Origin of the sequence: Psychrobacter sp. UBA2769 (assembly GCF_002352555.1) — a bacterium.
Lineage (GTDB): Bacteria > Pseudomonadota > Gammaproteobacteria > Pseudomonadales > Moraxellaceae > Psychrobacter > Psychrobacter maritimus.
The window spans coordinates 212,177-312,872 of record NZ_DEIR01000010.1; the positions used below are offsets into that span (position 1 = coordinate 212,177).

Genomic DNA, 100,696 nt, shown 5'->3' on the forward strand with positions numbered 1-100,696 from the left:
GCTATTTATACAACCTTTATAAATAAAATGACGCTCTATCAAATTGCTGCTTATAAATAGCTACAAACCGTTATTTATCGCTGATTGACAGTTTATTGTCTGCTAAAAGTCATCGTTAAAATAATGACGATAAGTGTTATCAATCAAAGACATAAGCAAATTAACGCTTTTTAGCGCTAGCGAAATAGGGTCGGGTAATGCTACACTATGTCAATTGTAACAAAATATGTGAGAAGACAGCCATGAACCAACGAACCATAAAAACAGCGATAGCCGTTACAGGTACTGGTCTTCATAGTGGTCAACCTGTTGACTTAGAGTTTCATCCACAGCCTATCAATACTGGTATCGTATTTGAACGTTCTGATATTGTCGGTAGCAATCCTATTCCTGCCAGTGCCTTTTTGGTACAAGATACCATGATGTCATCGAATCTCGTATTTGGTGGCACCCGTGTGGGCACCGTTGAGCATTTGCTCAGTGCGGTTGCAGGACTTGGCGTTGATAACCTGTTAATCCGCGTATCGGCGTCAGAGATACCGATTATGGATGGTAGTGCTGCCCCATTTGTGGGCCTGCTGCTACAAGCAGGATTTTGTGAACAAGAAGCGGCAAAGCGCTTTATTAAGATTGTGCGCCCAGTACGCGTCAAAGTTGACGATAAATGGGCAGAGCTACGCCCTTATGAAGGCTTTGAGCTCAATTTTGAGATTGATTTTGATCATCCGGCCATTGATAAAGATTTTCAGCATGCACAATTGCAGTTTTCAACGCAAAACTTCATTGAGCAATTGAGCTCAGCGCGTACTTTTGGTTTCTTACGTGATATCGAAACCTTGCGTCAGAACAACTTGGCGTTAGGCGGCAGCATGGACAATGCCATTGTCATTGATGATGCAAGTATCCTTAATGAAGAAGGTTTACGCTTTAATGATGAATTTGTACGTCATAAGATTTTAGATGCGCTAGGCGATTTATATCTGATTGGTTATCCGATTTTAGGTCGTTTTAATGCGTATAAGTCTGGTCATGCACTAAATAATATGTTGGTACGTGAGATATTATCCGATTCTGATAACTTTGAAATTGTAACTTTTGATGACAATGTAACCTGTCCTATCGAATATTTACCATTAAATGGTTTAACAGTTGAAGGATGAATACAGGAATATACACGAAGTATCGAAACATTTACGCAATATTACATAAGATGGTTATAAGTAGCGCTAAATAATATTCGTTTAAATAGATATTTTCTTTCTCATTTTACCAATAACCTGCTTCAGAGTAGGTAAAATAAAAGATGTGGGAAATAATAAAATCATCTGTCAGTGAGGTTCACATTGTGAATGGCACTGACAGATGATTTTTTTTGTTGACGGAATTACAAAAACGCAGCTTTAACGGCGTCAATTACGGGTTTAATTTACATAAGTTTACAGAGTAAAGTGGGGGTTTTTACGGATTAATCAGGCGCAAAAGTGCCTTTTTGAGATTTTCATCAGTGGTGACATGCTCTGCAGCCTGTGATATAGTCCGCTTTGTGTTTTGGCTAAGAGCCTGATTTTCATGGGCTTTACGAGGCTTTGATAAGGGTGCCGACAAGGCTTGTGATGATTTAGGATAATCGTTATGGGCAGAATTTTTGGCTACTACGACGCGGATTTGCTTGAGTTGTTTAAATGTAATTGACTGCTCTGTTAACACCTGCAAATAAGCGCTCTGTAAATAGCGAATATGATTGGCGGCAGTCATCGAGCCCACACTGAGTATGAGTTGCTCAGAGGTTAAGCCCACGACCCAGCAGTTATCGAGGATTTCCTCAGGTAGACAATCTACCAAAAGCTCTTTTACTTCGGTCGTAGCTTGCAGATATAAACGCATATTATCAGCCAATGTTTGAGGTAGCGCACTACCAGCAAAGGCTTGATGATCGATAAGTTTAGCAAGTCGGTTAGGTTGTTTTTTTGACATCGTGAACACTCATCTAATAGGTGACAAAATCGATATTCATCATAAACAGCGAGCTTTTGTACTAAGGATTTTATCATGTTTATTTCATGGTCGTCTTCCCTAAATTAATTCATGCTTTGTCACGGATGACGAGCAATCCTGTATTCACAATAGGTAGTAAATTTATGAAACAAGCTTTATTAATTTTGTCAGTATTGGGAATGGGTATAGCACAGACGAGTGGTGCTGTCGAAACAACCTTTCAACCAAATAATACCTTGAGTCATACCATCACCAATATCTCTACTTCTGCGAACTACGGTTCAAGTCGCAATATCTATAGCACTAAAAGTGGTGCTTATGTCTCAAGCAATGATGAAATCAGTCAAGCAATTGACAATCTTAGTGCCCATGCTAAGCAAAAAGAATATCAGCTTGCCTCGCTAACCAGCCGCTTGTCTTATGAGCAGCGTCAGCAGCAAGCAAGCTCAGTGCCAGATCGTTATTCTGCACCTGCGATTGCCGCCGCCAATGCTTCACGTGTGGCGCTATCTAGCAGTAGTGGTTACTGTGCTCGTTATGTGCGTAAAGCCCTACAATCAGCGGGTTATGAATTTACGCCTAACCCTTCAGCGTATCAGTATGCCTCTCGTGGCACATTGGCCCAAGCTGGCTTTACCAAAATCAGTAACAATACGCAGCCACAAGTAGGCGACGTCGTGGTCTATGATCGCACCTCAAGACGCCCGCATGGCCATATTCAAATATTTGATGGTAATGATTGGGTTTCTGACTTCCGTCAAAACAGCATTAGCCCATACAGCGGTCATCATAACTACACGACATGGCGCGATTCAAAATACGTCGATGATGCATCAGATCGCGGTATCTACCTTGCAATGGCTGACAAATAAGCAGCAGCTAGATGTAACGTAATTCAAAAGTTTTCTCCGAACCCAGTAATGCTCTTTATGACATTACTGGTTTTTTTTGCTTGGCATAAAGAGGTTATTTGATTAAAGAAGCTATGTAGTTGGAGAAGGTGCTTAATTTAAGCAGCTATCTAGCCAGTGCTGCCTGCTTATCAAATATTGACCAATATTGCAGATTGTGAAAATCGGGCGGGGAGGCGTGTTTGGGCGCAAAATATAACGCCGTTGTACCAAGCCTTGTACCAAACGTCGTAGCAAAGCTTAAAATCACACAAGGATGAATGTATTCAATGGCAGTATCATCGATAAAAGCCTTTGCGTTGGATAGTTGGCTTAAGGGCAGAGTAAAGCTGCGTTGATAAAGATAAGAGTTAGCGGTGCTGGTATTAGGTGTCAATGAATCGATAGCAGGTTCGATTTGCGCTGATAAGGAGTTTTGCTCTGCGTTGGCAGTACCATTATTCGCAATGCCATTACTTGCAGGGCAATGGCTGGCTGTCCAGTTAATAAACGCCCGTGTTTGCCCATCAGGTTGTAAAAGCGGCGTTGGCGGCAGTGTCGCAGGATTACGATAGCTTGTAAACTCGTAAAGCGCATAACGACCGTCAGGGCTGGCATTAACTTCAATATAAGTGCTAGTTTTATTAGCATCCGCTCCATCAATACCAATCTCATTAACATCATTTATCGAAACGCTATTATTTATTAACCTGTCTGTTATTAAGCCACCTGCTAAAAAGCACTCAAGGCAAGTTTGCTCCCATAAATAATCTGCAAATCCTACCTGCGTCGGTTGCCATGTTAGCCAGTCTAATTGCGCCGCTAACGATTTAAGTGGCAGCGTTATTCGATAATCAAGCTGTAAATACCCCTCTGACTGCTGAGTGCTTCGGGTTATCTGTGCGGTTTGGGCTATCTGATTTGTTTGAGCTAAGGTTACGATGACTTCTACCTGAATGCTTTGTAAGTCTTCTATCGTCACGCCAAGAGTCTGGGCATCAGCGGCGAGGGTGTCGGTTGCGAGGCATAGATGAAAAGTTTGGCTCATAAGTCAATAATATCCGCAGTTTAATAGTATTAAAGATATCTTATAGGCGGTTCGCTATAAAATGAACACAGAGCTACTGGTATTAATTTTGTGCAGCCTCTGTCTGCGTAGGCACAGCAAGCAAGAAAAATGAATACCAGTAGCGCGTTATCATACTTGTACTGATTTTATGTAGGACTGACTATAAATAGAAAACAGGAAATATCTTATAAATAGCATAAAAGCCGCGAGCAAAATGCTGCGCGGCTTTTATTAGATAGGATAGAACATAAACTAAGCTGAAAATAACAACTTACTGCGCGTGACGAGCAAGGTTTGATAGCTTAGGATTGGCATGTGGGTTTTTACGTAATAACAGCGCCATACGACCAATTGAATGAACCAAAGAGGCATTAGCTGCCGCTGCAAGCTGAGCGCCGATGACATCGCGTTCTTCTTTGGTGCCAGCTGGCAGTTTTACTTTGATAAGTTCATGATCCGTTAAAGCGCGATCAATCTCTTCAGTGATGCTTGGGGTAATACCTTTGTTGCCAATCATAACGATAGGTTTTAGGTCATGACCAATGCCTTTTAGGCGTTTGATGGTAGCGTTATCGAGTTGCATATAATTCCTAGATGTTGGTAAAAATAAAAGATGGTGCTATTAAGAGCAGATAATGACCATTATAGATAATCTGGGGTCATCTTGCATGAGATCAGCAGGATTTTGCACGATTTTACGTGATGAAAATGTTAAACTGAAAGTATGAGTACATTATAAACGCTACGGTCTTATAAAGCAGTGTTTTCGCCAAGAGAATTTAACCGTAAAAGGTTACAAGGTGCATAAGAGGTTCAATAGCTAATTTAGCTAGGTAACTTAAGCGCCTAGTAATAGCCATGTTATAGATAATTGTTTTATCAATAGACAGATATTGAATCGTCATAGATAACCACGTTATAAGCCGTTAGCCGTGTTTTGCAAAGTAATAGGAGCAGTCATTTTGGTCACGCGTATTGAAAATAAAAAATTGTCAAAAAGTAGTAGTGCTTGGATGCAGGAGCACATTGACGATCCTTATGTGAAAAAAGCCCAAATAGATGGCTACCGTGCCCGTGCTGCTTATAAGTTGCTTGAGATTAATGAGAAGACCAATCTGATCAAAAAAGGCATGACCGTCGTCGACTTAGGCAGTGCGCCGGGTAGTTGGTCACAAGTCGCGGGTCAACTGGTCGGTGAAAAAGGCGTCTTAATTGCATCTGATATTTTACCCATGGATACCTTGCCTGATGTCACCTTTATTCAGGGCGACTTTCGCGAAGCAGAAGTGTTTGACCGTATCATGGCAGAAGTGGGCGATAAACAGGTCGATGTGGTGTTGTCCGATATGGCACCCAATACCGCTGGTAATAGCGCCATCGATCAGCCGCGCATGATGTATTTATGCGAGCTGGCAGTCGATTTCGCCCTCGCAACCTTACCAGAAGGTGGCGCGCTTATTATGAAAGTGTTTCAAGGCGAGGGTACACAGGAATTACGCAAGCAGATGCAGGCGGATTTTAGTAAAATTCGTAGTATCAAACCGGGTGCTTCACGACCACGCTCAAAAGAGATGTTTTGGATTGCCATCAAGTAACAGGTATGCAAACCTTTCTATAAAATGGTTTTAAGGTCAATCAGTTGCGCAAATTTCCCAGATGATGGGGTTTCATCATCAAGAGTATTGCTGATTAACATAAAACCGCTACAATCGTTAACTGAATAAATAGGAATGCTGCTTGAATTATTCAGGTTAGCACCACATATCATGGTATATTAACTTTGTTTTGAATCTATATCGTTTTAAATATATACCTATATATTAAGGCTGTGTTTTAAACAGAGTTGTTTTAAGCAAAGTCGTTTAATAGTAAGCGCTTTATTGGCTCAGTTATTTATGTTCGTTTGTCTATTTATTTTGTTTGGGGTTTTAAGTTACTTAAATCCAAGCTTGAACGATAATTTACAAATGGGCATTGAATAATGAGGCATACGTTTGCATATAGACGTCACGTGTTTAATAAACACACCAATAAGTAAGGGATGGGAATAACTAGTGAGCGACATGGTAAAAAATACCTTATTGTGGCTGGTGGTAATCGGCGTTTTAGTGCTGGTATTTAGCGGCTTTGATCAATCTTCTGAGCCGGATAGCCTTAACTACTCTGAGTTTGTGACCGCTGTGTCAGAAAACCAAGTAGCCAGTGTTGAAATCGATGGCGAGCAAATCACCGGCGAAAAGAAAAATGGCTCATCATTTGAGACCATTCGACCAGCCGTGGCTGATGAACAGCTAATGCCGCTATTGCGTGAAAACCAAGTTGAGGTGCAAGGTACCGCGCCTAAACGTCAAAGTGTCTTGATGCAACTATTGATAGCCAGTTTCCCAATTTTATTAATTATTGGTCTGTTCCTATTCTTTATGCGTAATATGCAGGGCGGCGCTGGCGGTAAAGGCGGTGGTCCGATGAGCTTTGGTAAATCAAAGGCCAAAATGCTGACCGAAGACCAAATCAAGGTTAACTTTGATGACGTTGCTGGCTGTGAAGAAGCCAAAGAAGAGGTCGTTGAAGTCGTTGAGTTCTTGCGTGACCCTGATAAATTTACCAAATTGGGTGCAACAATTCCACGCGGTATCTTGATGGTAGGTCCTCCGGGTACGGGTAAGACGCTACTAGCACGAGCCATCGCTGGTGAAGCTAAAGTACCGTTCTTCTCAATTTCAGGTTCTGACTTTGTTGAGATGTTCGTCGGTGTTGGTGCATCGCGTGTGCGTGATATGTTCGAACAAGCGAAGAAAAGCGCGCCTTGTATCATCTTTATCGATGAGATTGATGCGGTCGGTCGTCATCGTGGCTCAGGTATGGGCGGCGGTAACGATGAGCGCGAGCAGACATTGAACCAATTATTGGTTGAAATGGATGGTTTTGAAGGCAATGAAGGCGTTATCGTCATTGCGGCGACCAACCGTGCTGATGTACTGGATAAAGCGCTATTGCGTCCGGGTCGTTTTGACCGTCAGGTGCAAGTAGGTCTGCCAGATATCAAAGGTCGCGAACAAATCCTGAAAGTGCATTTACGTAAATTACCAAATACTATCGGTGTTGATGCGCATGCATTGGCGCGTGGTACTCCTGGATTTAGTGGTGCGCAGTTAGCCAACCTTGTGAACGAAGCGGCCTTGTTTGCCGCGCGTCGTAACAAGCGCAGCGTCGATATGAATGACTTTGAAGATGCAAAAGACAAGCTATATATGGGTCCTGAGCGTAAATCAATGGTCATCCGTGAAGAGGAGCGCCGTGCGACTGCTTATCATGAGGCGGGTCATGCCTTAGTTGCTGAGTTGCTACCGGGCACTGACCCTGTGCATAAAGTAACGATTATGCCGCGTGGTTTTGCCCTTGGGGTGACGTGGCAGCTGCCTGAGCACGACCAAACCAGTATGTATAAATCAAAAATGCTCAGTGATATTGCGATTTTATTTGGTGGTCGTATCGCAGAAGAAGTGTTTATCAATCAGATGTCGACGGGTGCTTCAAACGACTTTGAACGTGCTACCAAGATGGCACGAGCGATGGTTACCAAATACGGTATGTCAGATGCGCTAGGTATCATGGTCTATGAAGATGATGATAACTCACAAGGTTACTTCGGTGGCGGTGGCCGGACGATTTCAGAAGCGACGCAACAAAAGGTCGATGAAGAAGTACGCCGTATGCTTGAAGAGCAGTATGACATCGCACGCGAATTGATTGAAGGCAATCAAGAAAAAATTCATGCAATGGTAGATGCTTTGATGAAATGGGAAACCATTGACCGCGATCAATTGCAGGATATTCTAGCTGGCGAAGAACCTCGTCCGCCAAGAGTCTATCAGCATAATGAAGTAAACTTATCAAAAAACGATGTTAAAACCACGACTTCAACACCGCCGCCATTACCAGCGATGTAGTTTCTGGTTTATTAATCTAGTTTTTTAAGATTGCATCTATTTTTGATAGAAAAAGCCCTTTTTAATAAAGGGCTTTTTTGTTGCTACAATTTCATGAAGGCTTTAGGAGAGCATCAGATTTGCTGCTATCATAGGCATTATAGCTTGGTAGATTATCACGACAGCTAAAACGATTTTACGAACTGAATTTATAATGGATACCTTATGTCATTATTCCAACCTTTACCTAATTATACGGTGATAAGTCGCGATAAAGTATTAGATTTATCGCAGCCGCATATCATGGGTATTTTAAATGTCACCCCAGATTCTTTTTCTGACGGTGGACAATTTAATGCCATCGATGGCGCCCTTGCTCATGCTAAAGAGATGATTGCCGCAGGTGCAAGCATTATCGATATCGGCGGTGAGTCTACCCGTCCAAATGCGCAAGCCGTGGCGACTAGCGATGAGATACAGCGCGTTGTTCCAGTGGTCAAAGCGATTCGTCAGCAGCTAGGAAGCATAGGTAAAGACATTTGGCTCTCTATTGATACCAGTAACCCGGCGGTTATGCAGGCAGCTTTTGATGCCGGCGCAGATATCTGGAATGATGTACGAGCGCTTAAGCGTGATGGTGCGGCGGCAATGGCAGCCAAGCTGGATATTCCTGTCATGCTGATGCATATGCGCGGTGAGCCGACGACGATGAATAACCTTGCCCAGTATGATGATGTGATTAAAGACGTCAGTGCCGAGCTAGCAGCGCGTATTGATGAGGTAACGAATGTTGGCGTTAAGCGTGAGAAAATCATTATCGATCCAGGTTTTGGCTTTGCAAAAGACTATGAGCATCATCGCGCACTATTAAGTCAGCTTGATAGCCTGCAAACGCTTGAGTTACCAATGATGTTTGGTATTTCACGAAAGCGCTTTTTAGCAGAAGTACTGACTAAAAGTGGAGTCGAAGCCGTTGCTACTACCCAAGCGCTAGAGCGTGATGCGGTAGGAACGGCGGCTGGACTCTTTGCGCTGCAGCAGGGCGCTAGTATTATTCGTACCCACAATGTCGCTATGATGCAGCAAGCCGTGGCATTATGGCAGCAATTATCAAGTTATCATCAAGGCTAATAGGCTAATAAATTTTTATAAAATGATTTTTATAAGAAAGCTTTTTATAAACGGTATCTTTATAAATACAGCTTAATCCTATTATTTATTAACCTTATTATTTATCTAAATGTCTATTCAGTTAAATACCATTTAAACCTACGGGAACACTTTTATGACGACTCGCAATCAACCAGAGCCAAACAATCAACCAGAACCCACCCTCGAGCAACGCCGCATTATTTATCAAGCCCGCCGCGGATTAAAAGAATTAGACTTTTATATCGACCCTTATATTAAAGAGTTGTATTTAACCGCTGATCCCAGTGAACAGGCAACTTTTGCAGAAATGCTGACCCATGAAGACCCTGATTTATTGGATTATTTTACCAATCAAAGCCGTCCAGAAAATGAAGCCATATGGGATTTGGTCAATAAAATCAAAACATGGCGCCATAGTAAAGACTTGACGTAATTATTTAATATTTATTTTAAGCCTGCTTGGGTATTCAATTATGATATCGCCAACTTCGCTACGTATCGATGCACCTATTCAGCCTGCAAGCTGTTTGCGCCTGTTATTTTATATGCTCTTAGCCAGTGTGATGGTGATATTGACAGGACTTGCGTCCATGGCGTTGTGGCAATATGTACTGATATTTGTGGTTAGCGTCGCCGTCGTCAGCTACTTAGCGTTATCGCGCCCGATATTAATGCATCTAAGCCAGCCGCCATTGGATAAAAGCGTTTATCAGCATTGGCAACTACTCATGCGTAGCAGTCGCGGCGATGCCCTATGGCAGGCAGAGCTTACTGCGGTCAGTAGCTATCCATGGGTTATATGCTTAAGCTTTATTATCATAGAGCCTTATCAGCGTCATTTATCAGTAACGGTATTTCGCGATCAAGTCAGCGCAGAACACTGGCGCGAATTAACGATTTTGGCAAATACCATTTCTCATTAAACTGCCTAAATAAAGCCAGTCTTATGCATATGACTGGCATTCCTTTTATCTATCTTTCTTCTTAATCGCTAACGATCTACTACATCCCATAACAAAATGCCTATCTAGATAGCGAAAGAGATTTGCTATATTGCAATTAAGCGTCAATAGCTAACTTATTTAAGTGTTTGTTTAAAACGACCTGTTTATAACCACTTGCCATATTTCTGGTAAATGGCTATTTGCATGAGTTAACTGAATGCAAGGCTTTTGATAATGAATGTTTTATAATAAAAAGGAAGCGATTATGAGTTTATTAGGGAATTTAGTGAGCCAAGTTGCCCGCAGTGCTATGGATCCAGAAGATGCACAGCGCAATCCGGTCAACCAACGTATCAATCCACGCCGTACCGGCGGATTAGGGGATATTTTGGGCGGCGTATTGGGCGGTGGTAATCAGCCAAGTGGCTACAATCCGCAGCAGTATGAACGCCGCGCTGATAATGGCTTTGGCCTAGACGATATCATTGGTGGGCTCACAGGCGCCAACCAACGCGGTGGTATGAGCTCAGGTGCTGGCGGACTTGGCGATATTTTAGGTAGCGTATTAGGTGGTCAGGCGACTGGCGGTCGAACCTCTAGAAGTGGCTTTGGCGGTAAAGGCATGCTGATCGCTGCGCTTATGCCTATGGTGCTCAGCTGGATTAAACGTAATGGTGGTTTAAGTGGCGCTTTATCAAAAATTACTGGTATGGGGTATGACAATCAAGCGCGTTCTTGGATGAGTAATCAAGAGGCCAATGATAATTTAGACCCTAATGAAATTACCCGTTTATTTGATGAAAGCGAAATCCAGCAGGTAGCCGCGCATACTGGCGCAAATGAGATGGAAGTACGTCAAGGTCTCGCTGAGCTGTTGCCTGAAGTGATGAATCAATTGACGCCCAATGGCAATTTGGATAATGAACCTGAAGCCAACGAAGAGATTGATCAAATTATGAATCAATTATCGAGCCGCTTAGGGACGTTAAAATAATTGAGCACTTTGAAATTCAGTATGATTAAACGTCAAATTTAGCCAAAATATCATAAAAAAGGAGCGCTTTTAATAAAGTGCTCCTTTTTTATGGTCAATGGTTTAGCGCTATTATTAATAACTTATCTCTGTATATTTGTGCTGTATGCTAAATAAATATGTTAAAAATGGTCAACAATAGAAAAATGCTGATATAAATCTTATAAGATGTTCATATGACCCATGTATTTTTCCTATCGCAGTTACTATCTCGATAGCATTTCATATGACATGACTGTGTGATTTTATAAGCATTGATAAGGATATATTTCTCATGCCATTTAAACCTATCCAAGCAGCGATTGCCATTGTAGTTGGTTTAATCATTTGGTTTGTTATTCCGGTACCAAATGGAGTCACACCCGAAGCGTGGCATATGCTGGCTTTATTTATTGCTACTATTGTCGCCATCATTGGTAAGGTGTTACCCATTGGCGCGATTGCCATTATTGCCGTTACCTTGGTGGCGCTTACTGGGGTGACCAATGAGAGTCCAAAAGAAGCCATCGCTGATGCTTTATCAAGCTACTCAAGTCCTCTGATTTGGCTGATTGGTATTGCCGTGATGATATCGCGTGGCTTGATAAAAACGGGTTTAGGTCGACGTATCGCGTATTATTTTATTTCTATTTTTGGCAAAAAGACGATCGGGGTTGCGTATTCTTTAACTGCCGCAGAGTTGATGATAGCACCTATCACGCCATCTAATACCGCTCGTGGTGGCGGTATTATTCATCCAATTATGAGATCAATTGCGCAAAGCTTTCATTCTACGCCAGAAGAGGGCACCCAAAATAAAATTGGCCGCTACTTAGCGATGGTCAATTACCATGCAAATCCGATTACGTCCGGTATGTTTATTACCGCCACTGCGCCAAATCCATTGGTGGTAGATTTGGTCAATAAGGCAACGGGCAGTGAGATTCAGCTGTCATGGACGACGTGGGCGGTGGCGATGTTTGTACCAGGGATGTTATGTTTATTATTAATGCCACTGGTGATTTATCTGATTTATCCGCCCGATGTTAAGGTAACGCCTGATGCCAAGAAATTTGCCAAAGACAATCTGACCGAGATGGGTCAGGTAAGCTTGCAAGAAAAAATCATGCTGGGCGTCTTTGCGCTGATGCTGATATTGTGGGCGAATATTCCTGCGCTGATTTTTGGTGAACAATTAAGCGTTGACGCCACCACCACCGCGTTTATTGGTTTGACGACCTTGATATTGACGGGCGTCTTAACTTGGGATGATGTACTGAAAGAAAAATCGGCATGGGATACGATTATCTGGTTTGGTGCTCTGATTATGATGGCTTCATACCTTAACAAACTCGGCCTTATCAGCTGGTTCTCTGATAATATCGAATCAATGATTGGCATGATAGGAGTCGGTTGGGTCGGCGCTGTGGTTATTTTGACTTTGGTCTATCTCTATATTCACTATTTCTTTGCTAGTACCACCGCGCATATTACCGCGCTGTTTGCCGCTTTTTATGCTGTCGGGTTAAGCTTAGGTGCACCGCCGATGCTATATGCGCTCATTTTAGCGGCGGCCGGTAATATCATGATGACGCTTACCCATTATGCAACCGGTACTGCGCCCGTTATTTTTAACTCAGGCTATGTGACATTAGGAGAATGGTGGAGTATTGGCGCCATTATGAGTGTGGTAAATCTGGTCGTATGGATTGGCGCTGGTTTGATTTGGTGGAAGCTGCTTGGTTATTATTAAAGGTTAAAGGTTAATAATGTGCGCTTAAACGAGCTAAAAACGCTCATCCAATGTCTCCAGGGTATAATTTAGCGCCTCAAAGCAGATATCGGTATTAAAGCCGCGATATTGTAAAAACCGTAGCTGACGGGCTTTGTCTTTTTGTTCAGTCGGTATGTCATCGCCGTATTTTTTGGTACGTGCGCTGACTGCCAGTTTTAGCCAGTCAATGCCTTCAACTAAATTATCGGCGCTGTCGTCTATAAACTCGCTAAATTCTTCCGATTCTGCATTCGCCATATCGATAAGCTCGTCGATATTACCGGGCATGGCAATTTTTTTACGATAAAACTCCTGCTTAATACGCCCGCGTCCGCGCCCTTTGCGGATATTTTCCCGAATAAGCATCAGGGTAGTACGATAATCACTTTGATAACCTTTTTCTTCAAACTCATCGAGCAGGGCATCGATTTTTTCTGGGGCTTGCTCTTTATCAAGCAGTTTTTGCTTGAGCTCAGCCTTGCCGTATTCACGGCGCGATAAATAATAAAATGCCAACCAACGTAAGCGGCTTTCGGCTTTAATGGCATCAATATCCGCTTGGCGTTGTTCAGGGGTACGCAAATACGCTTTAAGCGCCGCGGGTAGGTTGTCGGCTGTGCTATCGGCTTCAGCATCACCATCACCATCATGGTTATGGCTTGCCGTTAGCGTAGAGGAATAACTCGAGCTTTCTAGATTGTGCCCCGTGTTAGTCTCAAGGTCCTCATCGTTTTTATGACCGTGAATATCTTGCTTAACCTCAGCGAGCATCTCTTTGATACTTTGCGCTTCTGGTGGCTGATAAGCAGGCACATCACTAGGCTCAGGGCTAAAGTTAGCCGCTGGGTGAAAACGCTTTTTACGTTTCTTGGATCTAGTAGGGTTTTTGCTAGTAGAAGAGTGAGCGTCAGCTGATTCTACCTCGAGGCCAGAGTCGTCGGATAACGAATAATCTTCACGAGAGGAGGTTGAGTGCTTGCGCGTCTTAGCCGTTTTTTTTGGCTTGTCTTGATAGGAGTGCTGAGAATATTTGACAGATTCAGAAGATTTGACAGGTTTTTTTGCTTTGATAGTAGGACTACTCGCTGAATCGGCGTCCGATTCAGCAAGTATTTCAGCTAAGGTTTTAATTTTCATAACAATTTAATTTTCATAACAAGTCATGATCATTGATAACGGTGAATAATGAAGCCGCTATTGTACAGGTTCAGAAGCAAGTTCTTCATTGGCTTCGTCAGTATCTGTGGCTTTAGCTTCTTTTTTTGTCCCAAGCTTTTCATCACGAATTTTGGCTTCGATTTCTTGTGCAATCGCGGGATTTTCTTTTAAGAACAACACAGAATTGGCTTTACCTTGACCGATTTTTTCATCGCCATAGCTATACCAAGAGCCAGCTTTGCCAACTGCGCCAATCTCAACACCCAAGTCAATCACTTCGGCTAAATGGTTAGTACCTTCACCATAAGTAATCTCAAATTCTGCTTGGCGGAAAGGCGGTGCCATTTTATTTTTGATGACTTTAACACGGGTTTGGTTACCGATGATTTCATCACCGTTTTTAACCGCACCGATACGGCGGATATCCATACGTACCGAGGCGTAGAACTTAAGCGCGTTACCACCAGTCGTGGTCTCAGGGCTACCGAACATCACACCAATTTTCATACGGATTTGGTTAATAAACACCACCATACAATTTGAGCGTTTGGCATTACCAGTGATTTTACGTAGCGCTTGGCTCATTAAACGTGCTTGCAGACCCATGTGTGAGTCGCCCATCTCGCCTTCAATTTCCGCACGCGGCGTCAACGCAGCCACGGAATCAATGACAATCATATCAACCGCCCCAGAACGCACTAGCATGTCGGTGATTTCAAGCGCTTGCTCACCATTGTCAGGCTGAGAGAGCAGTAGGTCATCAGTGTTCACGCCAAGCTTGCGCGCATAAACTGGATCTAGTGCATGCTCAGCATCGATAAAGGCGCAGACACCGCCTTGCTTTTGGCATTCTGCAATTGCTTGCAGCGTCATGGTCGTTTTACCCGAGCTTTCTGGGCCATAAATTTCAACGATACGACCTTTTGGTAGGCCGCCAATACCAAGCGCAATATCCAGACCCAACGAGCCCGTTGAGACCACATCCACATCAAGAATGGCAGAGTCATCACCTAAATGCATGATGGTGTTTTTACCAAACTGCTTTTCGATTTGACCAAGGGCTGCTTTGAGGGCTTTGGCTTTATTTTCGTCCATATAGGACTCCTTGTTATTAATAATAAGTGTAAATAATAAGTATGGGTAATAAACGTACTGACTATTTAGAACTACTCGTCACCAACCACTTGCTCAATGGAATAGCTTACAGGCTCAGTCGTCAGTAAGGGATGTTTTCAAGCAAAGTTGAAGTGGCTGGAAATATTAGGTTTCAGGCGGTGATATCGAATATATCACCCTACTATACAGTAAAATTCAATAATGAGAAAAGCAAAAAAAAGTTCATAATTTTTGCTAGTAAATAAGCTTAGTTAGCACGTGCTTTTCACGTAATTTTTAAGCCACCCTGTTTTATATCACTGTTGATTAGATAAGGCAATTATAACAAAATCCAAGGCCAATATTGAGGGTGCTGAGAGGCTAAACGACAGTGAGTGTCGTATGATGTTCTATTAAAATATTCCTAAAACAGGCTTGTTTTAACTTTCAGTTTTGAACTTGATAACAGGGTCATTTGTCAATAGATTTATGAGTTGTCCACAATAAAAAAATTATTTTTATTGAGCGCTTGTGAAACATCCATAACGGTTAAATTAATTTAAAAAATATTAAAAATATATTACTTTGCTTTCAAATACCATGTAAGCAATTGATTTTAAACGTTTTAAAAATTGTACAAAAAATGAACGATTTTACCTAACCCTTTAAGCTACCTAGGGAAATACTTGTCAAGTGGCGACTTATACACAGGGTTATCCACAGCTTATGGGGAGAACTCACGAAACCCTTATGCTATCAATGTTTGCGCAGATATGAAATATTGCATGCAAGCCAAATATAGGGTGTTTCTGTTTTTGCAACTTTAAATTTAGTCATAAAATTGCTGTCTAATGCCTATGTTTCACATATGGCTTGCGGGTATCTAGTGGATATAGAGCAAGCACTTAGAAGCTCTAACGATTTAAAAGTAGCTAGCACAACGCGCGACGCCTTATATATCAACAGATAAAGTAGGGCAGGAGAGATATTCAGCCACAAAAAAGCGGCTAAGTACTTTTTCAGTATCTTAGCCGCTATAGGGCAATATCGCTAGGGTAGTGCCATCGAGATCAGTCTTTGATATAGATTAAATCCCAAACGCCATGTCCGCGCTCTAAACCGCGGCGCTCAAACTTAGTCATTGGACGAAAGTCAGGACGGTCGGTGAAATTACCTGCGCCTGCTTGATTGGTCAGCCCTGCAAAACCATCCAACACTTCAACCATCCAAAAGGCATAATGCTCCCAGTCAGTCGCCGTATGGAACCAGCCGCCTTGCTTTAAGCTGCGCGTGACAATCGCCATGCGCTCAGGACTGACAAAGCGGCGTTTATAATGGCGCTTTTTTTGCCATGGGTCAGGGAAGTAGAGCTGGATACGATCAATATGGTTTTCAGGTAACTGTTTCAGCAATTGAATAGCATCACCGTTAATGATTTTAACGTTGGTTAAACCTTGTGTACCTGCCATATAAGCGCATTTACCGATACCTGGCTCATGAACTTCGACGCCAACGAAATTGCGCGTTGGCTCAGCAGCGGCCATCTCGATAAATGAATCACCCAAGCCAAAACCAATCTCTACCGTAAGCGGCGCGTCACTACCGTTAGGGCTATCTGCAAATAGCACTCGTAAATCGTTAATGCCTTCAAGATTACCATCACCGAAACTGTTATTGACTAAGTAATGCGCAAACTCTGGCGCAGTCAGTGCCAGTTCGGCATTTTTATTCATATGCGTACGGCGTTTCATAAAGGTATTAACGATACGAATATGTTTACCCTCTGTAGGCTCATTCTGGCTGCTAGCATCGGCATCAATGCTAGTGGCAGTATCGGTGGCAGCCTGAGTTGCAGGGTTCATAGGGTTAGTGCTATTAGGGTTTTGCTCATCAGTAGTATTAGCACCATTGATGTTGTCATTGATATCAGGATGTTGACTCATAGGATTAACAAGGCTTAATTAGATGGGTAAAGTTGCTTCATTATAAGTGAAATCGTGACCACTGTGAACGGACAATCCACTTTTAGTAAGTTTGCCATATATTCTATGTATCGCTACAGTTTCTCTAAATTATACAAGGCCATAGACGGATTTTCTCGATACAGATTGCATATATATGGGTTTTCTATCACTGGCTTTTGGCGTTATCATATAATATATCCTTGATACCGTATTTTTGAGAATCTATAGAGCAGACTGCCATGTTATTTATCGAGACAGATTCGCCGCCACCGTTTTATCAAGAACAGCTAACCCCTGAAAAGCGTCAGCAGCTGGATAAATGGTTTATCAGTCAGCGTAGTCAGTCATATTATCTTAAGCGCTTTGAGGAATTTGATAAGCAGGGGTATCTGTCGCCAAAATGGCATTGGGCGGCGTTTTTTGTCACTTTTCCTTGGCTGCTATATCGTAAGCGTTATATGGATGCGATTGTTTATAGCGTTGCCGGTTGGTCGTTTATTCAGCTTAATGTGGCACTGGTGTTGGTGGCGTTTGAATTTGTCGCGATGCCTTATATTGCCGATGCTTATCAGATGGCCATACGTATCGCTATTGCGGCGCTGATATGGCTGTTTTGGTCGGTTATGGTTGCACGCTGGACGGACGCTTATTATTACCGTATGGTAAGGCGCGAGATTGCTGATGCTATTAATGATTATCCACGTGATGAGGCGGCGCAAAAAGCGCACTTGCAAAAAGAAGGTGGGGTCAGCTTATTTGGCTTGGGCTTAGGCTTTGGCTTTTTTGCCTTTGCTTTAATGGTAATAAAGGTGCAGTTTTTACCCATTGTTGCCAAGCCCAAAGAAAACGAAGTGTTGTTTGATGCTTACGATACCGCTAAAACAGCGCAAAATCGTGTGGCGCTGGCGTATCGGCAAACAGGGCAGTGTCCTAGTAATCTTCCTCTAGACATGGGTACAGAGCAGGTACATATCGCTATCGACAGCAAAGCCGCTGGCGTGCCAGCAACGGATTGCGCGGTCATAGCTACCATACAGAACGTTAAGTTTCCAATTCGCTACCTAAATAATCAAACGCTGGTTTTTTATCATGTGCCCGATAGCGATAATTGGAACTGTATGACCTCACTCAATAAAAGGCAAACGCCTAAAGGTTGTAATGAGAACTAAAGGTTTTTGACACTTAAGATTTTTGACACTTAAGATTTCTGACACTTAGGGTTTAGAGTCAGTAGCCAGATCGTCTTTCTCGTCGACCGGTATTGCTTGGCTCTTTAGGGCGTCATAAAAATCGGTCAAATCCATTTTACGGGCTTTATCTATATCTTCATCAAATAGACTTTCAAGCTCTGCCATCGCTGACTGTGCCGATTCAATTAAGCTTGCTTCATCGCCATAAATTGCTTGCTGACGTTCAATCAAATCATCATCATAATCACGGAAGGTTTGTACGGTTTCGCGCGCCTTTTCTGGTGAGATACCGAGCAGCTGTAATGATTCGCGTGACATATCTAAAGACGATAAATAGGTCTCCCGCCAAATATGACGCACACCGACTTCACGCAGGCGATAATAGTGCTGGCGGTCACGGGCGCGTGCTAAGACAATCATATCAGGATAGTTTTTACGCAAATATTGGGCGGTAGTGATAGAACGCTCTAAATCATCGATGGCGAGAATAAAGACGCGAGCTTTTTTAATGCCGGCAGCGCGTAGTATCTCGGGGTTTTTTGGATCGCCATAATAGACTTGGTTACCAAACTTACGCACGAAATCGACGCGATTTGCCGAGCGTTCAATGGCGGTAAATTCGATATTATGCATACGCAGCACACGACCAATAATCTGACCAACGCGCCCAAAACCGGCAATAATCACCTGATGCTCATGATCGGGAATGGCATCGTACTCGCGGCTTGGTTTGCTTTTAGCAAATATTGGCTCGCCTATTTTTTCTAAGAGTAAAAATGCCAGTGGTGTCAGTGCCATAGAAATGGTGACGATAAGATTTAAAGTATTGGCAAGCTCAGGACGCAACACATTTTGCGCCGTAGCGACACTAAATAATACAAAGGCAAATTCACCACCTTGAGCAAGGGTCACGCCCAAGCGGATGCTGGTCGGCCAGCGATTGCCCGATATTTTGGCAATGGCAGTAATAACACCGAATTTAATCACCATTAATGCCATGGCACAGCCGATGATAAAAACAGGCTTTGCTAAGATGAGTTTGACATCAGTTAGCATCCCGACTGACATAAAAAATAGCCCTAGCAGCAGCCCTTTAAAAGGCTCGATACTGGCTTCTAACTCATGACGATACTCAGAATCCGCCAACAATACGCCGGTTAAAAAAGCGCCCAATGCCATCGATAGACCGATTTGCCCCATCAAAATAGACACGCCCATGACGATAAATAAGGCGACTGCGGTTAAGAGTTCTGATGCGCCACTAGATGCCACAAATTTAAAGAAAGGTCGAATGATATAACGGCTGGCAAAAATGAGTCCGGCAAAAACGGCAAATACCTTGCCAAAATAAATCAAATCGTAGCTTTGTTCGCGTACTCCTGATAAAAACGGAATAACGGCTAATAAAGGGATAACGGCAATATCTTGGAATAATAAAATGGTAAAGGCTTCACGGCCATGGGTACTTGAAAGCTGCTGTTTTTCTGTCAGTATTTGTAGGACAAAGGCAGTCGATGATAGGGCGAGACCAAATCCGACAATAAAGGCGGTATCAAGCGGCAAGGCAAAAAACTGATGTAACAGCCACATTAATAGCGTGCCAGTCAAACCAACTTGTAAACCACCAAGGACAAAAATCGAACGCCGTAGCGCCCATAATCGTGAAGGCTGCAGCTCAAGGCCGATGATAAACAGCAGCATGACCACGCCAAACTCAGAAAAGTGTAATAAGCTTTCCGCATCGCCTGCGACATCTAAACCACTGGGGCCTAATATCAATCCTGTGATGAGATAACCTAAGACCGTCGCGATGCCAAAACGTTTACCAAGGGGTACAAAGAGCAGGGCTGCTCCCAAGAAAATAGTAGCTTGTAACATTAAATTTGGTGAGCCGGCGGCGGCAGCGAGCATCTGGAATCCTTAGCAGTAACGATAAAATAAGCAGTACAACAGGGTAAATCAATAATCAAAAATTTTGAACATCGTTTATTTCTTACGATAAATCTTCCATACGCCATTATCTGCCAGTGGATTACTATAAGCATCGTTACGGCGCTTACGCGGTGTCTGCCGACTGTCGACGATTTTAAAATCGGGCAGCGCATGAACGATAAGCCCTGTTCGATAAAAGCGTACGCGCTCAGGCTCTAGCATCTCGCCTTTGTTATCACGGCAAAATACATACGCGCGCAAATCGATAAATTCACGATGCGCTACTAAACGCGCCTCATCATCATTATCAAATACGGCGCTCATACGCGCAATTTCATCAGCGCTGTAATCGCCACATTTATCAGTAAGCGCACCGACCGACCCAAAGCTTTTGGACTCTTTGGCACGGGTCTTGGTCAGATGTAGTCTTTGCACATGGTAGATAAATTGCGGTATCTCAAGGCTGGCTGGTAGCGGCAGATAATCAGGCGGTAGGTTGGCCGCCGGATAAAACGCCATCGCACGCTCAAGCAGATTATGCCAACGCTGCTGATAGGCTTGGACTTCGGCTAAATTGCCTTCATAAATCGGCATATCACGAATTTGACGCAAAATGTCAGGCGGAAACTGCTCATCTCGAAAGCTGGCAATATCTTCTTGCAGCGTTGATAGCAATGCTTTGGCATGCTTTTTACCCTCGCTTGAGATAGGGTCATCAATATAGCTTGGAGCAACGAAAGGAGCTGAGCGTCTTGACATGGCAAAAGGTCATCAATTGGTTATGAATAAGGGTTTTAAGCCTTAAGTATACAGAATTTATAGGAAAAATATGGCGGCGCTGCCAAATTTTCCATTATTTTTAACATGCTCTTACAATGATAGAAATCTGCCTGATATAAGCTGATTTGCAATAAAGGTCTTTTATTTATCTTTTTTAAGCCACTTTTTAGGCGCTTTTTTATGAATCATCATTCACCTCCTTCGTCCATATATGATAACTGGCGTGGCTTATTAATAACCTTTGGCAAAATAATTTTAAGGATTATCGGTGCAGGACTGGCGATGTCATTTGGATTTTGGTTAATAATGGCATCCAATATGGGACCAGCTTATCTGCCGCACCTCATGAACGGTGCGCTAGATTTTTGGATTCGTATGATATTGTTAGGGTTGGGGCTAAGTATTTGGCTAATAACAGCGCTGTGGATAATTTGGCTGATGCTGCGTTATTGCCAGCACTTTATAAAAAAATATCAATTAAAACGTCGCTCATAACTAACAACCAGATAGGCGACGTCTTAATTGATAATTATATGATTTAATATTTAATATTTAATGTCTTATGTTTAATGGTTGTGACCAATATGATTATTGGTATCAGTCGCCTGCTGTGAGATATCGCAAACTAACGCATCGCTATGCGTCTTGGTTTGCGGATGCGCTAAGCTTTCAACCTGAATGGTCGCATGGTGAATATCAAGCTCAAGGAGGCTTTGCTCTAAACTGGTAATCAAGATACTGGACTCATAAATACTCATTTCGCCATCGACGACCACGTGACACGATAGGGCATTGAGACCGCTGGTGATACTCCAAACATGCAGGTCATGGACTTGTCGTACTTGCGGGTGGGCAAGTAATTTGTCTTCGACCTCAACTAGCGATATACCTTCTGGCGTCCCTTCCATCAGGATATGGACCGAATCACGGACGACGCGGTAACCACTAAACAAAATCAATATGGCGACAATCACTGAGGCCGCCGCATCCGCCCAAATCCAGCCAAAGCTCATCATCAAAAGCGCGGCAACGATAGCGGCAACCGAACCCATTAAGTCACTTAATACATGCAAATAAGCACTTTGCATATTCAAATTGACCGGTGCTTTACCCGCACTTTTTCCTTGACTGTCCTCGTTACTGCCTGCATGACTGTGACCATGCGCATCTGTGCCCCGACTGCCACGGTGCATCAGCCAGGCGACCAAAATGTTGACCAACATACCAATGGTAGCAACGATAAGCATGCCTTGGGTCGCAATCTCAGGCGGCGAATTAAAGCGCTTAATCGCCTCATAAAAAATCATGATCGCAATAATAACCAACGTCGCACCATTGACCGTTGCCACTAAAATCTCAAAGCGTTTATAACCAAAGGTCTTTTGATGGGTGGCTGCTTTTTCACCAATTTTAAATGCCATCAATGTCGCGCCAAGGGCCACCGCGTCACTGAGCATATGACCAGCATCAGACAGCAGCGCCAAACTACCAGTGAGCCAGCCGCCGATGGCTTCGACAAACATATAGGCAGTAATAATGATAAAGCTAAACAGCAAGGTACGCTGATAGCCTTTGGTATCGCGCGGAGCGACGGTCTGTTCTAGGTGTTCATCGTGGTCGTGATTGTCTTGATTATCGTCAGTATAACTGTCTTTAGCATAATGACCTTCTGCATCCTTTTGGCCGTGCTTATGGTTATCAGCCGCAGCATTCTCATGAGAATGGTCATTTTTTTCAGATTTTGGGTGATTTTGATTCATAACAACACTCAGGATGATAGAAGGTGAAATTTGATTGCTTATAAAGCTTTGATTGCTGTGCTCAAACCAGACAGATATAAAGAATTTAGCACATTTAATAAATGCTTGCTGTATTTAGGCGGTAAACGATGAATGACCTATTTTGAAAAGCGTTGGTTAGTGACTGCAAGCTATATAGTCAGCTCTATATAAAGAAGATACAGTGAAACTGGAATGAATTTTTTGTAGCCTCTGTCGGCGTAGGTACAGCAAGCTAGAAAAATTTGTACCAGTTTCACGTTGTCAGATAACGTATCCATTTTATTTAGTACCGACTATAGCGTGATAATTCTAGTTAAAGAACCATGCTAAGAAATTGGATATTACCAGCCAACAGGGTCAATATCCAAGGTCAGCTTCAGATATTTGGCGCTTGGCAAGGTAAGTACAGGTTGCCACCAGTGATGTAATACCCGATGTAATTGCTGTCTGTCTTTGCCTAACAGCAGTAACTGCACGTGGTAGCGACTGTTCTTTTTACTCATTGGCGCATCGATAGGACCGAGGACAGCAAGATTATGCCCATTTGGCAAAATAGCAATCGCATCTTTAAGCGCTTGCGTCGTGGCGGCAAGGGTTTTGCCTTCACAGCGTATTAGGGCAGCGTGGCTATGCGGCGGCAAGCCCATCATTTTACGTTCTTGCAGTAGCTCACGTGCGAATGATAAATAACCATCTTTTACCAATTTTAATAACAGCTCATTATCGGGTTGCAGCGTTTGAATCAATACGCGCCCCGATTTATCACCGCGACCGGCACGCCCTGCGACCTGAACCATCAGTTGTGCAGTATGTTCCGGCGAGCGAAAGTCGGCGGATAAAAAGCCACGATCAGCATTGGGTAAACAAACAAGCGTAACGTTGGGGAAATGATGACCTTTGGCGACCATTTGCGTACCGACTAAGATGGCAGGCTTGCCTTCATTGATACGCTGATAGATATTTTCCCAGCTGTCTTTACGTCTGGTGGTATCGCGATCGATTTGGATAATGGGGTACAGCTCTTTACTGGTTTGCGGATTGGCAAAAATCGCATGCAAGTTTTCGCTGAGCCTTGTAGTGCCCATTCCTTTGGCATCCAAATTTTGACTGCCACAATCAGGACAAACCGTTGGAATATAGGCTTGCCAATCGCAATGGTGGCACTTTAAATATGAGCTGCTTGAATAGGAATTGGATTGCGAATGGCTATTATAATGAACGGTTAAATGCGCGTCACAGCGTGGACAATCTGCTTGCCAACCGCAAGCTTCGCATAGCAAAACTGGTGCATAGCCGCGACGATTTAGAAATATTAAAACTTGATCGCCAACCTCTAGCGTTTGCCGTATTGCGCCGATAAGCGCGTCGGTCAGACCAGTATCATAGCGAGCGCCTTCGTCCGTCGTTTGTTGATGGGTACTTTGCAGGCGCGCATCAATCAGCTGCATGCTGGCAAGCTTGGCATTACCGGGGCGAGTTTGCAATTGGCACTCTACCAGCTTGCCATCATCGACCAGTTTTAGATGCTCAAGAGAAGGGGTGGCGGTCCCAAGGACGACGGGGATATTGGCTTGTAGTCCGCGATAAAGCGCGACGTCGGCGGCATGATAGCGCAACGTATCTTGCTGCTTATAAGAGCCGTCATGCGCTTCATCAACGACAATTAAGCCCAGATCTGCAAAGGGATAGAGCACCGCTGAGCGCGTTCCAATGATAATTTGCGCATGACCGGTACGGCAATCTTGCCAACCTTGCAGGCGATGCGTATTGTTCATGCCCGAATGCAATAAAACAATATGGGCGGCAAAGCGACTGGCAAAACGCGCGCGCGTCTGCGGCGTCAAGCCAATCTCTGGTACTAATATCAATACCTGCTTGCCTGCTTCTAAGACCGCTTGCATCGCCTGCAAGTAGACTTCGGTCTTGCCACTGCCGGTGATACCGTTTAACAAAAACCCCGTATAGCGATTAGCTTTATGAGCAGCAATAATCGCAGTAACGGCAAGCTGTTGCTCTTCATTAAGGTCAAGCGGCAGGGTTGCTAATTTAACAGGAGCAGGTGCTTGTTTATTCTGAATATAACGCTCGATAAGGCCTTTTTCTTCTAGCGCTTTTAAGAAACTGCGCTGCATACCTTCTAAGAGCAAAATGTCTTCACTAGCGCCATGCTCACCGTGTAATTTAAGCATCTCAAATTGTTGCTTTTGCTTTTTTGCATTGGCGCGAAAATCGTCGTCGCCTACATGCGGCAAAATGCGCCAATGGGTAATCAATAAATCTAGCGGCTTACCTTGCCGCACGAGGGTTGGCAACATGACGGCTAAGACATCACCGAGCTGATAATGATAATAACGCGCCAGCCAATGCGCCAGCTTTAGCATACTGGTATCTAAAATTGGCTCAGCATCTAAGCATTTATTAATGGGTTTGAGCTTATTGAGAGGTACGTCGCTATCCGCTGCAGCAATATGAGCAATGACGATACCGATTAAGGTTTGACGACCAAAGGATACTTCGACACGGCTACCAATGGGCGGTATATGAGCTGAAGTGCTATACGGCAACGCGCTGCTATCTGCTGGCAAGCTGTAGTCAAATACCCGATAAAGGGGCACGGGTAGCGCAACTTGTAGCAACATAAAAGGGCTTCGCAGTCTTATCAGGTAAATGGGAATTAAGAAGAAAGGTTAAGAGATAAATAGATAAAGACCAATAAGCTTAGCACGATGCTAAGCTTATTATCATTAAACATAAACCGTAGAGCTTACCAAAGCTCAATAACCGTCTTATTCAATATACATAATAGATTCGATTTCAACCACGCCGCCTTTAGGTAGTGCGGCGACTTGTACGGCTGCACGGGCAGGGTATGGCTCGCTTAAATTCGCAACGAACACTTCGTTTAACGCGGCAAAGTCATTTAAATCGGTCAAAGAGACGTTGAATTTGACCACATCATTTAAGCTGCCGCCAGCTGCTTCACAAATGGCTTTGATATTCTCAAATACTTGCTTCGCTTGCGCTTCAAAACCTTCTTTTAGCTCCATGGTCTCAGGGTCAAAACCCAATTGACCTGAAATATATACAGTATTACCCACTTTTACCGCTTGTGAATAGGTACCAACGGCGGCAGGTGCTTTATCGGTTTGAATGGTTTGACGAGTCATATTATATCCTTATGATATTTTTTGGTTGAAAAGTGAGCCAAAAATGTCAGGCTGCGTTAAACGCTTAAAATTAAATATAAAGGTTAATGCCTAACGCCTAACGCCTAACGCTTAAAAGGCCTAGGTAAAAGGGATAGATTTTAACATTTATTTTAACTGATTTTATAATTGGTATAGCCGGATAATATTAGGGAAGCCAAGTAATGAGCGTAGTTCGCGAATACCTTGCGCTAAATGATTGCGACTACGTACCACGATATGAATAATGGTATCGCTGCTACGTACATCGACCTTTTCGACTCCGATATTTAACTGGCGCAGATGATAAATCACTTCACTGATTTGCTCGTCACTGAGAGCAATTGAGAGCTTAAGGTAAGCGGGAAAACGGATTTTGCTACCGTGTTCGTCTGAGTCGCTTTGCTTAATTGCTTTATCGTTACGCCAGCGCAACTGAATAACTTGATAAGGATTGTCTTTACGGATATCGTCCAATGAAAAGCATTTATGTCGATGGACAACCAAACCATGACGCGATAAATGGCCAACGATAGGGTCGCCATAAATCGGGTGACAGCAATTGGCAAAATCAAGCTCAACGCCTGAGGCATTGACAATCAGTTGCTGCGGCTGGGTCATATCATCAATATGTTCTTGCGATTGAATATCACTGACCTCATCGCTAAACAAACGGGTGACCACCAGTTGCGGCAATAACGTACCCGAGCTTATTTGCTCAAATAGCGCATCTTTTTCTGTCAAACCGCGCCATTCAGTGAGGTTTTTCCAGTCACTCTCGCTTAAATCATCGAGGCTTTTCTGATACGTTTTTAAGGCGCGGTCTAAAGCTTGCATACCATGATGCTGCTTGTCTGCAGGAGATAAGTCTTTAAACCAGCGCAAAATCTCTACCCGGGCTTTATTGGTGACCACAAAGCCAAGCCATTCCGCCTTTGGCTCAGAGTGACTGTTTACTTCAATCTCGACCAACTGACCGTTTTTCAGTACCGTGCCGAGTTTCGCATGTTTGTTATCGACATTGGCACCGACGGCAACATTGCCGACCATAGGTCCTACCGCGTAAGCAAAGTCGAGCGCCGTTGCGCCCTGCGGTAGCTCATAAGCGCGCCCCTGCGGACTGTAGCAGATGATTTTACTCGAGTGCAGATAATCCATCAGCTCATTAATGGTGGAGACCGCCGCTGAAAAGTCAGGGCTGTCCTCATCTAAGCTGTCTTCATCGTCGACCAAGTCTTTCATATTGCGTAATGACGCTTGAATGACCGATTGGCTGACATCGGAGGCATGTTCTGCGCCAATAACGCCAAGCCTTGCCGCGTTCTGCATTTGCTTGGTTAAAATCGTCACTTTAACAAAATCATTGTCGCGCTCATAGATAAGGGTCAGCGACTGATTACCACCCGGTAGCGGGCGGCGAATATTATCAGCGATATGGCTGTCATCAATCTGATATTTTTTAATCAGATAATAAGCCAATTTGTCACAGGCTTCGATATTATCAAGGACAATCTCAAATGCATAATGGCGCAACAGTGCATTGATTTCACCGCGATTGCGGAAAAACTGGCGAAAGATAACGACGCGATTGTCTAAGACTTTAACCATGCCATTCAGACCAAGATTGTTTAGAACAATACTTAAATAGCGATGAATGGCCTCTCTTTGAAAATTACGCCCAAGCCCGTGTTGTAGCAGCTTATCAGACAGCTTGTTATACATATCTGAGTCAAGGTTACGATAGCAAAGCACTTCGATATAATCGGCAATGTCATTGAGACCCATTAAGCGTGCAAAGGGCACATAAAAATCTAGGGTTTCTTGCGCGGTGGTGCGCTGTTTTTCTGGGCGTACCGCATCCAGCGTCGACATATTATGTAGGCGGTCAGCCAGTTTGATAATCAATACCCGTGGATCGGCAAGGGTGGCAGTTAGGATTTTATGAAAGGTAGCCGCTTTATTTTCTTGTTTATTATGGGTCGATGATTTTAATTTGGTCACACCATCGACCAGTCTTGCCACTATTTTGCCATAACGCTGCTGAATCTGCTCAGCACTGATCTCGGTATCTTCGACCGTGTCATGGAGGATGGCTGCAATAATCGTATCGCGATCCAAGCGAAAGCCTGCCAATATTTCGGCAACGGCAATCGGATGGGTGATATAAGGCTCCCCTGACTTACGCTTGTCTTTGATATGCGCAATATCACCGAACTCACAGGCATCAATAATATCACTACGTTCAGCCGCAGTGAGATAACCTACTGAGCGCAGCAGATTATATTGAGCGTCATCGACTAAAGGATGACTGAGTTTGGGTAAGGTTTGACTCATAAAGCGGCGATCCTATTTTCCAATACCTATTTGTCAGTTCAAGACGGTTTCTTGGTTCTCGACTGTTTGGGTAAATGGTGACTGAATGAATGCTGACCTACGCTATCAAAGCTTAAAGACGCAGAGCTAAAAAAGGGGCAGACCACCCTCTAATTAATCGTAAATCGCATTCAATGTCAACTGCTAAGCGAGTAGGCTATGCAAAAATTAAGAAATTCCCACTCAATGGTAGGATTTTCGCTATAAACGGTGGTTAAAATTGCTAACTGTTTAATATATAGTCGATTTAATTTAAGAAATAATAACATACTGCTGGGATAAATTTTTCGCAGCCTCTGGAGCGCACAGCAAGCGAGGGAAGTTTATCCCAGCAGAATACTATTTCGTTTTGAATTGACTATAATAACTTAGTATTATAAGTAGCGTCATCAATAGTCTTACAACCAAAAAACCACAGCCTATGCTGTGGTTCTTATCAATCAGGAATGTCATCACTTAATAAAGTGGTCGCACAAAACAAGTACTAAAAGCCATGTTTCGAAAGCTGGCTGATAAAGCCTTATTAAAAGCTATGATCGCCTGATAATGCTAAATCTAATGAGCTTGTAGCAAAGTTATGATCTGGCTGATTTAAAATGTCACGGGTGATTTTGCCCGCAGCAATTTCACGCAAGGCCAATACGGTAGGCTTGTCGTTATCAACGTCAACCAACGGTTCAGCAATACCTTTGGCCAACTGACGGGCGCGCTTGCTTGCGACCAATACCAGCTCAAAGCGATTATCAACATTATCCAAACAATCTTCAATCGTCACTCGTGCCATAAATAGCTACCTCGGTTGTTTTTATTAGTCACGGAGCTTGCCCGCCACTCAATAAAAATAATATCAAAAATACAAAAGGGGGATAGCTAGGCATTATAGCATTTTTTGTTTAAGCGCGTGGTTGCTTTTTATATCGGCTGCTACTTATATCTACGACGCCGCGCGCAATGCCCAGATAAGAAGACAGATAATGCGATTTTAGCATTCCCCTTTCCCTTTCCTTTTTCTTTTGGCTACTCTTCTACTTTAGTACTCAGTAAGTTGGTAATGGTGCGATGGTAACGCTGCTGTTGGCGCTTAAGCGTCTGTCTATCGGCAACGATAACGGCTTTGAGCTCAGTCAATGCCACTTCAAAATTATCATTAATAATCACAAAGTCAAAATGTACGTATTGTGCCATCTCAGTGACTGCGCCTGCCAAACGCTGCTCGATGACCTCTAGCGTATCTTGTGCGCGCGTCGATAAACGCTGACGTAAAGTCGCAATACTTGGCGGCAAAATGAAAATCATCGTCGCGTCAGTGAAGATTTTTTTGACTTGTAGCGCCCCTTGCCAATCAATCTCTAAGATAACATCAACGCCGGCTTCTAACTGCGCCCGCACGCTTTGCTCTGAGGTACCATAATAATTGCCAAACACTTCGGCATGTTCTAAAAACTTGCCTTCACCGATGGCTGTCACGAATTTATCAACATCGGTAAAATGATAATGATGACCATCAATCTCACCGGGACGCGGCGCGCGAGTGGTGTGCGACACGCTGACAGTCAAGTCATTGGTAGTAGCCAATAACTGCTTTACCAGTGAAGTTTTGCCTGTACCCGAAGCGGCGGTAATAATAAATAATGAACCTGTCATACGGTATTTCCTAATGAAGTGTTTCCTAATGGAGTCTGTTCTAATGGAATTTGCTCTAATAAAGCATGTCTTAGCAAAATCTAGGCTAGTAACAATCTGTACTGCTAAAAGACCCAAAACTGTCTTAGTAAATGGCTAAAAACTGGTAAAAATAAAAAACGCCATCAGGTATGGCGCTAGCAACTTATATTGAATGGTAATCGATGCATTATTATAAACTGCTTTTAGGGCTTTTATTTTATTTAGCGCCAGCTTTTCATTACTTAGTTGTTGTTCTGAAGTTATTTCTAAATGAAAAGGCGCTTTAGCCAATGTATTGTTAATTTAAAACATGGCTATTTTCAAAGGCAATAAAAGCAAATTATGCTAAAGTAGAGCATTGATTTTATCCCCGTTTTTAATGTGAAGCTGTTTGATATTTAGCTTTAACTATAAATTATCTAATGATAGGCCCTCTTATGCAAATTTATCTTGCCAATCCACGTGGATTTTGTGCTGGTGTAGATCGCGCGATTGCGATAGTGAACGAAGCATTGACACGTTTTGAGCCACCCATTTATGTGCGTCATGAAGTCGTCCATAATAAATTTGTGGTGTCTGATTTGGCCAATCGCGGTGCGGTGTTTGTTGAAGAGCTGCATGAAGTACCCGATGGTTCAATCGTTATTTTCTCAGCTCATGGCGTCTCAAAGGCAGTGGAAGATGAAGCACAGCGCCGTGACTTAACGGTATTTGATGCGACTTGTCCGCTCGTTACCAAGGTACATATCGAAGTGGCAAAATTTGCTCAAGACGGCATGGATGCGGTATTGATTGGTCATGCAGGACACCCTGAAGTAGAAGGCACCATGGGGCGCTTTAATCGTCGCCACGGCGGTGAGATTCATTTGGTCGAAAATGAAACCGATGTCGAAGCTTTGAGTGTACAAAATGCTGAGCACTTAGCCTTTGTGACCCAAACAACCTTATCAATGGATGATACCGCGCGCGTTATCGATGCATTGCGCGAAAAATTCCCGAGTATCCAAGGTCCGCGTAAAGACGATATCTGCTATGCCACCCAAAACCGTCAAGATGCTGTCAAAGATTTAGCTGGTCGCTGTGAGGTGGTCTTAGTGGTTGGTTCGCCAAACTCATCCAATTCTAACCGTTTACGTGAATTGGCCGAGCGTATGGATTGCCGTGCTTATCTGATTGATAACGCCACCGAGATGGATAAACGTTGGTTTGATGGGATACAAAGTGTCGGTGTGACCGCTGGGGCGTCAGCACCTGAGGTATTGATTCAAGAAGTACTCCAGCAGCTGCAAGATTGGGGCGGTGATTTACCAAGTGAGCTGTCAGGTATCGAGGAAAACGTTACTTTTAGTTTGCCAAAAGCCTTACGTATTCCGGTCACGCAAGTAGGTAAATAACATGAAAAAGCAGAAGTTTGTCTTGGCAGAGGCGTCGCTTGATGAGATTAATAAGCAATTGAGAATCAATATGTTTACCATTGTCATGCTGATATTGGTGCTTTTTATGAATATCGCGCAGTTTATGAGAGATTACAGCCTGCTATATGGTGTGCTTATTGCCATTATGGCTTTTTTTCTATTTGTAATGGCCAAAAGTCGCACGCTGCTAACGATGAGAAAACAAGAGCTTACCAGATAAGTTAGTTATACAGGCAAGCTAAGTTTAACCATATTTATAACAACATTGACTTCTCACAGCGGTCAAAAGTACTGAATAAACGAGAAAGATTGAATTAAAGGTTAAGGATGTTCATGTCAGCTTATTATCATTTTATCAAACGCGAACAGCAAGAAGGCGGCGTCAGCGTCGCTCATTATCAGCCAACCAAGCATGCACAAGGTGCTTGGAATGAGCATGAGCAGCATATGGCACCAGCGACAGGATTGCTGACAGCGGAGCTCCAAGGCTATGCACCGCAAGCCAACACCCGTATTGCCCGTATCAGCCTAGATATTTTAGGCTTGATTCCGCTTGATGATTTTACGATTACCACCCGTTGTATCCGTCCGGGTAAGACCATCGAGCTGATTGAAGCGGTCATGAGCAGTCGCGGCCGGGATGCGATTATTGCGCGTGCATGGCGTCTTATGACCCAAGATACCAGTGAGATTGCAGGACTTGAAGATCAAAAATCTCGATATCAACCTGAAGAGTTACCGGTTTGGGAAGATATGAAAGGCTGGCCGGGCGGTTTTATCGAAAGCGTACGCTTAGTGGCTGATCCAGACCGTCGTCCTGGTCGTGGCATGGTATGGATCACCAACGATGTCGAGATGGTAGAGGGCTTGCATACTGATGATTTGGTGCATCTACTAGGCATGGTTGATACCGCCAATGGCGTGGTGCCACGCCTCGGTCTTGGATTATCGCAGTTAGAGTGGATGTTTCCCAATACGGATTTACAAATCCATATGCATCGTATCCCAACAGGCAAATGGCTTGGCATCGAAGCCATGCAGCAATACGGCAATGATGGCATAGGGCTGACTAGCGCCGTGCTGCATGATATACATGGTCCATTTGGTCGTAGCGAGCAAATCTTGACCATTCGTCCGATGCCGCGCTAATCTTAACCTGATATCTTTGGCTGGCGGAACTTAAGTTAGCCATTGTATCTTTTAATAACATCCTAGTTTTTAGTAACATCCTAACGTAGTGAAGCAGCTTGTATTAAACAGCTAGAAATCAGTCTATGTTATATAAAATAAATGAAAATTATGTAATTAATCTATTATACAAATAATTAAAAATCGGTTGTAATGGAAGCCAACAAGATATCAAAGTAGCTCATGGTTGCTATGATGAGTTTTAATAATAAACGCCACACTCAATTTATCTCAAAAGGAATATGATGATGAGCGATAAGAAATGCCCTTACGATACCACCCCACTGACGATGAGCAATGGTGCCCCTGTTGTTGATAATGAAAACAGTAAAACCGCTGGCAAACGTGGGCCGCTTTTGGCAGAAGATTTATGGTTGAATGAAAAGCTGGGCGATTTAAACCGTGAAGTTATTCCAGAGCGTCGTATGCATGCTAAAGGTTCTGGCGCGTTTGGTACATTTACCTTAACCAACGATATCACCAAATATACTCGTGCTGATATTTTTAGCGAAGTGGGCAAGCAGACCGAGATGTTTGCGCGTTTTAGTACAGTCGCAGGCGAGCGCGGCGCGGCTGACGCTGAGCGTGATATTCGTGGTTTTGCTTTGAAGTTTTATACCGATGAAGGTATTTGGGATTTGGTTGGTAACAACACGCCAGTATTCTTTGTCCGTGACCCACGCAAGTTTCCAGATTTGAACAAAGCGGTTAAGCGTGATCCACGTACCAATATGCGTTCAGCGACCAACAACTGGGATTTTTGGACGTTATTGCCAGAATCGCTACACCAGGTTACCATTACCATGAGCGATCGCGGTCTGCCAGCATCGTATAGACACATGCATGGCTTTGGCTCGCATACCTATAGCTTTATCAATCGCGACAATGAGCGCTTTTGGGTCAAATTCCACTTCGTTACCCAACAGGGCATCAAAAACCTAACCGATGCCGAAGCCGAAGCGCTCGTCGGTATGGATCGTGAAAGCCATCAAAAAGACTTGTTTGAAGCTATTGAGAATGGCGATTTCCCGAAATGGAAAATGTACGTACAAATCATGCCAGAAGAAGAAGCCGATACTGTGCCGTACCATCCGTTTGATTTGAGCAAAGTCTGGCCAAAAGGCGACTATCCACTGATTGAAGTCGGCGAGTTCGAACTCAATAGAAATTCGGACAATTATTTCTTAGACGTAGAACAAGCAGCATTTGCGCCGAACAATCTAGTACCTGGTATCAGTGCCTCACCAGATCGTATGCTCCAAGCCCGCCTGTTTAGCTACGCAGATGCCCAGCGTTATCGTGTCGGGGTCAATCATAAGCAGATTCCAGTGAACAAACCACGTTGTCCGGTCACCAGCAATCACCGCGATGGTGAAGGTAGAATAGGCGACAATTACGGCGGTCGACCACATTACACGCCAAACAGCTTTAGCCAATGGCAAGATCAACCTCAGTATGCTGAGCCGCCACTCAAGATTGATGGCTATGCGGATCACTATGATTTCCGTGAAGACTCAAATGATTACTTCAGTCAGCCACGTGCTTTATTTAATCTGATGAACGATGAGCAAAAGCAGGCACTGTTTGATAATACCGCAAGAGCGATGGGTGATGCGTTAGACTTTATTAAGTATCGTCATATCCGCAACTGTAACTGGTGTGACCCTGCTTATGGTGAAGGTGTTGCCAAGGCATTAGGATTGACTGTGGAAGATGCGATAGCAGCGCGCGAGTCTGATCCCGCACGCGATTTGCCTAGCTGTCTATAGACTGCAAATTATAACAATTGATTTAAAAGTACCGCTCTAGGAAACTAGGGCGGTTTTTTATGGCTAATAACTATTTTTGGCTTGTTCGAGCTTGAAATTTTCGCCCGCGCCCCTATCTGATTAAGCAGCCTAACAGTATTTACAGCGCAGTCTCATTAAGTAGATTGGCGAGACTGTTGGTATTTGAAAATTTGCGATTTATGTGTGCTGGCAACAGCATTTTTGGTAACAATAATAGGAGTTTTTATGAGTGAACAGACCCAAGCGGACAATAAAAACGCTAATGACCTTGATGTTAATAAAGACACCCCTGAATTAAAAAAACATACCTTTGAAGCAGAAGTGGCGCAGCTGCTGCATTTAGTAACCCATTCGCTCTATTCTAACGCCGATATTTTTGTGCGTGAGTTGGTCTCAAACGCCTCTGATGCCTGCGATAAATTGCGCTTTGAAGCGACCAATGATGACAGTCTTTATGAGGACGATGGCGAGTTAAAAATCCGTATCGATATTGATGAAGACGCTAAAACCATTACCTTTACCGATAATGGTATTGGTATGAATGAAGCGGATGCGATTGAGAACCTAGGCACGATTGCTAAATCTGGTACCAAGGCTTTCCTAGATAAATTGTCTGAATCACAAAAACAAGACGGTCAATTAATCGGCCAGTTTGGCGTTGGTTTCTATTCAGGCTTTATCGTTGCAGATACCATCAGCGTTGAATCACGCAAAGCGGGTGAGACTGCCGATAAAGGCGTGCGCTGGGTATCAGATGGCACAGGTAGCTTTACCGTTGAGCCTATCACCAAAGCCACGCGCGGCACCGCCATTACTTTGCATCTAAAAGAAGAGTATGCGGCAGGCGAAGACAATTATTTAGACCGCGGCAAAATTAAGCGTTTGGTTAATAAATACTCAGACCATATCAGCTTGCCGATTCAGATGCGTAAAGAAGTTTGGCAAGAAGATGAGGTTGAAGAGGGTGATGAGACTCCTGCCAATGGTCAAATGGTACTGACTGACGAATGGGAAACCATTAATAAAGCCAGCGCACTATGGACACGTTCAGCATCTGAAATTGAAGATGATGAGTATGTCGATTTTTATAAAAACATCACTTATGACATGGATGCGCCGCTGACATGGACGCACAACCGTGTTGAAGGACGTGTGCAATATACCCAGCTGCTTTATATTCCTAAAAAAGCGCCGGTAGATTTATACACGCGTGAGCAGCAGCATGGTCTAAAGCTGTACGTTAAACGCGTCTTTATCATGGATGAAGCTGAGCAGTTATTGCCGATGTACTTGCGTTTTGTTAAAGGGGTCATCGATTCAGCAGACTTGCCACTTAACGTCAGCCGTGAAATCTTACAAGAATCGCGTGATGTAAAATCTATCCGTGATGGTAACGCGCGTCGTATTTTGACTTTGCTAGCTAGCCTTGCTAATAGCGAAGATGCCGACAAGCAAGAAAAATTTGCTCAGTTCTATAGCGAATTTGGCGATGTTATCAAAGAAGGCCTTGGCGAAGACATGGGCAATCAAGAGCGCATTGCTAAATTGCTGCGTTATGCCACCAGCACCGACGATAAGGTTGAAACCAGCTTTGAAGACTATAAAGCGCGCATGAAAGACGGTCAAAAAGCCATCTATTATCTAACGGCTGATAATTTGGCTGCTGCTAAAAACAGTCCGCAACTTGAGCTATTTAAGAAAAAAGGCATCGAAGTTATTTTGATGACCAGCCGTGTCGATGAATGGGCGATGAATTTCTTAACCTCATTTGATGAGACACCGCTACAAAATATCGCTAAAGGTGCCGTTGATTTGGGCGACTTGCAAGATGAAGCGGAAAAAGCTGAAGCGGAAAAAGCTGTGGAGACGATGAAGCCAGTCGTTGATAAGTTAAAGACGGCTCTAGGCGAGCGCGCCAAAGACGTTAAAGTTTCAACACGTCTGGTAGATAGCCCAGCTTGTTTGGTGGTAGGTGAAGGCGAGCTGTCGCCACAAATGATTCAAATGTTAAAGCAAATGGGTCAAGATGTACCAGAGAGCAAGCCAACATTAGAGGTCAATCCTGATCACCCGCTGATTAAAAAGCTTGAGAGTAGCGAGCAGTCTGACGGTGATTTTGACAAGCTTGCGCAAGTGATTTTTGACCAAGCATTATTGGCGGATGGCGGTCAGTTAGATGATCCTGCTGCCTATCTAAAACGCGTCAATGAGCTATTGATGAGATAATGTTTAAGGTTTGATAGAAGGTTTTGATAAAAAAGGAGGTCTTAATGCTAAGGCCTCCTTTTTTAATAGGTTTTTAGAGGAATCTTCAAGCGATTTTTACAAATCAGCCTTATGCTCTTGACCGACAATCCGTTACAATTGTGACAGATTAGCGCGCTAAACGATTTCGTTGCGCTTTTCGCGTCCTATACCCATTTTATCGTAAATCAGATATAAAATTGCTGCCAATAAGCTCTCTAAAAAACGTAGGTTAATTATATTAAACAGCCTATTAAACGTTGTGCACAGCAAGATACATTATCATGGATTTGCGTTATTTCTCTCGACTGGCTAGAGGTCTAAGTCTTTGTCACTTGCGTCGTTAAAAACTGTCTCGCTTCAGCGCTTTTCGCTCAATTTCGCTGCCAATATTATTGCAACCTTATGGATGCTAGTAGGGTCAACGCGGGCGTTTTCTTGGGTAAAACCTACCTTTATCCAGTTTGCGGTCTTCGCCTTATTAGCACTGGGTAGTAATGTGCTTTTTTCGTGGTTGGCGGCAGAAAATGGTAGCGTCTTTAATGAGCAAGGATTGGTCAGCTATTTAATTTGGCCGATGATTATTCTGTTGGGCGGTATTATTTTGGCACGCCGCGCCGGTAATCAAGCGCTGGTTTTTGTGCCTGTGGTGCTGTGGTTAGTCGCCGATACCTTATCTGCGCTACTGCAAAGCCTTGTGCAGTTTTTTGGCAGCTATGGCTGGCTACCAAGTTGGAGCTATTCACTTTTACCGATATTGTTTTTAGTGCTGTTTTTATGGCAAACATTGGCGTTGTTATGGATTTTCTCTCGGCGTTTGCGGGTCCCTTGGTGGGAGCGCATTATTGTCATAATCGGGGCAGTGGCATTATTGACCATTTGGCAGCGCAATGTCGCTGACCAGCCGATATTTAAGCAAATCCCTGTTGAACCGGTACTAGAAGAGGCGGCCTTATACGAGCAGCCAAGATTGCTGCAGCAAGCCCTAGACCGCATTGACCCCAGTATACCGGGTAAAAGCGACTGGTATTTTATGGGTGTGGCAGGATTTTCAGATCAAAATGTCTTTCGCTCTGAGATTAATAAAGTCCGTGAGCTGTTCGATGTGCGCTTTGGTACCAGCGGGCATTCACTGGCATTGATCAATAATAATTACACGTGGTTGGATGAACCCATTGCGACTAAGACCAGTATCTTGCGCGGTTTAAAAACCATCGGTCAGCAGATGAATGCCGATGAAGATGTGCTATTTATGACCTTATCATCGCATGGCGATCAAGATTTTATTCATCTATCAAATCCGCCGCTAGCGATGGACAATTTGGACGCTACTTGGCTGCGTGAGGCATTAGATGCTTCCGGTATTCGCTGGCGTGTCATCGTGGTGTCCGCGTGCTATTCAGGCTCATTTATCGATGAATTGGCCTCTCCAACGACGGTGGTAATTACCGCCTCCGCTGCTGATAAGATGTCGTTTGGCTGTACCAATACCGCTGAGATGACCTATTTTGGCCAAGCATTCTTTGCCGAAAGTTTGCGTGAAAACACCAGCTTTTCTGATGCCTTTAAAGACGCCGCTTACCGCGTAAAAGAGCGTGAGCTTTATATGGGTTTTGAGCCATCAGAGCCGCAAATGGTCATTGGTAGCTTAATGGAAACCGCCTTGCAAGCATTTGAGCAAGCCTTGTTTGATAAAACACGGCCGTCGCTTGCTAGTATGGCCAATAGTACCAACGCTGATACTGCTGTAAATGTGCCGGTAAATATTGCTCCTGCTGCTATTGATTAAATATTCATTACTAAACACTAATTTCTCACTATTAACTATTAATCACGAATGACCGATTAACTCTCAACGCTTATTTTATCTTAGATACAAAGGATATTACTCATGAATAATGCTTATAACCATAGTTTTTCAGCCAGTAGCCAGTTGACCCAAAAAAGTGTCAATCGCTGTTTCGATGGCGAGCAGCATTACTACAGCCACGAGTCGACGTCGACCAAAACGCCGATGACGTTTAGTATTTATCTGCCAGATGAAGCGCTTGCCGGTCGCCGCTGTCCCGCGCTTTTATATCTCTCAGGCTTGACCTGTAATGCCGATAACGTCACTCATAAGGCGCATTTCCAACAAAAATGCAGTGAGCTTGGCATGATTTTTATTGCGCCTGATACGTCTCCTAGAAGCAGTGACCGTCACGATGTACCAAACGATGAGCGTTATTTTGTTGGGCAGGGCGCAAGCTACTATGTTGATGCGACGCAAGCCCCGTGGTCAGAACATTTTAATATGCAAAGCTATATCGTTGATGAATTATACGATTTGCTGCGCTCTGAGTTTCCGATTGATAGTATTGGTATCACTGGGCACTCGATGGGCGGTCACGGCGCGTTATTGTTGGGCTTTAAGTTCCCAAGTAAGTTTGTCAGTGTCTCCGCTTTATCGCCTGTTTGTGCAGCCAGTGAGTCAGCGTGGGGGCAGGCCGCGTATACAGAATACTTTGGTGATGATAAATCATTATGGGCGCAAGCAGATGCTGCACAGCTGATTATGGAGGTTGGGCAGCAGTACACCAATATTTTGGTCGATCAAGGGGGTGCTGATAACTTCTTGGCAGAGGGGCAACTGCAAACCTCTAAGCTCCAAGAAGCTTGTAATAAGGCACAGCAGCCGCTTACATTGCGCTATCTTGCTAGTCACGACCACAGCTATTACTTTATTCAGACAGTGATTGATGATCATATTGAACATCACTGGCGTATGGCGCAGATGGGTTAAGCCGGTTAAATAATGGCCGCCTGCTAGATAAGCTGCCAGCCCGTTATATAACTTGACAGACAGTTACGCTGATTATTTAACCAAGCGCAGTTATTGGTATAAAATAGAGCTTGGTTGGATAATCAATGTGCTTAAAGGTAAGGTTTTATGATAAACAGTCTGACAGCGACGGCAAATGCGGGTGCAAATAATACAACGCAAAAAGCCGAATCATTGCTTACGGTTATGCAAGCTGATATGGCTGCTGCTATCAAAGATAAGCAGCAAGAAAATAAGCAGCAAGATAGTATTGCGCAAAAAAGCAATCTAAAGCCAGCTGCCAGTAACGACAAATCATCTTCTGCAACTGCCGCTAAAGAACTTGATGCCGTGCAACTATCACGAGTGATAGAGATGGCGTGGGAAGACAGAACGCCGTTTGAAGCGATAGAACATGGCTATGGTCTCGATGAGACAGCGGTTATCAAGTTGATGCGTCAAGAGCTAAAGCCGTCATCTTTTCGCTTATGGCGTCAGCGTGTCACCAACCGTGCAACTAAGCATCAAGCCAAGCGCCCGTTTGATGTCGGTCGCGCTTATTGCAAAACCCAATATAAGCCGCGCTAGTTATTTAGCTTTATTGCTTTAATAGTCAGTCATTTAAAGCACGGGCTTTAAAACCAGTTATTTAAATACTAACAATATGCATTAAGAACCTTTTTATTAAACTTTTATACAAACCTCAATTAGGTAGCTCAACTATGATTAGCCCCTCTAAACCGTATCTAATCGCTCCTTCTATTTTATCTGCTGACTTTGCCAGACTGGGTGAAGAAGTAGAGCGTGTATTAGAATCAGGTGCGGATGTCATCCATTTTGACGTAATGGACAACCATTATGTGCCCAATCTAACTTTTGGTAGCATGATATGTAAGGCGCTACGTGACTATGGTATTGAGGCGCCTATTGATGTCCACCTGATGGTGTCGCCAGTCGATAGTATGATTGAGCAGTTTTTAGAGGCGGGTGCAAGTGTAATCACCTTTCATCCAGAAGCCAGCGCCCATATTGACCGCTCTTTGCAGCTCATCAAAGATGGTGGGGCTGAATGTGGCTTGGTATTAAATCCCGCGACGCCGCTACATTATTTAGATTATGTCATGGATAAGGTGGATCAAATCTTACTCATGAGTGTGAATCCTGGTTATGGTGGTCAGTCATTCATTGAAGGCACATTAGACAAAGTCCGCCAAGTTCGTCAACGTATTATTACCAGTGGTCGTGACATCAGATTGGAAGTCGATGGCGGCATCAAAGCCAGTAATATCCGTGCGATTGCCGAAGCAGGTGCGGATATGTTTGTCGCCGGTTCCGCTATCTTTAACCAAGAAGATTATAAAGCGGCTATCGATGCCATGCGCGCAGAGTTGGCCTTGGCAAATGGCTACTAATCACCCTTTGTAGCCATCATATTGAATGATAACTATAAAGTGATAAATCATAGAATCATGACCAATAACAAGTCATGCAAAGGTGAAATATGGATAAGCAAAAGCCCGTTAACGCCCCAGTACCGCCTCAATCTGTCAAAGAGCCTGAGTCACAGCCAGCTAGCCCGCAATCACCTAGCTTAGTGCCCAAAGGTATTACCATTGGCATGGCGGCTTTTGCTTTGGTGCTCAGTCTTGCCGGTTACGGCTTTCGCTTGCTGATTGGCGAGGATGTTGGAGAGGTGTTACGCCATGCGGCGGTGATAGTACCTGCCTTTATGATAGGTATTCCGCTGTTTTTCTGGGTAGGTTCGCGCATTTTAAATAAGGTTAAAGGTTTACATATAGCGAGCTGGAATGCCATTAGCTTGGGCTATTTAACCTCTTGTATATCGATCCTTTGGCTAATGGGTACTTATAGCTAATATAAGTGCCTAATAATACTGATGTTTTTATGATTTAAAACTTTGCCTTTATCACATTTATCGATTTCTCCTCATTAATAAGTCGCGCTTTATGACATGACTGGACGCTTGCTAGTATGGCCACATCTTCTAAGAAAATCACCGATATCATTTTCCCAAAAGACCTACCAAACGGTTTATTTATTGCGCTGATTATAGCCTGTTTGCTATTAGGTTTATCATACCTGCGTCACGGTACAGGGCTGCAAGGTTGGCTACACGTCTTTGAAAATTGGCTACTTATGCTGCTGATAATACCGACCGCCACTGCCACCGTTGCTTTACCGTTCAAATACCGTGACCCTACGCTTGAGATTAAGCTGACCTATTATCTTGGTATGTTCGTCGCCTTCTTATTTACCTTGGCAAAATTGCGCTATTGGCGTTAAGCATCAATTTTTGGCGCCTGAGCACCGATAAAGGAATGGATAAAGTGTATTTATGCAAAAGACTTGGACGTCAGCCCTTGAATTGTAGGCGTAAAGCGTCCATTGTATGAGTAAGATAGTTTTGCCCGCATGACTGTAAGACGAGCGCTTTAACGAATAACATGACCGCATTTTTACAGGTGTAAAACGGGATAATAAGGAAAAAATGAATGCCATACGATATTGATAATGATATAGAAGTAGATAGCGACAGTAGCGATCAGTTTGCAGGATTCGCCAAAGAAACCACGCTTGAGCTGGTAGAAGCAGATGATGGTCGCTTACTATTACGTGACGCTGAACAAGATGAAGCGCCGCTTATGACCATTGACTTTTCTGAAAAGCTCAAAGAAATCCTTGGCAGTGATACGCAAGCGATTGGTCAGCATATGATTCATGCTGCGATTCAAGTAATTATGCAAAAGCAGATGAGCCAGTGGCATGCCCATGTCTATGATAAAGAGCCAACGCACTATAGTTAATGAATCACTGGTTAAAATGAATAAATGGTTAAAAAATTGGCAATAAAAAAGGGTTTATCATTTGATAAACCCTTTTTTTGTTCAAATAATTTATTTATAGAACATATTTATAAAAAATACATTTTATAAAAAACAGCAATTATTTGATTTTAGCTTCTTTAAAGATCACATGCTGGCGTACTTTTGGATCAAACTTTTTGATTTCCATTTTGCCAGGCATAGTGCGCTTGTTTTTGGTAGTGGTATAGTAATACCCAGTACCAGCGGTTGATACTAACTTAATTTTATCTCTCATGATAGCTTTCCTGTAAATGAGGGGTCTTCAAACGATGGGTACGGGTCTAAAGGATTAAGCCGCTAACGATGCTGGCTTTATCAGCCAATCAATCGCTAGCGTAAGAGCAGTCCAAATAGCGACAATCATCGCTAAGATAGACTGTCCGTCTTTACTTAAACTTTTTGACCTTGTGCGCGTAGATCCGCTAACACTTTGTCGATACCAAGTTTGTCGATAGTGCGCATACCTTTGGTAGACACACGTAGACGTACAAAACGATTTTCAGACTCTACCCAAAAACGATGGTTATGAAGGTTTGGTAGAAAGCGACGACGGGTTTTGTTGTTTGCGTGCGAAACATTATTACCCACCATAGGGCGCTTTCCAGTCACTTGGCAAACTCTAGACATGGCGAACTCCTAATCTATGAGGTATGAGGGATTCTCATACCAGTCTGGGCAAGTTGCACGTTTTTGCGGCATGGACACAGCAAGCGGCAGCTTTGCACCAAACAAAACTATTATGAAGGTTGAGCTGATATTACTGTCATCTAAAGGCAAATAACAGGCAAACCAATTCAGAAAATTTTAAAGCCGACATTTATACCATAAAAGTAAAGAATACTCAAATATTTTTATAATAATCGCTGCTTTAAACGATAGCTATTATACCCTGAATTGCGCGCGCTATGTGATTGATTATTTAATAGTAAAAATTCATTTTTTAGTTGTAAGTTATGACAAAAGTCAGTAAAGTTGCGGTTATATATTTAATACAATCTGTTAATACAACTGTTATTATTGTAAGTTCATGTATCATTACTCATCAAATATGAAGCCATGTAATGATTATGTGTATTTACTCAAACAAATTGCGTTCGCCGCGGAGTTCAAAAATGTCATATAGCTCACTACCTCTGACTTCTAAGTTATTTCAACTCACCTTTTTGACTTGTGCATTAGCCTTGGCGGGTTGTGGTGGTGGGGATGGTACAGACGTAATCGCGCCAACACCTGATTTGGGTCCTGAGAAGCCTGATAGTGGCAGCGGCGAAGATGGCACAGGTATGCCAGTAAGTGCTATTAACGTAACTGATATAGTCTTGACCGATCCAAATGGTAATATAACTCGTACCATTACTTCAGCGGGTGTGAGCGCAACAGTAAAAGTAACAGATAAAAGCGGAAATCCAGTAAGTAATGCTTTGGTATCCTTTCAGGCTGAAGGTGTTTCGTTTGGTACCAGCAATAGTAGCGTTTTAACAAATGCAAAAGGTGAGGCAACTATATCTGTCAAACCTTTAGATAGTGCAGATACAGGAAGCTATCAGCTCAGCGCAACTGTCAATTATAATGATTTGACCAAAACTACACCAAGCTATTATTTTTCTTTACAATCTATACAAGTGTTACTAACTGAATTTGCATTGTCATCTAGCAATTTAGATTCGGGAGCTAATACAAATATTACTCTCAGAACAAAAGATGCAGTCAATGATGTCTACCAAAACGATGTTACTGTCAATTTCGATGCGAGTTGTGGTAGCTTTGATAGTAATAGTGTCATTTCAAGCAATCAAGGCGATGTTACGACAACATATAAAGCTATTGATGTTAATGGCAAATTATGTGAGGGTATACACACCATCACTGCTACTCCTGCGAATAATCAAGTAAACAAACAAACAAAGACTGTCAGTATCGCTGGTGCTGAAGCGAGTTCAATATTTTATACGACCACTGAAAAAGTAAAGTTAGGTGCTAGTAATAGTGGGTCATCAAGCTCAGGGCAGATAGAGTTTACTGTATATGCTAATGGTAGACCTGCTGCAAATCAACAGGTTGAAATAAGTAGCATCGACACGCCTCCAGACTTTAGTTTTGTAACATTAAATAACCAGACCTCTAGAACAATAACCAGTGATTCGCAAGGTAAGGTCGTAGTCAACTTATATCCTGGCGCACTACCCGGACCTGTAGAAATTAAAGCTACTCTAAAATCGAATACTAGCATATTTGCATCATCAAAAGACGTCTCTGTAGCGACAGGACGTGCAACTCAAAATGGCGTTAGTATTTCATTAAGTAAAAATGTATTAGCCAATAGTGTAGATGGCGATACTGCAATCATTACAGCAAGATTAGTAGATAGAGTAGGTAACCCTGTACCTGATGGTACGGTAATGAGTTTTGTCAGTGAGGGTGGTAGAGTAACGCCAAGTTGCGCGACTAACAAAGGAATATGTACGGTTGAGTTCAGCACCCAAAATCTACGCCCAGTGGATAATCGTGTCGCAGTAATTGCTTATGTAGAGGGTGATAAAGACTATATTGATAAGGATGGTGATAATCAATTTAGCGCTGGTGATATATTCACGCATAACATCGGCGACTTCTTCCGTGATGATAATGAAAATAACAAGTATGATTCTGAAGCTGGCGAATTTGTATATAGAAGAGGTGCTACTGGCGCTGTTTGTGCACCTTCTTCTAACTCTCAGCCAAATATTGCAGATACCTGTGATAATAAGCTGTCAGCTATCTTACGCCAACATTTTATACTAGGTTTAGCTTCCGATAGTCCAGTATATGAGGGCTTACCTGGTTCTCTTAATCCTAATTTAGGAAAGACGGCAATCACCCGAGCTTTTAAAATGTATGGTAATAGTGCACGTACGGTCAGCATGCCGTCAGGAACTACCATTAGTGTTGTAGCTGAAGATAAGACTGACTACTCTCCTACGGTAGAACTGGCGAATGGTGTAATACAGGTATCAAATGCTGAGCCAAATACTACGGCTATTGTTAAATCAGGTTCAACCTCTATTAATGTTTCAATCAGTGGGAATGGTACGGGTTCAGTAAGTACCACGTTGCCAGAAGGTTCATCCTTGACTGTGGCAAATACGAATGTGACTTGTGAAGCAGAGCTTACTTCTGGTAATTTGAAATTACCTAGTATTATTAATCTAGGAGTTGGTAAAGTAGTTGATAGCGCAGTAAGCTATAAGTTCGAATATAGCGGCTGTCGTCCTAATGATAAAATCAAAGTATCAGTAACGACACCAGCTCCAGCTGCTACTACGACAACGACTACAATACCTGTCATGTAGTAAGCTTATTGAGATTATGAATACAAAACCCCCAAACCTCGCGTTGGGGGTTTTTGTATTCATAATCTCAATAACCAAATACAAGCAACTCAATCAGCAAAGTTTTGCAAAAGCGATTAGAATAGTCGGTTTCCTATGCTGCTAACCATATTCAAAGTAAGCAGCACGTTTCATTTTTAATTGGGCGCATTATGTCAGACAATACCACGACTGCTACAGCAAGTATAAAGTCGAGCAAAAATTCTCAAAACATACCAGTTGCGGCTGCTATTGATACCGCGACGCTATTGATTAAATGCCGCGATCAAGCAGGTATCGTTCAAGCCGTATCTGAGTTTATTCATCGTTATGGCGGCAATATTATTACGCTCGATCAGTATTCAACCGCTCACGAAGGTGGTCAATATTTTATGCGTTTGGAGTTTGCTTTAGCAGGCTTGAGCGAAATTATGGATAACTTTGAAGCCAGCTTCGGTCATACGGTGGCTAAGCGCCATAATATGGCGTGGCGCTTACATAACAATGCGATTAAAACCAAGGTTGGCATTTTAGTGTCAAAGTTCGACCATGCGTTATTAGATTTACTGTGGCGGCATCAGCGCGGCTTGCTCGATTGCGAGATTACGTCTGTCGTTAGTAACCATGAGGATTTGCGCCAAGCGGTAGAAAACTTTGGCATTACTTTCCATTATGTGCCAGTGACTAAGGATAATAAAGACGAGGCAGAAGAGCAGATTCATACCTTGATGGCAGGCAATGATTTGTTGGTATTGGCGCGTTATATGCAGATTTTATCATCTGATTTTGTCAAGCGTTGGCCGATGCAAGTCATCAATATTCATCATTCATTTTTGCCCGCCTTTGTCGGTGCTGATCCTTATCGTCAGGCTTATGAGAAAGGCGTCAAGCTTATCGGAGCGACCGCGCACTATGTTACAGCCGAGCTTGACCAAGGGCCTATCATTGAGCAAGACGTACATCGTGTCACTCACCGTCAAGGGGTGACAGAGTTACGTGCTATTGGCCGTGATATCGAGCGTAATGTTTTGGCGCGCGCGGTGAATTGGCATGTGCAAAACCGCGTGATTGTGGCGGGTAATAAGACCGTGGTTTTTAATTAGCTTTATGTTAAAACGGTTTTAAACCGAAATAAGAGCGCAAAAAAAGGCCGCCAGTATTAGTATTTAATACTGGCGGCCTTTTTTTCATTAGAATGCTGCTGCAAAATTGAATTTATAACAGCATCTCTAATACAAACTTGCTACCGACAAAGCCAATTGCTAATAGAATAAAGGCATAAATGGTCATGTTGGCAGCACGTTTACCACGCCATCCTGCACGCCAATTGCCTAATAATAGCGCGCCAAATAGCAGCCACGATAGGACGCTAAATACCGTTTTATGGGCAAGGTGCTGCGCCATCAAATCTTCTACATAAACAAAGCCAATTCCTAGCGCGATACTCAGCAAGACAAAGCCGACCAAGAGCATGTCGAACAACAAGTTTTCCATGCTCTGTAGCGACGGCAGTTTATTCACCCAAAAGCGATGAATCGATTGGTGTTTCAGCTCGCGTATTTGCAAGCGTAAAAATAGTGCTTGCAGCGCTGCCATCAGCAGCACACAATAGGCGGCAAGTGATAGTAGGATATGCGCTTCAAGCCCGACACTGATATCCGTGATGGGACGATAAGGCGCGCGGCCGATATAACCGACAATCATTCCGACCAATGCCGTCGGTGCTGCTAAAATACCAAGACTGACGATAGGGCGGTATAAGCTAAAAATAACATAGAAAAATAAGAAAAATAAACTAATCAGGCTAATGATGTTAAATAGATTGAAATTTAGCCCGTATAGCGTGACCACATGCGGATAAAGTAATGCTGCATGTGCCAGCATACCGACAACCAATAAACCTAAGCTCACGCCTTTGTGGATAGGTTTATCCTGAATCAGCGCCCAACCAATGTAGATGCTGACCAAAATATAAACCATGCCAGCCAGTAAAAATGCAAGTTGCAAGATAAAAAACCTCATCTCATGATGAGCGCAAAATCGCCGCTCAATTGAATGCTAAAATGGTATTATCAGAATGATTAGAATAATCATCCAATTTATCATAAAATGGCAAGCAATTGAGTGCCATCTTACGGATTGATTATAAGCACTTGTAGGACAGTAGCGCTAAAATTTAGTATTTATTAGCTATAAAATTAAATAGTCAGCTTTATTTAACCCTACATTTGAAAACTGTCATTTGCAAAACGACTATAAGCTTTGCAGCGCCTTAATGCTATAGTATTGATACTGTGCTGCTTTTTATAATGATTTTTATAAAAACGCCACCTCATATGCTATAGCACATCTTAATAAGAGTTATCAGCAATTAACGCTGAACCAAGTTTAACGACGTATTGTTGTCACAATTTTTTTACCAAGAATTGCTTTTATCAAGAATTGTTTTCACTAAGAATTATTTTAATTGAGAGTCATTTATGTTTGATACCTTAACAGAACGCTTATCGTCGAGCCTGCGTAATATCGTCGGCACTGGGCAGTTGACCGAAGATAATATTAAAGATACCTTGCGCGAAGTGCGTATGGCGCTGTTAGAAGCCGACGTCGCGCTACCGGTCACCCGTGATTTTGTGAAGCGGGTAAAAGAGCAAGCGCTTGGTGCGGAAGTGCTGAAAGAATTGGCGCCAGGACAAGCATTCGTTAAAATCGTCCATGACGAGCTGACCGAAATGATGGGCAGCGCCAATCAGCAGCTTGAAATGACGGGTAAACCGCCTGTTGTTTATTTATTAGCGGGTTTGCAAGGTGCGGGTAAAACCACCACGGCTGGTAAATTGGCGAAATTCTTACAAGAACGCCATAAGAAAAAAGTGATGCTAGTTTCTGCTGACGTTTATCGCCCAGCAGCAATTGCCCAGCTTGAGCAAGTAGCAGGGCAAGTAAATGCCAAATTCGTCAATTCAACTAGCGACGAAAACCCAATTGATATCGCCTTACGTGCTATCGAAGAAGCTAAAATTCAGTATCAAGATATTTTGATTATTGATACTGCCGGTCGTTTGGCTATCGACGAAGCCATGATGGAGGAAATCAAAGCCTTAACTGCGGCGGTCAATCCCTCTGAGACGCTATTTGTCGTTGATGCGATGACCGGTCAAGATGCGGCCAATACCGCCAAAGCCTTTAACGATGCGCTGCCATTAACGGGCGTTATTTTGACCAAGACTGACGGTGATGCTCGCGGCGGCGCGGCATTGTCTGTACGTGCGATTACCGGCAAGCCGATTAAGTTTTTAGGTCGCGGTGAAAAACTAGACGCGTTAGAGCTGTTCCATCCTGAACGTATCGCTCAGCGTATCCTTGGTATGGGTGACGTCTTAAGTTTAGTTGAAGAAGTCGAGCAAAAAATCGACCGTGATAAAGCCGAAAAGATGGCGAAAAAGATGCAAAAGGGCGGTGAGTTCGACCTTGAGGATCTATTAACCCAGTTTCAGCAAATGAAAAGTATGGGCGGCATGGCAGGCTTTTTAGATAAGATGCCAGGTATGGGCGGCTCTGATATGCAAAAAGCGGTCGAAGAAGCCAAGCCAGAAGAAAAAGTACGTGAGATGGAAGCCTTGATTAATTCAATGACGCCATTTGAGCGCAAAAACCCAGATAAAATTAACCCAAGCCGTAAGCGCCGTATTGCGGCAGGCTCAGGTCGTGAGATTCAAGACGTCAACCGTTTGCTCAAGCAGCACAAGCAAATGGCAAAAATGATGAAGATGATTTCTAAGCCAGAAGGCATCAGTAAAATGATGAAATCGATGCAAGGATTGATGGGTGGCGGCGCTGGAGCGGGTGGCGGCGGTGGTCCATTATTCGGCGGTGGCGGTCAGCAAGGTGGTGTTAAAGATGTGAACCCACAGCAAATGGCAAAGCAGATGGGACTTGATCCAAACAATATGCCTAGCACTGAAGAGATGCAAAAACAGATGCAAGAGTTGCAAAATCAAGGCCCGAAAAAATTTAAAACACGCTTTTAAATATGGCTGACTGTATTAGCAGTCACTATTAGCAAGTGCTTTTAACAAAAACCTCAAATCTATATAGGCTTTGAGGTTTTTTTAGGTCTCTCTCATTTATACAACTTCTCATTAATAAAGTAGGAAAAAGGTAGAAATTAATAAAATTCGCTTATCCTAAATGCTATGATAGACGCTGTTTTATGATGCCAAGCGAATAAGCCGAGGTGATGATGTTTTTAGCAATGGATACCGTATTTGATCAGTGTTCGATCGCAATTTTAGATGCCAATGGGCAAGTGCTGTCGAGCCATACTGAAACGGGTAAACGCCAGCAGACCCAGCAAATCCTGCCGATGATTGACGCGGCATTGTCCGAGGCTAATCTGCGTCTTGCTGATATAAAAGCATTGATATTCAACCGTGGCCCGGGTGCATTTAGTGGTATACGAATCAATACGGCGGTGGTGCAAGCGCTATCTGTCGCACATGACATTCCTTGTGTAGGAATCTCAAGCCTACAAGCAATTGCCCAATGTGCGTATAAAAAGTACGGCCTGACCCAAGTTTATAGCGCGCTTGATGCGCGTATGCAGCAAGTTTATTTTGGACAATACTCAATTTTAGGCGATGTAGCAGACAATTCTATCATGCAGCCAGTGTTGGCTAATGATAGCGATAGCACCGAGCAGCTGCTTGATTATGACAGCCAAACAGTGCTTAATCTGCCTATCGTCGGCAATGGTGCGCCGCTATTAAAAGCCCATGATGGACAAGTATGCCATAAAGATGTCTGGCCAGACGCGGTGGTAATTGGGCAATTGGGCATTGCTCAATTCATGAATGTTGGCGGTACTGATGCTGCCAATGCATTACCAAGATATCTGCGCAACCAAGCATGGAAAACACTGAAAGAGCAAGGTAAGGCGTAGTTTTTGCTTTATACCATAAAATATCGTTAATCACTAAATACCCTGCATTAAGAAAATACAAACGATTATAAAAGCAACGATCATATAGGACAGCCGATAGCGCTGTCTTTTTAGGGAAGCAACTGTGGATATACTGTTATTAATCCAAGCGGTCATCATGGGTATCGTTGAAGGTATCACTGAGTTTTTACCCATCTCTAGTACGGGATATTTGATTTTATCCGCGGATTTGATGGGCTTTTGGACCAAAGAAAAGGTTGATTTGTTTGTGGTGGTAGTCCAGCTTGGCGCTATCTTAGCAGTCATTTATGATTACTGGGGCAGACTATGGCAAGCGCTCTTGGGGCTGCTGACCGGTAAAGCGGACGGCATGAGTAATCCAAGACAGTTGGGTTTAAGCTTAATTGTCGCGACCATTCCGGTGATGATTGTTGGTTTTACCTTTGCTGATGAGATTAAGACGTATTTGTTTAACCCTATCGTCGTGGCAATTATGCTAATTGTTGGCGGCTTGTTGATATTTTATGTAGAAAATCGCCCTAAAACGATTATCGCGCAAGAAGCAGAAGACGTCAGCCTAAAAACGGCATTGATGATTGGTTTGATGCAGTGTCTGGCCTTAATACCAGGAACATCACGCTCAGGTGCCACTATTATTGGCGCACTGTGGCTTGGCGTATCGCGTAAGGCTTCAGCGGAGTTTTCCTTCTTTTTAGGTATTCCAGTCATTGTCGGTGCGGCATTATTAGATTTGCTAAAACATGGTGATGTATTGACCAGTAGCGAAGATTGGCTAGTGTTGGGCATCGGCACCGTGGTATCGTTTATTGTGGCCTTACTTTGTATTCGCCTATTGGTTGCTTGGGTTAGCCGTCGCGACTTCAAAATCTTTGCATGGCTACGCATTATCACGGGCGTCATCGTATTGGTTGCCGCTTGGGGTTTTGGCTACCAGATGGCGGGCTAAAATTCATAGTGGCATAGTTTTTGATGCTAATACCTGTACTTTTGAACACTAGAAAGGAATGGCAGTTAATATGACCACTGTGAAGCCAATACCGACCGCTCATATTAACTGCCAGCTGTTTTATGTTAGCGAGGTGCAGGCAAGTCAAGTCGAGAACTTGAAGATGCTTATAGCTGAGCATGCGTTACCCATCATTTTAGATATTGAGCTATTTCCCGAAAAGCTCAATCAAAAACGTCGCCAGCAATTAAGCGAAACCTCTACTCAACCTATTCTCTTGTTAGATGAGAAAAACAAACTTTCATGGCTGAGTGATGGTCTCAGTGTCGCACCTGAATGGGATAAGCTACAACGGCGGGTGGTGAGTGCAGGGCGTAAGTCTGAGTTATTATTACAAGCTGCTAAAATTACATCGGATAGTACGGTCATTGATGCGACGGCAGGCTTTGGGCATGACAGTTTGATATTGGCCAGTACTGGTGCTCAAGTTACCATGCTCGAGCAGCAGCCCTTGATGGCGTTATTGTTGTTAGCTGAACAGCAGCGTATGAGCGCGCTGCCAAACTGGCAAAAGCTGATGAGCCGTCTACAAATTATCAATATCGATGCGCTCAGTTATTTTGCAAAATTAAAAGCTGCGTCGGTAAATGATATTAAAGAAAATGATGCGAAAGTAGTCGATGTAATATATCTGGATCCTATGTTTCCAGAAGACAGCTATCAAGATAGCAAAACGGGTAAAGGCGCAAAAGTTGGCAAGCATATGCAAGCCTTGCACCAATTGGCTAGCCCGCCAACATCAGAAGAAGAGCTGCAATTGCTACAAAGTGCGCAAGCGGTGGTCAGTCAAGATGGTGAAAAACAAGGCCGCGTAGTCGTTAAGCGTCCGCAGCTTGCGCCGTTACTTGCAAATCAACAACCGAGTGAAAGCTGGCATAACGAAGCGGTACGCTTTGATGGTTATTTTGTTTGATGGCTATTATTTATGATAATGAATGGACTCAGTGAATCAGTTTGAGTGTTTAGAACTAGTGAATTTAGGAGCAGGGAATGTCGACGCTAATCATATGGATGATGGGTGCAGGTTTATTATTAATCAATATTATCTTACGTACTCGGATATTAAGACTGGAAGCGCGTCTCAAAGAATTGAGTCGTCCTGAAGATTATTTAGCCTTTTTACGTCAGCAAGCCGCACAAAAAGATAAAGTCCCTGCGATTAAAGCTTTACGCAAACAATATCCTGAGTTGTCGCTCATTGAAGCCAACAACTTATGGCAACAAATTCAGTAGTTCACTAATTCGTTCATCCGATTCCATAGCCTGCAAAAAAGTATATAAAATTCCTATAGATGATAATAAAAAACCATGACATTTAACGACAAACTACAAGCCTACCTGCAACTAACGCGCTTTGATAAACCCGTAGGTATAGAACTATTACTCTGGCCAACGCTATGGGGTGTGATGCTGGCGGCGATGGGTCAGGCGCAGCAGCAAGGGGCAACGGCAGGTTTGCCGAGTCTAAAGGTATTTGTACTTTTTGCGCTGGGCGCGATTTTTATGCGGGCGGCAGGCTGTGCAATCAATGACTTTGCTGACCGCAAGGTCGATGGTCATGTCAGCCGCACCAAAGGCCGTCCATTAGCGGACGGGCGCTTATCTGCTAAAGAAGCCATTGCTGCATTCTTAATATTGGTATTACTTAGTGCCAGTTTGCTGTTCTTTTTACCTATTGCTGTTTTCTACTGGTCGCTTGGCGCCGTTGTATTGGCGTTTATTTATCCATTTATGAAGCGCTATACCCATTTGCCGCAAGTGTTTTTGGCAGCAGCATTTGGGTGGGCAATACCGATGGCCTATGTCGCGATACAAGGCGCGCCTGATATCTGGTGTTGGTTATTGTTTATCGCTTATATGTGCTGGACAGTGGCTTATGATACCCAGTACGCCATGGCGGATCGTGAGGATGATTTAAAAATTGGCGTCAAATCAACGGCGATATTATTTGGTCGCTATGATGTGATTATCATCTCGCTGCTACAAACCGTATTTTTACTTATCATGGGTGCGGTTATGTGGCATTACTTTGCGCCAACCAGTGTATGTGTGATACCGGTATTTGGTTTGGCGTTAGTGGCGATGATGTTTGCCAAGCAAAACAGCGCTTGTGCCAGTCGTCAAGCATTGGCATGTTTTCAGGCGTTTTTGGCCAATATATGGGTAGGACGTTACGTCTTTGCTCTTATCGCAATCGCTTGCCTATGGACGACTTTTAATGGATAACTTTAAGAAGCTCTCAAAGTCAAAAGCGAAAAAGGGTGCTGCTATTAATGCGCCTGTTATCGATTATCAGGCAAAGCTTGCTGAGCATGGGTTAACGCGTGAGCAGGTTATCGCGACCGAGCGTAAACTGGCTAAGTTTGCCAATACCATGGATTTGCTCGTACGGGTGCCCTTTACCAAGCAAGGCATGGGCGCTGATGCGGCGCTCTCGACTATTCCGCTGGCGGGAGATTTGGCAGGATTGGCGTTGACCAGTTATGCTTTTGTATTAGGTCGGCAGTTGGGCGTCCCTGCGCATAAAATGACCCCAGCGGTTAGACTGGCGCTGATTGATATGGTGGTTGGCATCGTACCGGGTATAGGTACAGTGCTCGATATTTTTATTCGCCCTAGTCGCAAGACACTGAGCATCGTGCACGAGCATCTACATGATGAATACGGCATCACCGAAACCATGCATATGGATCGACCGTTTTTGCATCAATCCTTGGAAGATAAGCAGCAGCAAAGCCGCTTTGCGTTCTTTTGGCGCAACCCTGTCGTTGCTTGGTTATATCTGCACATTCCTGACCTATTGGGATTAATCGTTATTGTGGTTATCGGCTGGGGCTTATGGGCGATGATAAGCTGGTTGGTCAGTCTGTTTAGCAAGACCACTGGTTTTGGCTAAAGGTAAAGCAGAGCAAAAAGGCGGCAAATATTAATGATATTTGCCGCCTTTTTATTGCTGAATTTATTACCTTTAACAGATTCTAAGCTAAGTTTTTATTGGTAACATTATTCGGTGATGACTTCTGCTTCTACACTGATGGCCTCAAAGCTCGTTGTTTTATTGTTTTGAATAAGATCAATGCTGCTACCACCGCCATGACTGACCAGCTGAATACTGCCATCGTTTGAGCGATAAGTAGGGTTATTGCCTTGGCCTTCTGGCGCACTCAAGGTCATTTTTGGTTTGTTTGGTAAGGTGATTATAGCGTTAAGCACGCCTTTTTCTGAGGTTTCAAAGATGACAAATAACGTCTCACCGCTGGCGCTGCGATAATTAACATCAGTGATTTGCGCGCCTTTGATGGCTTGTTCTGGATTGGGCGCTATCGCAGCATTATTTGTTGAGGTGTCCGCTACGTTAAGCTCATTTTCTAATTCATTTAAGCTCATATCTACTTCTGCATTAACAGCAGACTTAGCAGTATCTTCATCAGCAACTTTCGGTGCATTAATATTAGAGCTTACTGGCGTCGTTTGGGTGGTTGCTTCAGCAGCAGTTTCATTAACGGTTTCAGGTTCGGGCGTCTTTTGGCAAGCATTCAGCAGTGATAGGCTTAAGAACGCAATAGAAAGCGCTTTAAGTGATGGTTTTGATGTTGCCAAGGTAAAAATATCGGTTTTCATAATAGACAGCTATCCATTTATAATAGTTATTTAAGCATTTTAAATTTTAAGGTTAGTCTAGCATTATTTTTCAAGTCGGCTTCTATACTGTTATAAATACATGCCTTGGCTTTGAGAGCATTTGTATAAAATAGCATCTGTATAAATAGTGATAAAGGTTAGGGCGTGTCCTCAATTCAATCGATGGACATCTAAATGGTCTAAAAATGGCTAAATTTCGCCAAACTTCGTCAAATAGCTTGGTAATATCCCGATATTAACTGCGCTATTTTCCTTGTTTGGCTACAATTTATCTCATTTTTATCACCATTTTTAAAATGAGGACACGCCCTAGCGTAAAGTTAAATTATTACCTTTTATGCTTTATGCAATCGCGCCCGATTGGGTGATAATCGCGCTAAGGTAACGGCAGATAAAGGCGCAAAGCAGCCTAACATCATATCTGCTAATGCTTCAGCGCATATTGGTGCTAGTGCATAACCCTTTGCCCCCATGGCGGAGAGCGTCCAAATGCGGCGACTTTGCGCAAGTCGTCCGACTAAGGGATGATAATCAATCGTTTGCGTGCGTACACCGGCGCGCGCTTGCCATGCGCTGGTATCGTTTGGCAAGACATTGCTTAATTCAGGAATATCCTCAAGCAATTTGTCATAATTCTGCTGATTTTCTTCACCACGGATATCAATACTGGCGTCAGCATCTACAAAGCTGGCACCCAGTAAAAACTGCGGCTGATTGTCGCTAATATTATTTACCTCGGCATCACCAATTTGCCCGATAAAGGGCGCGCAATAACCACTATATTTGAGCGGTAATTTAGGCAGACCAGCGACCTGCTCAGCAGTGGGCGTAAACCAAGATAACTGCCCGCGGATGGTACGGCATTCAACGATACGTTTATCTAGTTGATGGCTTTCATAGGCGGCGCAAATAACGACATTGTCAGCGCAGATAGTAATAGAGCTTTGATTATTATTACTGCCACTTTCTTTATCACCAGTCACCGTAACTTTATCTGCAGTCTCTTTGATATCGGTAACGCTAAGCTGCTGATAACTGATATTTGGGTCTTTAAGGATGACGGTTTTTAGCGCTTGTGGATTGACCAAACCAGATTGTGGTAAATATAAATTGTCTGCTAAGTCTTTAGTTTTTAAGCCGCTTAACCGCAGTGCTTCTGCAGTCGTAATCGTAGTTGCCATCTCATTGGGATAATCGGCAATTTGCGCCGTGCCGATATTGGTTTTTATCAGCAAATCTAACGTACCTGTTTGCTCAAGTATGAGCGGCGTTTGCTGCAGCTCTGCTTGCTGATTAAAATAACGATACAGCCTGCCGCTATAGAGGTAGCCGATAGAATGTAGGTGCTCATAAACATGATGAATGGGTGTCATGTTCGGCGCGAGGAGGGCACGCGGATTGCCAGAAGCCCCAGCAAGTGGCGCGACTTTATCTATTATGGTGACTGTCATGCCGCGATTGGCCAGTGTCCAAGCGGTGAGTAGTCCCGCAACACCCGCGCCAATCACCACTGTATGGCTAGGAATGTGGCTGAGAGGGTTTGGCAAAACGGAGAAATTGTTATCGTCATTTAGTGCTAAAGAATGAGCGTTGTCAGCCATAACTGCCGTCAGCATTTCACGCTTGCGCCCAAAACCTTTCACCTTATTAATCTCGAAGCCATGAGTTTGTAACCCACGTTTGACGATACCAGCACAGCTATAAGTAGCGGCAGTCGTGCCAGTACGAGATAAGCGCTGCATCTGGGTAAATATCGACTCTGCCCACAAAGTCTCATTACAAGAAGGCGCGAAACCATCTAGAAACCAAGCATCAACGTAAGGGCGTTTAATAGCCGAATCATTATCTAAGCTTGCCAAACTATCGCCCGCATCGCCTAACCAAATATCAAGCGTGATATTATCGTCAATAAAATTTAGTCGATGACAGCCCGCAATAAGCGGCGGGTAGTTGGCTAAAAGTTGCTCAATCAATTTAGCAAGTTCGGGGGCGCGCTGTGCCCATAAAGCGAGTATCTGTGTTAAGTCGTTCAGCGGAATGGGATATTTTTCAGTGGTGATAAAGTGTAAGCGCGCGCTTGTTAAATGCGGCTTTTTAGCACGAAGCTGTCGCCAAAGCTGCCATGTCGCCAAAAAATTCAAGCCCGTACCAAAGCCCAATTCAGCAACAGTAAAGCATTGCTTGTCGGCAAGGTTTGCTAGGCGCTCGGGTAATTGGTTATGGGCTAAAAATACATGGCGGGATTCTGCCAAGCCATCAGCATGCGAGAAATAGACATCGCCAAACTCCCCTGATACTGGCACTTGATTGCCAGCATCATCGGTTTGCCATGCAATCTTAGCAGAGACAATCACGTTTGGCGGTGCGGGTTTTTTAGGGAATTTGGTGGCTTTATAAGGTTTATGCGCGGCGGAAGAGGTAGGCTTAGATATAGCAGATTTAGACTCAGGTTTAGACACAAATTTGGACATAAAGCATCACATTTATAGAGGATTTACTACCAGCGTTCGCGGCGAACAAATACCAACCACGAAATAAAAATCCCAACCAACAAGCTAATCAACACCGTAAATGCGCCATATAAAAACAATTGACCTTTGCTCTCATAAACCAAAACGTTCACTTGCGTTTGTAAGTCGTTGACTTGACGCTGAAGCTGGGCATTACGGCTAAGCAATTCTTGATTGGCCTCAGAGAGCGCTTTATTAGACGGTTGTAGCTGCGCAGCTAAGGTATCGTTAATATTGGTTGCAGGCTGAGCACTCGCAGTTGGGTTCGCTGCTATAGTAGACACCGTATTTGAGGCAGTATTTGGTAGCGTTAGTTGATTAACAGTATTGGGCGCTAATAGAGCGTTAGGCGCTAGCGTAGCCGTTCCTGCCGCAGGATCAGCATTAGTCACAGTTGGTGCTGCTTGTACCGATAGACTGGCAAGCAACAATAGGCTAGCAACACTAACGTTAGCAACACGGCCAAAAACGCGCGCAATATCATGATGAGCGATATGATGAGTAACGTGATTAGAAACAGAATTATTTAATGACAATACCCGCTCAATCACGATGCTGCTACCTTATTGGCTGGTTTATCTGCTGCGCTGTCAGTAGGTGCAGGCAGGGTCTGAACAAACGGCTTGATATCTACATGGCTATAGACACCATCACGCAAATAAGGCTCAGCGCTCGCCCATGCTTGCGCGGCATCGAGGGAGTCAAAGTCAGCAATAATCAGGCTGCCTGACATCTCGCTTTTACCGTGTTCAATGGGCGTTGGACCCGCGATAATGAGTCGCTGCTCGCTTTGTAATACTTGCAGGCGGGCAACGTGTTCGGCGCGCGTCACCTGACGTTGTGCGCTGCTACCAGCAACATCGTGACCAATAATGGCAAATAAGAACATGGGGCTTCCTCAAGTAAATAGTATGAATAAAGCGCTAATAACCAGAATAAAAAATAATGATGATATGTCTCATTATACTTTTAAATCATATATTATGATTAAACCAGCTTTTACGATTAAACTAGGTCTTATAATTAAATCAGCTTTTATTTAGTGGTTTTGTCGGTTAACGCTGGATTGAGATGGTTTTTCAACAACGCAAATTGGGCAACCACGAATACCAACATAATCGGAATCCAGCCGTAGGTTTTGAAGTTAATCCAAGCCTCGTCAGACATAGTGAATGCCGTGATATAATGTAGGACGCCCATAAAGGCAAAAAACAATGCCCAAGCGACGGTCAGTTTTTTCCAGCCACTCAGCGTGAGTGAAAACACCTCTTTCATGGCCAGTTGCATCAGTGGCTTATTAATCGCCGCACTGACCAATAGCGTTAAGGCAAAGATGCCATTGATAATAGGTGATTTCCAACGCAGATAAATATCGTCACGCAATAACAGCGTACCACCGCAAAAAACGATGGTTAATAATAAAACGACCCACTGCTGTTTATCAAATTTGCCTTTTTGACGCACAAAATGGATGGCATAAATAATAATAGTGGCAACGAGCAATGCGCCTGCCGCCGCTAAAATGCCACTGTAACGCGCGGCAATAAAAAAAGCGATCAACGGAATGAAGTCTAATAAGGCTTTCATAGCAAATAGGATGTCCAACAAAAAACGTATGGGGTAGTTTACACGTCTACTGCCGCAAAAAAAAGCAATCAACCTGATAATCGTCCGATATGCCCTCGATATGTTATTGATATGCTGTTGCTATGCCATGCCTTCGCCGTTTTTAGCTCGTTTTACTGATAATATAGTTAGTATCGCCAGTATATTTAAATGAACAACACATTCAAAACCTTAAGGCCAGCTTTATGAAAATCGACTTACATTGCCACAGTACTTGCTCTGATGGCACCTATGCGCCGACCGAGGTGGTACAGCGTGCTCATAACGCTGGTATTAATGTACTGGCGCTGACTGATCATGATACCTTAATGGGTATCGATGAGGCACGCGCGGCGGCTGAGGCCTGCGATATACAGTTAATCAATGGGGTTGAGATTAGCTGCGAGCACACGCTTAGCGGCGGCTACGGTAAAAATAAATCCACCAATAAAATTATCCATGTACTTGGACTTGATTTTTCCGATCGTGAAAAAATGCACGCCACCTTGCAACAATTACAAGACAGCCGTGCCACGCGCGGTCAACGTATCACTGAAAAACTCAGTGAGCTATTAGATATTAATTACGACGAGTTATGGCAAGCGGTACTAGATAAAGCAGGCGGTAATCCACAAGCGGTAGGGCGTGCGCATATTGGTCAAGTGTTGTTTGAGCGCGGCGCCGTAAAAACCGTACAAAAAGCCTTTGATAAATACTTGGCGGACAATAAGCCGGCTTATGTGGCGATTGAAGCATTAACAATGCAGCATGGTATCGAGCTGATTCATGCTTGCGGCGGCAAGGCGGTACTCGCGCACCCAACGCGCTATCAGCTATCTGCCACCCGTGTACGTAAACTGATCGAAGAATTTGCCGAGCTTGGCGGTGATGCTTGTGAATTACCAGCGAATAGCGAACCAGTTAGTACCCGCAGAATGGTCGATCGTAGTATTGCTGAACACCAGCTTGCCGCCTCTATCGGTAGCGACTTTCATGGCAGTAATATGCCGTGGCGACGTTTGGGTGACGTGCCGAACCTTCACCCTGAACAGCAGGGCATTTGGCAGTCGTTTGCGACATTGGCTTAGTTAAAATGATAAGTCGATACTGTGACTCGGCATTGTAAATTGACCATATAATTAAAAATCATTACTAAAAAACATAGGCCAAAATGAGGTGTCAGATACTGACGCATAAATCACTTAAACAGATTGATAATTAAAAGAAAAATTGCCACACTAAATGCGTCAGTTTAGATCTAACATAAATCATCCTTTTTACTTTCTTATTTGGTTTTAGCTCAATAACTTTCATTATCTGCGGTAGCCCATTATGGCTGTATCGATATCTCATCTAGGCTACAGAAAGCTCTCGCGAGTAATTTTCGAGTGGCAAGCTGCTGATAGGGCATCGCTGCTGGCATTGTTTATTTTGCTGGAAGTGTCATCGCATTGGCTATGGTGTTTATTTGTCTGGTGGCGCCAAGATATCTATGGCTCCTACGTAAATATGGATGTGCTGTATCCCTTGTGGATAGGGCTCACCTTGATGGTCCTGTTTTTTTCTTGGATGGTTAGCCGCTTATCGCCGATTAGAAAAGACACGGATTCGTTATATAAATGGCAAGCGATAATCGTCACGCTTTATAGCCTTTATATTGCCGTGGTCATTTTAGTCATGGGTCATAGTAGTTTGGTCGCGGGAGTATCACTCGTTGGTGGCGCGATGTTAGGTATGATGCTTATACGTCGCCGCTATGTCTGGAAAGCCTTTTTGGGTCATATCGTCCTGATTTTCCTGGTCACTTTGGTTCCCTATTTTGGCTTGACGATACCCAATCTACGTCAAATGACGATGAGCTCTTTTCCTTTAGATGGCTATAGCTATCTTACTTATAGCGAGATGACATCAATTGAAAATGCCATTTCTGCGTCTATTTTTAAAAATGGAATACTGAGTTGGGAGACCTTTAATCAACTGCGTTTGTCTTCAGCATTTTTTTGGCGCACCACCCATATTTATATGGCGCTGCCAAAGGCAATTTTTATCATTTATATGTTTCGCACGCTGCTATTGATATTGGATAACAGTAAAGCTGAGATTATGCAGTATGCCAATCAAGATGAATTGACCCAGTTAAAAAGTCGCCGCTATGGTTTGACGCAGATGCAGCAAGCACTGCTCGCAATGGGAGATAAGCAAGATTTTAGCGTGATTTTATTGGATTTAGATTGGTTTAAAAATATCAATGACAACTATGGTCACGATGTCGGCGACCAAGTACTGTCTGAGGTTGCTCAGACGCTACTAAAATCTCTATCAGAAGAGAGCATTGTCAGTCGCTATGGCGGCGAAGAGTTTTTGATTGTGCTACCCGATACCCAGCATGATAGTGCCATGACCATTGCGAAGCAGTTGCGCCAAGATATTGCGCAACATGTCATCAAGAGTGATGATGGCACGGATTTTAATATAACTGCCAGTATAGGGGTTTATACCCTGACCCATGAGGAGCGCGCCCGTATTCAGAGTGAATATAGGGCTTTGGCATTAGAAGAAAGTACGCAGCCGCTTGCGGAAACGCAGAAGTCTCGTAGGCAAGAGGCCGATATTAATAAAGCCCGTACCGACAAAGCTAGCACCAACAAAGCCAGTACGCAAAAAGAAAGCTCGCAAAAAACTCGCGCCCAAAAAAGAATCTCTCATAGAAGAAAACGCGCTGCCACAGAAATATTAAAGGCGCAGCTGCCGAGCGATATTTGTCAGCGCTTAATCTGTATCGCTGATAAAGCCTTATATGAGGCAAAAGATCGTGGCCGCAATCAAGTGGTCAGTGCCAATTATATGCTAGCGGCAGAAAAAGATAAGATTGCCGTCCTTTATGCCATTAGCTAATTATCTGCAATTTAATTGCTTACATACATCACATAAGCAATTAGATAGCCATTTATTCTGATATTTAGATCGTTACTGATGCTGTGTTTAGATTGTGAACCAAGCTTGAAAGCACACTGGTCGCAAAGCTACCCGTCGTTAAGGTAAAGCTCAGCACCAATATAGGCTCATTATCTATGTCCTGCCATTCCCAACTTAATCCTTCAATTGGTAATCTTAGCGCTCGTCGTTGTGCTTTGATATCACGCTTCTCTAGGCCTGTAGCTAGCTGATGTAATAATGGGTCGTTTTGCACAATCTCATTTTCGATAGCGGCTGCTACGCCACTGACTTTATCATTACCCAGGCCCCATAACACGGCAGTTGGATGAATATCGCCGCTGGCAAGTCGCGCTTGTAAAGTCTCATCGATTGCTTCGCTGGCAAATATCGAGCCTGACCCGTCCAAATTAAATACTTCGCCTGCAAGTCCATCATTCCAACTACCATCGCGTACTCGCGCTGCCAATATCTCATTAAATATCAAGCTACGCGCAGCAGACAGCTCCATGCTGTTTTGCTCGCGCGGCGCTTGTTTGCGTTTGCTCTTTTTGGGCTGCGGACGACTTTCTGGCGCTGGACGGGCAAATAATGCCAATGCTTCTCTGACATTATTGCCATTACGACCAAAGCGCTGCGGGCCAAAATAATTGGGCACGCCCGTTATGCTGATATTGGCTAAATGCTGCTCTACAGCACTTTTGTCACTTTCTTTAGCCGATAAATCCTGCTCGGACGCTGTAACTTCTAAATCAGCAAATTGGATATCTCGTAAAGTAATGATAAATTGATTGGCTCTATGCGTACCGCGATTGAGCTTTTTATTATGCCACTGCTGCGCAAGGATAGTGAGCGATTCATTGGCGCTAATATCTACTGGGGCAAATTCAGACTCTGGTAATTGCTTCTTAGGTATGCGCAGGCTAAACCACTGTGTCGTTAGCGCATGACGGTCTTTAAGCCCTGAGTAACCAACATCGCGTAGTGGAATCTCTGCCCATTCTGATAGCAGTTTAGCCAGATAAGCGGTATTCATGCCCAGCTTTTCGATATGCAACCATAAATGCTCACCTTCGCCCGTAAAGTCGAGCGGCAATATCTCATTAACCACAAAATCTGTGGCATGGGCTTTATAAGTCGCTTGTGCTAAAGGCGGCTGCATCGGCTGTGGCAATTTAGCCGTGTCAGTAGCGGCGCTAATATCGAAGCTTGCGATATCAAATGTCTTATCATCAAGCGTTTCGTTATTAAGTGAGTCGTTATTTAAATCGTCTTGAGAATTTGCGCTCAGGTTTGCATTGTCGTCTTGAGAAGTCATAAAGGCATCTTTTTTTGATTATAGGTTTTAACGTAAAGTGGTCGAGATATGTATTAAAGGTTTAAAAGGCATTAAAGATTTAAAAGTCAAAATTACGTTTTGCAACGCAGGCAGCATACAAATAAACAGCGCCTGTCAAATGGGCTTGCTACTATCAAGGTATCTGATTTTTAAATTGCGTATTTCTATCGGTATTGATTGATTTAATCAGCTGACATCAATACGTTTTCAGCAGGAATTTTTCAGCATGAACCAATAACGATCAATATTAAATGTTAAGGATAACTTATGAGCAATGCAACGATTCATACCGTCACCATTAGCAAAGCCGACATTCCAAATGGTGGCATGAAATCCTATAAACAGGATGACGATAGTATCATTTTAATCACGCGTGATGAGGACGAATTTAGCGCCTTTGATGGTAAATGTCCGCATGCTGGCGCAGATTTGGGCGATGGGTTACGGTGTGGCAATCGCGTTATCTGCCCATGGCATCATGGCAGCTTTGATAGTCGCGATGGCACGTTATTAGAGCCGGTCGCGATGCGCGGCTTGACCCAATATGAGCTGACCGATGAGGGCGATAGTTTAATCGTCAATACCGCAGCGAAGATAGATAAGCGCGTGTCCAATGATAAAATGACGGATACCCATACCATTATTGTTGGCGGCGGTGGCGCGGGCTTTATGACGGCCAATCAGCTGCGCCATACCGGTTATGGCGGCAAGATTACCTTAATTAGCCAAGACGATAAAGCCCCTTATAATCGTCCTTTATTATCCAAAATGTTTTTGGCGGGTAAAATGGATGAGAAATATTTAATGCTTGGTGGTGCTAACTGGGCACGTAACAATGATATCGATTTGCGCTTAAACCAAACGGTGAGCGAAATATTACCTAATGAGCGCACGATCGTCATCACAGGTGCAGATGGTAAAAGCGACCAACAAACGGCGGACTTCTTAGTAGTAGCAACAGGCGCTGAACCAAAAATACCACCTTTTAAAGGTGCTGAGCTCAATGGCGTTTATACGCTACGTAGTATGGATGATGCCAAAGAAATTAAAAGTGCCAGCGATAATAAGCATGTCGTCATCGTAGGTACCGGCTTTATCGGTATGGAAGTGGCATCGGCGTTAATGGAGGCAGGGAAGGCGGCCTCTATCACTGTCGTTGGACGTAGTCGCCGTGTGATGGCGAATATCGTTTCTGAAGCCGTTAGTAATGCTTTAATCAAACTGCATGAGGATAAAGGCGTTAACTTTGCCTTTGGTGCGGGCGTTAATGAAATCAATGCTGGCGAAAACAGTACTGACAATAAAAGCGCTAAAGTCAGTAGCGTAACCCTATCAGATGGCAGCACGCTTGCCGCCGATATGGTGATTTTAGGAACGGGTGTCGCGCCGCGTATTGAGCTATTAAATGAGGTAAACGCGCCAGATGGTGTGCAAGTTGATGAGCATTTGCAACTGCGTGACGGCGTCTATGCACTCGGTGATATCGCTAAAGCGACCAATCAAATGGGACGTATGCGTATCGAGCATTGGCGCGTGGCTCTGCAACATGGTTTAGTCACAGCAGCTGCTATCTTAAATGAAGATAATGTCGATTCGTTAGCGGAGCGTATTCCTTTCTTTTGGACAGGACAGTATGGCAAAAGCCTACGCTATAGCGGACATGCGGCCACGCCTGATAATGGCATTTTATTTGGCTCGCCTGATAACCTTGACTATATCGAATATTATTTTGACGATGATGGGGAGGACACGCGAGCCAGTGCCGCAAGTTCGCTTGGACGTGACAAAGAGCTGATTGCTTTCTCTGAGCTACTCCGCCGTGGTTATGCGCCAACGCGCGCCCAAATAAAGGCAGGATTTGATATTATCGAGCAGGCACAGGCGTTATCGCGCTAGCATTTAGAAGGTTATAAGGTTTACTATAAAGGCTGGCTTGGTTATTCAGGTCAGCCTTTTATACGATAGCTTTTATAATAAATAAACGGAAAAGGAAAACCGATGTTATGAGTACAGACCACATTAATAAAGAAACACTGAATAAAGAAGCCTTTAATAAAAAACCATTGAATAAACAAACCGTATTTTTACGTCAAGCTGAGGCAAGTGATATTGATGCACTTGAGCAATTGCTAAATCGCTGTTATCGGCAAGCAGAAGGCTGGACCAATGAAGCAGATTTAATCGGCGGTATTCGCACCACCAAAGACGAGCTGTTAGCCGTCATCGCTGACCCAAAACATTACGTTTTTATTTATCCCAAAACCACGACAGGTGAACGTGATGGTAAAGAAACAGGTGAGTTATTAGGCTGTATCGCGGTCGATATAAAGGACGAGGCTGAGATAAGTGAGAGCGCTGGTAATAAAAAAGCCTATATCGGTATGTTTGCTGTACTGCCTGAGCTACAAGGACATGGTGTCGGCCATCAAATATTACAGGCAGCTGAGACGTTTGCGCAGCGGCACTTACAATCAAGTACGCCAACGCCTGATAAAAACCCTGCGCGTCTGACCATGTCTATTTTAAGTCATCGTCCTGAGCTTTTGGCTTATTATCAGCGCCGCGGTTATCAGTTAAATGGTAATAGTATGCCGTTTCCCGTCGATGGCAATAATGGCGAACCCAAACGTCAAGACTTACAATTACTAGAATTAGAAAAGCTCGTGAGTCAATCATAAGCCAATTAGGCTTATTAACCTCAATTCAGCTAAACTCACTTCAACTGAATCCAAAGTACTTAACCCCACAGCAATCAACCCCAAAAACGTCCAAAGGTCATAAATAGCCCGACACTCAACAGGAGAAATGCCACGATAATTAAGCGCTTAAACCAGTTAAAAGCGGGCAAGCGCGTGGCATTATCATCAGACATCAAGTAAGCAAACAAGCAAATCAAGCTTGCGACCAAGGTCATAATGCCCAGACCAATCGGTAATATGGAAACATACATCTGCCACACAAGCATCTCGCAACGGTCATTATTAAGCGCATCATAGCAGTATCGCGATTGTACTGTCAGCATTAAGCATTAGCTGCACTTTAATATTTTCATCTTATTTCCCTACGAAATTTATTTATAATAAGGTTAAGTAGGCTTTCTAAAATTAAGTTGGGTTTTTAGACATAATTCTGTATAGTGAAGTAACATCACAGATACATTGAGACTGATATGAATAATTTTAAAAAATTGGTTCTAATTGCTTTATTAACGCCTCTATTTGCAGCGTGTTCAAACGCGCCTCCTGAAAGCACGGTCGAAGAGTTAATCGAAGCACAGTATGCGCAAGCCAATAGCATGATAGATGATGCGATGGCAAACGCGGGCAATGATGAGATGGCAAAAGCCATGAGCGGTATGATGGAAGGCATGATGCCAAAACTTGAGCGCGTCGAGAATATCAACTGTGACAGCGTCGAGGGTGACAATACCTATATGTGTACCGCTGATATTACCCAAACGATTGCAGGAAATAGCCGTACCAATAAGACCAGTTTTAAAGTTTATCAAGTCAATGATGAATGGGTGTTGGGTAATTAGAAGGTTTAGCATTTTCTAATAAATCAGCATGTCTACTGATTACTGACAATAAAAAAGGATGCCTAATAAGCATCCTTTTTATAATTTCTAAGACTGTGATTAATATCGCCCAGTCTATAAAAACTAACGCATCGTCACAAACTCTTCTGAACCCGTAGGATGAATGGCGACCGTATCATCAAAATCAGCCTTAGTAGCGCCCATCTTTATCGCCACCGCAAACCCTTGAATCATCTCATCGACGCCATAGCCGATACCATGCAAGCCAATGACTTTTTCATCCTCACCCAAGCATACCAGCTTCATCACGCATTTTTGACGGTGCTGGGTCACCGCACTATACATAGAGGTAAAGGTCGATTTATAGCATTTAATATTTTCTTTGCCATATTGCTCAACCGCGTCGATTTCAGACAAGCCAATCGTACCGATAGCAGGGTGGGTAAAGATGACCGTTGGTATCAAATCATAACTTAGATGCTCATTAGTCTTATCATTAAATAAGCGCTCAGACAGGCGACGACCTGCGGCAATAGCCACCGGCGTCAAATCAATGCTGTTTTCGATAATATCGCCGACTGCATAAATCCCTTTAACATTGGTATTTTGAAACTTATCGACTTTAATTTTGCCAAACTCGGTCGTCTCTACCCCTGTCACTTGCAAGTTGATATTGTCGGTGGAGGGCGCACGACCAACGGCCCAAATCAAGCAATCTACCGTATCGAGGGTACCATCTTTGGTGCATAAGGTCAGACTACCATCTTCATTTTTATTGACCTCAGTTAGCGTCGTATTAGTGTGCAATTGAATGCCGTCTTGCTCCATCTCTATCAGTAAGGTTTCTACGATAGTGTGGTCAAATGAGCGCAGCGGCGAGTGTTGACGCACATAAAGATGTACCTCAGCGCCTAAGCTATTCATTACCCCTGCAATTTCAACGGCGATATATCCTGCGCCGACGATAGCCACGCGTTTTGGCAGATGATTCAAAGCAAAAAAACCATCAGAATTGATGCCGTATTCTGCGCCTTTGATATCGGGTTGAATCGGGTGACCGCCCGTCGCAATCAAAATATGGTCAGCGGTAATGAGTTCGCCATTGACCTCTACCGTATTGGTATCGACAAATTTGGCAAAGCCTTTTATCACCTCAACGCCATTTTTCGCCAAATTATTATCGTAAGAGCGGTGAATATTTTCGATATATTGTTGGCGACTTTGTACCAGCTTTTGAAAGTCAAAGCCTTTTAATTCAACATCAAAGCCATAATCTGGCGCATACTTTTCGATGGCTTCAGCCACTTGCGCGCCGTACCACATCACCTTTTTGGGTACGCAGCCCCAATTTACGCAAGTGCCGCCCAATTTGTCGGCTTCGATAATGGCGCATTTTTTGCCATAGCTCGCTGCGCGATTGATCGAGGCAATGCCGCCGCTACCGCCGCCAATGGAAATATAGTCATAATGTTTTGTCATGGTTAAGTCTCTTTATTCAGTACGTATTAATGCGTATTGGTGCAATTTTGCAGTCTATTATTTTTTAATTCTGTTATTTTGAACTCTATTGTAATGGGTATGATAATTAATCTTACAAGGTTTTTATTATAAGGATATGCCAGCTAGTATCAGAATATAAAAGTATTTAGGCGAAAATAGCTTGATATCTAAGCCCATCTACACCTACTTATACCCGCCTAAACTATGGCACGCCGCCTATAAAATAACAGTCCGGGAATGGATAAGCCTAGCACCAATCCCGAGGTTACAAATAAGGCCTCAAATAAATACACCATCATTTGGCTAAATAATTCGTCGGAAAAACCAAAATAACCAATCTGCACCATACTGACCATCGCCTTATAAGCAGCGATACCTGGCATCATACAGATGACGCTCGGTGAAATTAACGCTTTGGGCGGTAGCGTATACTTTTTAGAAAAGTAGACACCCAAAAAGCTGGCAAGCATCGCCCCAAAAAAGCTAGCCACCACCAGATGGATGTGCTGATAAACAAGCGCTGTTTTTAACCCAAATCCAAACGCGGTCATCAGCAAACACGGCAGAATATAGCGTTTGGGCACGCTAAACATCAGCGTCCAACCAAGGGTAATAATGCACGACAACACCACGGTTTTAATGAACCACATCTTAAAACCCCCAGTGCTGTATTCTAAGTAAAACCAGCGCCATGACGATACCGACGCAAGCGGACAAGGTGAGCATATAGGTAAAAACGGCACGCCCAACGCCAATATTGACATAGCCTTTCAAGATATCTGAGAAAGAATTGATTAACGGGAAGCTTGGTACCAGTAACAGCACGCTAGAGGCAACGGCAATATCGGCATTATTACCAATATCAAAATAATAGGTCGTTGCCCCAATTAAAGAGGCGATAAAAGCCGTCACAATGACCGTGATGAAGGGATTGAAATGGTGCTTGGCCAGATAAATACGGGTGAACATCGCCACCATACCTGCGATAAAGGTCACGGCGGTAATCGACCAACTGCCACCGTTTAGATAAGCAAACGCAGCACAAGACGCGCCAACAAATATGCCCACCAGCCATGTTGGATACACCGACTTATTATCTAACTCATCAAAGGCAAGGGTCGTGCGTTCAGTTAGCTCAGGTTTCAGTTTGTCATTATCAATATCTGTGTCGGCTTCGGTTTTATTGACAATTTGCTGGATTTGTACCAATAAATTGACATTAATACTCTGATTGATTGTGTCTCTGGTGGTGGTGATACAGCGCTCATCACAGATAGTGGTCAAGGTAATGGCATTAAAATTCAGCGAACATTCTACGCTGTTCATGCCCAAAGCAAGCCCTAAGCGTTTGGATAAGTCCACCACCACGGCAGACTCAGCGCCATATTGCATAAGCAGTAATCCGCAGCGCACGCATAATCGAGTAATGTGCTGTTGCTGTACGTAGCTGATAGAGGTCATTGATTAGATACGCATATTGGCTATTATGATTTTTATGAATGCTATAACTATAAATAGTGTGAGCGGTTATAGGCTATCGAGACAGCAAGGTAACGATAGCATAACTTGCCGTGCTTATTTGCTACTATTATAAAGCGTAAACCACTTTCGCAAGGAGAATAAAATGCATATCGCTATCTTAACACTGACTTTTGCGCTACCCGGATGTAGTTCACTCAAAGAAAAACGCCAACGCATGGGCGGATTGCATGCACGCTTTGGCAATACGCCAAGTGTCGCGGTCTGTGAGAGCGGTGAGCGTGATCGGCATGACGCTAGCGAGTGGACGTTTGTGATCGTTGGGCTGTCTAAACGTGAGGTTGAGTCGCAATGCAGTCAAATCAAGGAAAAAATAGAGCGGACGGTAGATGCGCGGATAATGAATGTTGAGAGGGAATTTGTTTAGGAGGATTTATTAAAGGATGCTTTCTGAACAGCGACTCTGATTAAAAGAATACAGTTGGATGCTTCAATTGAGAGTTAAGTAAATATTTCGACTCTAGAAAACGAACTATAGTTTATTTGTTGATAGACTTTTGTTTTTTTGCTATGATAATCTCTTTCAGCAATTCAGAAACATTACTTACATTTCAGTTACGTATTCAATTATATATTGCTATCAATCGGGGTCATGCAAGATATAAATTTACGGTAGTAAAGCTCTAAATTTATAACTTCATGATTTTAATTGAGCTATTTAATTTGACTGTATTTCTCAACTAGGACGTTTAATGAAAACTGTTAATAAAATAAAAAGTGCTTTAGTTTTGACTACTATTACAACTTTAGTAGGTTGTACCACTGTAGCTGATATGGCAGGGTACGATACTGCTACGTTAAATACTAATGCGGCTAAAAGTTACTCTCAAGTGGTTTCTAAAGCCAATGGTCAAGGCGCAGTAGATAATACTTCTGCCACTGCTATTCGAGTTAAAAATGTCTTCAATCGTATGAAGCCTTATGCCGTTCGTGCTAATACAACAGGTGTTCCTTTTGACTGGCAAGTTACAGTTATACGTTCACCTGAATTAAATGCTTGGGCAATGCCTGGTGGCAAAATGGCTTTTTACACCGGTATTGTAGAAAAGTTGAAGTTAACAGATGCAGAGATTGCTGCGATCATGGGACACGAAATGACCCATGCATTATCTGAGCACAGTAAAAAAGATGCTGGGCAAAAAATTCTGACCGGCTTAGCGCTTCAATTAGGTGGTGCTGCGATACAGGAAAAAACAGGACTAAATGCTGAGGCAATGAGTTTAATTAGTGACTACGGCCTTGATAAGCCGTTTTCTCGTAGTCAAGAATCACAAGCCGATGCTGGTGGTTTACGTTTGATGGCGCAGGCAGGCTACAATCCAGAAGCTGCAATTGCAGTATGGCAAAAAATGGAGGCCGCCAATGGTCGTAGTAATGCGATAGTTACTTTGATGTCTACGCATCCAAACTCTGGGCAGCGTATCGCTAAAATTCAGGCCCTGTTACCTGAAGTTATGCCAGTCTATCAAGCGGCGGCTAAAGCACCTGCTAAGGCAACTACTGGAGTAATTACTAACGCCACTACTACTAGAACTATTAAGCGTAAATAACTCAGTAAGTATTCAAAAAAGTAAATGTTACCACAAAAGGTAAGTCAAACGACTTATCTTTTTTTTGCAAAAGGATATGTACAAGTGGCTGATTTGATGGTTATCTTATGTCTTAAGGGCTAGGTGTGGCAAGCTGTACTCATTTGGCAATACGCCAAGCGTCGCGGTCTGTGAGAGCGGTGAGGGTGATCGGCATGATGCCAGAGAATGGACGTTTGTGATCGTTGGGCTGTCTAAACGTGAGGTGGAGTCGCAATGCAGCCAAATTGAGGAAAAGATAGAACGGACGGTAGATGCGCGGGTGAAGAATGTTGAGAGGGAGTTTATCTAAACAACGCGACCTTATTGTATTTTCGAGTGTCGCAATTTTTACGAGTTTATGAGCTAATTGTTCTTGGGATAGTTAATGAAAGTTAGTACTTTACTAAAAATAACGCTCGGTGTTTCTATTGGTTTGATGCTTTTGGCTTTAACTCAAGAATCATACTGTACCGCCGAAGGTTGCATGCATTCAATGATGGCTTTTATTTTTGGCATATTTGGGATGTTCATTGGGGGTAATGAAACACTTACTTGGTTTGCTAATCCGTTATTAATTCTGGCATGGTTACTTATTAAGTATCGTAAAACATCTTTTTTATTGAGCTTATTATCTACTTTAATTGCAGTGTCATTCTTAATGTTTGATGAGGTAGTTGTTACTGAGGCGGGACATAGCAGTATGACTACAAGATATGCTCTAGGATATTGGCTGTGGGTAGGCAGTCATGCTGTCATAGTATTGGGCAATGTACTAATAATGATTAATGGACATTACTATTTAAAAACAGAAACGAAAAATGATTAAAATTTAGTGCAATCCTTGCTAGTAGTGTCTTCGATATTGAATATCGGTCTGCAAGTTAGGGTTGATGATTTATCTTAAGTTATGATGTTGGGGGTCGCAAGCTCTGCCTAATTTACAGTGAATCGCAAGTTAACTGTAATTAAGATAATGTAGGTTGGTGTCGAGGTGTGAGAACTAATGTGACCGTGTTGGATTTTAGGTGTCTTGACTGACCCAGAATAAATAATTTTAATTTTTAAAATAACCAAGAGATATAAATTATGGAACAAGCAATTAAAGAAATAGATGTTCTTCTAGAACAAAAAATCCCAAAATTTAAAAATACTTTCTATCCACCAGCGACAGATTCTGAGTTTGAAAGTATGGAAAATTTTGTAGAAGCTAAACTACCTGATGAGTTCAAAATACTCTATAAATGGCATAATGGTCAAATTAGGTCCCCCTATATTCCTTTCCATGTTGAAACGCACGAGCTACTTATGCCAATATTAGAAATAATGGACTGGTATGAGGAGCTAAGTAGTCAGCTAGAAGACGGAGATATTAACGATGAAGTATGGAAGAAAAGTTGGGTACCGTTTACTGATGATGGTACTGGTAACTCTACTTGCATCGATATATCAAAGGATAACTTTGGTCAGATAATACATCAAGACCATGAAGGTGATGAGACTCGTGTTATTTTTGAGTCATTAACAGAATGGTTGAAAGATTTATTAGATAAGATGAAAGTTTTTGATTATTCAACATGGACTTATCTTGATAGATTATAAAGCTTAAATACTGAGCGATATGGTGTACCGTTCAAAGCACTATTTATTTTAAGGTCAAAATCCAAAAAAGGCTATTCTTATAAAAATAACCTTTTTTTATTCATCAATAATTAACTAATTTCTATTAACTCACTTCTTTCATCGCTTGCTTAAGCATCGGTTTTAAGAACTCACCCGTATATGAGCCTTTGACTTCAGCTACTTCTTCAGGCGTGCCTTCGGCGATAATCATGCCGCCCCCTTTACCACCTTCAGGGCCAAGGTCAATCACCCAATCCGCCGTTTTGATGACGTCGAGATTATGCTCGATGACCACGATAGTATTGCCTTTATCGCGCAAGGTGTGGAGGATATGCAGCAGCTTATCGATATCATGGAAGTGCAGACCAGTGGTTGGCTCATCCAAGATATACAGCGTCTGTCCAGTATCACGTTTGGCAAGCTCACGTGCCAGTTTGACGCGCTGCGCTTCACCGCCTGATAGCGTTGGCGCTGATTGACCCAAGCGAATATAGCTCAGACCAACATCCATCAGTGCTTGTAGGCGACGATGAATCGCTGGAATCGCTGAGAAGAATTCAGTCGCGTCCTCAACAGTCATATCAAGCACATCAGCGATGTTTTTACCTTTATAGTGAATCTCTAGCGTCTCGCGGTTATAGCGTTTGCCATGACAGGTATCGCAGGGCACATACATATCCGGTAAGAAGTGCATTTCTACCTTGATAAGACCATCGCCTTGACACATCTCACAGCGCCCGCCTTTGACGTTAAAGCTAAAGCGACCCGCTTTATAACCACGCGCGCGCGCTTCTTGGGTTTGGGCAAACATCTCACGCACTGGCGTAAAGACACCGGTATAGGTTGCAGGGTTTGAGCGCGGCGTACGGCCAATCGGACTTTGGTCGATATCGACCATTTTATCCAAATGCTCAAGTCCGCTAATGCTGTCATGCTTATCAGCAATCAGCGTTGAAGCATTGTTTAACTGGGTGGCAGCGATAGGCATTAAGGTGCGGTTAATCAAGGTCGATTTACCAGAACCAGAAACCCCTGTGATACAAGTCATAATGCCAATCGGCAAGCTCAAATCGACATTTTTTAAGTTGTTGCCTGTTGCGCCTTTTAGCTCAATCGACATCGGTACTTGTTTGGGTTTGGCTTTACCTTTTGCTTCAACTTCGATGGTTTTGGCTTTATGACGAATACTTGGAATCTCGATTCGTTTCTCACCGGACATATACTGCCCTGTGAGCGAGCCCTTGGTTGCCATAATGTCATCAACCGACCCTTGCGCAATGATATGACCGCCATGAACGCCCGCGCCGACACCGATATCAATCACGTGATCGGCTTGGCGAATGGCATCTTCATCGTGCTCGACGACCAGTACCGTATTGCCCAAATCACGTAAGCGCGTGAGGGTTTTAAGCAAGCGATCATTATCGCGTTGATGCAAACCGATTGATGGCTCATCGAGCACATACATGACGCCCATCAGACCCGCACCGATTTGGCTGGCCAAACGAATACGCTGCGCTTCACCGCCTGATAGCGTTTCAGCAGAGCGGGCAAGGGTCAAATAATCAAGCCCGACACTGACAAGGAAGTTAAGACGTTCATTAATTTCTTTAAAGATTTTTTCCGCAACTTCACCTTTATGACCGCCAATCTTGAGCGTTTTATAATAGTCAGCAGCATCACCGATAGACAGCTTGACGATTTGAGCAATGGTTTGATCGTCTACGCGGACGTTGCGTGAGATCTCATTCAGGCGCGCGCCATCACAGACGTTACAAGTAGTATCCGCCAAATATTTCGCCAACTCGTCACGTACTAGGTTGCTTTGGGTTTTGGCATAACGACGCTCTAAATACGGCAGTACGCCTTCAAACGGCACAGTTTTATTGGTTTTACGACCACGCTCATCGGTAAAGTTAAAGGTCAGCTTTTCTTTACCCGAGCCCTGCATGATGATATCTTGCTGCGCTTTTGGCAGCTCTTGCCACGGTGCGTCCATATCGATTTTAAAATGATTGCAAACGGTAGAGAGCAGACCAAAGTAATACGCATGGCGCTTATCCCAACCATTAATTGCCCCTTGATTGAGCGATTTTTCGTGATGGGTAATCAGCTTTTCGGCTGAGAAATACTGACGTTTACCGAGACCATCGCAACTTGGGCAAGCACCATAAGGGTTGTTAAAACTGAACATCCGCGGCTCAAGCTCCGAGACGGCGCGATCACAAACAGGGCAAGAATGCTTGGCTGACATGACTTGGTTTTCGTCACCGCCTTCTTTTGGATTGCCATCCATAAAGTGCAGCGTGACTAGACCTTGACCTAAGCGTAGGGCGGTCTCTAAACTTTCAGCAACGCGGTTACCCAAGTCATCACGGACTTTAAAGCGGTCAACGACCACTTCTATGGTGTGTTTTTTCTTTTTATCGAGCGTTGGTAGCTCATCGGTATCGTAGACATCACCGTCGACGCGAACGCGGACAAAACCTTGCCCAATTAATTGCTCAAGTAGCACTGTATGCTCGCCTTTACGCTCTCGAATCACCGGCGCCAGTATCATAAGCTTGGTGTCAACAGGCAACGCCATGACTTGATCAACCATCTCGGTCACCGACTGCGCAACCATTGGCTCGCCATGCTCAGGGCAATAAGGCGTGCCGATACGCGCATAAAGCAGACGCAAATAGTCATAAATCTCGGTAATCGTCCCGACCGTTGAGCGCGGGTTATGGTTGGTTGATTTTTGCTCGATAGCAATCGCCGGTGACAAGCCTTCGATACTATCGACATCGGGCTTTTCCATTTGCGAGAGGAACTGACGCGCATAAGCCGAAAGACTTTCAACATAACGGCGTTGCCCTTCAGCATAAAGCGTATCAAACGCCAATGAAGATTTACCAGAACCTGATAAACCGGTAATTACCACAAATTTATCGCGTGGAATGTCTAAATCGATATTTTTTAGATTATGAGTGCGTGCGCCGCGAACCTTAATATACTCGTGTGCCATCGGTGATAGGTTTCCTATTTGCTAAAATGGTATTTTTAAAAAATTTAAAAGGGTCAATTAATATGAGTTAAATGATTCATTGAAAGCGTAGATAATTTTAAAAATGCTATTCAAATTAATATGGCTTTATAAAAGTATGTAGTTTTCATAAAGCAATAGTAATCTCTTTTGTACAATACCTTTAATACTTGAAATGGATAAAGGTAATCTAAATAAAGGGTCACTAATATGAGTGGTTTGTTATAGATTTGACAGAATAACGTCGTTTTATAAAAAGATTTGTCATAAAGTTTTTTCAGACCATTTTTCAGAGCAAAACGTTCTCAACGTCTTACTTTATTGTCATGACAGCAGGATTATTCAAGGTGTAATGACCCATTAGATGCACTTGGTAACAAAATTATCGGCTCTAATTATCAGCTCTATAAAAAGCGTGAGTAGGTGCTACCACTGCGGCTGCGGCAGCTAGATAAAAGTTTCGGCATCCAGACGGCGAATGTCTTATACTAGGGGGCTTAATTTGTAGGCTAAAGCCTTGAAGCGTCGTAATAATACAAGCAGAGCTGCAGTGATTAAACAGCAATGATGAACCAGTGAGGCAAGTATGAATAGCGTAGAAAAACGGGCAATCCTCGGGGTCGGTGGTATATTTGCCTTGCGGATGATTGGCTTGTTTATGATTGTGCCAGTATTTTCTGTGTATGGTGATAATTATGCGCATGCGACACCGTTTCTGATTGGCTTGGCGGTCGGTATTTATGGGCTAGGGCAGGCTATTTTTCAGATACCGATGAGCCTTGCCGCTGATAAGTTTCCGCGTAAGCCGATTATCTTTTTGGGTCTGATATTATTTGCGCTTGGCGGTATCATCGCTGCCAATGCCACAGATATTTACGAGGTTATTATCGGTCGGGCGCTGGCAGGTAGTGGCGCGGTTTCGGCGGTATTGATGGCGCTGTTAGCAGACGTTACGCGCGAGGAGATGCGCACCAAAGCAATGGCGACCATGGGTTTGACCATTGCTACTTCCATTATGCTGGCATTTGCCTTTGGTCCGTTATTGGTCGGCTCGCTTGGTATCTCAGGGTTATTTTGGTTGACCGCAGGTTTCGCTGTTTTGGCGATGTTATTGTTATTGTTCGTGCCGACACCACTACGGGTACTCAAGCATAATCTTGATAATAAATCGATTGGGCAGCAGCTGGCAGATGTGCTAAAGATTGGCGATTTAAACCGTTTGCATATTGGTATTTTTGCCCTACATTTAACGATGACCGCCATCTTTGTCATCTTGCCGCATCAGCTCAATGACGTACTAGGATTGTCGGTACGTCAGCAGGGTTTGGTTTATTTGCCGTTATTGTTTATTGGCTTTGCCGTGGCGATACCTTTTATTATCATCGCCGAAAAGAAACGTAAAATGCGCCAAGTATTTTTGGGCGCGATTGCACTTATGACCGCTGCTCTAGCGTTATTGGCCATTGGTAGTCAGGTCGGCGTGGGTATTATCTTAGGCTTATTGCTGTATTTTATGGGCTTTAACTTACTCGAAGCGACCATCCCATCGTGGATATCGAAACGTGCGCCCGTCGCCAATAAAGCCACCGCGATGGGATTGAATTCATCAAGTCAGTTTTTTGGTGCTTTTGTCGGCGGGGCAATGGGTGGTTTGTTATTGACCCAGCCCAATCTATTGGCGTGGGGTATATTGGCCGCCATTATGGCCGCGGCGCTACTGTTGATTATCCCGATTGCGCAGCCGCCTTATTTATCAAGTACCACCGTTACCATTCCTAAAGATATTAATATTCAAGATTGGTCACGGCAAATGCTGGGGGTAGAAGGCGTTGATGAGTTGGTCGTGATGGCAAAAGAGCAGGTCGCTTATTTAAAATTAGACAAAACCCAGCTGACCGATTCTTCGCGACAAGAGCTGTCGCATCTGGCGCAAAGCCCCCTAGATATTTAAACAAAAATTGGTTAAAGTAAATTCATATTACTGATATTATTAATCAGTTTCATTTAATAGTTATTAAAATATTCATAAAACAATTTGTCAATAAAAGGACAACATTATGCGCGGAGTTAATAAAGTTATCATCATCGGTAACCTTGGAGCAGACCCCGAGGCACGTCAATTCAGTAACGGCGGTAGCGTGACCAATATTTCGGTTGCGACCTCAGAGCAGTGGACTGACAAGCAAAGCGGTGAAAAAAGAGAAGCAACGGAATGGCATCGCATTTCATTGTTTAATCGTTTAGGTGAAATCGCGGCACAGTATCTTCGTAAAGGCAGTAAGGTCTATATCGAAGGCAGCTTGCGTACGCGTAAATATCAAGATCCCAATGGCCAAGACCGTTATATCACTGAGATTCGTGCTGAGCAAATGCAAATGCTAGACGGCGCGACCGGTGGTAGTGGCGACGCTGGTGGTTTTGGTGGTCAAAACTCAGGTCAAAGTCAGGGTGGTTACGGTAATCAGGGCGGCGGCTATAGCGGTCAAAGCTCAAATCAAAATCAGGGTCAAGCTAACCAAAATAATTATGGTCAACCAGCCAATAACCAGCAAAGTGGCTATAACCAAGGCGGCGCTCCAGCTTCTCAAGGTATGTCACAAGGCAATAACCAAAACAGCAATCAAAACAGCTTTAATAATCAAAATGCGCCAGCGCAAAATCAATTTAATAAGCCCGCTCAAGCACCAGCACAGTCGAAGCCGACAGCGATGCCTGATGGCCCTGTAGATGATGATATTCCGTTCTAACGAATACATAAATACAAACTGTTGATTAAAAAATGAAGAGCCTGTGAATACAGGCTCTTTTTTTATGCTATTGGGTTTTGTGTATATTGATAATTAAAAATATTAACAACATTATAAATACTAATATAAAACCAACTATCGTTTAAAACCGTTTTTGCTTTAATGGCATTTATGCGTAGCCCTTTATCATTGAATACCAATCAATACTTGTGATGGATTATATTTTTGTTTATATTACTGCTACTTACGATTTTTATTATTCATAAGTCATTAGCAATCATGCTATTTGATTTATAACCTTGATATAAAAGTGGAGATTATGATGAGCAAAAATAACGTGATTGATTTAAATAACCTCAACGTTGATGAGCTACGCGCCATTACCGAAAATGCCCAGCAACTTATTGCCCAAAAACAACATCAGCGTTTATATGATGCTTATATGCAGTTCGAAAAAATTGCTGAAGAAAGTGAAGCCAGTATTGAAGAGATTCTACAAGCGGGCGAGAAACTTGAGAAAAAACGCAGCATTAAGTATCGCAATACCACTAATAACGAAGAAACCTGGACCGGTCGTGGTCGCAAACCAACTTGGTTGGTAGACGCCCTAGCCGCAGGTCGTAAATTGGAAGATTTTGCTATTTAATCCGTTAAACATCTTTATGATTCTCTGATTTTATTTTGCTTTCATGCGTCATTGATAATGATTGCTTAATAAGCAAGTGGATAGATAAAAGCCAGTATCTTTAGCGCCAGTATTTTGGTGCAAAGATACTGGCTTTTTTTCTGTCATCTGTATGCCATTGTTTGCTATGATAATGACGTTTTTGTCTTATATAAGAGTTAGGTAACTGTGCCTCAAGTATCCACATCGTCTTACAAGCGTCCCCGCAAGCTCTGGTGGCTATTTGGCTTTATCCTATTTGCGCTATTTGCCGTCTTGCAAATGCCAGCGGCATGGCTACTTGAAAAATACGCCCCAGACACGCCGTATGTGCAACATGTGTCGGGCAACTTATGGCAAGGCTCAGCGATTTGGCAGCTGCCCGTGTCAGCAACACCGCTTACAGGCGCCGCTGAATGGTCGTGGCAGCCGTGGCATTTATTATTAGGCAAACTAGGGGCTGAAGTTGATATCAGCTCAGAGCAAACCCGTTTAAATGGTCAGGTTAAAGTAGGCACCAGCTCATGGCAAATTCAAAACATGAGCGGTAAAATTGCCCCTGAAACTTTGGCCGGTATCGTCGATTGGCAGTTACCTAATGCGCCGATTCAGGTCAATAACGTCTCTTTAAAACGTCAGTCTGCCGCAAATACCGCAGCAAGTAATTCAGCTAATGGTTCAAATAATAGTGGCTCAGCTACCAAGGCGGCCGGCTTTAGTGAGGCGAGTGGTCAGCTGACTTGGGTTGGCGGTGAAGTAGGCTACCCTAGCGGCGGTAAGGTTTTTTATATCACCATGCCAGCGCTGCGTGCTGAGCTCAGTGCCGAGCAAAAGAACAATAAAAATCTACTGCATATTAATCTTGTAAACAATCAAGATAAGCGCTTGGGCGATCTGTATATCGATGGCGATAATATGTTAGATGTCAGCTTAACCCAGCGTCTACTAGAAAATATGCCGGAATATAAAGGACAAGCACCGCAAGATACGCCTGTGGTTAGTGTGCGGCAGCCGCTGCTAAATGGCTTGGGGGCGCGCTAGATGATGAATGCTACCGATATTTCTAGCCGAATAAAACCTATTATCAATACGCTCAATCGCTTTTCAGCGTGGTTGTTATTATTGGCCATTATTTGGTTGTGTTGGACAGCAGCGCGGTTACTGTGGCTGCTACTAGCTGCTCCATTAGCGCCCGCGTTACCGCTTGCGCCTTTACAGAATACAGCGAACTCAAATACCGACTATAGTGGTTTGTTTGCCATTTTTGCTGACCCTGATCCTATCGCTGCCGCAGTACAACCGCCGCCTAATATTGGGCTAAAGGGCGTACTTATTGCGATACCGGAAAGTCTGTCTTCGGCCCTATTGGATGTCAATGGTGAAGTGAAAAACTACCGTATCGGTGACACTTTAAAAGACAGTGACTATACGCTGGTTGCCGTCGATTGGAATGAAGTCATTATCGCTGATGCTTATGATAAAGAAACTGTCATCAGAATGGCAGAAGCTATGCCACTCGACCAAAGCGCTATGCTGGCAGGTGCGGTGAGCAATCAGCGTTTGCCAGAGAATACTATGTTGCCTAACTCGCCTAACCTATCATCACCTAACCTATCATCACCAGACCAAGTTAATCCTGAAACGGTGCCAAATGGGGAAGCAAGCAGCGAGGGCGAGCCAAAGTCAGCAATCGATGAAGCCGTCACCGAATTACAATCCAATCCCGCCAGTTATTTAAGTCGAATGGGCGTCATGGCGTCAGGTGAGAGCTATCAGGTCACAGCCGCTATGCCAGCTAAATTACGTAATCGCTTAGGGCTGGAGCCTGGTGATAAGGTACTGACCGTTAATGGTCAAAGCGTTGGCAGTAATCCTGGGCAAGATGCCAGCGTCTTACAGCAAGTAAAACAAGCCGGTGAAGCACAAATAGAAGTACAGCGTGGCGATCAAGTGATTACCATTCGCCAGCAGTTCTAGCTTAAAGTTTAAAGCCGATTTTTTAGATACAGACTTGCTTGCTCTTATAGTTGGCAAGTCGCTAAAGAACATTAATTAGCTATCCAATTCAGTTTCAGTTCATATTACATTCAGCACATATTACATTCAGCACATATTGTATTTAACACAAGAAATTTAGCACACGAAACTTAGCACTTATGAAACTTAGTATATCCGCGACATCACTGTAGGTAATTATCAATATGGTCAGTTCTCAAAATTTCTCGGTCACGCCTTTACACCATATTTTGCAGCGTTTGATGCGTCTGTGTCGTCCGCTGTGCCTAGCTATTCCGCTATGGGCAGCGAGTACGGGGCTAGTGAGTGCAGAAAGCTGGAAGGTGAATCTACAAGATGCCGATATCAAAGCTTTTATTAATGAAGTGGCAACTATTACCGATCAGAACTTTGTCCTTGATCCGCGTATCAATGGTAATGTTACCGTCATTTCTAACAAAGCATTGTCGCGTGACGAGATTTATCAGCTGTTCTTAAGTGTCATGCAGGTCAATGGTATTGCTGCTATCGACTCGGGTACGACCATTAAGCTGGTGCCTGATAACGTCGCCAAACAATCTGGTGTTGCGGTAGATTTACAGGGTAATAGCGTCGGTGAAGCGCTAGCGACGCGGGTGATTTATTTGACCAATACCCAAGCAGCAGAAGTGCTTGGCGTGATTCGACCACTGATGCCACAGTCAGCTCACGCAGCAGCGGTACCGGGCGTCAATGCTTTGGTATTGTCTGATCGCGCTGATAGTCTTAATCAGTTGACGGCGCTTATCCGTGATTTAGACAGCAACGTTAATGACAGCCTGCAAGTGATACCGCTACGTCATGTCGATGCCGAACGTATGATGGAGCTGATCAGTGCTTTGGTCGCAAGCGCGGGTAGCGGGCAGGCCCAAGGTGGTAACAATCAGCTAAAAGTCATCGCCGATACGTCTAGCGATAGATTATTGGTCAAAGGCAGTCCTGAGATGATTGCCAAAGTACAAGAAATGGTCAATCAGCTTGATACCACGCCCACGAGACGTTTGAGTGGGCTACGGGTCTTTCGCTTAAAGTATGCTAGCGCCGGTCATATTGCAGAGATGCTGCGCGGCTTGCTTGCCAGTCAATCTATTAATAGCTCTGGTGCGACGTCAACCTTAGAGTCTGCTTCTTTAAACGGTGCCAATGGTACTGGCTCAACACTTAATAGCGGCGCTAATGCAAGTGTGGGTAATGGTACTAGCAACAATACTAGTGGCAATAGCGGTGCGGCCGCTTTATCGACTAGTGGCTCGGGTGGCGCAAGTACTGGTATTGGTGGTCGACCTTTTAGTATTATCGCCGATGAAACCCAAAATGCCGTCATCGTTAATGCCGCGCCAGAGCTGATGTTTGAGATTGAAGATGCTGTCAATCAGCTTGATAGCCGCCGTGCTCAGGTCTTGATTCAAGCGGCAATTGTCGAAGTGTCAGGCGATGATGCTACCCAACTTGGCGTGCAATGGGCGCTCGGTAATGCCAATAGTGGTTATGGCGTCGTCAACTTTAACAACGTTGGTGCTAGCGCGGTTTCGCTTGCAGCAGCTGCCTTGTCAGGTGGAGCAGGTATCAGTGCGGCAGCAGGCTCGATTGCGGGTGCTTTGATTGGAATCGGTGATAGTAAGAAAGACAGCCAAGGTAATACTCAGTTTTATGGCGCAATCTTACAAGCTCTTGACTCATCGACCAGTGCCAATCTACTGTCGATGCCTTCGATTCTGACCTTGGATAATGAAAAGGCAAGCATTTTAGTTGGTCAAAACGTGCCTTTTGTCACCGGCTCTTATACCACAGGCAGCGATTCTTCGACCAACCCCTTCCAGACCATTGACCGGCAAGATATCGGTATCAACCTAAACGTCATTCCTCATATTGGTGATAATGGCACCGTACGTTTGGAAGTTTCACAAGAAGTCTCCTCAGTTGTACCGGGCAGCGCCGGCAATGCCAGCGGTCTTATTACCAATAAAAGCCTAATTAATACCACGATTTTAGCCGACGATCAGCAAACCATCGCCTTAGGTGGTTTGATGCGCGATAACACCACCACGCGCCAACAAAAAGTGCCCGGCTTGGGTAATATGCCCTTGTTTGGTCGACTGTTCCGTTCTGACAATGACAGTAACCAGAAGAGTAACTTAATCATATTTTTACAGCCGACTATCTTACGCGATGGTGGGGCTGTAGCCAGTGTGACCGAGCGTAAATACAATCAGATGCGCGTCCTGCAACTGGTTATCGATAAAAACGGCACGATTAAACAGTTACCGCTTAGTGGTACAGAAGGTTGGAATGGCAATATCAGTGCCGACTACGAATTGATGCCGCTTAATCCGTTGGTGCCTAAGCGTGACCAAACGCCAAGAACGACTTCTCAAGGCTTTACCAAAGTAGATAGCCCTAGCAGTAGCGGTATCACAACTTATCCGTTAAAGCGCTAAACGCTCATAATAGATAAGTTGTCAGATACTGGCCTAAGCCTCGATAGCCCCAATAGCTTCAGTTCTTAAGCTCATACTCAATAACAAGCATACTTAAATGTACGGCACGATAGTGACGCCGTACATTAGTTTGCGTATTCATAACACAGATATACATAGTGCCTCTTTGATGCGCGTATAATGCAACCTAGGATAATAACTTATTGCTTTCATTAGTAATTTTTATAACCTTTCTTTTGAATGACGCCTGTTTGAATAAATCTAGTATGCATAAACAGCGATTAACAAACGTATAGTATGTCTTGGTGAAAGTGCCTTTGTAAAAATACTTCGGTGAAAATGATGCGCAATCTTAACAGTAGTAGTAATAGCAATAATCGTAAAAAGAAGTGGTTGCGTTTAGGGGCAGTTGGCTTAGCGCTATTGCTTCTCCCGCGCCGTAGTAGTCTAAAAGCAGATAGCAAACTAGCGGCTAACGCTGAAAATGAAGTGAATAATAAAGTTGCTAATAAATTCACTAAAGAAGATGAATCAGCGCTAAAATAGAAGCGGTGATTAATAATAATGGCTTTATTGTTGATAAAAAATGCTATTAAAATAAATTGCTTTAATCATTAAGAAATTTGGAGTTTATTGATGACGGTCATTGGCGCATCATTTAACGCTAATAAGGAATTACCAACTACTCTTCCTTTAATCGATACCCATACTCATTTTGATGCACCGGTATTTGATGCTGATAGAGACCAGCAGATACAGCAAGCGTATCAGCAAGGGATACGCCATCTGGTGTTGGTAGGATATTTACAGTGTCATTTTCAGCGCTTGTATGATACTGAACGCTTAATCAATGAGCGGTATCCATCGTCTATTGCAGGTCAAGCAGATGCGCCGCAACAGCCCCATTTAAAGGCGCATATTGCCCTAGGGTTACATCCTTTTTATATTGAGCAGCATACTGAGGCGCATCTAGAAAGTATGGCGCAGATGCTGGATAAAAAGCGTCCATTGGCCATCGGTGAGATTGGTTTCGATACTTTTACTGATGAGATGAAACAGCCTGAGATATTCGCAAAGCAACAGTATTTTTTTAATGCTCAATTAGACATGGCTGTGCGCCATAAGTTACCCGTGATGCTGCATATTCGTAAAGCGCACGCTGAAGCATTGGCATTATTAAAAGCGCATGACTATGATGCTCATGAGCTTGGCGGTATCGCCCATAGCTTTAGTGGTGGTGAGCAAGAGGCGAAAGCATTTGTGAAGCTGGGCTTTAAGCTTGGGGTAACCGGTCAAGTGACCAATCCAAACGCCAAAAAGCTACGCTGCGCTATTCAAGCGGCTGTCGCTAGTGATGGTATTGAGTGTTTGGTGATTGAGACGGACTGTCCAGATATGACGCCTATCATGTGTCAAGAGTCGGGCAATAGTCAGTCGGCGCTCGGGCAAAGCCCAGATAATGAATGGGGTAATGCGCCCGCTCATAATAGAAATGTCCCTGCCAATTTGCCATGGGTATTATTGAGTTTAAGCGAGTTACTCGATGTGCCGCCAGCCATTCTTGCTGAGCAATTGTGGCACAACAGTTGCAGTGCTTTACAGACTGATTGGCGTTATCCAGCCTGATAATGATAAAGAAACTGCTTAATAATACCCAGTTTAGTAATAAATAATTAAATAATAAATCACCTTTTAAAAGAGCTTTAACTTGTTATGACTGAAGAGGCGCAATTGCAGCAAACGACAACCCAAACAGATACTTTAGCTAACCTAGATATCATTGCTACTAATGAACATCATAATGAACAGCAACTTGCTTCTGCAAGCGCAGATATGGCGGACGATGCCGCTGAGCAATACGAGCGCCGTTTTAAAGGTACGCAAACCCTCTATGGCGCATCGGCAGTCGATACCTTTGCCGCAGCGCATGTTTATGTGATTGGCGTCGGTGGGGTAGGCTCCTGGGCAGCAGAAGCATTGGCGCGCACAGCAGTGGGCACTATTACTTTGATTGATTTGGATGTGTTGGTGGCTTCTAACGTCAATCGTCAGCTGCCGGCGTTAGACAGTACCTTTGGGCAAAGTAAGATTGCAGCGATGGCGACCCGTATCCGTGAGATTAATCCAAAAGTCACCCTACATTTGATAGATGATTTTTTGACCCCTGAGAACGTCGCTGAGTTACTGCCCAGTCGCGCACAAGCGAAAGCGGCGGCGCAAAAAAATCCGATTGTGATTTTAGACTGTGTTGATGATATGAATGCCAAGCTTGCGATTTCATTACATTGTCGCTTTAACAAGTTAAAATTGGTTTGTGCGGGCGGGGCAGGCGGTAAAATAGACCCAAGCCAGATTAAGGTAAGTGATTTACGCGACAGTTATCAAGACCCGCTATTGGCTAAGCTGCGCAATAAGCTGCGCCACGAAAAAGGCATTAATAGCGCGCTGAAAGAAAAATTCGGTATTAAGTGTGTCTATTCAACAGAACCACCGCGCGTCGATAAAAGCTGTCAAACAGGTGGCTTGCACTGCGGCGGTTATGGTTCGGCGGTAGTCGTCACCTCGGTAGTGGCGATGCTGATGGTCAGCGAGGCATTACAATTATTGCTCAAGCAGGCAGCGGTTAAGCCAAGCGTCTGATATGAATTAATGGAGTCCATCTTGTCTACATCCAACTTGCCACAGAACGATTATCCCATCGCAGCAGATGACGCTGAGCGTATCAATCGACTCAAAAAATATCAGGTAATGAATAATAATGAGGAACCTGCTTTTGCACGCTTAACTGAGCTTGCCAAACTGTTCTTTAATATGCCGATAGTCACCATCACTTTTATGGATGAAGACACCCAATACTTAAAATCGGGTCATGGGCTTGGCGGGGTTTGTACGACAACGCGTAAAGTGGCGATTTGCAATTATACTGTACTCTCAGATGAGGTTTTTGTCGTCCCTGATTTAGCAGCTGACAGCCGCTTTAATCAAAACCCTTTAGTCACAGAATCGCCGCATCTGCGCTTTTATGCTGGCGCGCCCATTATCATGAATGAGGACGGTAAAACATACCGTTTGGGCTCTTTATGTTTGATGGATGTACAGCCGCATCATGAGTTTACGGACAAGCACGCCGAGCTATTGGCCCAGTTTGCGATGATGGCCGCCGATGCCTTGCAGCTACAAGACCAGCAGCGTCATGCCAAACATGCCAATGAGATGAAGTCTGAGTTTTTGGCCAATATGAGCCATGAAATACGCACGCCGATGAATGGTATTATCGGTATGGTTGAGATGTTAAGCGAGACCGAGCTGAGCGCTGAGCAGCAAGAGTATATTGATAATATCAAAGTCTCAAATGAGCATTTGCTGGCGATTATTAACGGTATTTTGGATTTATCAAAAGTTGAATCGGGCAAGATGACTATCGATTCTATTCCGATGAACTTATCGAGTCTTTGTAATGAAGTGGTGAGTTTGTTTGCGGTCAAAGCCCGTCAACGTGGCTTGATTCTAGATTACCATTACACCGAGTCATTATCGCCGTATGTCAAAGGCGACCCCGTACGACTTAAGCAAATCATGGTTAATCTGGTCAATAATGCCATCAAATTTACCCGCGAAGGCGGTCGAGTGACGATTGACGTTAAGCACATGGAAAACAATCCTTGTGATGATAGACAGGGCGGTTATAACTCTGGCTGTTATGAAGACGGTTATTTAGGAAGCCAAGTATTAGAAAACCATGAAGAACAGGCTTCTCATTATGATACCGTTAATAGTGGTGTGGTCAATCATCAAGATATGACGCTTTGTATTGAGGTCACAGATACGGGTGTCGGCATTAAACCTGAATCATTGGAAGCGATATTTGATGCTTATGACCAAGCCAATAAATATACGCATCGACTTTATGGCGGTACGGGACTTGGCTTGTCTGTTTGCAAGTCGTTGGTAGACTTGATGGGCGGCTATATTGAAGTGGACAGCGCCGTCGGTATCGGCACAACCTTTACTGTATTGCTGCCGTTACCGACTATCGATGAGGCCCGTTACGAGACATGGCAAGACGAAAATGACTTTACGATGGCAGCGCCAAGTCATGAGCTTGTCGGGCACATTTTGCTAGTCGAAGATGATAGCGTTAATGCCATGATTGCCAAAAAAGCGCTTAATAATAGCGGTCATACGGTCACTCATGTTGGGGATGGGCAACAAGCGATTGAGATTTTTGCTTTAAATCCTGAACTCTATGATGTCATTTTGATGGACCACCATATGCCCATTATCGATGGCGTACAGGCAACCATTAAGCTGCATGAGCTTTATGACCCACAAGCACTGCCACCTATCATCGCCTTGACCGCCAATGCGATGGATGGCGAGCGCAAAAAATATCTCGATGTGGGGATGCAGGACTATTGCACCAAACCATTTAAACAAGAACAACTTAATGCTCTAGTGCAGTACTGGCTGATGCATAAACAGTCGATGGAAGAATAATATTTAAGGGTAGGGCATTCTAAAAAAGAACGGACGTTAAAGCATTCAGCATTAAAAAAGCTTAACCACTTATGAGCGGTTAAGCTTTTTTTATTTAATAAAACATGTCAGGCATAAAAATGCTTAGCTAACGCGCGTTTGGTAATCGCCGGTACGCGTATCAACACGAACCACTTCACCTTGCTGGACAAATAATGGCACACGTACCACCGCGCCTGTCTCTAGCTTGGCAGGTTTACCGCCGCCGCCTGACGTATCACCGCGGAGACCAGGATCAGTTTCAGTGATTTGCAACTCAACAAAGTTAGGCGGCGTTACAGATAATGGCACACCATTAAATAAGGTAATGGTACAAAGGGCGTTACTGTTGTCTTTTAGCCATTTTATCGCATCACCAATCGCGGTTTTGTCAGCTTGTAACTGCTCAAAACTTTCAGGGTGCATAAAGTGCCAAAATTCACCATCGTTGTATAGATAGTTCATTTCAGTGTCTAGCACATCAGCCGCTTCCAAGCTCTCGCCTGATTTAAACGTTTGCTCTAATACCTTGCCGCTACGAAGGTTGCGCAGCTTAACGCGGTTAAAAGCTTGGCCTTTACCAGGTTTGACGAACTCGTTTTCAAGAATGGCACAAGGGTTGCCATCGAGCATGACTTTGAGACCAGCTTTAAATTCGTTAGTAGAAAAACTTGCCACGGAAGACTCCTAAGGGTTGTAAGTATTGTCATCACTAATTGGATGTGGGGTTTGGGCCTTGCTGCGCTAAAATCGCTTATGATGCTCAGTGTTTTATGAATAATTCGTACGCTTTGATAGCTTACGCACTAAGAGCGTATAATATCGGCTTTTGGGCACAGGTATAAGGTTGTCATGATAAACCATTTAATCACACAAAAAAACTGGCAAACGCAATTATCCGAAGCGATAACCTCTATTGATGAGCTGCTTGGACTTTTAAAGCTGGAATCACTGCGCTCAGAGGTCTATATACCTGAGCACTTTCAGCTGCGTGTACCGCGCGCTTTTGTGGCAAAAATGACGGTCGGTGACAGTAATGACCCTCTGCTTAAACAAGTATTGCCCAATAAAAAAGAGCAAATCGCTGTCACCGGTTACGTGGCCGACCCCCTAAGTGAAAATACGCACAATCCGGTGAAAGGCTTATTGCATAAATACCAGTCAAGAGTATTGTTAACGATTACCGGTGCCTGTGCGATTCATTGTCGTTATTGCTTTCGCCAGCATTTTGACTATAGCGCCAATATGCCAACCGCCGATGCCAAACAACACATTATCGACTATATCAGCGCCCATCCTGAAATCAATGAGGTGATTTTGAGCGGCGGCGACCCGTTAAATGTCACCAACAGGCGCTTATTTGCTTGGCTCGATACCTTAGAGGCTATTCCGCAACTGACCACCATCAGGCTGCATACCCGTTTACCATTGGTGATTCCAGCGCGCTTAGATGATGCCTTATTGGATAGATTGTCACAAAGCCGCTGTCAAATTGTGATGGTGATTCATTGTAACCATGCCAATGAGATTGATGCGCTGACCGCTGAGTACTTGCAGCGTGCGCGCGCCGCTGGCGTGACCTTATTAAACCAAGCGGTATTATTAAAGGATATCAATGACAGCGTGGCGGTGCAAACGGCACTCAATCAGCGCTTGTTTGCGGCTGGCGTGCTGCCATATTATCTGCATGTGTTGGATAAAGTGGCAGGCGCGGCTCATTTTGATAGTGATGTGCGCGCCGCTATTGCGCTTTATTGGTCGTTACTCGCCGTATTGCCCGGTTACTTAGTGCCAAAATTGGTCAGAGAGTTGCCAAATAAACCCTTTAAAGTACCGATTGATATTTACAACGATGCTTAAAATGGGCAATATAGTATATTTTTGTTTTAGTAAACAAAGACCGATTAAAATAGTTATTAATAAAAGCGCAGCAGCCAGCGCCAAATAAAGAAAAGCCATTAAAAAACAGTACTAAAAATCGTTAATAGGTCAGGTAATAGTCATGTCTAGGGTTAATGTTGCTGAGGTAAATAAAGCATTAAACCTGCATAGATCTATTGATAACTTGCGTAATTACTAAGGATAGTAATGGTAAATTTATCGACGTTTCAACAGTATTTAAGCATTGATGCGCGCTCATCGCGGACGTTAACGAAATCAATTAATTTAACGAAGTCGTTTAATAAAGATGAGCAGCACTTGCTTAAATGGGCGGCGCTGTTGCCCATGCAAACGGAGGCGCAGCAAACAGAGCAGCTAGAAAAAGTCCTTACAGAGTTGCGCGTGGCAGCTATAGATGATCGGCAACGTCTGACATTACTCAATATTGTGCTGGAGGCAGCTAATAAGCTCATTGCGATGCTACGCCAACACTATATATATGAGGCACATGCCTTTAACGACTATCAGCTCGGCTATGTAGCGCAGGTGAAGTCGCTGTATTATTTAATGATTATGGTCTATGACGGTGTTATACAGCGAGAAATCACCTTTTTAAAAGATAAAAAGCTGCAAGCATCAAACGGTCTTTTGCAGCGCTATCTGACCAATGAGAAATCCTTATCAATCACGTTAGCCATTGCTACTTACCAAACGCTGTTGATGTATCAAAAGCTGTTATTCGAAGAAGCGCTTTGTTATCAGAAGCCTGTGCCATATTTATGGTCTAATATTAATCAGCTCTACTATATGGCGTGCCAACAGCAAACCGTTGATATCGATTTGAGTTCTTATATTACGACCCACTGCGCGGATAATATTCATCAATTATATGGTCAGCTATGCTTGCATAGTTTATTGAACGTACGCGCTATGCGCCGCGCCACTGTGCTAATGGTGCAGCGTTTGCTCCTAGAATGGAGCGAACATCTCATCGCATCTATAGAGCCGCAGACGGAAACAAAGGTGTTCGTCAATCTGCACAGTGACAATCCACCCACCTATTTGACCGCCCATTCTGCCATTAACCCTTATGATGCTCATCATGACTGTGTGTTTATAGAGTTGGCGCCGCTGGTCGCCTATTTAAAATCACGTAGGGACACCCTCATCGAGGAAGGTCGAGAAGGGGTTAAATCATCCTTAATGAATACGGTTGCCATAACCTTGAGCTATCGCTATATTCAGCCGCCATTGACGCTACCGATTAGACAAAGCGCCAAACAACAGGTACATATCATTACAGGGTTTAATGACATTCATTACCACGTTAGTCATGAGCAAAGCTTATCGACTCTCATTGCGGCAAAATATCTGCCTGAGCATCAGCAACCTCGCTATGACACCTTGCCAAAAAAGCTGTCTGCTAATACCGTTTCTAATAATACAATGTTAGGGGTAGAAGCGTTTGATAGTGACAATGCTTTGTCCGATTTTCGTACCTTGCGCTTGCTGCCAGATTCAGTGGAGCCAGCTATCAGCGCAAGCAGTGCTGGAGAAAATACCCCCAAAGCAAAATATAGCGGCAAAAAAGTAAAGGATATAGTGTCAGTTGCAGAAAATGATGTCCTGAACTCTATTGCACCGCCGCCACTGCGAACGATGAGTCTTTTCTTATTGTGTCGCTCTGAAAATCCAGCTTCGACTGATTGGTCAATAGGCGTGGTGCGCTGGCTCAATTTAGACCCAGAAAAACCGGAAGTTGATTGGCAAGTGCTGGGGCATCAGCTTATTGCTTGTGGTATTCGCCTGCAAGATAGAGATAGTCGCGGTCGGCATTTTTTGCCCGCGTTTATCGTTGGTGATGACGAGCAGCTGCAAACGCCTTCTAGCCTGATCGTGCCGACGTCTCATTTTTACGTGGGGGATAGAGTGATGATGCGTATCAATACCAAACAAAAAACGTTGCGCTTAGTGCGGCGTTTAATGATGACAGATGAGTTTAGCCAATATGAAGTGGCGCAACTTTAACTGCCTACTTATCAAAGCATAAAATAACTTTGCCACACTCAGTGTTTAACACTGAACGCTTAAACTCTAACATTGTGCTGAGCGTATTTAATTCATCAGCTTTAATTCATAAGAAGATGGCATTATGATTGCAGCTTAATAAGAGCGATTTAGTGGCAGCGACTTAATAACCGTAACTGAATGAACAACAATTTGATAAACAACACTTAGTGATTGTAACTTAAGCAGCAGTCAGTTAGATTATTGTTTATAATGACAAAACCGCTATTATGATTTAAAAGGCTTCCTATGCGTACTCAGTCCGTCTTAAACCTATTAGTAATCGATGACGACCAGCTTTACGCTGAGCGACTGGTAGCATTGCTAGGGTCATATTATGACAATGTGAACTTAGGTTTATTGGATGATAAAGAAGAGCTATTAAAGTCGCTACGTCAATCATGGGATGTATTGGTGTTTGGTCAGGCTTATGATATGAGCTTTACTGACGTGGTTGGTGTCGTGCAAGAGCAGAGTATAGACTTGCCAACGATTTGCTTGATGAATAAGGAGGCTGCTGCCAGCGCTCAAAACGAAGACGGCTTGCCGGCTGTGATGAATAGTACGATGGTTAAAGCCATTTGCGTAGAGCAAGAGATGGCAGTCGTCATGGCGATTTGTTTGCAGCATGAGAGTTTACGCTGTCGTCAGCAGCTTAAAACCTTGCGTCATGTCCTGTCTGAAGCAGAACAGCGCGCAAATGTCCTGATTAAAAACTCAAAAAGTGCGGTCGCTTATATTGACCAAGGGATTCATATTTTTGCCAATGATCCTTACCTGCAGTTGTTTGGCTTTGAGGCGATGAATGACATTATCGGTATACCTGTGATTGACTTGATTGCAGGCGGTGATAACGTTAAAGCCTTTAAACAGTTCTTACGTCAGTTTGATAAAGGAAGCCGTAAAGACGTTGAGTTTAATTTTGAAAGCAAACGTAAAGATGGCTCTACCTTTGAGGCAAAATTACAGTTGGCCTCGGCAACTTTAGACGGTGAGCCCGTTACCCAGATTATTATTCAGCAAAACAACAGCAATAGCGCTGAAGTTGCGAAGCGTTTGGCTGAGGCTGAGCGTAAAGACAGCCTGACGGGCGTTCATAATCGCCGCAGCTTTGAAGAGCAGCTGGCGGCATTATATCAACAAGCAAAACAGGGTGCGTCGACGGCAGGGTTATTCTATATTCAGCTCGATAATGTGGGTAAAATTAGAAGCAGTCTGGGTCTGCAAGGGATAGATGCCACCGTTAAGCAAGTTGCCTATGCTTTAGATAAGCTGGTAACAGATGAGCTCTTAGAAGAAAGCCATGTGAGCCGTTTTAGTGATACGGTCTTTACCATCTTGGTGGAAAATAAAAGCACCGCAGATCTTGAAAAACTGGCTGGGAAAATTGGTTCAACCATCAGTGAGCTGTTTATCGAAGTCGATAAGCGGACGACAAATACCACAGCAAGTATCGCTATCGTTAAGATAGAAAAAAACACTCCTGAACCGAGAGTGCTACTCGAGCGGGCGATGGATGCGATCAATCAAATTCTGATTGAAACCTCCAGTCATGGCGGTAGATACCATCTATATGACGCCAGTGAACATGCCAATAGTGATGATCATGCGCTGGCCGAATCTTTGGTCGATGCGATTGCCAATAATCGTTTTGAGCTGTTGTTTCAGCCGATATATGACATTAATCATGATCGCAGTGATTTCTTTGAAGTATATCTGCGCTTGCCACTGGCGGATGCGGACAATACGATATTGACGCCCGACCAGTTTATGGCAGTGGCCAAAGCGCATAATTTACTTGAAAAAATAGACCGCTGGATACTCATCAATGCCTGTAAAAAAATCAATGACGTGCGTAAATCCCATCCAGAAGCGCGCTTACTGGTACAACTGACCAACGCCTCTTTGATAGATAAAAAGCTGCCAAGTGTGGCCAGTCAATTAATCAATGCGGTGGGCGGTAAGGCGGGTGCATTAACCTTACAGTTTAATGAAAACGATATTGCTGACCATTTAACCGTCTCTAAATCTCAGTTTACCGCCCTTAATCAAGTAAATTGCCAGTTATGTATCAATAATTTTGGCTCGTCTGCTAAGTCTGTTGAGGTTGCCAATTTCGTGCAACCTGATATGGTGCGTCTAGCCCGAAGTTACGTGGAAGGGATAGATACTCCTGAAAATCTAGAGACGGTTAAATCGCTTATCGTCCGTACCAATGAGATTGGCGTCGATGTCTTGATGCCTTATATTGAAGATGCTGCGACCATGTCGGTTGCTTGGAGCGTGGGCGCGCGTTATTTGCAGGGCTTTTATCTCGAAGCGCCTAGCAATAGCATAAAAGTGGCTAGCGAGAGTTAAGGTGTTATTTAAGCCTAAATCACAGTATAAATCCAAGCCTAAACCTAATACGTGAAAAATTATCAGGCAACTGGGCTTTAACTGGCAACTAAGTTTTGAAAGGCGAATTGGATTTTAACTAAAGGCGAGCCAAACAACTTTTATGTTAGCAAAATCAGCAATTATTCATTTTTAGCAGTTACCCCTATATTTCCTACGCAGTGCTATGTAGGTTCATCACTCTTTGCCTTGTATAATGGTCGAGGTAGACGCATACATAGCCAATGCCCCTCAATTAAAGATTTCTACAACATGTCTATACTCAAAAAATATCAATTAAGCGGTATGTTTGCCACTGTTTTATTGCTCAGCGCTTGTGAGAAAACGCCGCCTGACTATCGCGATCCTGTAACGTTGCCACTTTATACCGAGGGTGACGCCGATAATGGTGCGCTTATATATCAAGATGCTTGCGGTCAATGTCATCAGCTAAATCCTGGACTCAATAAAAAAGGTCCGCAGTTGATGAATATTTATGGTGCCAAAGCGGCTGAGCTTGCAGATTATACTTATAGTGAAGGGCTTAAGACATCAGGTTGGGTATGGGATGCTGAAACGCTAGATACTTATATCGCTGATGCAGAAAAAGCCATGCCAGACTCGAAAATGCTATCAGATCCGATGCCAGATGCTCAGGAGCGTACCGATGTGATTGCCTATCTATCAACGCTTCGTGCACCGGTACCAACGGCTGATGATATAAAGTAACGCCCGATTTAACCTGATTATTTCACATCGCTATTTAAAATAATCATCACCATAAAAAATGAGCTAAGAATTGATAATGAATCCTGCCGCCAATGACTATCCCCGCAACCAGCAAAAAATTGCTCAGCTAATGACGCAGTTAAATCAAATCGTATTAGATAAGCCGCAAGCCATCAAGTTGGCGCTGAGCGGCATACTGGCAGGTGGGCATCTATTGTTGCAAGATTTGCCGGGCATGGGTAAGACGACGTTGGCGCAAGGCTTAGCGCAATTACTCGGTTTGAGCTTTAGCCGCGTGCAGTTTACCAATGACATGCTGCCGGCTGATATTTTGGGTATGAGCATCTATGACCAAAGCAAACAGCAGTTTGAGTTTCGTCCCGGTCCTATCTTTACTCAGCTGTTGCTGGCAGATGAGATTAACCGCTCTAGTCCCAAGACCCAAAGTGCATTACTAGAAGCGATGGAAGAGCGGCAAGTGACGCAAGATGGGCAGACTTATGCGTTGCCGCAGCCATTTTTTGTCATTGCCACCCAAAACCCATTGCAGCAAGCGGGCGTTTATCCACTGCCTGAATCGCAGCTAGATCGGTTTTTATTGTGCTTGTCGCTAGGATATCCATCACCTGCCGCGGAGCGCGAGCTTCTAAAAGGTCAAGACCGCCGCGAGCTATTAAAAGAGTTGCCCGCGGTGCTTGATACGCAGGCTGTATTATTAGCGCAGCAAGGTGTTAAGCAGGTATACGTCGCGGATGTAGTGTTAGATTATCTGCAAAGACTGGTCGCCAAAACACGTGCAAGCTCTGAGTATCACGGTCTTTCACCGCGTGGTGTGCTGTCGCTACAGCGTGCTGCACAGGCTTATGCTTACGTGTCGGGGCATATGGAGGTCACGCCTGAAGATATCCAAGCCGTGTTTGCTGCCGTCACCGATCATCGCCTCGGTCAGCGTTTTGTACCCGCGCATGTGACTGGTGGGCAAGCGACTCAGACCATCGCTCAACGCATTTTGGCAGAAGTGGCTGTTATTGTTTGACCATTTGTTTGCTCATAATAGATTCACTTCCAAAGCTGCTCGTTTATTAGCGATAAGACTATTAATTTTAAGAATAGGGTAGTCATGAGCCTTTTGCCAAAAGCCTTTACCGTACCAGCTACTTCCGCGTCACGCCGTTGGTTTGCCGCGCGGGCCCCAAAAAGCAATAGCGCCACGCTCAATTTGCGTAATGTCTATATCTTTTTTAGCCGCGAAGGGCTGCTATATGCGGTGTTATTAATCATCACCTTTATTGCTGGTATCAACTATGGCAATAACTTGGTGTTGGGTCTGTGTTTTTATCTGGTCAGCGTTTGGCTTATCAGCTTTCATGTGACCTTTGCCCATATTTCAGGTCTCAAAGTACAATTAATAGAAGTGACCATGGCAGAAGCAGGTGCGCCTGTCTGGGTGACCTTGCAGCTGATTAGTGAAAGCCGTCAACCAAGACGGCAGCTATTATTTAGCTTTGAGCAGACTGACGGCAAAGCTAATAGCAAGACAGATAAAAAAGCCAACGAAAAAATCAAAAATAGCGCTAGTACCCAAGAGTCGATACTGGTGACACGACTGCAAGGCGAGCAAGTGATTCGTTTGCCTGTACAAACGCACAGTCGTGGGCAGCAGACATTACCAAGATTAATTATCAAAACCGTTTATCCGTTAGGTATTATGCGCGCATGGTCTTATGTCTATTTTGCCCGTAGCGCTTGGGTGTATCCAAAACCTGAAGTCTTTGATTGGCAAGCCCAGTATGCTGTTGCCAGTCAGGAGGATTTGCCAACGGGCGGACAGACTAGGCAGGGTCAGGACGATTTTGAGCGGCTAGATAACTATATCGAAGGTGAGTCGCTAGCAAGGGTTTCTTGGGGTCATGTGGCGCGCGGTCAGGGAATGTTTACCAAGCATTTTGCCGACCCAGTCGGTCATGAGCAAACGTTGGATTATGCTGATATGCCAGCGGCGCATCATGAACAAAAACTCGCACAACTGGCTTATGGCGTAGTGACATTAGGTGAGTTGGGTGTGCCATTCAACATGCGTTTAGCCGGCGATATGCCCTTTAATGAGCATTCTGCTGCAACGATGGGTGACGGTAATGGCTTTGCGCAAGCGTGCTTGCTAAGGTTGGCAAAAGCGCCATGACTCATATGAGCAATTCTAAAAGATTTTTTTCAAAAAAAGCGATCGATGCCTCTATTGGCTCTAACAAATCAGACTTTATAGAATCTATAAGCTTTGAGCAGTTGGCTTTGGGTCAAAATATCAATACTCATACCAATGCTCATACCTATGCTCATGCTATGCAGGGCAGCAATGCTAAATGGACTCGCAAGCTACTCGCCTTACCAGCCTATTATTGGGTATTAATTGCTCAAGTTGTCATTATCTTACCGCATGCAGCGCATTTGCCATTATGGCTAATGGGTTTTGCGGTGGTCAGTATTATTGCTCAGCTGCCGCGTGTAAAAGCGCGATTTAAAAAATTAGCGCATCTAAAACGTGTCTATCAAGGCATGCAAATGCTCGGCTTCTTATTGGGGCTCACAGGTCTATGGCTGACTTATAATACCGCTTTCGGCCTCGATATGGGCGTAGCGTTTTTAGTGCTATGTCTCATCAGTAAGTTGTGGGAGTTGTATAAGCGCCGTGATGCTTATGTGGTATTGAATCTTTCACTGTTTGTGCTTGCCGCGCTATTTTTGATGAATCAAGGTCTTGTGACGACGTTAGAAGTAATCGTCGGGGCGGTCATTGTGTTGTTGGCATTTATTGCTTTAAATGACGATGGCAATACTAACGGCGATGGTCGCTTGCGTACTTTAGGTGTATTAGGTCTTGGGGCGTTGCCGTTATTGGTCGTGTTGTTTTTGTTCTTTCCGCGTCTGCCACCGCTATGGTCAGTGCAGCTCTCAGCTCAGCAAGCGACCACGGGTGTCTCCGATAGCATGTCGCCCGGTGACTTTGCCAATTTAGGACAATCGACCGAGCTGGCTTTTCGGGTAGAGTTTGCAGATAACCGCCCACCACAGCAGCAGCTCTATTGGCGCGGTTTGGTCTTTAGCGATTTTGATGGAATTACTTGGCGTCCTAGCCCTCAGCAACGACAATGGCAGCCTGCACCGCAAACACCTGCTTGGATTGAGAATGCCTTTGCAACTATCCCTGATGAAGTAAAAGTTGCGCCTACCAGCTATGAGATTATCCTAGAGCCAACGCAGCAAAACTGGCTGTTTGGACTTGATTATCCTTTTGCTCAGCGCCAAGACGTCAGTATCACCTCAGACTTTACCTTATTGAAAGACCAGCCGGTTACCCAGCAGCTGCGCTACGAGGTATTGCAATTTGCACCGATGCGTATCGATCCGATTCTCTCTGATGAGTCGCGCCGTCTAAATCTTACCCTACCAGCTGACGGCAATCCGCAAGCACGAGTATTGGCGCAGCAGCTATTTGTTCAGTCAGACTCAGACCCAGTACGCTACATGCAAGCACTTGAGCGCTGGATTAACCAAACGGACTTTCGTTATACACTGTCTCCGCCACGGCTGAATAATAACCGTATTGATGAGTTTTTATTTGAGACCAAAGCGGGGTTTTGTGAGCACTATTCTTCCAGCTTTACCTTTATGATGCGCGCCGCTGGTATTCCAGCGCGTGTCGTCGCAGGCTATCAGGGTGGTGAGCTGAGCCGTGGCGGCAATGTTTGGGAAGTACGACAAAAGGATGCGCACGCTTGGACGGAGGTTTGGCTTGAGGGTCAAGGTTGGGTACGTGTCGATCCGACGGCTTTTGTTGCGCCTGAGCGTGTCGAGCAGGGTATGGATGCACTGACACAGGCACAAGGGGCGACAATGTTCGGTGATGGCGCTAGTGCGCAAATCAGCTATCAGCAGTATCAAATGCTACAAACCTTACGCCGCCTCTCCGATCAAGCAAGCTATTACTGGCAAAAAGACGTCGTTGGTTACGATCAAGACAAGCAAGCCGACTCGCTGCTCAAATGGTTTAACATCCGCTCAATCACGCAGCAAATTATTTGGCTAGCGGCAAGTACTATTACCGTCATGGTGATTTTGGTCTTTGTCATTTGGCAACGTCGCCGTAAGCGTTGGCATCCAGCAGACCTGCCACTTGCACAGTTATCAAAACGTATTGGTAAAAGTGATAAAGCGCTTACTCGTAAAGAGAGCGAAGGGCAGCTAGCTTGGCTTGAGCGCTTGGCAATAGCCGTTAATGACCGAGAAATTGATTCAAATACTGATATCGACGCTGAGACCAATGCTAAAAGTAGTAAGAAGAGCAGTAAAGTGAGTAAGCTAACAGATAGCGGTCATTCAGAGATTGTACAAGCAAAAATCTTGCAAATGAGGCAGGACTATCGTCAACTGCGTTATGGACGTCTAAGCAGCCTTGAAACCAATGATAGCGAATACCAAACCCTACTGAAACAGCTGAAGAAAGATGCACGTGAATTGTTCTAATGGCTGTTTTGTGAAAGCCTTATTTAGCACATGATAAAATAGCTAATGATAATAAAGGAGGCGACTCTATGGCGATATATGTCGATTTTATGCAGATAGAATTTAAAGGCTATAAGTGGTGCCATATGCTGGCAGATACCCTGCAAGAGTTGCATGACTTTGCTGCGCTGATTGAAGTAGATTCGCGTTTATTCCACCGTCATGCCAGTTATCCGCACTATGATGTGACGGTGCAAATGCGCGAAACGGCGATTGAATATGGGGCTATTCCTGCTGGTCGAAAAAAGATTATCGAATGTGCGAAGAAGTTAAAAGTAGAGTTGCATGAGCAAATCGCACAGTCTGAGGATTACTAGGGCGTGTCTTCAATTG

Annotated in this window: 89 protein-coding genes; 60 read left to right on the top strand and 29 right to left on the bottom strand. The window is 43.8% G+C overall.

The window, feature by feature from the left end; translation table 11 throughout:
- The first annotated feature begins 242 nt into the window (after positions 1-242).
- Positions 243-1,160 (top strand): UDP-3-O-acyl-N-acetylglucosamine deacetylase, encoded by a 918-nt coding sequence (gene lpxC / locus B3Q63_RS04250; RefSeq protein ID WP_201619158.1) that lies wholly within the window; start codon positions 243-245, stop codon positions 1,158-1,160.
- 298 nt (positions 1,161-1,458) lie between these two features.
- On the opposite strand, the gene B3Q63_RS04255 is transcribed toward lpxC, so the two are convergent.
- A complete protein-coding gene (locus B3Q63_RS04255) occupies positions 1,459-1,974 on the bottom strand; it encodes a hypothetical protein (RefSeq protein ID WP_201625536.1) in 516 nt (171 codons plus the stop codon).
- Between the two features lie 164 nt (positions 1,975-2,138).
- On the opposite strand from B3Q63_RS04255, the gene B3Q63_RS04260 reads away from it, so the two are divergent.
- Positions 2,139-2,867, top strand: a complete 729-nt coding sequence (locus B3Q63_RS04260; RefSeq protein ID WP_191691009.1) for a CHAP domain-containing protein — start codon at positions 2,139-2,141, stop codon at positions 2,865-2,867.
- A 145-nt stretch (positions 2,868-3,012) separates the two neighbouring features.
- Here B3Q63_RS04260 and B3Q63_RS04265 read toward each other — a convergent pair whose 3' ends face one another.
- Positions 3,013-3,933, bottom strand: coding sequence for a hypothetical protein (locus tag B3Q63_RS04265; protein ID WP_296174170.1), 921 nt, complete (start codon positions 3,931-3,933; stop codon positions 3,013-3,015).
- Between the two features lie 292 nt (positions 3,934-4,225).
- The gene (locus B3Q63_RS04270; RefSeq protein WP_183620392.1) at positions 4,226-4,537 is read right to left on the bottom strand and encodes a YhbY family RNA-binding protein; all 312 of its coding nucleotides are present in this window, start codon (positions 4,535-4,537) and stop codon (positions 4,226-4,228) included.
- Positions 4,538-4,916: 379 nt separating this feature from the next.
- Here B3Q63_RS04270 and B3Q63_RS04275 point away from each other — a divergent pair, with 379 nt between their 5' ends.
- From B3Q63_RS04275 to B3Q63_RS04305, 7 genes are all read left to right on the top strand, one after another.
- Entirely contained in the window at positions 4,917-5,549 is a 633-nt protein-coding gene (locus B3Q63_RS04275) for an RlmE family RNA methyltransferase (RefSeq protein WP_201625538.1), read from the top strand.
- 459 nt (positions 5,550-6,008) lie between these two features.
- Positions 6,009-7,904: an ATP-dependent zinc metalloprotease FtsH gene (gene ftsH, locus B3Q63_RS04280; RefSeq protein ID WP_271133550.1), complete on the top strand. Its 1,896-nt coding sequence runs from the start codon at positions 6,009-6,011 to the stop codon at positions 7,902-7,904.
- A 204-nt stretch (positions 7,905-8,108) separates the two neighbouring features.
- Positions 8,109-9,014, top strand: a complete 906-nt coding sequence (gene folP, locus B3Q63_RS04285; RefSeq protein ID WP_296174177.1) for a dihydropteroate synthase — start codon at positions 8,109-8,111, stop codon at positions 9,012-9,014.
- Positions 9,015-9,168: 154 nt separating this feature from the next.
- Positions 9,169-9,468 carry a succinate dehydrogenase assembly factor 2 gene (locus B3Q63_RS04290; RefSeq protein ID WP_296174178.1) on the top strand — a complete coding sequence of 100 codons (300 nt, stop codon included), beginning with the start codon at positions 9,169-9,171 and terminating at the stop codon, positions 9,466-9,468.
- A gap of 40 nt (positions 9,469-9,508) precedes the next feature.
- Positions 9,509-9,958, top strand: coding sequence for a hypothetical protein (locus B3Q63_RS04295; RefSeq protein WP_296174179.1), 450 nt, complete (start codon positions 9,509-9,511; stop codon positions 9,956-9,958).
- A gap of 286 nt (positions 9,959-10,244) precedes the next feature.
- A complete protein-coding gene (locus B3Q63_RS04300; RefSeq protein ID WP_201628225.1) occupies positions 10,245-10,973 on the top strand; it encodes a YidB family protein in 729 nt (242 codons plus the stop codon).
- Between the two features lie 313 nt (positions 10,974-11,286).
- Positions 11,287-12,744 (top strand): anion permease, encoded by a 1,458-nt coding sequence (locus tag B3Q63_RS04305; RefSeq protein ID WP_296174183.1) that lies wholly within the window; start codon positions 11,287-11,289, stop codon positions 12,742-12,744.
- Positions 12,745-12,777: 33 nt separating this feature from the next.
- On the opposite strand, the gene B3Q63_RS04310 is transcribed toward B3Q63_RS04305, so the two are convergent.
- From B3Q63_RS04310 to trmB, 3 genes are all read right to left on the bottom strand, one after another.
- The gene (locus B3Q63_RS04310) at positions 12,778-13,902 is read right to left on the bottom strand and encodes a regulatory protein RecX (protein WP_296174185.1); all 1,125 of its coding nucleotides are present in this window, start codon (positions 13,900-13,902) and stop codon (positions 12,778-12,780) included.
- A gap of 57 nt (positions 13,903-13,959) precedes the next feature.
- Positions 13,960-15,018, bottom strand: coding sequence for a recombinase RecA (recA, locus tag B3Q63_RS04315; protein ID WP_296174187.1), 1,059 nt, complete (start codon positions 15,016-15,018; stop codon positions 13,960-13,962).
- Positions 15,019-16,088: 1,070 nt separating this feature from the next.
- Entirely contained in the window at positions 16,089-16,961 is an 873-nt protein-coding gene (gene trmB, locus B3Q63_RS04320; protein WP_296174189.1) for a tRNA (guanosine(46)-N7)-methyltransferase TrmB, read from the bottom strand.
- Between the two features lie 260 nt (positions 16,962-17,221).
- Between trmB and B3Q63_RS04325 the strand changes: the two genes are divergently transcribed.
- A complete protein-coding gene (locus B3Q63_RS04325; RefSeq protein ID WP_296174190.1) occupies positions 17,222-18,151 on the top strand; it encodes a DUF2628 domain-containing protein in 930 nt (309 codons plus the stop codon).
- 45 nt (positions 18,152-18,196) lie between these two features.
- Here B3Q63_RS04325 and B3Q63_RS04330 read toward each other — a convergent pair whose 3' ends face one another.
- Complete coding sequence (locus B3Q63_RS04330) at positions 18,197-20,083, bottom strand: monovalent cation:proton antiporter-2 (CPA2) family protein (RefSeq protein ID WP_201563311.1); 1,887 nt, start codon at positions 20,081-20,083, stop codon at positions 18,197-18,199.
- A 75-nt stretch (positions 20,084-20,158) separates the two neighbouring features.
- Positions 20,159-20,863, bottom strand: coding sequence for a hypothetical protein (locus B3Q63_RS04335; protein ID WP_201625218.1), 705 nt, complete (start codon positions 20,861-20,863; stop codon positions 20,159-20,161).
- A 201-nt stretch (positions 20,864-21,064) separates the two neighbouring features.
- On the opposite strand from B3Q63_RS04335, the gene B3Q63_RS04340 reads away from it, so the two are divergent.
- Positions 21,065-21,379 (top strand): hypothetical protein, encoded by a 315-nt coding sequence (locus B3Q63_RS04340; RefSeq protein ID WP_296174197.1) that lies wholly within the window; start codon positions 21,065-21,067, stop codon positions 21,377-21,379.
- Positions 21,380-21,450: 71 nt separating this feature from the next.
- On the opposite strand, the gene B3Q63_RS04345 is transcribed toward B3Q63_RS04340, so the two are convergent.
- The 6 genes from B3Q63_RS04345 to gmk form a co-directional block, all read right to left on the bottom strand.
- Positions 21,451-22,644, bottom strand: coding sequence for a cation diffusion facilitator family transporter (locus B3Q63_RS04345; RefSeq protein ID WP_296174199.1), 1,194 nt, complete (start codon positions 22,642-22,644; stop codon positions 21,451-21,453).
- A 362-nt stretch (positions 22,645-23,006) separates the two neighbouring features.
- Positions 23,007-25,304, bottom strand: coding sequence for a primosomal protein N' (locus B3Q63_RS04350; RefSeq protein ID WP_296174202.1), 2,298 nt, complete (start codon positions 25,302-25,304; stop codon positions 23,007-23,009).
- A gap of 147 nt (positions 25,305-25,451) precedes the next feature.
- Positions 25,452-25,832 (bottom strand): RidA family protein, encoded by a 381-nt coding sequence (locus B3Q63_RS04355; protein ID WP_201563303.1) that lies wholly within the window; start codon positions 25,830-25,832, stop codon positions 25,452-25,454.
- A gap of 162 nt (positions 25,833-25,994) precedes the next feature.
- The gene (locus B3Q63_RS04360) at positions 25,995-28,184 is read right to left on the bottom strand and encodes a RelA/SpoT family protein (protein WP_201563301.1); all 2,190 of its coding nucleotides are present in this window, start codon (positions 28,182-28,184) and stop codon (positions 25,995-25,997) included.
- 562 nt (positions 28,185-28,746) lie between these two features.
- The gene (rpoZ, locus tag B3Q63_RS04365) at positions 28,747-29,007 is read right to left on the bottom strand and encodes a DNA-directed RNA polymerase subunit omega (RefSeq protein WP_201563299.1); all 261 of its coding nucleotides are present in this window, start codon (positions 29,005-29,007) and stop codon (positions 28,747-28,749) included.
- Between the two features lie 233 nt (positions 29,008-29,240).
- The gene (gene gmk / locus B3Q63_RS04370; protein WP_201628215.1) at positions 29,241-29,867 is read right to left on the bottom strand and encodes a guanylate kinase; all 627 of its coding nucleotides are present in this window, start codon (positions 29,865-29,867) and stop codon (positions 29,241-29,243) included.
- 458 nt (positions 29,868-30,325) lie between these two features.
- Here gmk and ispH point away from each other — a divergent pair, with 458 nt between their 5' ends.
- From ispH to B3Q63_RS04430, 12 genes are all read left to right on the top strand, one after another.
- Positions 30,326-31,282: a 4-hydroxy-3-methylbut-2-enyl diphosphate reductase gene (ispH, locus tag B3Q63_RS04375; protein ID WP_201619142.1), complete on the top strand. Its 957-nt coding sequence runs from the start codon at positions 30,326-30,328 to the stop codon at positions 31,280-31,282.
- A 1-nt stretch (position 31,283) separates the two neighbouring features.
- Entirely contained in the window at positions 31,284-31,523 is a 240-nt protein-coding gene (locus B3Q63_RS04380) for a hypothetical protein (RefSeq protein WP_296174215.1), read from the top strand.
- 113 nt (positions 31,524-31,636) lie between these two features.
- The gene (locus tag B3Q63_RS04385; RefSeq protein WP_296174216.1) at positions 31,637-32,452 is read left to right on the top strand and encodes a thioesterase family protein; all 816 of its coding nucleotides are present in this window, start codon (positions 31,637-31,639) and stop codon (positions 32,450-32,452) included.
- Between the two features lie 287 nt (positions 32,453-32,739).
- Entirely contained in the window at positions 32,740-34,260 is a 1,521-nt protein-coding gene (locus B3Q63_RS04390) for a catalase (RefSeq protein ID WP_296174218.1), read from the top strand.
- A gap of 246 nt (positions 34,261-34,506) precedes the next feature.
- Complete coding sequence (gene htpG / locus B3Q63_RS04395; RefSeq protein ID WP_296174220.1) at positions 34,507-36,507, top strand: molecular chaperone HtpG; 2,001 nt, start codon at positions 34,507-34,509, stop codon at positions 36,505-36,507.
- 346 nt (positions 36,508-36,853) lie between these two features.
- A complete protein-coding gene (locus B3Q63_RS04400; RefSeq protein ID WP_296174222.1) occupies positions 36,854-38,314 on the top strand; it encodes a C13 family peptidase in 1,461 nt (486 codons plus the stop codon).
- A gap of 102 nt (positions 38,315-38,416) precedes the next feature.
- Positions 38,417-39,307 carry an S-formylglutathione hydrolase gene (gene fghA, locus B3Q63_RS04405; protein WP_296174224.1) on the top strand — a complete coding sequence of 297 codons (891 nt, stop codon included), beginning with the start codon at positions 38,417-38,419 and terminating at the stop codon, positions 39,305-39,307.
- A gap of 369 nt (positions 39,308-39,676) precedes the next feature.
- Positions 39,677-39,913: a TIGR03643 family protein gene (locus B3Q63_RS04410; RefSeq protein ID WP_296174348.1), complete on the top strand. Its 237-nt coding sequence runs from the start codon at positions 39,677-39,679 to the stop codon at positions 39,911-39,913.
- Positions 39,914-40,047: 134 nt separating this feature from the next.
- Entirely contained in the window at positions 40,048-40,737 is a 690-nt protein-coding gene (gene rpe / locus B3Q63_RS04415) for a ribulose-phosphate 3-epimerase (RefSeq protein WP_183620440.1), read from the top strand.
- 89 nt (positions 40,738-40,826) lie between these two features.
- Complete coding sequence (locus B3Q63_RS04420; RefSeq protein WP_296174227.1) at positions 40,827-41,201, top strand: hypothetical protein; 375 nt, start codon at positions 40,827-40,829, stop codon at positions 41,199-41,201.
- A 116-nt stretch (positions 41,202-41,317) separates the two neighbouring features.
- Positions 41,318-41,629 carry a hypothetical protein gene (locus B3Q63_RS04425; protein ID WP_296174229.1) on the top strand — a complete coding sequence of 104 codons (312 nt, stop codon included), beginning with the start codon at positions 41,318-41,320 and terminating at the stop codon, positions 41,627-41,629.
- A 209-nt stretch (positions 41,630-41,838) separates the two neighbouring features.
- Positions 41,839-42,150, top strand: a complete 312-nt coding sequence (locus tag B3Q63_RS04430; RefSeq protein ID WP_183620458.1) for a hypothetical protein — start codon at positions 41,839-41,841, stop codon at positions 42,148-42,150.
- A 139-nt stretch (positions 42,151-42,289) separates the two neighbouring features.
- On the opposite strand, the gene rpmG is transcribed toward B3Q63_RS04430, so the two are convergent.
- Entirely contained in the window at positions 42,290-42,445 is a 156-nt protein-coding gene (gene rpmG, locus B3Q63_RS04435; protein ID WP_010201403.1) for a 50S ribosomal protein L33, read from the bottom strand.
- 155 nt (positions 42,446-42,600) lie between these two features.
- The gene (gene rpmB / locus B3Q63_RS04440; protein WP_149488796.1) at positions 42,601-42,837 is read right to left on the bottom strand and encodes a 50S ribosomal protein L28; all 237 of its coding nucleotides are present in this window, start codon (positions 42,835-42,837) and stop codon (positions 42,601-42,603) included.
- A 485-nt stretch (positions 42,838-43,322) separates the two neighbouring features.
- Here rpmB and B3Q63_RS04445 point away from each other — a divergent pair, with 485 nt between their 5' ends.
- Both B3Q63_RS04445 and purU read left to right on the top strand, forming a co-directional pair.
- Positions 43,323-45,539 (top strand): Ig-like domain-containing protein, encoded by a 2,217-nt coding sequence (locus B3Q63_RS04445; RefSeq protein WP_296174232.1) that lies wholly within the window; start codon positions 43,323-43,325, stop codon positions 45,537-45,539.
- Positions 45,540-45,730: 191 nt separating this feature from the next.
- Positions 45,731-46,660, top strand: coding sequence for a formyltetrahydrofolate deformylase (gene purU / locus B3Q63_RS04450; protein ID WP_271133572.1), 930 nt, complete (start codon positions 45,731-45,733; stop codon positions 46,658-46,660).
- A 112-nt stretch (positions 46,661-46,772) separates the two neighbouring features.
- On the opposite strand, the gene B3Q63_RS04455 is transcribed toward purU, so the two are convergent.
- The gene (locus B3Q63_RS04455; protein ID WP_296174237.1) at positions 46,773-47,579 is read right to left on the bottom strand and encodes a cytochrome C assembly family protein; all 807 of its coding nucleotides are present in this window, start codon (positions 47,577-47,579) and stop codon (positions 46,773-46,775) included.
- 458 nt (positions 47,580-48,037) lie between these two features.
- Here B3Q63_RS04455 and ffh point away from each other — a divergent pair, with 458 nt between their 5' ends.
- The 7 genes from ffh (at position 48,038) to B3Q63_RS04490 (ending at position 54,422) form a co-directional block, all read left to right on the top strand.
- Entirely contained in the window at positions 48,038-49,588 is a 1,551-nt protein-coding gene (ffh, locus tag B3Q63_RS04460) for a signal recognition particle protein (protein WP_201628208.1), read from the top strand.
- A gap of 212 nt (positions 49,589-49,800) precedes the next feature.
- Complete coding sequence (gene tsaB, locus B3Q63_RS04465; RefSeq protein ID WP_296174350.1) at positions 49,801-50,499, top strand: tRNA (adenosine(37)-N6)-threonylcarbamoyltransferase complex dimerization subunit type 1 TsaB; 699 nt, start codon at positions 49,801-49,803, stop codon at positions 50,497-50,499.
- 124 nt (positions 50,500-50,623) lie between these two features.
- Positions 50,624-51,466: an undecaprenyl-diphosphate phosphatase gene (locus B3Q63_RS04470; RefSeq protein ID WP_201628207.1), complete on the top strand. Its 843-nt coding sequence runs from the start codon at positions 50,624-50,626 to the stop codon at positions 51,464-51,466.
- Positions 51,467-51,536: 70 nt separating this feature from the next.
- Positions 51,537-52,439 (top strand): class I SAM-dependent methyltransferase, encoded by a 903-nt coding sequence (locus tag B3Q63_RS04475; protein WP_296174243.1) that lies wholly within the window; start codon positions 51,537-51,539, stop codon positions 52,437-52,439.
- Between the two features lie 77 nt (positions 52,440-52,516).
- The gene (locus tag B3Q63_RS04480; RefSeq protein ID WP_296174246.1) at positions 52,517-52,759 is read left to right on the top strand and encodes a hypothetical protein; all 243 of its coding nucleotides are present in this window, start codon (positions 52,517-52,519) and stop codon (positions 52,757-52,759) included.
- A 75-nt stretch (positions 52,760-52,834) separates the two neighbouring features.
- A complete protein-coding gene (gene ubiA / locus B3Q63_RS04485; RefSeq protein ID WP_296174247.1) occupies positions 52,835-53,752 on the top strand; it encodes a 4-hydroxybenzoate octaprenyltransferase in 918 nt (305 codons plus the stop codon).
- Positions 53,745-54,422, top strand: coding sequence for a DUF4112 domain-containing protein (locus B3Q63_RS04490; protein ID WP_296174250.1), 678 nt, complete (start codon positions 53,745-53,747; stop codon positions 54,420-54,422). Before ubiA ends, B3Q63_RS04490 begins: the two co-directional genes overlap by 8 nt.
- A 107-nt stretch (positions 54,423-54,529) precedes the next feature.
- Here B3Q63_RS04490 and B3Q63_RS04495 read toward each other — a convergent pair whose 3' ends face one another.
- The 5 genes from B3Q63_RS04495 to ispZ form a co-directional block, all read right to left on the bottom strand.
- The gene (locus B3Q63_RS04495) at positions 54,530-55,147 is read right to left on the bottom strand and encodes a hypothetical protein (protein WP_296174252.1); all 618 of its coding nucleotides are present in this window, start codon (positions 55,145-55,147) and stop codon (positions 54,530-54,532) included.
- Positions 55,148-55,503: 356 nt separating this feature from the next.
- Positions 55,504-57,639: a tRNA (5-methylaminomethyl-2-thiouridine)(34)-methyltransferase MnmD gene (gene mnmD / locus B3Q63_RS04500; protein ID WP_296174254.1), complete on the bottom strand. Its 2,136-nt coding sequence runs from the start codon at positions 57,637-57,639 to the stop codon at positions 55,504-55,506.
- A 26-nt stretch (positions 57,640-57,665) separates the two neighbouring features.
- Positions 57,666-58,229 carry a hypothetical protein gene (locus B3Q63_RS04505; protein ID WP_296174257.1) on the bottom strand — a complete coding sequence of 188 codons (564 nt, stop codon included), beginning with the start codon at positions 58,227-58,229 and terminating at the stop codon, positions 57,666-57,668.
- On the bottom strand, positions 58,226-58,567 hold the full coding sequence (locus tag B3Q63_RS04510) for a YciI family protein (RefSeq protein ID WP_296174259.1): 342 nt from the start codon (positions 58,565-58,567) through the stop codon (positions 58,226-58,228). Before B3Q63_RS04510 ends, B3Q63_RS04505 begins: the two co-directional genes overlap by 4 nt.
- 146 nt (positions 58,568-58,713) lie before the next feature.
- Positions 58,714-59,265 (bottom strand): septation protein IspZ, encoded by a 552-nt coding sequence (gene ispZ / locus B3Q63_RS04515; RefSeq protein WP_201563255.1) that lies wholly within the window; start codon positions 59,263-59,265, stop codon positions 58,714-58,716.
- A 224-nt stretch (positions 59,266-59,489) separates the two neighbouring features.
- Between ispZ and B3Q63_RS04520 the strand changes: the two genes are divergently transcribed.
- Together B3Q63_RS04520 and B3Q63_RS04525 are read left to right on the top strand one after the other, a co-directional pair.
- On the top strand, positions 59,490-60,371 hold the full coding sequence (locus tag B3Q63_RS04520; RefSeq protein ID WP_296174262.1) for a PHP domain-containing protein: 882 nt from the start codon (positions 59,490-59,492) through the stop codon (positions 60,369-60,371).
- A gap of 244 nt (positions 60,372-60,615) precedes the next feature.
- A complete protein-coding gene (locus tag B3Q63_RS04525; RefSeq protein WP_296174264.1) occupies positions 60,616-62,178 on the top strand; it encodes a GGDEF domain-containing protein in 1,563 nt (520 codons plus the stop codon).
- A 64-nt stretch (positions 62,179-62,242) separates the two neighbouring features.
- Here the strand turns inward: B3Q63_RS04525 and truD are convergent, their stop codons facing one another.
- A complete protein-coding gene (truD, locus tag B3Q63_RS04530) occupies positions 62,243-63,379 on the bottom strand; it encodes a tRNA pseudouridine(13) synthase TruD (RefSeq protein ID WP_414706307.1) in 1,137 nt (378 codons plus the stop codon).
- Positions 63,380-63,823: 444 nt separating this feature from the next.
- Here truD and B3Q63_RS04535 point away from each other — a divergent pair, with 444 nt between their 5' ends.
- The gene (locus B3Q63_RS04535; protein ID WP_296174270.1) at positions 63,824-65,452 is read left to right on the top strand and encodes an FAD-dependent oxidoreductase; all 1,629 of its coding nucleotides are present in this window, start codon (positions 63,824-63,826) and stop codon (positions 65,450-65,452) included.
- A 107-nt stretch (positions 65,453-65,559) separates the two neighbouring features.
- Complete coding sequence (locus B3Q63_RS04540; RefSeq protein WP_296174273.1) at positions 65,560-66,234, top strand: GNAT family N-acetyltransferase; 675 nt, start codon at positions 65,560-65,562, stop codon at positions 66,232-66,234.
- Between the two features lie 74 nt (positions 66,235-66,308).
- Here the strand turns inward: B3Q63_RS04540 and B3Q63_RS04545 are convergent, their stop codons facing one another.
- Positions 66,309-66,521 carry a hypothetical protein gene (locus tag B3Q63_RS04545; RefSeq protein ID WP_201563243.1) on the bottom strand — a complete coding sequence of 71 codons (213 nt, stop codon included), beginning with the start codon at positions 66,519-66,521 and terminating at the stop codon, positions 66,309-66,311.
- A gap of 204 nt (positions 66,522-66,725) precedes the next feature.
- Here B3Q63_RS04545 and B3Q63_RS04550 point away from each other — a divergent pair, with 204 nt between their 5' ends.
- Entirely contained in the window at positions 66,726-67,094 is a 369-nt protein-coding gene (locus B3Q63_RS04550; protein WP_281491013.1) for a hypothetical protein, read from the top strand.
- A 123-nt stretch (positions 67,095-67,217) separates the two neighbouring features.
- Here the strand turns inward: B3Q63_RS04550 and gorA are convergent, their stop codons facing one another.
- The 3 genes from gorA to B3Q63_RS04565 all read right to left on the bottom strand — a co-directional run bounded on the left by gorA (position 67,218) and on the right by B3Q63_RS04565 (position 70,055).
- A complete protein-coding gene (gene gorA / locus B3Q63_RS04555; protein WP_201628196.1) occupies positions 67,218-68,573 on the bottom strand; it encodes a glutathione-disulfide reductase in 1,356 nt (451 codons plus the stop codon).
- 218 nt (positions 68,574-68,791) lie between these two features.
- Positions 68,792-69,244 carry a threonine/serine exporter family protein gene (locus B3Q63_RS04560; protein WP_011280954.1) on the bottom strand — a complete coding sequence of 151 codons (453 nt, stop codon included), beginning with the start codon at positions 69,242-69,244 and terminating at the stop codon, positions 68,792-68,794.
- A 1-nt stretch (position 69,245) separates the two neighbouring features.
- The gene (locus B3Q63_RS04565) at positions 69,246-70,055 is read right to left on the bottom strand and encodes a threonine/serine ThrE exporter family protein (protein WP_296174284.1); all 810 of its coding nucleotides are present in this window, start codon (positions 70,053-70,055) and stop codon (positions 69,246-69,248) included.
- A 163-nt stretch (positions 70,056-70,218) separates the two neighbouring features.
- Between B3Q63_RS04565 and B3Q63_RS04570 the strand changes: the two genes are divergently transcribed.
- The 5 genes from B3Q63_RS04570 (at position 70,219) to B3Q63_RS04590 (ending at position 73,303) form a co-directional block, all read left to right on the top strand.
- A complete protein-coding gene (locus B3Q63_RS04570) occupies positions 70,219-70,500 on the top strand; it encodes a DUF503 domain-containing protein (protein WP_296174287.1) in 282 nt (93 codons plus the stop codon).
- Positions 70,501-70,825: 325 nt separating this feature from the next.
- Complete coding sequence (locus tag B3Q63_RS04575; RefSeq protein WP_296174290.1) at positions 70,826-71,683, top strand: M48 family metallopeptidase; 858 nt, start codon at positions 70,826-70,828, stop codon at positions 71,681-71,683.
- 133 nt (positions 71,684-71,816) lie between these two features.
- Positions 71,817-72,014 carry a DUF503 family protein gene (locus B3Q63_RS04580; protein WP_296174354.1) on the top strand — a complete coding sequence of 66 codons (198 nt, stop codon included), beginning with the start codon at positions 71,817-71,819 and terminating at the stop codon, positions 72,012-72,014.
- Positions 72,015-72,089: 75 nt separating this feature from the next.
- Positions 72,090-72,530 (top strand): hypothetical protein, encoded by a 441-nt coding sequence (locus B3Q63_RS04585; RefSeq protein WP_290187818.1) that lies wholly within the window; start codon positions 72,090-72,092, stop codon positions 72,528-72,530.
- 260 nt (positions 72,531-72,790) lie between these two features.
- Positions 72,791-73,303 carry an SMI1/KNR4 family protein gene (locus tag B3Q63_RS04590; protein ID WP_296174292.1) on the top strand — a complete coding sequence of 171 codons (513 nt, stop codon included), beginning with the start codon at positions 72,791-72,793 and terminating at the stop codon, positions 73,301-73,303.
- A gap of 124 nt (positions 73,304-73,427) precedes the next feature.
- On the opposite strand, the gene uvrA is transcribed toward B3Q63_RS04590, so the two are convergent.
- Complete coding sequence (gene uvrA, locus B3Q63_RS04595) at positions 73,428-76,334, bottom strand: excinuclease ABC subunit UvrA (RefSeq protein ID WP_296174294.1); 2,907 nt, start codon at positions 76,332-76,334, stop codon at positions 73,428-73,430.
- A gap of 604 nt (positions 76,335-76,938) precedes the next feature.
- Between uvrA and B3Q63_RS04600 the strand changes: the two genes are divergently transcribed.
- From B3Q63_RS04600 to B3Q63_RS04645, 10 genes are all read left to right on the top strand, one after another.
- Positions 76,939-78,303, top strand: coding sequence for an MFS transporter (locus B3Q63_RS04600; RefSeq protein WP_296174295.1), 1,365 nt, complete (start codon positions 76,939-76,941; stop codon positions 78,301-78,303).
- Positions 78,304-78,409: 106 nt separating this feature from the next.
- A complete protein-coding gene (gene ssb, locus B3Q63_RS04605; protein ID WP_296174298.1) occupies positions 78,410-79,099 on the top strand; it encodes a single-stranded DNA-binding protein in 690 nt (229 codons plus the stop codon).
- Positions 79,100-79,421: 322 nt separating this feature from the next.
- The gene (locus tag B3Q63_RS04610) at positions 79,422-79,745 is read left to right on the top strand and encodes an H-NS family nucleoid-associated regulatory protein (RefSeq protein WP_201619743.1); all 324 of its coding nucleotides are present in this window, start codon (positions 79,422-79,424) and stop codon (positions 79,743-79,745) included.
- 207 nt (positions 79,746-79,952) lie between these two features.
- Positions 79,953-80,804 (top strand): type II secretion system protein N, encoded by an 852-nt coding sequence (gene gspN / locus B3Q63_RS04615; RefSeq protein WP_296174301.1) that lies wholly within the window; start codon positions 79,953-79,955, stop codon positions 80,802-80,804.
- Complete coding sequence (locus B3Q63_RS04620; RefSeq protein WP_296174303.1) at positions 80,805-81,740, top strand: type II secretion system protein N; 936 nt, start codon at positions 80,805-80,807, stop codon at positions 81,738-81,740.
- 224 nt (positions 81,741-81,964) lie between these two features.
- Positions 81,965-84,235: a type II secretion system secretin GspD gene (gene gspD / locus B3Q63_RS04625; protein WP_296174305.1), complete on the top strand. Its 2,271-nt coding sequence runs from the start codon at positions 81,965-81,967 to the stop codon at positions 84,233-84,235.
- A 342-nt stretch (positions 84,236-84,577) separates the two neighbouring features.
- Positions 84,578-84,781 (top strand): hypothetical protein, encoded by a 204-nt coding sequence (locus tag B3Q63_RS04630; protein WP_296174308.1) that lies wholly within the window; start codon positions 84,578-84,580, stop codon positions 84,779-84,781.
- Positions 84,782-84,871: 90 nt separating this feature from the next.
- On the top strand, positions 84,872-85,861 hold the full coding sequence (locus B3Q63_RS04635) for a TatD family hydrolase (protein ID WP_296174311.1): 990 nt from the start codon (positions 84,872-84,874) through the stop codon (positions 85,859-85,861).
- A gap of 207 nt (positions 85,862-86,068) precedes the next feature.
- Positions 86,069-86,875 carry a tRNA threonylcarbamoyladenosine dehydratase gene (locus tag B3Q63_RS04640; RefSeq protein WP_296174356.1) on the top strand — a complete coding sequence of 269 codons (807 nt, stop codon included), beginning with the start codon at positions 86,069-86,071 and terminating at the stop codon, positions 86,873-86,875.
- Between the two features lie 9 nt (positions 86,876-86,884).
- Positions 86,885-88,732 carry a GAF domain-containing hybrid sensor histidine kinase/response regulator gene (locus B3Q63_RS04645; protein ID WP_414706305.1) on the top strand — a complete coding sequence of 616 codons (1,848 nt, stop codon included), beginning with the start codon at positions 86,885-86,887 and terminating at the stop codon, positions 88,730-88,732.
- 123 nt (positions 88,733-88,855) lie between these two features.
- Here the strand turns inward: B3Q63_RS04645 and efp are convergent, their stop codons facing one another.
- Positions 88,856-89,428 (bottom strand): elongation factor P, encoded by a 573-nt coding sequence (gene efp, locus B3Q63_RS04650; RefSeq protein ID WP_201563216.1) that lies wholly within the window; start codon positions 89,426-89,428, stop codon positions 88,856-88,858.
- A gap of 174 nt (positions 89,429-89,602) precedes the next feature.
- Between efp and epmB the strand changes: the two genes are divergently transcribed.
- From epmB to B3Q63_RS04690, 8 genes are all read left to right on the top strand, one after another.
- Complete coding sequence (gene epmB, locus B3Q63_RS04655; RefSeq protein WP_296174316.1) at positions 89,603-90,610, top strand: EF-P beta-lysylation protein EpmB; 1,008 nt, start codon at positions 89,603-89,605, stop codon at positions 90,608-90,610.
- Positions 90,611-90,838: 228 nt separating this feature from the next.
- Complete coding sequence (locus B3Q63_RS04660; RefSeq protein ID WP_296174318.1) at positions 90,839-92,659, top strand: hypothetical protein; 1,821 nt, start codon at positions 90,839-90,841, stop codon at positions 92,657-92,659.
- Between the two features lie 288 nt (positions 92,660-92,947).
- Positions 92,948-95,056 (top strand): EAL domain-containing protein, encoded by a 2,109-nt coding sequence (locus tag B3Q63_RS04665; RefSeq protein WP_296174320.1) that lies wholly within the window; start codon positions 92,948-92,950, stop codon positions 95,054-95,056.
- A 291-nt stretch (positions 95,057-95,347) separates the two neighbouring features.
- Positions 95,348-95,803, top strand: a complete 456-nt coding sequence (locus tag B3Q63_RS04670; protein ID WP_296174322.1) for a c-type cytochrome — start codon at positions 95,348-95,350, stop codon at positions 95,801-95,803.
- Between the two features lie 76 nt (positions 95,804-95,879).
- Positions 95,880-96,839, top strand: a complete 960-nt coding sequence (locus tag B3Q63_RS04675) for an AAA family ATPase (protein WP_201563206.1) — start codon at positions 95,880-95,882, stop codon at positions 96,837-96,839.
- An 84-nt stretch (positions 96,840-96,923) separates the two neighbouring features.
- Positions 96,924-97,985 (top strand): hypothetical protein, encoded by a 1,062-nt coding sequence (locus B3Q63_RS04680; protein WP_296174324.1) that lies wholly within the window; start codon positions 96,924-96,926, stop codon positions 97,983-97,985.
- A gap of 5 nt (positions 97,986-97,990) precedes the next feature.
- Entirely contained in the window at positions 97,991-100,324 is a 2,334-nt protein-coding gene (locus B3Q63_RS04685) for a DUF3488 and transglutaminase-like domain-containing protein (RefSeq protein WP_296174326.1), read from the top strand.
- Positions 100,325-100,392: 68 nt separating this feature from the next.
- Complete coding sequence (locus B3Q63_RS04690) at positions 100,393-100,680, top strand: DUF4031 domain-containing protein (RefSeq protein ID WP_045444354.1); 288 nt, start codon at positions 100,393-100,395, stop codon at positions 100,678-100,680.
- Positions 100,681-100,696: the final 16 nt, after the last annotated feature.

Bases quoted from the DNA above. Each gene is read 5' to 3' on its own strand.
- lpxC (WP_201619158.1), top strand. From the start codon at position 243: ATGAACCAACGAACCATAAAAACAGCGATAGCCGTTACAGGTACTGGT.
- B3Q63_RS04255 (WP_201625536.1), bottom strand. From the start codon at position 1,974: ATGTCAAAAAAACAACCTAACCGACTTGCTAAACTTATCGATCATCAA.
- B3Q63_RS04260 (WP_191691009.1), top strand. From the start codon at position 2,139: ATGAAACAAGCTTTATTAATTTTGTCAGTATTGGGAATGGGTATAGCA.
- B3Q63_RS04265 (WP_296174170.1), bottom strand. From the start codon at position 3,933: ATGAGCCAAACTTTTCATCTATGCCTCGCAACCGACACCCTCGCCGCT.
- B3Q63_RS04270 (WP_183620392.1), bottom strand. From the start codon at position 4,537: ATGCAACTCGATAACGCTACCATCAAACGCCTAAAAGGCATTGGTCAT.
- folP (WP_296174177.1), top strand. From the start codon at position 8,109: ATGTCATTATTCCAACCTTTACCTAATTATACGGTGATAAGTCGCGAT.
- B3Q63_RS04290 (WP_296174178.1), top strand. From the start codon at position 9,169: ATGACGACTCGCAATCAACCAGAGCCAAACAATCAACCAGAACCCACC.
- B3Q63_RS04295 (WP_296174179.1), top strand. From the start codon at position 9,509: ATGATATCGCCAACTTCGCTACGTATCGATGCACCTATTCAGCCTGCA.
- B3Q63_RS04300 (WP_201628225.1), top strand. From the start codon at position 10,245: ATGAGTTTATTAGGGAATTTAGTGAGCCAAGTTGCCCGCAGTGCTATG.
- B3Q63_RS04305 (WP_296174183.1), top strand. From the start codon at position 11,287: ATGCCATTTAAACCTATCCAAGCAGCGATTGCCATTGTAGTTGGTTTA.
- B3Q63_RS04310 (WP_296174185.1), bottom strand. From the start codon at position 13,902: ATGAAAATTAAAACCTTAGCTGAAATACTTGCTGAATCGGACGCCGAT.
- recA (WP_296174187.1), bottom strand. From the start codon at position 15,018: ATGGACGAAAATAAAGCCAAAGCCCTCAAAGCAGCCCTTGGTCAAATC.
- trmB (WP_296174189.1), bottom strand. From the start codon at position 16,961: ATGAGTCAACATCCTGATATCAATGACAACATCAATGGTGCTAATACT.
- B3Q63_RS04325 (WP_296174190.1), top strand. From the start codon at position 17,222: ATGTTATTTATCGAGACAGATTCGCCGCCACCGTTTTATCAAGAACAG.
- B3Q63_RS04330 (WP_201563311.1), bottom strand. From the start codon at position 20,083: ATGCTCGCTGCCGCCGCCGGCTCACCAAATTTAATGTTACAAGCTACT.
- B3Q63_RS04335 (WP_201625218.1), bottom strand. From the start codon at position 20,863: ATGTCAAGACGCTCAGCTCCTTTCGTTGCTCCAAGCTATATTGATGAC.
- B3Q63_RS04340 (WP_296174197.1), top strand. From the start codon at position 21,065: ATGAATCATCATTCACCTCCTTCGTCCATATATGATAACTGGCGTGGC.
- B3Q63_RS04345 (WP_296174199.1), bottom strand. From the start codon at position 22,644: ATGAATCAAAATCACCCAAAATCTGAAAAAAATGACCATTCTCATGAG.
- B3Q63_RS04350 (WP_296174202.1), bottom strand. From the start codon at position 25,304: ATGTTGCTACAAGTTGCGCTACCCGTGCCCCTTTATCGGGTATTTGAC.
- B3Q63_RS04355 (WP_201563303.1), bottom strand. From the start codon at position 25,832: ATGACTCGTCAAACCATTCAAACCGATAAAGCACCTGCCGCCGTTGGT.
- B3Q63_RS04360 (WP_201563301.1), bottom strand. From the start codon at position 28,184: ATGAGTCAAACCTTACCCAAACTCAGTCATCCTTTAGTCGATGACGCT.
- rpoZ (WP_201563299.1), bottom strand. From the start codon at position 29,007: ATGGCACGAGTGACGATTGAAGATTGTTTGGATAATGTTGATAATCGC.
- gmk (WP_201628215.1), bottom strand. From the start codon at position 29,867: ATGACAGGTTCATTATTTATTATTACCGCCGCTTCGGGTACAGGCAAA.
- ispH (WP_201619142.1), top strand. From the start codon at position 30,326: ATGCAAATTTATCTTGCCAATCCACGTGGATTTTGTGCTGGTGTAGAT.
- B3Q63_RS04380 (WP_296174215.1), top strand. From the start codon at position 31,284: ATGAAAAAGCAGAAGTTTGTCTTGGCAGAGGCGTCGCTTGATGAGATT.
- B3Q63_RS04385 (WP_296174216.1), top strand. From the start codon at position 31,637: ATGTCAGCTTATTATCATTTTATCAAACGCGAACAGCAAGAAGGCGGC.
- B3Q63_RS04390 (WP_296174218.1), top strand. From the start codon at position 32,740: ATGAGCGATAAGAAATGCCCTTACGATACCACCCCACTGACGATGAGC.
- htpG (WP_296174220.1), top strand. From the start codon at position 34,507: ATGAGTGAACAGACCCAAGCGGACAATAAAAACGCTAATGACCTTGAT.
- fghA (WP_296174224.1), top strand. From the start codon at position 38,417: ATGAATAATGCTTATAACCATAGTTTTTCAGCCAGTAGCCAGTTGACC.
- rpe (WP_183620440.1), top strand. From the start codon at position 40,048: ATGATTAGCCCCTCTAAACCGTATCTAATCGCTCCTTCTATTTTATCT.
- B3Q63_RS04420 (WP_296174227.1), top strand. From the start codon at position 40,827: ATGGATAAGCAAAAGCCCGTTAACGCCCCAGTACCGCCTCAATCTGTC.
- B3Q63_RS04425 (WP_296174229.1), top strand. From the start codon at position 41,318: ATGGCCACATCTTCTAAGAAAATCACCGATATCATTTTCCCAAAAGAC.
- B3Q63_RS04430 (WP_183620458.1), top strand. From the start codon at position 41,839: ATGCCATACGATATTGATAATGATATAGAAGTAGATAGCGACAGTAGC.
- rpmG (WP_010201403.1), bottom strand. From the start codon at position 42,445: ATGAGAGATAAAATTAAGTTAGTATCAACCGCTGGTACTGGGTATTAC.
- rpmB (WP_149488796.1), bottom strand. From the start codon at position 42,837: ATGTCTAGAGTTTGCCAAGTGACTGGAAAGCGCCCTATGGTGGGTAAT.
- B3Q63_RS04445 (WP_296174232.1), top strand. From the start codon at position 43,323: ATGTCATATAGCTCACTACCTCTGACTTCTAAGTTATTTCAACTCACC.
- purU (WP_271133572.1), top strand. From the start codon at position 45,731: ATGTCAGACAATACCACGACTGCTACAGCAAGTATAAAGTCGAGCAAA.
- B3Q63_RS04455 (WP_296174237.1), bottom strand. From the start codon at position 47,579: ATGAGGTTTTTTATCTTGCAACTTGCATTTTTACTGGCTGGCATGGTT.
- ffh (WP_201628208.1), top strand. From the start codon at position 48,038: ATGTTTGATACCTTAACAGAACGCTTATCGTCGAGCCTGCGTAATATC.
- tsaB (WP_296174350.1), top strand. From the start codon at position 49,801: ATGTTTTTAGCAATGGATACCGTATTTGATCAGTGTTCGATCGCAATT.
- B3Q63_RS04475 (WP_296174243.1), top strand. From the start codon at position 51,537: ATGACCACTGTGAAGCCAATACCGACCGCTCATATTAACTGCCAGCTG.
- B3Q63_RS04480 (WP_296174246.1), top strand. From the start codon at position 52,517: ATGTCGACGCTAATCATATGGATGATGGGTGCAGGTTTATTATTAATC.
- ubiA (WP_296174247.1), top strand. From the start codon at position 52,835: ATGACATTTAACGACAAACTACAAGCCTACCTGCAACTAACGCGCTTT.
- B3Q63_RS04490 (WP_296174250.1), top strand. From the start codon at position 53,745: ATGGATAACTTTAAGAAGCTCTCAAAGTCAAAAGCGAAAAAGGGTGCT.
- B3Q63_RS04495 (WP_296174252.1), bottom strand. From the start codon at position 55,147: ATGAAAACCGATATTTTTACCTTGGCAACATCAAAACCATCACTTAAA.
- mnmD (WP_296174254.1), bottom strand. From the start codon at position 57,639: ATGTCCAAATTTGTGTCTAAACCTGAGTCTAAATCTGCTATATCTAAG.
- B3Q63_RS04510 (WP_296174259.1), bottom strand. From the start codon at position 58,567: ATGTTCTTATTTGCCATTATTGGTCACGATGTTGCTGGTAGCAGCGCA.
- ispZ (WP_201563255.1), bottom strand. From the start codon at position 59,265: ATGAAAGCCTTATTAGACTTCATTCCGTTGATCGCTTTTTTTATTGCC.
- B3Q63_RS04520 (WP_296174262.1), top strand. From the start codon at position 59,490: ATGAAAATCGACTTACATTGCCACAGTACTTGCTCTGATGGCACCTAT.
- B3Q63_RS04525 (WP_296174264.1), top strand. From the start codon at position 60,616: ATGGCTGTATCGATATCTCATCTAGGCTACAGAAAGCTCTCGCGAGTA.
- truD (WP_414706307.1), bottom strand. From the start codon at position 63,379: ATGCAGCCGCCTTTAGCACAAGCGACTTATAAAGCCCATGCCACAGAT.
- B3Q63_RS04535 (WP_296174270.1), top strand. From the start codon at position 63,824: ATGAGCAATGCAACGATTCATACCGTCACCATTAGCAAAGCCGACATT.
- B3Q63_RS04540 (WP_296174273.1), top strand. From the start codon at position 65,560: ATGAGTACAGACCACATTAATAAAGAAACACTGAATAAAGAAGCCTTT.
- B3Q63_RS04545 (WP_201563243.1), bottom strand. From the start codon at position 66,521: ATGCTTGTGTGGCAGATGTATGTTTCCATATTACCGATTGGTCTGGGC.
- B3Q63_RS04550 (WP_281491013.1), top strand. From the start codon at position 66,726: ATGAATAATTTTAAAAAATTGGTTCTAATTGCTTTATTAACGCCTCTA.
- gorA (WP_201628196.1), bottom strand. From the start codon at position 68,573: ATGACAAAACATTATGACTATATTTCCATTGGCGGCGGTAGCGGCGGC.
- B3Q63_RS04560 (WP_011280954.1), bottom strand. From the start codon at position 69,244: ATGTGGTTCATTAAAACCGTGGTGTTGTCGTGCATTATTACCCTTGGT.
- B3Q63_RS04565 (WP_296174284.1), bottom strand. From the start codon at position 70,055: ATGACCTCTATCAGCTACGTACAGCAACAGCACATTACTCGATTATGC.
- B3Q63_RS04570 (WP_296174287.1), top strand. From the start codon at position 70,219: ATGCATATCGCTATCTTAACACTGACTTTTGCGCTACCCGGATGTAGT.
- B3Q63_RS04575 (WP_296174290.1), top strand. From the start codon at position 70,826: ATGAAAACTGTTAATAAAATAAAAAGTGCTTTAGTTTTGACTACTATT.
- B3Q63_RS04585 (WP_290187818.1), top strand. From the start codon at position 72,090: ATGAAAGTTAGTACTTTACTAAAAATAACGCTCGGTGTTTCTATTGGT.
- B3Q63_RS04590 (WP_296174292.1), top strand. From the start codon at position 72,791: ATGGAACAAGCAATTAAAGAAATAGATGTTCTTCTAGAACAAAAAATC.
- uvrA (WP_296174294.1), bottom strand. From the start codon at position 76,334: ATGGCACACGAGTATATTAAGGTTCGCGGCGCACGCACTCATAATCTA.
- B3Q63_RS04600 (WP_296174295.1), top strand. From the start codon at position 76,939: ATGAATAGCGTAGAAAAACGGGCAATCCTCGGGGTCGGTGGTATATTT.
- ssb (WP_296174298.1), top strand. From the start codon at position 78,410: ATGCGCGGAGTTAATAAAGTTATCATCATCGGTAACCTTGGAGCAGAC.
- B3Q63_RS04610 (WP_201619743.1), top strand. From the start codon at position 79,422: ATGAGCAAAAATAACGTGATTGATTTAAATAACCTCAACGTTGATGAG.
- B3Q63_RS04620 (WP_296174303.1), top strand. From the start codon at position 80,805: ATGATGAATGCTACCGATATTTCTAGCCGAATAAAACCTATTATCAAT.
- gspD (WP_296174305.1), top strand. From the start codon at position 81,965: ATGGTCAGTTCTCAAAATTTCTCGGTCACGCCTTTACACCATATTTTG.
- B3Q63_RS04630 (WP_296174308.1), top strand. From the start codon at position 84,578: ATGCGCAATCTTAACAGTAGTAGTAATAGCAATAATCGTAAAAAGAAG.
- B3Q63_RS04635 (WP_296174311.1), top strand. From the start codon at position 84,872: ATGACGGTCATTGGCGCATCATTTAACGCTAATAAGGAATTACCAACT.
- B3Q63_RS04640 (WP_296174356.1), top strand. From the start codon at position 86,069: ATGGCGGACGATGCCGCTGAGCAATACGAGCGCCGTTTTAAAGGTACG.
- B3Q63_RS04645 (WP_414706305.1), top strand. From the start codon at position 86,885: ATGGAGTCCATCTTGTCTACATCCAACTTGCCACAGAACGATTATCCC.
- epmB (WP_296174316.1), top strand. From the start codon at position 89,603: ATGATAAACCATTTAATCACACAAAAAAACTGGCAAACGCAATTATCC.
- B3Q63_RS04660 (WP_296174318.1), top strand. From the start codon at position 90,839: ATGGTAAATTTATCGACGTTTCAACAGTATTTAAGCATTGATGCGCGC.
- B3Q63_RS04665 (WP_296174320.1), top strand. From the start codon at position 92,948: ATGCGTACTCAGTCCGTCTTAAACCTATTAGTAATCGATGACGACCAG.
- B3Q63_RS04670 (WP_296174322.1), top strand. From the start codon at position 95,348: ATGTCTATACTCAAAAAATATCAATTAAGCGGTATGTTTGCCACTGTT.
- B3Q63_RS04675 (WP_201563206.1), top strand. From the start codon at position 95,880: ATGAATCCTGCCGCCAATGACTATCCCCGCAACCAGCAAAAAATTGCT.
- B3Q63_RS04680 (WP_296174324.1), top strand. From the start codon at position 96,924: ATGAGCCTTTTGCCAAAAGCCTTTACCGTACCAGCTACTTCCGCGTCA.
- B3Q63_RS04685 (WP_296174326.1), top strand. From the start codon at position 97,991: ATGAGCAATTCTAAAAGATTTTTTTCAAAAAAAGCGATCGATGCCTCT.
- B3Q63_RS04690 (WP_045444354.1), top strand. From the start codon at position 100,393: ATGGCGATATATGTCGATTTTATGCAGATAGAATTTAAAGGCTATAAG.